The following is a 115,343-nucleotide window of genomic DNA, read 5'->3' on the forward strand; positions in this document are numbered from 1 at the left end:
TTCTTGTCGAAGTAATATGGAATGGAACAGAAGGTATATGACGATTCAGTGCGCAGCGTATGAATTACTGGTAATGGTAATGACTATACAAAACTCGCATTAAAGAAACTATCTCAGCTGCGAACGCAAGTAACACTCTCTCTAAGATTACAACAGTTTTTTTAAGTAATAGAATAGTCCCTTTTTTATATTGAGAATACTATTCCAACATAATATAATGGAAATGTTATATTTTACTACGTAGCCTCAGCTAAGAATTTAAGAAGCTAGTATTAATGTCTGAACAGTGCCGATGTTCGTTTAAGGATGCTTAATACGTGTGGGATAGGTTGCAATGAATTATGTGGCGTAACGGAAGGAGGACGTAATGGAAGAATATCTGAAGCAGGCTTTAGATATTGTAAAAGCACAGGCGAGTGTTCGCACCATGACCGAAGATGAACTCGGCTCAATGATGCATAAATTAGCTTTCGGTATTAAACAGATTGCTGAAGGCGCTCAAGAAGAAGTGGTGCAAGAGCCGATAATGGAGCCTGGGAAAGCCATTAAAGAAAAATCAATTACCTGCCTTGAATGCGGTAAGGCTTTTAAGATTCTTACCCGCAAACATTTGCTCTCGCATGAACTGTCTATGCACGAATACCGCGAAAAATATGGCTACAAAAAAGGCATTCCGCTTGTTTGTAAGTCACTCCAGCGTGAGCGTAGAAAAAAAATGAAAGACATGCGCCTGTGGGAAAAACGTAAGAAGAAAGTCGAGTAGACAACTTTTTGCCCCACTCTGTAGGTTGTATATACCTACAACAAGGCCATGCTATAAATCTGGCAAGAAAAAACCCGCATTGGATTGATTCCAAAGCGGGTTTTTAGTGTTTGTTCGTAGCTTAGCGAATTTCGCGAGTCGTACTGAATACGATCTTCGGGTAACGTTCTTGAGCAGATTCGAGCTTCCAAGGGTTTGGAGCCAGATATGCAAGGCATCCCTCAGCATCAATAGCGAGGTCGCTGCGGTAGTAGTCTTTAAAGTCTGCCAGAGCTTTTTCATCATCGCTGCTAATCCAGCGGGCAGTTGTAATCATACACGGTTCGTAGAGTGCGTTTACGCTATACTCTTCTTTCAAACGGTGAACGATTACGTCAAACTGCAGAATGCCAACTGCGCCAAGAATGTAGTCACTGTTGGAAATAGGGCGGAACAGCTGTACTGCCCCTTCTTCTGCCAGCTGCTCAAGACCCTTCTGCAACTGCTTGCGCTTCATAGGGTCTCTAAGCTGTACGCGACGGAAGTGTTCCGGTGAAAAGTTCGGTATACCCACAAATTTCAGCTCTTCTTTGGTGGTAAAAGTATCACCAATTTTGATAGTGCCGTGGTTGTGGATACCGATAATGTCGCCTGCGTAGCTTCATCAATACCGGTTCTGTCCTGCGCCATAAAGATGGTCGCGTTCGCGATGGTAAAATCTTTGCCGACACGGTGATGTTTTACTTTCATGCCACGGGTAAATTTACCGGAACAGATACGCATAAATGCGATGCGGTCACGGTGGTTTTTATCCATGTTTGCCTGAATTTTGAAAACAACACCGGAAAAATCTTCTTCAAACGGTGATACTTCGCGTGTTGTGGAAGGGCGGCTTTTCGGAGCAGGAGCCAGTTCAACAAAAGCATCCAGCATTTCCTGCACACCAAAGTTGTTGATCGCGGAACCGAAGAAAACAGGAGTCTGCTCACCGTTAAGGTAGCGCTCTTTATCAAACGGGTTACCGGCGCCTTCAAGCAGTTCAAGCTCGTCACGGAGTTGTTCTGCAAATTCACCAAGGTATTTTTCAAGGCGAGGATCGTTCACATCGTTGAAAACGAGACCATCCTGAGCTTTACCTTCATGCACTGAACTGAACAAGTGTAGCTCGTTCTTATAGATGTTCCATGTGCCTTTAAAGTCCATACCCATGCCGATAGGCCATGTGAGTGGAACGCACTCGATTTTCAAGCGCTCTTCAATATCAGCCATAACATCCAGAGGATCGAGACCCTCACGGTCAAGTTTGTTAACAAAGGTAACGATAGGAGTGTTACGCAGGCGGCAAACGTCCATGAGTTTCAAAGTCTGTGTTTCTACACCTTTTGCGGAGTCGATAACCAGCAAGCCGGAGTCAACCGCAGTGAGTACACGGTAGGTATCTTCAGAGAAGTCCTGGTGACCCGGTGTATCAAGCAGGTTGATTTCATGTCCTTTGTATTCAAACTTCATAACAGAGGAAGTAACAGAAATACCACGTTCCTGTTCCATGGCCATCCAGTCAGAGGTCGCGTGGCGTGCCGCTTTACGGGACTTTACTGAACCCGCCATCTGAATTGCACCACCGTACAACAACAATTTTTCTGTAAGGGTGGTTTTACCGGCATCCGGGTGACTGATGATGCCGAATGTACGGCGCTTATTAACTTCGCGTTCTAAAGCTTTACTCATGGTTATTCCTCTGTATCCGTTTTGCTAACAAAAACGGTACGATCTCGCAAAAAACAGCGCGTTTTACCGCGCTGCTGTATGTGCTGATATTGTAAGTGTAAAATTTTCATCTTACACTGTTGATGACTGCGTATTCCACAAAGAACCTGCTTTGGTCAAGAAAGAAGAGGCACGGCTGCTTCCACTTCTTCTATATATAATGTCTTGGGCTATCGGTATGCGTACCATTTGGGCAAATTACACGGCATACATTTTCACCATGCCTATCTTCTGCTAAACTGCTCATACATCTTTTATGAGGCAGGAGACACCTATGCAGATAGAACGAATGAATCTTGTGCGAAAAATTTCTAAATTTCCAGCCGCACAAAGTGTTATTTATTGGATGCGCTGCGAACATAGAGCACAAGATAATTGGGGGTTACTCTACGCCTTACAGGAAGCGGAGAGTCAGAACCTGCCATTGCTTGTTCTTTTTTGCCTGTCCGGTTCCACCCCAAATGGCTCATACAGGCAAAAGCAGTTTCTTTATGATGGAATTCAGGAAACCAAAAAATCTCTCGAACAGTTAGGCATTCCCTTCATAAATTCCAATGCACAGCACCCCGAAGAGTTGGCAGAGCTCATTACGACTTTTGCCCCCTACATGGTCGTAACAGACCAGTCCTCTTTAAAGCCTCAGCAGTTATGGCTTCATGCTATACAAAATCATACAGAATGCGCCATTGCCGAAGTTGACGGGCGAAATATTGTCCCCCTTCGTCATGTTTCAGAAAAGCAAGAATACGCAGCCCGCACGATTCGTCCCAAAATTCACCGCTTACTCGAGCAGTTCCTCACGCCGTTTCCAAAACTCACAGCTCCCAAAGTCGTCTGGCAAGGTGACACGCATTCAGAAGCGTTCAAACCGCCGCAAGCAGGGCAGGACAATTCTGTTGCCGTTCCTCATTTCAAGTCAGGTGAAAAAGCGGCTCAAGATGTTCTTCAGCATTTTGTGAACAAAAAAATTCACAACTACCTTCTCAGAAATGATCCGACAAAAGATGCCCTTTCAAATCTTTCACCATACCTGCACTATGGAATGCTTTCAGCCCAGCGTGCCGTATTGGAAACACTGGAGCACCCGCAAGTTCCCGTCGAAGCAAAAGAGGTGTTTCTGGAAGAGCTAGTCGTGCGTCGTGAACTTGCGGACAATTTTTGTTTCTACAACCCGCTTTATGATTCCACAAAATCTTTCCCGCAGTGGGCACAAAACACTCTTGAAAAGCATCGTTCCGACCCGCGCGACTACATCTATTCACTCAAAGAATTGGAACAGGCAGAAACCCACGATCCGCTTTGGAATGCTGCGCAGCAGGAACTCGTGTATCTGGGGAAAATGCACGGCTACATGCGCATGTATTGGGCAAAAAAAATATTGGAATGGACAACCTCACCCGAGGAAGCAATGCATCATGCCATTTATCTCAATGATACCTATTCACTCGATGGCGTAGACTCCAACGGGTACACCGGCATCGCATGGTCCATCGGTGGGGTACATGACAGAGCATGGCGCGAACGTTCAGTTTTCGGTACCGTTCGGTACATGAACTACAACGGTGCCAAACGGAAATTCAACGTCGATGAGTATATTGAAAAGATCAGGCTGGCTGTTGAGCAGATTGGTAAGCCGTAAGTTGCTTGTTTAGCCTCCGGCGGGTCTACGACGTTTTTGAGGGAAGACTTTTGTCTCCGACGGCTGGGGGAAACCCTTTTGGAAAAGGGTTCTCCCCCAGACCCCTTTCCTAAAACTTTTATTATGCGAAGTACGCCCGTTAATAGATTTTTCACGCGGCTTAGCTGTACTGACTTGAATAATAAAAAGGCTGTCCCTCATACGAAGGACAGCCTTTTCTCATTTCACGAAAGGTAATGGAGCATAAGCCGCGAGGTTACGTTAGTAACGGGCTAAACTCGCAAATAAAAAGTTTGAAGGGGGGTCTGGGGGGAAACTTGCAAAGTTTCCAGCCCAGCCGCCGGAGGCAAGCACCGCAGGTTCGCCGAAGGCCCACCCGCTGGTAATCCTAATCCCCCGTCGGAAAAACTAAAGCTTCAATGAGCCTCTGAATTCTTCCAGATCGGTGATGTTCAGCTTGGCCATCAGCTGTTCGAGCTGATCCACGAGACGGAACGAGAAGTCTGGACGCAGGAAGTTTGCGGTACCTACTTGTACGGCATGCGCGCCTACGAGGATAAATTCGAGGACATCTTCTGCTGATGCAATGCCGCCCATACCGATTACGGGAATGGAAACAGCTTTGCAGACCTGATGCGTGCAGCGCAGCGCTACAGGTTTGATTGCAGGCCCTGAAAGACCGCCGATTACGTTTGCGATAAGCGGCTTGCGGGTGCGAATATCCACGCCCATTCCGGAGAGTGTGTTGATGCAGGAAATAATATCTGCACCGGCGCCTTCTACGGCTTTAGCGATGGTGGTGATGTCGGTAACATTCGGGCTCAGCTTGATAATTACTGGCTTGTCACCGGCAGCTTTTTTAACAGATTCTGTTACGCGTGCTGCCAGTTTCGAATCTTGTCCGAAGAGAATGCCGCCTTCCTGCACGTTAGGGCAGGAAATGTTCACTTCGATTGCTGCGATGCCTTCTTCAGCTGCGAGCACTGCGGTGAGTTCACCGAACTCAGCAGGATCACATGCGTAGATGTTAGCAATAACAGGCAGCTCAGCGGTTGGAAGCTTCGGCAATTTTTCAGTGATGAAATTTTCTACACCGGAGTTTTGCAGACCAACGGCATTGAGCATACCGCATGGAGTTTCTGCAATACGTGGCATCGGGTTACCCGCACGCGGCTCAAGGGAAAGCCCTTTTACCACAATACCACCGAGTGTTTTAAGATCGCCGTATGGGGCAAACTCTACACCGTATCCGAAAGTGCCGGATGCGGTGAGAATCGGGTTCTTAAACTGTAAATCGGTAGAGCCTGGAAGCGTTACGTTCATAGTCATTGTAGCCTCCTACTCTTCGTCGAGGATAATTTGATCTGCCCAGAATACAGGCCCGTGCTCACATGCTTGCGCGCGACCGGCTGCAACACCTTTGGCAGTCATTTTATCTGTTGTTTTAGTTACACAACCCAAACATGCGCCAACGCCGCATGCCATACGGTTTTCGAGAGAAAGCTGACAACGTGCGTTATGCTTTGCTGCAAACGTCTGCACCGCCCGTAAGAACGGAGTAGGACCACAGGCAAGCACCAGGCCGTCAGTTTCTGCGTATTCTTTAACGCTTGTTTCAACCAAATCAAGAAAATGTGCTAAATCATCAGGGCCGCGCTCAAGGTGGCTTGCTGCTGTAATGCGTTCATTGATTGATTCAAACGGGTAGCAGTTCAAAGGCATTCTGTGCCCGAACTCCATATGCAGGTTCCATGGTTGTGGATGCTTCTGCGCGTAGGCAACAAGCGGCGCAATGCCGATACCACCTGCGAGCAGCAGTGTAGGGGTTTTATCCTCTACAACGAATGGAGTACCTAAAGGTCCCCAGACCACAACCCTGTCACCGGTTTTCAGTTCTGCAAGACGGCGTGTTCCGCGTCCTACAACCTGAAAGAAAATTACGAGATCGCGTTTGCTCACGCGACAAATTGAAAAGGGACGCGCCCAGATCATATCAAGCGCCCACCCTTCCGGGCGAAGCATCACAAATTGGCCTGGCTTCCAATCTGCCCATTCCGGGCGCTCAATGCGTAGGGCGAAAAAGAGACTTTCGCCGGATACTGTTCCAAAGGGAACATTATCGAGAACTGTAAGTGTAGTGCATTGTTCCTGATGCATAATTCCTGTAACCTCATTGCAATTTCTTAAGGCATGTTAGACCTGCCCAAAGCGTGCAAATCCTGATAGTAAAGTATTACCCGAACGTCGAGCCGTTTACGTGTACGTTCTTTCTCCTCTAGTCGCAATCAATACTTTGGGGCAAAATCGAGTTTACAGTTTCCATTTTTTTTAACGGAACGCCCCATCGGCATGAACCTATCACAGAAATAATATCTACTGTAACTTTTTCATACATTCATTAAGCATACAAGCGCAGTAGAAATGAAATTCTCTGCACACACTGCTGCTTTGACACCGGTTCAAATGTCTTTTGGGTTGTGTAATGTTAAAAAAGAGTTTCCTAAGGTAGTGTATTAGAGTTGCCAACGGGGAGTTCAATGGTTATGTGCTACAACGCAGACAACGACGAAAATTTTTTCCGCCAGCAAAATTTTTTCAACTAATTGCACGGCAATTGGTTGAACCACCTAGGTGCGGCGGACCATAAGAGATATATATATGCAAAATAAACCTGAAATTTTGGCACCTGCCGGTGATAAAAACGCGTTTCTCGCAGCAATAGCTGCGGGTGCTGACGCGGTATACCTTGGCTTGAAACATTTTTCTGCCCGTATGGCGGCGGATAACTTCTCCTCTACCGAGCTTTCTAAGATGGTAGAGCTTGCCCACAAAGAAGACCGCAAGGTCTACGTGGCAATGAACACACTTGTTAAGCCGGGTGATCCTGATTCCGCTGCACGCCTTATCGGCAGACTTCAGCGCGATGTACAGCCGGACGCACTTATCATGCAGGATTTAGGCATGGTTGAAGTGGCAAAACAGGTTGGTTTTAAGGGCGAATTGCACCTTTCTACACTGGCGAACGTTACCCACCCTGCTGCATTTAAAGTTGCACAGGAAATGGGCGTAGACCGCATCATTCTTCCACGTGAGCTGGATATTGATGAAGTACGTCAATGCAGTGATGCATGTCCTGAAGACATGTCTCTTGAAATGTTCGTACACGGTGCGCTTTGCTACTGTGTATCCGGACGTTGCTACTGGTCCAGCTACATGGGCGGTAAATCCGGTCTTCGCGGTCGCTGTGTTCAGCCTTGTCGCCGCGTGTACCAGCAGAAAGCTCGTAAGGGACGTTTCTTCTCTTGTCAGGATTTGTCTCTGGACGTTCTGGCAAAAACACTTCTTCCTATTGAAAATCTCAAGTCATGGAAGATTGAAGGCCGTAAAAAGGGCCCTCATTATGTGTACTACGTAACTACAGCGTACAAACTGCTTCGTGATAACCCGGACGATCCGAAAGCGCGTAAACAGGCAGAGCAAATTTTGGAACAGGCGCTTGGTCGTCCTTCCACTCATAGCACCTTCCTGCCGCAGAAACGTCGTTCTCCTGTTGATCCGGGCGAACAGACAAGTTCCGGTCGCCTTGTTGGTAAGATTACCGTTGAGCCGCCTGCAAAGGCTAAAAAGGGCGAACGCACTTACCCTAAATATTTCTTCAAGCCTCGCTTTGAGCTGCTGAAAGCTGACTACCTGCGTATTGGGTACGAAGATGAGCAGTGGCACTTTACAGACCGTGTTCCGCATCCGATACCGAAAAACGGTACTTTTGTACTGCGCGCACCAGCTGGTAAGCGTCCGAAAAGCGGCACTCCTGTATTTTTGATTGATCGCCGTGAACAGGAAATGATCAATCTCCTGAAAGAATGGGATGGCAAGCTGTCCCGCTGTAAAGGCAAAAAGAGTGAAGCTATTGAAGCACCTCTTACCTATCCTGCAGCAGGCAAACGCCCACGCGCAGTTACTATTCTCATGCGTGACCATCTTCCGCATGGTAAAGAAGGTAAAGCAGGTAAATTTACAGATACAGCAAACGGCATCTGGCTTGGTGAACGTGCGCTGAAAACTGTTGGACGTACTCTCTTTGGTCGTATGTCATGGTGGTTGCCACCAGTGATCTGGCCAAACGAAGAAAACAAATGGCGCTCCATGATCAAAATGGCGCTGCGTCAGGGTGCTCGTCACTTTGTACTCGGCTCCCCGTGGCAGGCTGCTTTCTTTGAAGGCGCACGCAACATCGATCTTATTGCAGGTCCATTCTGTAACCCGTCCAACCCTGCTGCAATTGCAGCATTGAAAAAGATGGGCTTCAAAGGCGCTATCATTTCTCCAGAGCTTGCTCAGGAAGATATTATGGAACTGCCTAAACAGAGTTGTCTGCCGCTTGGCGTGGTTCTTTACGGTTACTGGCCAATGGGCATCTCCCGATTCCCTCTTGAAGGCGTAAAACCGAACGAGCCGTTCTATTCTCCAAAAGGCGAATGCTTCTGGCTGCGCCGCTACGGTCAGAACTCCTGGATTTACCCGGGCTGGCCTATGGATATCGAAAAGAACAAGCAGCTGCTTCTTCAGGCTGGTTACACCATGTTTGTAAAACTCATGGAAAAACCACCATCTGTTGTTCCTGAAGCAAAACGTACTTCCCCGTTCAACTGGGATCTGGATCTGTTATAAGATTTGTAACGTGATGCCGTAAATAGAATAAAAAAAGGCTGTCCTTCGTATGAAGGACAGCCTTTTTTTATTTTGGTCAGAGATACTTTGGTAAGCTAATAGTAGCCCCAAAGTTAATGTTACTGATCAGCTTCTTTTTCAAGTGTATTCTCGAGCTGACGATCTGTGTCAGTATCAAGAGGCTGGTCTAAAGCTGAAGTGTCATCTTTGCGTTCTGCTGCAACATCTTCTTTGATATCGCTAGCAATATCAGATTGCAGACCGTGACCTGTCTCGTTGATTATGTTGCTTGTTGTAAGCCCCGGAACCTTGCGGCCGGTTGCGTTGTACAAGGATGCTACAGAGATCATGTAGTCACCGCGAGCGGTAATCAGAGAAGCTTCTGCAGAAGATAAATCAGACTGTGCATCAAGTACATCAGTGTTGGTACCAACCTGTGCCTGATAGCGTGCTACAGCCATACGGTATGCTTCTTCTGCTGCGGCAACGGTTTTTTCTGCTACTTTAATACGCTTTGCAGCGGTAATAATATTCAAGTAGCGAGATTTAACTTCAAACGCAGCTTCCTGCCATGTGTTTGCTTCAGTAGCTTTAACAGAAAGTACGTTCTGCTTTGCGCTGGTTGTTGCAAAGTAGGTGGTACCCCAGGAGAAGAGGCTCCATTCAAGTGTTGCACCGACTGAAGTGTTGGAAAGAGCCGTCGTATTGTTGTTGCTATCGAATCCGTTAACATCAAAACCGTCACCATTTTTTACATATTCCACATTCGCGAAGATTTGCGGGTAAAAGTCGCTTGCTGCGAGAGTTACCTGCTCCTGAGAAATCTCAGTTGCCTTACGGGCAATAAGAATGTCAGGGCGGTAATGAGCAGCGGTATCAAGGCTAACTTCAAGTGGCTGTTCAAACGGGAAATATGCAAGTTCGCCTTCGTATTGAATATGTGCATTAACAGGCAGGTTAAGGAGCGTGTTCAGACGGGCTTCCTGAATAACAACCGTATTCTGTGCAGAAATGAGGGTGTCTTCAGCTTCAGAAAGCTGTGCTTCAGCACGCAGAACGTCGATACGCGGCTTGAGGCCAACATCGTAAAATGCCTGTGCAACTTTTAGCTGAGAAGCAAGACGTTCAACGGAGTCTTTAGCAGACTCAACATTTTCACGTGCTGCCAGCAGGTTAATAAAGTTCTGTTGAACAAGAAAAATAAGGTTTAATTCTGACAGTCCAAGTGCAAGCTCCTGACTCTGTGCAGTAAGGGCAGCGCTGTTGTAGGTAGCAAGAATATTAAAACCAGTAAAAATTGGCTGTGACACTGTCAGAGACCATTGGTATATGTTGTGGTTGTTGAATACACTTTTATCCGAGTAGGAGGCTGTGTATTCAGTGCTCAAAGCTGGGCCAAAAGCACCACGGGCAGCTTTTCTTGTTTCTTCGGCGCTAGTTGCGCCTCTACGGGCAGCTTCAATGGACGGGTTATCAGCGAGGGCTTTCAGCACAGCCTTTTTTAGAGTAAAAGTTCCTGAGAATAGGATGCCAGCAGTGTCTTCTGGCTTAATTGCGTTTGAGGCCTGTTTGATTTCAGCAGCCACAGCAGAGCGTTCAGCCGGGGATGCTTCGCGGTCAATCTTAACATCCTGTGGAACGTCTTCCTGTGAGGTCATCTCTTCTGCATAAACAGGCGCTGCTATAATGATACTCAGCATTATGAGTAAAAGCAGCTGTTGCCAACGGGGGCATCTCATGGTCGGGTCTCCTTGCGTTTGTCTCAAAGACTCGCAGCTAGCACCATAAAAGAATATTCGACGAAGAATAAACATTTTTAAGAGCTGTTTCAAGGGTAAGGGGATAAAAACACTGATCTATACGTAATATAACGTTGTGTTTCAGGTATGCTTCCGTGTGTGAGGAGAAGCACTGAATGATCAGGATAATTCCTAAGTAGTTATAGGATTCAAACACTGTTTGAAAAGCTAGTTTCTACTCAAAATCACGTACTACTGCAAGGCACTTTCGGTTAAAAGCGAAAAACAGGGTGCCTTTTCGCCTGACGCTACTTGAACCTTCACAGAAAAATTCATTCATTTATCATTTAATTTAAAAAATATTAGGTGGATATGGAAGAACTTTAAACCGCAAGATATTTAGGGTACAACGCATCAGGCTAAAAATAAAAATATCCGTAACATCAACCGGAGAAATATATGGGCGATACCAACATCTTCATGCTCATCGGGCAAGCGACAATTGTTGTAAAAATTGTACTTGGAATGCTTGCACTTATGTCCGTCATTAGTTGGACAATTATGTTTAATAAGTGGCTTACACTCAGTTCTGCTAAGAAACGTGCCTCCAAAGGCATTAATGCTTTTCAGGATGCTAAATCGCTACGCGAAGCTGTTCAGGCCGTAGGCACTGATGCTTCTTCCCCACTCTTTTTCGTAGCACAACAGGGCGTGGATGAATATACACGTCTTCGCGATAACGTAAATTCTTCAACCGTAATTGCAGACAACGTTCAACGTTCTTTGGAACAGGGCGTGACTATGCAGTCTGCATCTCTTTCCGGCGCATTGCCGTTTCTTGCGACATGTGCGAACTCAGCACCGTTTATCGGTCTGTTTGGTACTGTATGGGGTATTATGCACGCCTTCCAGACCATCGGTCAGATGAAGTCAGCAGCATTGGCAGCTGTAGCACCGGGTATTTCCGAAGCATTGGTAGCAACAGCTATCGGCCTTGCTGTGGCAATTCCTGCTGGCATCGGCTACAACATGTTCCTTGGTAAATTGCAGGACATTGAAGTGCAGCTTAATTCTTTCTCCGGTGTATTTTTGAACCGTGTGCAGCGTGAATTACACACACAGCGTCCAAAACGTACCACCGGCGAAGGGTAGCACGCATGGCTATATCTATCGGAAATAAAAGAGGCTTTGTGTCTGAAATCAACGTGACGCCTTTTGTAGACGTTATGCTGGTTTTGCTCATCATTTTTATGGTGACAGCACCACTCATGACACAGGGGCTGGACGTAGAACTGCCACAAACAGAAACTGTTTCCGCTTTGCCATCAGATAAAGATCATTTGATACTTACCATCGATAAGAACGGTAAGATGACGCTTGATGACTACGCTGTAACAGAACAGGATCTTCCGGGACATCTGGATCGCCTTGTAAAAAAACAAAATAAGCAGCTCTTCCTGCGCGCAGATACAAATGTAGCATATGGGAAAGTTGTTAATGCGATGGGCATTATTAAAGGTGCCGGCATCGATAATTTAGGAGTTCTCGCTGAAACTCCAGAAACCCCGACCGCAAAAAAATAGGTGTTTGTAACATGCGCTCCTTGAGTATGTTGTTCTCCCTATGTCTTCATTTAGGGCTTGTTGTCACAATCCTTTATTGGCCTGTTTCTACTATTAAGGTTCGACTGGATGTGCCTGTGTACAAGGTTAAACTTGTGCAACTGGCCAAAAAATCCAAGACCTCTCTACCTAAGCATTCAAAGCCTGTAGTTAAGGAAACAAAGCCTAAAAAGGAAACTCCTGCTAAAGAAATTCCTAAAAAAAGAAGTTCCAAAGAAGGAAGCCCCGAAAAAGGAAGTTCCTAAAAAAAGAGGCTCCTAAGCAGAAAGTGACAAAGCAGAAGGCACCGGTAAAGGCCAAGCCTAAAGCAAAACCTGTTAGCGACAAAAAGAAAGATCAGCCCAAAAAAAGCGGTGACCAAAAAAGAAGAAGCCGCAAAAGAAAAAAAGCTGTAAAAAAAAGTTAACACAAAGAAAAAAACCGCAAAAAGAAAAAAAGTGAAGAAGAAAACTCCACCGAAACCAACCCCCGAAGATCTTTTGCGGAAAGCGTTGGCATCAACTAAAGCTACTGTGAAAAAAAACGATCAGAATAAAGTTCGAAATGTCGAAAATGAGCTGGCGGCTTTACAAAAGGCAGTAGAAAAAGAAGATGCTAAAAATGCAGAACAAGGTATTGAAGGTACACCACAAGATGGTGTTATAGGCAGCATTGAAGATCTATATGCGTTAACAGTTATGGACGCCATTAGACCAAATTGGCGCTACCCAAAGCTTGCCACGCGTACCATTCTTGTTGCACAGGTACGGATAATGATTTCGAACGTAGGGGAAATCTTAGACGCCAAGCTCGTAAATTCGTCTGGCCGTCCTGATTTTGATTCTTCCACACTGCGGGCAATTTCTGAAACAGAGTCTTTGCCCACCCCTCCAAGTCCTGACCTTACGGAAATTACCCTGAACTTTAACAGTCAGGAAAAATAACTGACACAACGTCTGGATGAATAAAATGAAGCGTATTTATATACTGACATTACTGGTGTGCATGGCTTTTGCCGTAGCAACAACCGCGAATGCCCGTTCCCTGGAGATTGATATCTACGGGCCGGGACAAAATAGCATTAACCTCATCCAGTCCAAGCCAGTTATTGCACCACAAGCACAGGAAAGTGATCAAACAGTACAAAGTGCTGCGACTCTTTCTAAGCTTATTAACAACAATCTGTACTACCTGCCGTTTATGAACCTTATGAAGGGTAACACCATTCTTGGTGGCAATACGGTAGCTGGTGGTACAGGAAAAGTGATTGATTTTAAAAAGTACCAGCTTGCAAATGTTGACTTACTTGTTACCGAAGTATGGCCGGAAGTGCCAAACGGTGGTCGCCCAAAAGTTGAACTGCGTGCATTTGAAGTGTTCACGGGCAAGCTGATTCTTGGTAAAGCGTATTCCGAGCTCACACCGGAAAACCTTCCGAACGTTGCAGACAGATTTTGTTCTGCTTTAATGAAGAAACTAACAGGGCGTGGCGAATTTTTCCTCTCCACACTTGCTTTCGTAAAAAAAGCGAGCCCTGAAAAGAAAGATATCTGGACAGTCCGACCTTCAGGTCGTGATTTGAACAGACTGACGAATATGTCCGGCCTTGCCATGTCACCAACATGGTCTCCTGATGGTCGGTACATTCTATTCAGTCATATTGGTAAAAGATACCACTCCATGGGCATTTGGGACCGATTGACCCAGCGAGTGCAAAAAGTTCAATTCCCGGGTAACACCATTATTGGCCCTGCTTTTCTGCCTGATAATAAAGTAGCAGTTAGCCTTGCCACCGGTGGTAATCCTGACATATACCTTTTGAACCACCTCTTCAAACGCGAAAAAACTCTTGTAAAGAACTGGGCAATCGATGTTTCTCCAAACTTCGATGCCTCAGGGAAGAAGATGGTGTTTGTTTCCAGCAGACGCGGAAACCCACACATCTTCCTTAAAGACCTGACGACAGGCAAAGAGACCCGTATTACTCGAAATGGCAAATACAACACCAGCCCGTCTATTTCACCTGACGGAGAACTGGTAGTATTCGCGCGTAGGACACCGCAAGGCCACAGAATCTTTGCTCTTGACCTCGTCACTAGCAAAGAAAAGCAGATTACCTTCGGACCGGGAGATGACGAAATGCCTGACTTCGGTCCCGATGGCTTTTTTGTGGCTTTCTCGTCCAATCGCACTGGCGAATACAAAATATATCTTACCACCCGCCACGGGGGGACTCCAAGGATTGTACAGACCGGCTCAGGAGAAGCAACTCTGCCTTCATGGGGCATGGTTCCGGCTGCGTCAGGACGATGACATTTACATTCAAAGCGTCATCGGACTTGCCAACGGCCTGAAACCGTGTAAGAAATGGACGGAGTTTTTTGAATTTATAAGAATATAGATATTGTGGCGGTTTGCCATAATATAAGTGTATTCGCGCTATTCAATTCGGTTTTAAAATGCTTGTTATAAAAGCGATTCTATCGCCAGAGTCCTTTTTTGCAAACTTTAGGAGGATGCAATGATGAAACGATTCGGTATTGCACTGCTGCTCATTCTGGCTATGGCCATGAGCTTCGGTTGTGCTAAAAAACAGGTAGCTGTTACCCCTGAAAATGCCTCTGGCTCCACTGCTGTTGTTGAAGCACCTGCTGACAACTACAATGATAGTGGTTCCATGACTATGACATCTCAGGTTCAGGAAGGACAGCTCTCAGAAGAAATTACAGCCGCTGCTGTTGTAATGGCTGACGCTCCAATCTTCTTCGACTTTGATAAATTTGACATTAAGCCTGAGTACCGCACAGTACTCAAGCACAATGCTATGATGCTTAAAAAGTACCCTATGATGCGTGTTCTTATTGAAGGCCACACAGACTCACGCGGTACTTCCGAATACAACCTTGCACTTGGTGAACGCCGCGCACGCGCAGTTCAGGATTACCTGATCGTTCTCGGTGTACAAGCAACTCAGCTCGAAATCGTTTCTTACGGTGAAGAGCGTGGGGCAGTTCAGGGTTCAAGCGAAGCTGCTTGGGCTAAGAACCGTCGCGCAGAGTTCAAACTCATCAAGTAATATACCTATTATTTAGTATATTAGTATAAGGCGTTTCCTTCGGGAAACGCCTTTTTTCATGCCCTCTGTAGCTGCTTCTCCCTTTTTAATGGGTTGGTTACAGCTAAAAATCGAAGAGCGCACAACAAGCTTTGTGTACTTGAAAGAATCTGTGTGCCTAGCGTCTCAACGCGTTTGCATTGAAGACAGAACGCAAAAAAGCCGGCAAAGGAGTAAATCCATTGCCGGCTTTTTTGCGCTTGAGAAAATATCTGAACGAGAAACGATTATTGCTTTTTAGCAGTAGTTTCCGTTGCTGTTGCAGCTTCAGTTGCTTTCATCTTTTCGCGAGTCTCTTCGATGTAGCCTTTTACTTTGTCAGACAGCTTCCACTCTGCGTACATGGAAAGCCAGTTGCCAAAGTCGAGGAAGTTCTGATCAAGCTGAGACTCATGGCCTTCAACCCACATGCTGAACAGATGCATTTCGAACTGGAAGGTAGTGCTGTTGAAAACACGCTCTGCCATGCCTGCTTTCATGCTGTTACCGTCAAGCTCTCCAGAGATATGCACAATAACTGCTTCGCGGGAGGTTTCCGGAGTGATTTCTTTGTTGTTAAGTGCATCAGCAAGAGAGTGGATATGTGGCCAATTCTCGCGGATACGCATGTCTGCTTTTTCAGGGATACGTATGAAGAGCTTTTCGTCTTCCTCTTCGCTAATGAAGTAGAAACGTAGCCAGTTCTCAAAAATAAGAACTTCGCTGATAGATTTAACTGCCTTAGAAAATTCTGTAACCGCCATGTGGCACTCCTTTCTCTGTTTCTCCCCAATGACGGGGTACAAACAACTATGGTCATTGAATGACCATACGTCAAGTGACTTTTTTCACAATCAGTATCTATGTATATAAGTGACACAATACATGGTGGTTTTTCTCAATTTCCAACCATTGCGGAGTTACTTCTTTACATACAGGCATGACCTGCTTGCAACGTGGATGAAATGGACATCCCTTAGGTAACGTTAATGGACTTGGAATATCTCCGTCCGGTACGCTGCCAGCACTGCGTCTTTTCGGGACAGGTGCCGGAATGGCTTCGAGCAGCATTTGAGTGTAGGGATGTAATGCGTTATCAAACAGCGCCTGAGCGCTTGTTAACTCAACAAGGCGTCCAAGGTACATAACGGCGATTACGTCGCTCACATGGCCTACAACGGCTAAGTCATGTGATATGAACATGTATGTCAGCCCGAAATCGTTCTGTAGCTCAGTCAAAAGGTTCAGTACTTGTGCCTGTACCGAAACATCCAATGCAGAAACAGCTTCATCGCAGACAATAAAATCTGGATTTAAAACTAGCGAACGGGCAATAGCGACACGCTGCCGCTGGCCGCCAGAAAATTCATGCGGGTAACGAGCATAATGTTCAGCACGCATACCAACACGTTCCAATAGCTCTGTAACAACTTTTTTACGGTCAGCAGAGCTGCCGACTCGATGGACATCCAATGCTTCCTGAATGCTCTTGCCGATACTTTTTCGCGGGTTCAGTGATGATACAGGATCTTGAAAGATCATCTGGATGCGTTGCGGTAAGGAACGGGTTGTCTTGTGGCTTCCGTGCCATATGGATTCGCCTTCCAGAAGAACGTCACCGGAAGATGGCGGAAGTAAATGGGCAACAATTTTTGCCACCGTGGATTTACCGCAGCCGCTTTCCCCAACCAGTCCTAAAGTTGTGCCTTTTTCGATGGTAAAACTGACATCGTTAACAGCCGTCAGTTCTCTGGGAGCCGCTGAAAACAAAGGCTGTTCTACGGAAAATTTACGAGTAACATTTTTAAGTTCTAAAAAAGTTGTAATGCTCATCTCTCCAATACGTTAGTGTCCAACGGTTTCATAATAACAAAGTGTTACTGAGTTAGCAAAAAACTATCAGTACGACTGATGATTAGAAAACGTGCCCAGAACGCTTTATTGACAAGGTTTTTGAAATGAGCCACTTTCCACCTCCGAGGAACAAACATGGCAAAAAAACGTAATAGAAAACCACGTCCACCTTTACCGGCACCAAGCTGGTCAAGCATGCTGTATGCAAAAATTGAAAAGAAATACATCGGCATGTTCCGCTTTCTGCTCGAAGCACAAGATAACCTCGGCTATGCAACCGTAGTCGATAACTATGACTGTGTGCTTAAGATTACCTTCTCGCCGCATCAGGAACGAGAAATGCGCGCGTTCCTCAAAGGAATGCAGCAAACAATTCCATTTGAAGTTTTTGAACGACCTGTGGAGTAAGCTCCGCAGTTGGTTTTTAGTATATATATGTATGGGTGTGAGTTTAGGCCTCCGGCGGTGCTTATCAGTAGATGCCTCTGGCGGCTTAAGAACCTCGCTCTGCTGTCTTTATCCGTAGAACTCGAAGACTCGTTAACGGCTAAAACTTGCAAGAGGTTCTTAAGAATCTCCAGAAACCTTTATTATGCGATAACCGTTTGTTGATTAATTCTTCACGCGGCTTGAATCCACTTACTTGAATAGTAAAAAGGCTGTCCTTCATATGAAGGACAGCCTTTTTTATTTTACGAAAGGTAGTGGAGCAAAGCCTTGAGGTCACATAAGCAACGGGCGTATCTCGCAGATAAAAGTCTTTGGAGAGTCCAGAGAAGCCTTTCTACAGAAAGGTTCTTTGGCCGCCGGAGGCAAGTTCCGCTGACAAGCGCCGTCGGAGACCAATAGCCCGCAGGGCAGCAAGCTACAGCTTTTGTCTGTAGTTAAGCGATTGCCGCAGCGTTGCTTTGTCCACAAACTGTACGTCTGATCCGAGGGGAATACCTTGCGCGAGCCGGCTGACACTGATGCCAGGAAACTCCCGTTTTACAAGCTCCTTGATGTAGGAGACGGTGTTTTCCGCTTCAATAGTGGTGCCGAGCGCGAAGATAATCTCGGTAATGGAGCCTTCGAGAAGGCGTGATTTCAATTTATCCAGTTCCAGCTGTTCAGGGGTAACGTTTTCAAGCGGCGCAATGAGTCCGCCGATGATAAAGTACTGCCCTTTGTAGAAGCCGCCCTCTTCAAGTGCGAGCATTGCATCCCATTCCGGCACGATACACAGGGTATCGGTCGAGCGGTTTACGTTGATGCATATGGCGCATGGGTCGGTGTCTGACAATGCGCCGCATCGATCACAGAGATACAGTTTGTCTCGCAGGTCATGGATATTTTGTCCAAGATCGCGGGTTTGCTTTTCCGGCCACTTGAGCAGCGTCATAGCAAGTCGCTGTGCAGATTTGGGACCGAGTCCCGGCAGCTTGGAGAGTTGTCCAACTAGAACTTTAAGCGGTTCAGGGAGCTGTTGCACTGGTAATCCTGACTTAGAACATGCCTGGAATGTTCATGCCGCCGGTAAGGGCGCCCATTTCACTCTCAGCCATTTCTTTAGATTTACGCAGTGCGTCGTTAGCAGCAGCAAGAACGAGGTCCTGCAGCATTTCAACGTCTTCAGGGTCTACAGCGTTTTTGTCGATAACAATGGAGCGAATTTCCTGTTTGCCAGTGCAAACAACAGTAATCATGCCGCCACCAGCAGTACCGGATACTTCGCGGTCTGCAAGGTCGTCCTGAAGTTTAGACATTTTTTTCTGAAGCGCCTGAGCCTGACGAAGCATATCGTTCATTCCACGCATGGTAGTCTCCTTGAGAATGTAGTATTTGAAGTAAGCAGAAATCTAGGTCTGCATATTTTGCACAATAATAGGGGCACGCCCCGTTCACCGGTAACAGTATACTATTTCCGGCTTGGATCGTCTTTATGTTTGAACGTAAGCAGCTCTGCACCTAATTCTTCTTTCAGAAGGAGTGCTGCTGGATTCGATTCAATGTCTTCTTTTAATTCGTGGTAGCTGCGCACTTCTGATTCAGGTTCCTGCAACGTTACGGCAGTTGTACCGTACCATTCTTTAGCACGTTGTGTGAGTAGCACAATTACGTCTGTGCTGTTCAACATATCATACTGAGTACGCCCTGCAGCGGTAATCTGTAGGGTGTCGTCGAAACGTTTGCCAGTGGCCTTAGCGAGGTATTGTAAGCTTTTGCCGCCCGTCTCGTCCTGCTTTTGGCAGGACTCTAAGAATTCGCTCCAACGGGTAAGATCGGACGGCTGATTATTGCTTGAAGCATCTCCTCCACCGGAAGATGGAATGTCCGGAGGCGCGCTCATGCTGTTGTTAGCCCCGCCATACTCCGGTGGAAGCTCCATAGGTGGAGAATCCATTGGCGGCATAGACGATGGCATGTTGTTCTGCACCGGTGGACGCTGCTGCTGCTGTTGCTGCTGTCTGTGCGGTGGTTCTTGTCTATGAGGCGGTTGCTGCTGACGCTGCGCTTGTTGCCTGTGTGGCGGCTGGAGTGCTGATTGAGCAGGAGCTTGCGGAGCTTGAGCCTGCTGCGGTGCAGCCTGCGGTTGTTGCGCCTGTTGTGGGCGTTCCTGCTGCGTCTGCTGCATATGGGAAGCGGCTTGTTGAGGCGCTTGCTGGTTCATCTGGTGGCTAGCCTGATTGGTGGCTGAATGATTAGCCGATGGAGTAGCCTGATGACTGGTCTGATGACTGGCCTGGTGATTTTCCTGCTGTGCTGCCTGTGGTGCACTCTGCTGAGGAGCTGGACGTTGTCCTGCTGGCTGCTGAGGTGTGCCGGTTCCACGAGAAAGTGATTCTGTTGAAATAAGTTTTGGCAGGAACGCAAGGTTCAGCAACAACAGTTCAAGTGCCATTGCAGGTTCAAGGCTTGTGAGTACGCGGCGTTGACCTTCAAGCGTCAACTGCCAGCAAGCGTGCACGTGAGACAAAGCAAACTGTGGTGCCATTTCCAGCCATTTCTGTGCTTCAGCCTCTGGTAGATTGAGAAGCGGTAACGCCTGTGCGCCAGCCTGTTTAAGCATAAACAAGTTGCGCCATGTGTTGCCAAGCTCGCGAAGGAAAAAGCCGATATCAACGCCTTGTTCCAGGATGTCACGAATCACCTGCGAAAGGGCGATCACATCCTGATTCTTCATGGCGTCCATAACGCTAAAGAAAAGTTCCTGTCCTGCAAGACCAAGAATAGAGCGGACATCCGCCACTTCAAGACGATCATTCCCCAGAGCCAGAACCTGTCCAAGTAGGGACATGGAGTCACGAACAGACCCTGCCGCACGGCGTGCGATAAGACGCACTGCTGCTGGATCGAATTCGAGTTTTTCCAACCCGAGAATTTTTGTCAGATGATCTACAAGTTCCTGCTCGGTGAGCATTTTGAAGGTGTAGTGCTGACAACGGCTGATGATAGTGATGGGGAATTTGTGCGACTCTGTGGTGGCAAGAATAAACGTAACGCCCTTTGGCGGCTCCTCAAGAGTTTTGAGCAGCGCGTTAAACGCGTCACGGGTGAGCATGTGTGCTTCATCGATAATGAAGACTTTGTAGCGGCCTTCCATTGCTGCATAGCCGATAGATTCACGCAGTCTGCGTGCGTCATCGATGCCTCGGTTGGAAGCACCGTCAATTTCCACCACATCTACATGCATGCCCTGTGTAATCTTTTTGCAATGTTCGCACTCGTTGCAAGGCTCGTTTGTAGGAGCATTTTTGCAGTTAAGTGCCTTTGCGAAAATACGGGCAATGGTTGTTTTGCCGACACCGCGGGTGCCGCTAAAAAGATAGGCCGGAGCTACTTTGTCTTCTTTGGCTGCGCGGGAAAGAACAGCTTTTACTGTTTTTTGTCCTGCAACGTCGGCAAAGCGTTGTGGTCTGTAGGCTGTGGTTAATGCTGCTGTACTCATTATGGTCCTGCAAATTTCAAAAATTTGGAATTTGTGTGTTCGGGGATTGTGTATTCAAAACAAGGAATACGCAAAAAGAACTACAATTAGTCACGCTAAAAAAAAAATAGGGCAAAGGCAAGATGAACCCTTGGTACAGACGGTTTCACTCATTATTTTTTGCATTCGCGAAGAAGTTGATAAAACAAGGCAGTGCACTGTTGTAATTGTAGGTATTACTTTAATGCAAAAGTTATGGAGTGTACTTTTACAAGATATTACTATTAGAAGTAGCGTGCGCAGTGCAAACTGAAGTTGTTAAAGGATGATCATCGGGGTTTAATTTTTACGTGAAATAACGTAGTTCTCTTTTGAAATAAACGGCAATAATGCTGTGGTGCATGTATTTTTCCCACGAGTGACGTATGAACAGGCGATCTTTTTTACGACATATTTGTATTGCATCTGCGATTGCAATACCATGCAATGCTTTTGCTGCTGAGTTGATCGAGACGGATCTTCAAGAAGAGCATGGTCAGTTTGATTTGCATGTAAAAGACTACATTTCGAAGATGAGTCATTTTGATTCTGCGCATCCCGACGATGTTGTGCTTAAAGATGAAGAGTTAGAGCTGCTTAAAGAGTGTACGACAAGAATTACTCGTGTGATGCGCACAGTCGGATACGGAAATTTTAATCTTGTTAGTGTTGATCAGGCCTTTACTATTGGAAAACAGTACTCACGCGTTGGCGCGTTCTCCGATAAAGAAAAGGCATTTCTTGAAAAAATATTTTACTACGATGCTAGTGTATTAGGTTTTTACGGTGATAAACCTATTACTGCATTTACCCAGACCATAAAACGCAAGAATGTCATTAAAATTCGCAACAGCGGGCACTATGTATTTAGGGGACACCCATTTGAGGTGTGGAAAGAAATAAAAAGTGCTCTCTCTTCTGATGTGATTTTGACATCCGGCGTGCGCGGTGTGGTGAAACAATTCCACTTGTTCCTCATGAAAGCGAGCAGTAACGGTGGGAATTTGTCTTTGGCATCACGCTCGTTAGCTCCTCCGGGCTACTCCTTCCACGGCATCAGTGACTTTGATGTTGGGCAGCGAAAATACGGAAAATCAAATTTTACCTCCCGTTTTACTGAAACTCCTGTGTTCAGCAAATTAAGCAAGCTTGGTTATCTGACACTGCGATACCCCAGAGAAAATTTGCTGGGAGTACGGTATGAACCCTGGCATGTTAAGGTGAATTTATAATGCGACTGTTACTATCATTTATATTTGTTCTCATGATGACGGTGTCTGCCTTTGCGCAGAATCCGTTAGATTTTTCTTTGCATAAGCTTGGTAGCGATGCTGAGGGGCCAACAATTCTTGTTGTTGGCGGTATTCAGGGTGATGAGCCGGGTGGTTTTAGTGCTGCCGGTATGATTGTTTCTCACTACAAGATCACCAAGGGCAACGTGTGGGTTGTTCCAAACTTAAACTTTTTGAGCATTATCAAAAGTTCCCGTGGCTCATACGGCGATATGAACCGTAAATTTGCAATGCTTGATAAGAAAGATCCGGACTATTCTTCCGTTCAGCGGATAAAAGAAATTATCCGTAATGACAAAGTCGATATGGTTCTTAACCTGCACGACGGTAGCGGATTTTATAGTCCAAAATACATCGATAAGTTACACAATCCTCGCTACTGGGGACAGTGCGTCATTATTGATCAGGAAGCGATAACGCATCCAAAATTTGGTGATCTGAGCAGCATGGCACGGATTGCTGTCAAAAAAGCGAACACCGAGTTGCTTAAAAAGAGTGACAAACTTCATTTGAAGAACACCCGCACTCGCGAAGGTGATCATGAAATGGAAAAGTCGCTTACCTACTATGCCATTAAACATGGTAAGCCTGCTTTCGGTATCGAAGCCAGTAAGTCTTTTATGACACCGACTCGTACATACTATCATCTTTCAGTGCTTGAATCTTTCTTGAGGCAGGCTGGTGTTGAATTTTCACGCGATTTTGATATGAACCCGCGTTCGATCAAACAAGCCATGTTCAGTCAGGTTAAACTGGCAATGTACGGCGGAAAATTACAGCTCGAACTGGATAATGTTCGTAAGTATCTCAAATACGTTCCTATGAACAAAAGTTTAGCGAACAAGTTTGAAGCATCCAAGCCGCTGTTAACCATGGTTGATGCCCCGAACGGCTACAAGGTTTACTACGGGAACAGAAATTTGACGAACCTGTCGCCTCAGTTCTTTGAGTTCGATGACAGTCTTTCTTCATTACAGTTGACTGTGGACGGAAGAGACCAAGAAGTCTCCATGGGTACCATCATCGACGTGGGCAGTCATTTTAGCGTTAGTTCTTTGAAAGGCTATCGATTCAATATTATTGGATACGTGGCACCGAATAAAGGCGCAGAATCAGATGTGCTCGTACGAAAGAAAGATCTTGCGAAACGTTTTTCCCTCGATAAGGGCGGACGTGTGTATCGTGTCGAAGTATATCGCGGTAAAAAGTTCTCCGGTATGGTGCTCGTGCGGTTTACCAAAAACAACGCGCTTGCTGTACGGTAGCAGTCTACGTTGAGCTGCCTCCGGCAGGTCTGCGACGCTTTTTACTATTGTCTCCGACGGCTGGGCTGAAACTTTTTAGGAAAAGTTTCCCCCAGACCCCCTTCAAAAACTTTTATTATGCGAAAAACGCCCGTAGAATATTTTCTGACGCGGCTTTATTCCACTGACTTGAATAGAAAAAGGGCTGTCCTTCATATGAAGGACAGCCCTTTTTTATTAGCAGAAAGGTAATGGAGCATAAGCCGCGAAGTGTTGTAACCAACGGGCGTATCTCGCTAATAAAAGTTTTAGGAGATTCTTAAGAAGCCCTTTTTTAAAAGGGTTCTTAAGCCGCCGGAGGCAATTTTTGTATATAGTCGTTAGCGGATGTAATTAGGAATATTCATAAAGACTTCGCGAGTAAACGAGGTCATTTTCTCCATAATCCACGGGAATGCTATGAGCAGCGATACAAAGATCGCGATAATTTTAGGCACAAAGGTCAGGGTTTGTTCCTGTACCTGTGTTGCTGCCTGAATGATGGATACGATCAGACCGACAATAAGACCTACGAGCAGCATAGGCAGCGAGATCATGAGCGTAAGCTCGATTGCTTTACGGGCATAGCCGATAACGAATTCGGGTGTCATGTTTCATATCCTCACAATAGGAAGCTGTTAACGAGAGAGCCGGTGAGCAGGCTCCAGCCGTCTACCAGAACGAAAAGAAGCAGTTTAAACGGCATAGAAACCATCATTGGCGGCAGCATCATCATACCCATCGCGAGAAGGATACTCGAAACAACCATGTCGATTATGAGGAACGGTACGTAGATGAGGAAGCCGATGGTAAAGCCTGTTTTAAGCTCGCTGATGACGTAGGCTGCTGCCAGCATCATGGTAGGAACTTCAACCTTTGATTTTGGTCTTTCCATTTTACTGATGGAATAGAACAAAGAAAGATCTTTTTCGCGTGTATGCTTAAACATAAACTCTCTAAGAGGCTTTTGTGCCTCGTCCAGAGCTACTGTGAAGCCTATTTCTTCGCTTAGGTAGGGTTGCAGTGCATTATCGTTAATTGCCATGCCCACAGGGCGCATGATGACGAAAGTCATAAAAATAGCGAGGCTTGCCAGAACCTGAGACGGTGGCAGCTGCTGCGTTCCTAATGCCTGACGCAAAAAGGAAAAAACGATGATGATGCGGGTAAAGCTGGTAACTGTCAGCATAATGGCTGGTGCCAGTGACAGAATAGTGAGCAGGAACAGGATTTCCAACAGAACGGATACATTCTCCGGTTCTGATTGACCTGCGCCTAATGCCAGCGAAAGGGATGGCACTGCAAGGTCCCGCGCAGCAAACGCTACAGCGGGAACCAGCAGTAATAAAGCACTAAGAGTCAGAATCCGCGTTGCGGAGCTGCCCCATAAATTTTTTAAATTCTTCCGAGTCAGAGGAGTGGCTAGAGTCATCTTCCGCTTCCGTTTCAGATAAAAGGTTGATCTGGTGGTCTGTGACCCCCAGTAATAGCCTTTTATTCAAGAAGCGTACCACGACTAATTGCTTTTTAGGAGCAAGGTGGAATCGTTCTTCCACATCCAAGGTGCGTTCGCCGCCTTTTTTGCCCCTAAAGCCTTTATTCATGCCAACTTTTCTAACAAACCAGAGCAGTCCGTAGAGCCCACCTAAAAGTAGCAGCAGGATGCCGATGGACTGAACATAGCTTCCCCAGCCTACCACTTCAGGGACAGCGGGCGACGTTCCGTTGACGATATCACCGGAAGAATCGATAGCCGCATGGGCTGCTGTCACAAAAATGTTATGCAAGCTGCTTAACCCTTTCGATCGGACTGATGATATCAGTCAGGCGCACACCGAATTTTTCGTTAATAACAACAGCTTCGCCACGAGCGACAAGCTTGCCATTAACAAAGATTTCAAGTGGTTCACCTGCTAGTTTGTTGAGTTCAACAACAGAACCCTGACCAAGCTGAAGCAGTTCGTTGATGAGCAGACGGGTACGACCGAGTTCTGCGGAAACATCAAGTGGAATGTCCAGAATGAAGTCGAGTTCGTGCTTTCCAGCTTCAGGACGGATGGCTTTTGCATCCTCTGTCAAATCCTTGAACTCAGCTTCGTGAGCTTTGCTGGAGAGTACGCTCTGCTCTTTTTCCTTCTGAATAACTTCTTGTTCTTCAGAGGCAAGTGCTGCTGCCCATTCTTCTGCAAGCGCTTCGTTCTGACTCATATTCTGAGTTGCGCCAGCTGTAGGTTCATCATCCTGCTCTTCAAGAGCTGCCGCCCACTGTTCAGCCAGTAAATCCTGATTCACGTCTTCAGACATAGTAACCTTCCTTATCTGAAAGGGAGTAATAGCTAGTTAAATTACTGGATAACCAGTTCTGTAAAATACACACGTACAACTTTAGAGCTGCCAATAATCTGGTTGAGTCGGGTCACCAGTTCATTTTTAAGCAAGATTTTGCTCTCGAGAGAAGCAAGGTCTGCGTATGACTTGCTGGAAAGAAGCAGAATAACTGCATCACGCACTTTTGCGCTTGAGGTTTCCAGTACTTGTGCAGCATCCGAACTGGCAACTTCAACATCAAGAGTAAGCTTGATGTAGCGTCGCCCGAGCGGGTCAGAGAGGTTTACAAGGAAACTTGGCAGGGTGACCACTTGTGAATCAGCTGGATCAATATCTTCAAGCTGGACATCCTGAGGGTCCGCCGTTTCGGTAGAATTCTGGAAGTACGTTGTGTACGCGAAGTACCCGCCGCCAGCCAGAAGCAGAAGGACTAAAAGCATGATGACCCATTTCATCTTTCCGCTTTTTTTATTTTGATCTTTTCCTTCTTCAATCACGATACAGCTCCTTTGCAGTTTCTTGCAGCAATCTCTTATGAGTAGCGTCCAAGACGCTGGGTTGTTTTAATCAAAATCTCTACTCGTCTATTCTGCGCACGTCCGTACTCTGTCGCGTTCGACTCAAGTGGCTTGTCTGCACCGTATCCGCTTACTGAAAAACGTCTCGGTTGTAGCCCTGTTGCCAAAAAGTATTCGAGTACAGCCATCGCTCTTTTTCCGGAAAGTGGATAGTTGGCTGCATTGCTGCGACCTGTATTATCTGCATGACCGGAAATGTTTGTATCTGCGGATGTGTATTGCAACATCAGCACTACTTGAGAGAGTAGTTTTTTTGCAGAAGGGGTTAACTCGTAACTGCCCGGTTTGAAAACGAGATCATTTGTAAGGGCAATTGCAAGGCCTTCCGGCTTTTGAAGGATGCGTAAGTTACGATCCAACGTACTCATGTCAATATCCGGCGGCAGTACGTCCTCCGGAAATAACAAGTCTTTAATTCTGTCTCGCTGTTCGAAAGCAGACTTTGGATCAGCTACAAGTTCCAAGATAAGTTTAATGCGCTGCGGCACTCGTCCAGAACCATGGTAGTTGATAACTCCCAAACCGCGTTCGAACGGGTTAATCTCAATAAGCATTGTCTTATCCATAGAAGACATACTGAGAATGAGTACAAAGAATGTGAGCAGCAAGGTCACAAGGTCAGAGAAGGTGATGAGCCACGCAGGGACGCCTTCCGGTTCTTCTTGTTTTTTTTCACGAGCCATTCGTTATACTCCGTCCTGCATTGAACCGGATACACTGGAAACCCTGTCTCCGCCATCGTTTACGCTAAGATCAAATTTGAAATCTTTGAAATCAAATTCCTTTTTCTTCTTTGGCGCTCCGCGGGTTAAGTCTTCAAGCTTTTTGATCCACTGCATATTGCGTTTATCCAACACAATATCTACGCGTCTGTTTTTCTTTCTACCTTTCGGATTGTTATCACTCCAGCGTGGATGATAGTTGGCAAAAGCCTCCACCATCATCTGGTCTGTAGGGATTCCGCGTCCTTTCAGGTAAGTGTAGACGCTCATTACGCGCATGAAAGAGAGGTTCCATGTTGGGGAAAGCTCTGCATCACGCGTAAAGGAAACTTCATATTTCTTACCGGCTTCATCGCGCAATGCGGATGTGTGTCCGGCAAGCAGCAGCGGATGTTTGATCCGCAGCATCCAAGGCATTATGCGGTTTAACAGCACAACACCTCTGTTGCTTAATTGCGTGGTGCCTGGGGTGAATAGAACATCTTCGCTGATGGAGAAAATTTGAACATACTGGTTTTCCTGAAAGTTCAAGTCTTCTTTGTCATCTTCCCACAAAAGGTCTTTAAGTGGAGAGAGATCATCAGTTTTCAGTTCCATCGGTCCCGGATCAACAATACGCTGAGCATCAGTCTGAGTGGCGGGGTTCAGGTTGCCATTACCTTCACCGAACGCGCCAGTAACGGACGTCAGTACAATCAGCTTTCGTCTCTCATCCGTAACCGACATACTTACAAGTAATACGAAGAATGTAAGCATGAGGGTCATCATGTCTGAGAACGTGATGAGCCAGGAGGCGCCGCCGCCTTCTTCTTGTTTCTTTTTACGTTTAGCCATTACGTACTCCCGTTACGATGAAGTATGGGAGCTGCTATGCAGCATCAAGACGGTCGCCAATTGCCTGGAAACAAGAAAGCTTTTCTTGAATAATACGCGGGTTTTCACCACGAGAAATTGCAAGCACGCCTTCGAGCTGCATTTCTTTAATACGAATTTCGGAGTTACTACGAGACTTGAGCTTGCCAGCCATAGGAATGAACACAAGGTTAGCAAGACATGCGCCGTAGAAGGTGGTGATAAGCGCAACCGCCATAGCAGGACCAATGGAGCTTGGATCGCTCATGGTTTGCAGCATCTGAACAAGGCCGATAACTGTACCGATCATGCCCAGTGCCGGTGCGTATTCACCGAATGATTTAAGAATATCCTGCCCGTCGCTATGGCGGGCTTCTGTATTGGCAATTTCAGATTCTAAGATTTCCTGAATCGCCTGCGGCTCAAGGCCGTCGACGGTCAGTTGTAAACCCTTTTTAAGGTACGGGTCTTCGATGCCGCTGATGATTGGTTCAAGAGAAAGGATACCTTCTCTACGAGCGCGGTCAGCGTAATCTTTGAATTGATCAATTGTTTCCTGCGGGGACAAATCTTGAGCAAAAAGTGTTTTTTTGAAAACACTTATTACGGAAACAACGCGCTTAAGCGGATAGTTTACAAGCGTTGCACCAATGGTTCCGCCCATAACAATAAGTAGTGACGGTACGGAAACAAAGATAAGAAGACTGCCACCCATCATGATAGCAGAGAGAACCAGACCGAAGGAAATTACTATCCCGAGAACCGTTGCCAAATCCATAGAATACTCTTTTTTCGCGTGTTAATAAGGACGCGGGCCGAAAATTTCTGTTCCTATACGTACAAATGTGGCGCCTTCTTCAATTGCCTGCACGTAGTCCTGTGTCATCCCCATAGAAAGGTGTTCCATAGGAACGCCAATGCGGGTTGAAAGCTCATCGCGCAGTTCGCGCAAATTGCTGAAGAAAGGACGTGCCTCTTCTGCAATACAAGATGCTGGTGGCATTCCCATTAATCCGCGGATACGCAGGAGTGGAAATGCTGCAACCTTTTCGGCAAGTTCAAAAAGTCCGTCTTTATCAACGCCGGATTTTTGTGCTTCGTCGCCAATGTTAACCTGAAGCAAAATATCCTGAACTTTTTTCTCACCGTCCAAACCGGAAACGGGAAGCATCTCCATGCGGTTTTGCAGTTTTTGTGCCAAGGCCAAACGATCGATGGAGTGAATAAGGGCAAATTTCCCAGCAACATCTTTGGCTTTTTTAGACTGCAAATGGCCAATAAAGTGCCAGTTGATGGTAAGTTCAGCGAGCTCTTCCTGCTTAGCAAGAACCTCTTGAACGTAATTTTCACCAAAGTCTAATTGGCCGTGTTTGTTGAGAATTTTAATAGATTCGGCAGGGTGGCGTTTAGATACAGCAATGAGCTTTACATCTTCAGGATTACGTCCCGCTTTACGGGCAGCATCCGCCACTTTTTCAACGACAGTATCGTAACGGGCAATAATTGCAGCACCGTCAACATGACATTCATTCATAGTTCTCTATCCATTTTTCCGGCGGTTATTACCCCTCGCCGGTCAAAGTAAGTACGGGGTTTTGACACCCCTAATAAAAAAGGCGGCAAAAGCCGCCTATGTTCGCTGATGTGGAGCAGCTAGGAAGAAGAAAGACCAAGAAGGCGCATAAAGCCTACGTCTTCAGTCCATCCCTCGCGTACTTTTACCCACAGTTCAAGGTGAACTTTCTGGTGCAGCATTTCCTGAAGCTCTTTACGTGCTTCAGTGCCGACCTTTTTAAGGTTCTGACCCTGCGCGCCGATTACCATAGATTTATGGCTCTTGCGTGAAACGTAGATAACAGCGTTAACGAATACTCGTTCGCCGGTGTCATCCCATTTTTCAATTTCAACAGCGCAGTTGTATGGAAGTTCCTGACGCAGTTCCATGAAGAGCTTTTCACGTACAACTTCAGCAGCCATAAAGCGTACTGGTACAGTGGAGAGCTGGTCTTCAGGGTAGAGTTTTTCAGAAACAGGAAGGTGCTTCTTAAGGTACTCAAGCATAGGATCAAGGCCATCTCTGCGCATTGCAGAAACAGGGAAAACTTCAGCGTTAGGCCAAAGAGCACTCAGCTTTTCGAGAAGCGGAAGCATCTTAGCTTTATCGCGGAACTTGTCCACTTTGTTGACAGCAACTACCACAGCACGTTTTTCGTTGAGAATTGCTTCTTTCAACGGTTCGATATCTCTATCAAATGTACCAGGACGGTCGACGTACTGTGAACCATCCAGAACCACCATAACTACATCCGCACCACTAAGGGTGTGCCATGCAGTCTGCAGTAAAATTTTGTTCATTTTACCACGAAGCTGGTGAATACCAGGTGTATCCATAAAGATAACCTGGGAATCTGGGCTGGACAGGATACCGCTGACCTGATTTCGGGTAGTTTGTGGCTTAGGGGTAACGATAGCTACTTTCTGCCCTAAGTATGCGTTAAGCATAGTTGATTTACCCGCATTAGGAGGTCCCATCATGGCGACCCAACCGCAGCGGTGTTCTGTGTTACTCATATTATATATTTCTCCATCAATTTTCTGACAAATTAGTTTGCTTAGATGTGTAATAGGACTTCGTATAAAGTCAAGAAGTCATATTCGAACATACGCTCGTTGAGGCAATACAGCAAATGGAAGATTATGGAAAAGTTCGGGCTGGATGAGGCGTAGGGGGAATCGAAGCAAGGATGCAGAATCTAGCTAGAATTTCTGCATCCTTGCGTGAGGAGACTCTCAGCCATTGCTGGCAGGAGCGTCTGGACATAGTGACATGTCGTCAAAATGTCTTGTTGCTCACAACAAGCGGTAAAACCGCAAGCGGAAGACGTTGTGCGCAATAACTGACTGTAACGCGAATTATGTAGAGCGGCAAATGGTATAACGGTTTCATATATACGAAATAGCAAGTTTTCTGTCTTAAATGAGAGTAAATACCTATAGATAGGGGTGTAACTGCTCGTTTCGTTAACTTTTGTGTTTTTATTAGCAGGGGTTTTGGGAGAGAGATTGCTGCTGTTTAGGCTGAAGTAGCGTGAATATGTGGTAGAAAAACACTGTGCTGAGTCAAATTATCGAGTCAAAGAGTGGAAAAGAGATTGAGGAATGAATAGCAAAATTTGAATAGTAAAATTTGAAGAGTAATACTTGAAAGAAGAGATGCTCGAATGAGTGATAATGAAGTGGTGACGGAGTGCAGAATCTTTTCTCACCTGTTTCCGAGCGGTACGTGCAGGGTCAACTATCTGGAGCCCAAGGCAGCGTGTGGTACGAAAAACAGCACGAAAACTGATGAGAAAAGATTCTACACACCGCTTAAAAGTATCTACTTGGTGAATAAGGAACAGGGAAAGAAGTGCGAGCAAGTTAATACCCTGAAAAAATGTTTGTGACATTTGATGGATAAAAAACAAACTTCCCAAGGAACCAAGGAACCAAGGAACCAAGGAACCAAGGAACCAAGGAACCAAGGAACCAAGGAAGATTAAAACACATGAGATGTGACCGCGTGCTTTTTGTATAACGAGTAAAGAAAAGTTGTCAGAAAATGAAAAAGAGTAGTTTTGAACGATAAAAGGCTGTCCCACTATATTGGAACAGCCTTTTTTATTTATGAAAGGTAGTGGTGCGTAGCCGCGAGCCTCGTAAGAAACGTGCTGGCCTCGCAGATAAAAAATTTAGGAGATTCTTAAGAAGCCCTTTTTAAAGGGTTCTTAAGCCGCCGGAGGCAACCTGCTGGAAGCGCCGCCGGAGGCAACAAAAACAAAAACAAAAAAAGCCCTAGCAACCGCAGATTATTTCAGTAACGGCTTTGCAACTTGGCTCATCCGGCATGAACATGGTGCCGTTGATGGCAGTTACTGGTCGCATGCCTATGAGAGAATTGAGTACGTAAGCGTATCTGAAGTTCCCTAAAGAATACGAGCGCACAGAACAGTCGTAAATAGGCAGGATTGATCGTGCTGCTTCAAGTGCAATGGACGGAAGCTTCATTTTGCCGCCCGGCAGGCAGAATCGTTCCCCGTCTCCGAAAAGGAGCGCAGCTGTGGTGGTTTCGGTTACGAGATTGTCGCGTGCAAGCAGCACAGCATCATCGTACCCTTTTTTGATGGCGGAACGGCGTTGAAGCCAGTTGTACATGTAGTTCATTGTCTTATGCCCGAGCAGCGGATGCTGAACTCCGTCGGTGACGGTGCAGACACGATACTGTTTTTCCGAAAGTGGTGTGTAGGGCGCAGCAGTGATGACAGGGTCTACAGCCTCGTTTTCATCAATGAGTCCAAAAATATTAACACGAGCAATTTGGTCACTAAGGTTGTTCCGCTTAATAACTTCCATTGTAAGCTCAGCAAAATCTATCTGCGGGACAATAAATCCCAACTTTTCAAGCGAACTTTCCATCCGGTCTAGATGTTGGTTGAAAAAACATAGGCTTTTTCCGTTAAACAGGATGGTCTCAAAGATTCCTGCTCCAAAACGAAAAGACGGAGCAGCAATATTTTGCGTTACTCCGTCGTCATGGTATTCACCGGCTCTGTAGTAGGTCATGTAGATAGCACCTTTCGAAACTTTTCAGCTTTAGCGATAGTTTCTTCAAATTCTAGCTCCGGAACTGAATCAATTACCAGCCCACTTCCTGCAAAATACCGGAACTTTTGTATTCCACTATGGTCATGTGTAAACCATCCGGTACGAATTGCAATACTTGAATTCATTGTAGTTGGGTTTTTAATATGGAGAAAACTGCCGCAGTAGAGGTCACGGCTGTGCGGTTCTAATTTTTCAATAATCGTCATTGTTCGTAACTTCGGACATCCCGTTATGGAGCCGCCGGGGAACGCATCAAAAAGAAGATCAAGGCATGTGGATTCTGCCTTAAGCGTGCCGCGCACGACGGAATACATTTGCAGCATATTGTCTACGGTGAAAATGTCTTTGTGGCGCTCTACGGTTACAGAGCCGTACTCACAGTGTGTGGAAATATCGTTGCGAACCAGATCGACTATCATGGAAAGTTCGGCACTTTCTTTTGGTGACTCGCGCAATTCTGTGAGCAGTTCTTCTGAAAATTCGTCGAAAGCAATGGTGCCTTTGATCGGTTCGGAAGTAATTAAGCCATCATCGACACGCAGGAAGCATTCAGGGGAGGTGGAGATGATCTTTGCATCTTCTGAAGAAAACCATGCGTAATATGCTGCCGGATAGTTCTGCCATAAATGCATGAATAGTCCGATGGCATCACACTGCTTTTTGTTGTCACTGGTGCAGATTACGGATGTGCTGAAGTTTTCCGGTACGGTCATTGAAAAGGAAGAAGAAAGACAAAGCTGGTAGGTGTCACCGTTACGAATGTGTTCGAGTACGGCTTTCACACCATCGATGTACTCTGTTTTGCTCATGGAAGGCGTCGGGGTAGAAAATGTTGCGCTTTCAGGAAGTAGTTCTGTGCTGAGAGGTGGCGTGGTGCATAAGTTTTTAAGGCGTTGCAGCCTGCGCTTGTCCGCTGTTTCTAATGCTGAGCACTCAAGGAAGCCTGTGGAGAGATTGACGGTGATGAGGATTTCGTATTGGCGGAAGTGTCCCAGCGGCAGTTCGTTCTTTTTTTCGGACGCTATCCCGCGCTCTTTTAATCCGTAAGTGTAGGAAAGGTACCCGAGAGTTTCGTTGCCGGAATCAAAACAGAAGGATTTTATCTGATCTCTGGTGGTTTCCGGTTGAACAATGAGTTCTGTCGTGGGATCTATGCCGATTATGCACGTATTCGCAGAACGGCGAAGCGGTGCATCTTCTTCAGTAACGCCGGACAAAAACATATCCGCGTCGAAAATGGTTGCGAATCCATTAAATAGTGCAGCAAGTTTCTGTCGCTGCACTTTGCCTGCTTCAAGAAAGACCGAAAAAGCGCGTTGCATGGTGAATGTACCACTCACCCTGTTCCGTTAAGAACGATTCAGGATGGAACTGAAGCCCCATGATAGGGCGGTTTTCATGTTCAATAATCATAGGAATCTCTGTTCCTGACAAAGTGGACGTTACTCTTAATCCTTCTCCAATGGAAGAAAGATATAGTGAATGATAGCGGGCTATTGTTCGTAACTCGCCATCTATTTCAAGCAAGTCTGTTTTGCCGTGCACACAATTTGGCAGTCTATCGGTCGTACCGCCGTAATAGTGATTGATGATCTGCATCCCCATACAGATACCGAGCACGGGTTTACCACTTTCAAATACACAGTCGTATGCATCGTATTCGACAGGATGACCGGGCCCGGGAGAAATAACAATTAGATCGTATTGTTCTAATGAGCACGCTGATAATGCAGCTCCGTCTTTGCCGTACGAAAGAATGTCCGGAACGAAGGAAGTTGCCGTAACCAGAAGATGCTCAAGGTTTCGGGTGAAGCTGTCGTTGTTGTCTACTAATACAATGCGCACTATTTATTCCTGCTACAGTTCCTGCTCAATCCAGATAACGGCAGCTTGTCTGCCAGTAACTTTATCCCGACGGTAGGAATAAAATTCGTCTTCAAGCGTTTTGGTACAAAGGTCAAGACCGAAAATTTGCTCTTCCGGAAGTCCGGCAAGGTGAAGTTGATGTTTGGTGAGCTGCCATAAGTTCATTGTGTTTGTTTTTCTGCTGAACCAGTCCGCCCACTCCACGCCCCATTCATGCTCAAAATTAACAAACTGTGCCTCGGCAGGTCCAAGGCTCGGGCCACGGACTGCTAAAACATCGACGGGCTTAATACCGTATTGCTTACAAAAATTGCGTACTCCGGAAACGGGGAACGCAATGCGGTTTCCACGCCATCCGACATGGAGAGCGGCTATGTATTTGCCGCTTTTGTGCGCAAGAAGAATAGGTTGGCAGTCTGCTGTTTTGATGACGAGCGCTTTGGAAATTTTGTCTGTTGCACTGCCATCTGCTTCCAGCTTTGCAGGTTCTCCTGCGGGAGTTTCCGGTGGATCAAAGACGAGCGTGTCATCATGCACCTGCTTTAATTCGCACCATGACTGGATTCCCAATTCTTTTTGCAGGCGTATACGATTGTATACAACGTGTTTTGGGTTATCGCCCACATCTAAAGAAATATTGCTGGACATAAACGCGCCGGTGCTTTCGCCGCCTAGGCGGCTTTGAAAGAAACAGCGCACATGGGAAATGCCGGGGAACGCAAATTCAATTCCGTTTAAAGCCATCGCAAAGCCTCCTCGGTACATAAAGCATGCATTGCCTGATCCCAAGGGTCAGATTCTAATGCTGGGACTACCTGAAAAGAATAAGCCAATCCTACAAAGGTTGCATGATTAAAAGCCGGTTTATGCAACATTCTGTCGTAGTATCCGCCTCCGAATCCAAGCCGGTTTCCGGCGATATCAAACCCTACGCCGGGAACGATAATGAGGGAAGGTGTAAAGCTTGGAGAATTGTATTCAATAACAGTGCAGTGGCTGCGAGGCTCGAGAATTCCATAGGTGCCTTCTTCAAGGTCATGTTCCCCTTCACAATGGACAAGGGACATTTGGCCTAATTCTTCATCGCATCTAGGCAGAAGGAGCGTTCTGCCGGAGCTCCAAATGTCATTTAACAGCAAATCTGTCCGAACTTCATTGCGGATAGGAGAATAAATGATGACTTGCTGTGCTTTTTTCCACACATCGTCAGCCATTAAATGGTGCTGTGCGCGGATGGAAGCTTCCTGTACGAAAAGCTCATCAAGATTTTTTCGTTGATCAAGGAGGTTTTTGCGCAATTTTGCTTTTGTCACCGGTCGCTCCTGAAGAAAGATTAAGAATTAGGTAAAGAATATGAGATTCTCTTCAACTCTGCCTAGCACTTGTATCGCAGATATTCAACGGCTTTGATATATCACGACACGTTCAAAGAGAAAAATAGCTTCCAACGGTTGCAAATGATCTCTTTTACGTCAACTATGTGTGCAGAAAATAATTTATTTAAATACTGTGTCTTACGGAGCTATATATGAGCGATTTTTGGATTTGTATTGGTGATATTCATGATGAGATTGCACGTCTTAAAGACATTCCCGAGCTTGCGCAGGCACGCGGGGTAATCATCAGCGGTGATTTGACCATGGCAAAAGGTATTCCTGCTGCTCGCCGTGTTATTGATGCTGTAGCTTCCATCAATCCTGTTATCTATGCACAGATCGGGAATATGGATAAGCCGGAAGTAACAGAATTTTTGCAGGAGCAGGGCTGTAATATTCATCGCTCTGTTGCTGAGCTTACACCGGAAGTTGCCATCATGGGTGTAGGAACTTCCAGCATTACCCCGTTTAATACAGTTTCCGAGACTCCAGACGACACTCTTGGTGAATGGCTGGACGAAACATATGCTAAAACAATGCAGTATGATGCAACTGTGGTTGTGGTGCACGATGCTCCGTTTGATACCAGTTGTGATGATCTTGGAAATGGCGTGCATGTTGGCAGTAAAGCAATTCGTGCATTTATTGAAAAGGCACAGCCGCAGCTCGTTCTGTGTGGGCACATTCATGAAGCACGTTCTGTAGATTCCATTGGTAAAACTACCGTAATTAATACGGGTATGTTGTCTGATGGTGGATATGCAAAGATTACAGTTAAAGATTCTACACTTTATGCTGAACTTTGCATGATGTAGCGACTCAGTATGATGCGGGCGTGTATAAAAAAAATGTATAGAGTGCAGTCTGCATTATGTGGATGTTTCAAGAATATAGTATGTTAATAGATATAAATGTGTCATGTTACTTAGTGCAGGTATTTTTTTCAAAAAAATATGTTGACAGTTGCAGGCGTCACGTATAGTTATGTCCACCTCGAGAGGGAATTGCTTTCAGAGCAAGGACCGCATCGTAAACAAGCTATGACGCGGGGTGGAGCAGTTCGGTAGCTCGTCGGGCTCATAACCCGAAGGCCGCAGGTTCAAATCCTGTCCCCGCTACCAATATTTGACCCCCCTGCTATGCAGGGGGGTCATTCTGTTATGTACTCCCGGCGTTAACTCACGATAAGGAGATCGCACATGGCAAAAGAAGAAGCCATTCAAGTAAACGGTGAAGTTATGGAAGCGTTGCCGAACGCAATGTTTCTCGTTCGCCTCGAAAATGGTCATCAATGTCTCGCCCACATCTCCGGTAAAATGCGTAAATTTCGTATTCGCGTACTGCCAGGAGATACAGTTACTGTAGAACTTTCACCTTATGACCTCACACGCGGTCGTATTACCTTCCGTCCTCGTTAGGTTCGACATATAAGGCGTTCGTTTTTTTAAGCGTAACGAATAAAGCCCGCTCTAATTAAATTAGAGCGGGCTTTGTTATTTCTATAGTATAGCGAGGAGCAACGCTCCTCCTGTAACTATGAAGGAATATGCATTGAGCGGCCTTCCTGAACAGCATGACAGGCACAGAGTGTACCGTTATCAAGTGTCAATGGATGTGGAACTTCGTTCACACAACGCTGGTTGGCAAGGCGACAACGACCATGGAAAACACAGCCTGTAGGCAGGTCGATCGGGGTCGGAACGTCACCGGTAAGCTTAATGTGAGAAAAGCCTTTTTTGCCCATACGCGGAATCGCAGACAACAGTGCTTTGGTGTACGGGTGCTGCGGGTTAGCAAACAGCTCTTTTGCGTCTGCCAGTTCACACAGGGAACCGAGGTACATTACAGCAACTCTGTTTGAGATATGCTCAACAACAGACAAGTCATGACTAATGAACAAGTACGTAAGGTTATGGTCGCGCTGTAAGTCCATCATCAGGTTAAGAACCTGTGCCTGAATGGACACGTCGAGCGCAGAAATAGGCTCGTCAGCTACGATAAACTCAGGTTTGAGAACAAGTGCGCGTGCAATGGAAATACGCTGACGTTGGCCGCCAGAGAATTCGTGCGGATAGCGTACGCCCCAAACAGGATTAATACCAACCTGTTCCATTACGTCTGCCACACGCTGTTTTACTTGCGCATCGGTGTATTCAGGAAAATGAAAGCGTACAGGTTCTTCAAGAATCTGTGAAACTTTCATACGCGGGTTCAAAGATGCGTATGGGTCCTGAAAGATCATCTGAGCAGCGGTACGGAATTTCTTACGGTCTGCGCCGGACTTATTGTCCACACGCTCGCCGCGGTAAAATACCTGACCACCAGTTGGCTCGTACAGACCAATAACGGTACGTGCGAGGGTTGATTTACCACAACCGGACTCACCTACAACAGAAAGGGTTTCACCTTTCTGAATTTCAAAACTCACATCGTTCACAGCATGAACAATAGATTTCTTACGGGTAAGCTTGCCATTTTCGAATCCGAGCTGATCAAGAAATCCGCCGGAAATATCGAAGTGTTTTACTAGATTCTTAATTTTAAGAAGAGGTGTATTACTCATCGCCTACTCCACTACATGACAGGCAGCAAGGACGCCGGACTTTTTACGTTCGAGCTCCGGTACCACTTCAAAACAGATGTCTTTACAGTAGTCACACCGGTTGTTGAATGCACAGCCTTTAGGAATATTGGTAAGGCTAGGCATTGAACCGCGAATCTGGTTAAGACGGTCGCCTTCAGCGCCGTCCGGTAAAGCTGCAATAAGCCCCTGAGTGTACGGGTGGGTCGGGGTAGAACAGACGGTGTCTGTTGAGCCCAGCTCCACAATACGTCCGGCATACATAACAGCAATCTTTTCTGTAACCTGAGACACAACACCAAGGTCGTGTGTGATGAGGATAAGACCCATGTTATCTTTCTCGCAAAGTTCGAGAAGCAGATCCATGATCTCAGCCTGAATGGTTACATCGAGAGCAGTAGTAGGTTCATCAGCAACAATAAGCGCAGGGTCTGTCAGCAATGCAATTGCAATAACAATACGCTGGCGCATACCACCGGAAAATTCGTGCGGGTACTGCTTTAAGCGTTTTTCCGGTGAAGGAATGTACACTTTACGCAGTTTTTCCAACGCGATTTTTTCAGCTTCTTTTTTTGATAACTTACTGTGTGCAAGCACAGTTTCAATCATCTGCTGACCAACAGTCAGAACAGGGTTGAGTGTCATCATCGGGTCCTGAAAAATCATGGAGATTCGATTGCCGCGGATGGAACGCAATTGCTTGCTGTTCATCTGAGCAATGTCCTGACCTTCGAATATTACAGAACCGCTGGCGATAAAGCCCGGCTTGGATATCTGATTGATAATGGAGAAGCCGGTAACAGATTTGCCTGCGCCGGATTCACCAACAAGACCAAGGCGTTCGCCCTTATCTACAGAAAACGAAACGTCATTTACAGCTGTAAGCGCAATGTCACGCATACGAAACTGAACAACCATATTTTTTACATCTAAAAGGTGTTCCATTGTCCCTTAATCCTTGTACAGTTTTGGATTCAGGAAGTCCCTGACCCAGTCGCCAAGCAGGTTGATGGAAAGTACCAACAGTACGAGAATAAGTCCCGGAAACAGGGTAATCCACCAGCTGCCACTCATGAAGTAGGCAAAGCCAGATTTGATGAGAGAGCCGAGTGAAGGCTGGTTAACAGGCATACCGAGCCCGAGGAAAGAAAGCGCAGCTTCACTCATTACAGCGTTAGCAACCTGAACTGTAGAAATAACGAGAACAGGAGTCAGTGTGTTCGGAAGAATATGGCGGAACATAATTCGAGTTGGCCGAAGACCGATAACGCGAGCAGCTTCAACATATTCTTTTTTCTTCTCTGCGAGTACAGAAGCGCGGACAGTACGTGCGTACTGTGGCCATTCAGAGAATCCGATAACAAAAATCAGAAATGGAACAGCAACGTCTGCATAGCGGGACACGCCCAATGCAGCCTGCAAAATTGCTCCAAAGAAGATCGCAACCATGTAGGATGAGAAAGAAAGCTGAACATCGGCAACACGCATGAGGAAGGAGTCAATACGACCGCCTTTGTACCCAGCAGTTAGACCGATTGTGATTCCGAGGAAAGACTGCAAGGCAACTGCGCCAATGCCAATGAGAAGTGAGATACGAGTACCATATAAAATGGTAGACCAGATATCACGTCCCTGCGCATCAGTACCGAGCCAGAAAGAACTCATTCCGTCCGGAGTCCACATAGGTGGAATTTCAGCATCCATAAGATCGATTGCCGCACCATCGTATGGGTTCTGTGTTGCAAGCAGCGGTGCAAGGATCGCCATTGCAAGAAGAACCATTAAAACAAGGAAACTGCCGACCGCAACAGGGTCACGGCGGAAGCTATACAAGAAGTATGAATCCTTAAATTTTTGCCACATGGATTACTTCCTCCCCGAAACACGGACCATAGGGTTAACCAGGCCGTAAATGACATCCACTATTGTGTTCACGATTACAAAAAGAACACCAACAAAAACAAGGTACGCAACAAGTAAAGCCGTATCAGAACGCTCTACCGCTTCAATGAACATAAAGCCCATACCTTGCCACTGGAATACTGTTTCAGTGAGGATTGTGTATGCAATCATAATACCGAGCTGTACGCCACCCACGGTGATAACCGGAAGAAGGGTGTTTTTAAATGCATGCACCATAAGAACGCGGGTCGGGTTAAGACCTTTCGCATGGGCAAATTTAACGTACTCAGTCTGAAGTACTTCAACCATTTCAGCCCTGATGAGGCGAATGAAAAGAGGAAGCATGATTGAGGACAGCGCGATAGATGGAAGGATGAGGTGTCTAATTGCCTTCCAACTTAAAAAGTTACTTTCCCAGCCAGGGAACAGTTGTGCTGTCGGGCCGCGTCCATAGGACGGAAGCCAGTGCAACTCTACCGCAAATACATAAATCAGCAGCAGTGCGGTAAGGAAAACAGGAATGGATACCCCGACGATACTGGCGCCCATGAATAATCTGGAAAGCCATGATCGAGGTTTAACAGCTGCGTAGATACCGATAGGTACAGAAAGAACGATAACGATCAAGGCACTAGCCATGACCAGCTCTAACGTCGCAGGAGCTTTTTTCAAAATTACTTCAGTAGCTGGTTTGCGGTAAAAGAACGAACGGCCAAGGTCGCCGTGCACTGCTTTTTTTACAAACCGTACCCACTGAACAAAAACAGGGTCATTTAAGCCGAGTTGATCGCGGTATGCTTCACGCTCTGCAGCGGAAACGTTAATGCCGACCATCTCTCGTATTGGATCACCGAACGAATATTTAATACCGAACCCGATGATGGATATGACAACCATGACGATCATCGCCTGCGTCACTCTTCGAACAATAAAAGCAAACATATGGGGTGTTGGGGGTTAGAGGTTAATCCAAAACCCAGTCTGTTAAAACCGAAGAGAACCGGCACAAAGGTCGGTTCAGGTGGTTTCGCGCTGTGTAGCGGAGAACTGAGTAGTACAGGCGATGCCTGTTGTATCCATCATTAAAAATCGGGGCGGCAACGCCGCCCCGAACAAGTATTATTTCATTACGAGGTCGCCGAAGTATGGGTAGTTCATTACGTTTACTACCACACGAGCGTTCTCGAGGTTTTTAGCGCTGGCCCAGGAAAGATCCTGCCAGTGAAGTGGAATGAATGCAGCGTCTGCATTGAGGATGCGCTCGATTTCCTGAAGCTGATCACGGCGTTTAGCTGTGTCAGTTTCGGAATTAGCAAGAGTTACGAGTTCATCAACTTTAGGGTTGCAGTATTGACCGGAGTTATACTGGCCTGCGCCTGTCTCTTGATTAGGACAAACTGCAAGGTACTCGGTGAAGTTTGCGGAGTCTTCGGTGTCAGAGTGCCAACCGATCATCTGGATGTCAGCAGCGCGTGCGTCGAACTGATCCCAGTACTGTGCTTTAGGCATAGTTTTGAGGTTAACTTTGATACCGATGCGAGCCATCATAGAAACGAAAGCCTGAGCGATCTGCTCATCTTTAACGTAACGGTTGTTAGGAGCAATCATAGTTGCTTCAAAACCGTCAGCGTAACCGGCTTCTTTCATGAGAGCTTTAGCTTTTTTGAGGTCGTAGCGAGGTGTAAGTTCTGCTACGTAGCCCTGGTAGCCTTTAGGGCTCTGCTGAGCAGCTGCAGTACCGCGACCTTTGAGAATTTTTTTAACGATACCAGGGTTGTTGGTAGCGTACGCCATAGCTTCACGAACTTTAGGGTTCGCAAGAGCTTTGTTACGTTTCTGGTTCAGCTGGAACATGATAACGCGAGTACCTGGCATGGTGATCAGGTCAACGTTCTCAGCAGAATCAAGACGGTCGTAATCCTGTGGAGGTACAGGCATGATGAAATCTACGTCGCCGGAAAGAATGGAAGCAACGCGAGTAGCTTCGTTCTTAATAGGGCGCATGTCGATTTCGTCAACATTACCACGGGAAGTCCAGTAGTCAGGGTTGGCTTTGAAAACCATTTTAACGCCCTGTTCACGTTCTGCAACTGTGAAAGGACCAGTACCGGAAGCGTGGGAGTTAGCAAATGAAGGACCGGTTTTGCCGATTAAGCCTTTATCCTGACCATTTTCATCTTTCCCGGTGTAGAACTTTGAGTCCATTGGGAAAAGGTAGGTAGCCATGTTGATAAGGAGCGGGTAAGGCGCTTTGGTCTTGAGATCTACAGTGTAGTCATCCACAGCAACTGCAGGTTCAAAAACTTCGTAAAGACCTTTGTAGTCAATGGATTTCTTGAGACGATCAAGAGTCCATACAACGTCTTTAGCAGTAAATTCGTTACCGGAGTGGAACTTTACGCCTTTGCGAAGGTGAAAACGCATGGTCTTGTCGTCAATGCGTTCCCATTTAGTTGCAAGGCGAGGGTCAAAGCCCATTTCATGGTTCCAACGTACGAGCGGGTCAAATACTAAGTGAGAGTACTGAAGCATGCCGCCGGAAAGCTGTACATGCGGGTCAAGTGATACAGGGTCAGCATCAACAGCTAAGCGTAAAGTCTTAGCGGAAGCTGGCGCTGCAGCAAATGCTAAAACAGCGGCGAGAGCAAGCACCGTGAACAAACGTTTCATCCGAAACCTCCAAACTAGAAATACTTCTAACAACCTAAAACATATAGAGACCACAAAATTGTTTAAAGTGCGCATTTTGATACAGAGCGGCACCTTAACCAATATATAAAGCTCGAAATAAAAACCTGTCAGACCTTTTTAAGTCAAGCTTTTTTGCGATAGGAGAACCGATTGTGGCTAATGACGCGGGTTTACGGCGTAGTTCTTTGAGCAAACACGCAATAGGGCCTTATTTCGGTTTTTTCTTAAAAAACAGCAGGTAAGTGTAATCGTCTTGGTTGACGTCGAAAATAAAAAAAGTCCGTGCTGTATGGGGAATACATAGAAAATAGTAGCTCAGTATATACAAAACGTACTTTAACCATTTAGTTTTCAATAATTACCATTTACGTAAACAGTTATGAAAACCACGTGGGTAAGGAGAGATAAACTATTCGCCGTGCCGATTTTAGTACAACAGATGCCAGAAAATAACAACTTTTCTATACATTTTGCGCCATCACACTGTGATGAAAGTAAAATGTTGCCTGAGTTGCACTGTTATTTGTAGAGGTCGTACAGTAAATAAAGAATCGTTACTGCATGATTTTGCAGAAAAATATAAAGTTCACGTCGTAATTACAGTGGGAAAGACATACTTTTTTTTCTTTTTTTTAAAAGAATACAAAGAAAAACTGAGAGATAGTGATGTATATTGCAAAAATTACCGTTGATGAAGAAAAATGCAAAAGTGGCAATACAGGAGCGAAAACTTACTGACTTGTCAGTTTGTACAATATTGTTAGACCAGTGCTTTATCTATTGCTTAAAAAGGATAAAGATTTGACCTCGTCATGCAGAGCTTTTGTTGATGAAGCTGTTGATGATACTGTGAGTTGATAGGTTGCTTGTTACAGCAGGGATGGAGTTATCCAAAAGCATGAGTTGCACTACATACTAGTCTGCAAGCGGGCGGTTAGTGTATGAAGTGGGTATGTCGAACTTCAAGAGTATTCTGCAGACGGGAATTTTGATTTGGCACGAGGTGCCTCTTGCGGGATTATTCGATCAACTGTATCACTCAGACACAATAAAGATACGAAATGCTCACAGGCGCAACGACAAAGCGTGTGGGTAAGGAGAATATATATGCAGTTTCCAGAACCAAGTATGGAAGGGCCTCTTTCCGTTGAAACAGCGTTGGCAAACCGTCGCAGTATACGTGAATTTGCAGACGAATCGCTGACACCGGATTCCCTCGGACAAATCTTATGGGCAACCTACGGTGTGAGTGAAGAGGGACCTTGGAACCGCCGTACCGTTCCGTCTCCAGCAGCAATGTATCCAATGGAGCTTTACGTTGTAGCCGGTGATGTTGAAGGGCTGGAACCGGGTGTATACCGTTATGAAGCGCTCGGGCACTCTCTCGAAGAAGTGGAAGAAGGCGATTTGCGTGAAGAGCTTGCTGAAGTTTGCATGGAACAGGATTGGATTGCAAAAGCACCTGCCATTCTCGTCATTACAGCTGCTTTCGATCGTATTTCTCAAAAATTTGGCGAACGCGGTGTAGCGTACACCTTCTTTGAAGCAGGGCATATGGCGCAAAACTGCTATCTGCAAGCTGAAGCGCTCGGACTCGGTGTGACCGCAGTCGGTGCGTTCAAAGAAGAACATCTGATGGAACTTCTTGAGTTGCCACCTGAGCACAACCCGATGATCGTTATGCCGATCGGCTGGAAAGATTTCGAGTAATCGTATTTTTTTGCCTCTGGCAGGCAGGCGGCTTTTTGTTTACGACGTTTGCCTCCGGCGGGCAGGCGGGCTCAGCCCCCTGCACCCCCGCAAGGGGACTTGTCCCCTTAACCCCGATTATTCGCGTGGTAATTTGCGAGTGCTTATGCTGGTAGCCGCGAACACATTACCTTTCAGAGATGAAACGTTTGTTTAAAATATTTGAATGAAAAAGGGCTGTCCCCAAAAGATGGGACAGCCCTTTACTGTTTCTTAACTAGTTGTTCTGTAAAAAATTCTGTAACAGAACAATATGTCAGTAATAATTCCATAGAACGCACTTGGTTCTATATAGAGAGCCTCTCCGTATCCGAAAGTCGGCGTGTTCGCGGCTTCCAACGTAATCAATGGTAAATTTGATCGCGTATAAACGGGGTCAAGGGGCGAGCCCCTTGCGGGTGGAGGGCGGAGCCTTCCCCCTCGGAGAGTCTCTTACTTCTCGCTCCAAAGTACGCGGTTGCCTTTAACTTTAAGGCGTCCGAGACGGAGTCCTTTAAAATAGAGTCCGGTTTCCTTGCCTTTTGCTTTTACCTGCATGGACTGACCGGTAAGCAACCGTTCGATTGGTTCGGTTTCTTCAAGGTTGATGCCGTTGCCTTCTTCATATTCAGGCATGAGGGCGCGTAACCTTGGTGACGGACGTACTTCACCGCGAGCCATTTTGCCAATCGGGAAGCCTCTCCATCGGAAAGTCTCTGGAAAGTTATCGAGGGCATACTTCGGTAGGAAGAGAGCGGCTTCGCGAACATGCGCGAGTTCCCCTTCAGGAAGTAGACCTGCTTCAACGCCCGGCATGCTGAGTGCTTTGCGAGGCATGATGTCAGCCTTAAGACCGGCTTCGAACTCGTGTGGTGCTTCAGCGTCTTCTGGTTTTGTGAAGGCGGCAATATAGAAACCTTGAGCGCCGGATTTTTCCGGATCAACGCGAAGTGTTCCTTCGCAGCCACCAAGGTAAGGTTCTTCGAAAGTAAAGCCTGCTGGTGGTGTAATAGGCTGGAGCTTGAAACCAACTTCATCTAGTGCAAAGCGAACTTGTTCTTCGTTTTCCTGAACGTTAGTTGTACAGGTTGAGAAGACAACTTTTCCGCCGGGAACAAGAAGTCGGAATGCTTCCTGAAGTAATTTGCGCTGAATTCCAATAAGCGGTTTAACTTTGTCGCCCTGCCAGAGCTTGAGGACATTCGGATTTCGTTCTACGGTGCCCCATCCGCTGCAAGGTGGGTCGAGCTGAATTTTTTTCCATCCGCCGGAGGGCAGTGGAAAGTTTTCACCGGGGTAAGAGCAGGTGGCGGTATGGAGCAGGTTCATTGTAAAAAGATTTTGGCGCAGTGTAGCAAGACGGTTTCTGCTGGGTTCGTTGCCCATAACAAAACCTGTAGGGCCTACTAGTTGAGCCAGAAAGCCTGTTTTACTGCCCGGGCTTGCACACATATCGAGTACAGCATCTCCGGCTTCAGGGTTCAACACAACCGGTGGCAGCATTGAAGATCTGTCCTGAATGTAAATGAGTCCAAAAAATGCAGCGAGACTTGAACCAAGAGGTTTTGGTTCTCTGGTAATTTTTCGGGACCATTCAGAAAACGGTTCTGGATCAAAGTCGTAGCCCTGCGCGCGCAAAAGCTCTTCTACAAGTGGTCGCTCTTCAGGTGTACAAACAAGCCTGAAAGAACGGGATGAGGTTGTTACTGTCACAAAGTCTCCTGCTCGATCCAATTTATTTTAAAATTCTGCTTGCCGCTCTACCTTATGGTTGCTTCATCGATCAAGTGATATTATGGATGGGAAGCTGACTAGGCGAAATGAGATTTTTTTGTTAAACGATTTACAAAATTTCATACAAAAAAAGTTAGATATAGGCATGGTAGCAGTATTTATCAGCTGCGATGTCCTTTTGGAAAAGCTTTGGCAAACATTCTGTACGTTGCAATACAGATCTGCTTTTCCGCGTAACCTTGCGACTAAGCTGGATAAATACGCTTATCCGGCAATCATTTTTTAAGGAGATCGTATGCAATCTGTTATGCGCACTGTAATTTTGGCAGTGCTTATGCTGATGTTAAGCATTTCTGTAGCGTTTGCAGAGGGGGCAAAAACTTTTGGTATTGTTCCATTTTCTGTGAACGGCCCTAAGACTTTTACCTATTTAGAGCGTGCGATTCCGCAAATGCTCAGCTCCCGTTTATTCTGGAAAGATAACTTTATCCCTGTTGATGCTATTGCTTTGGATGGTATTACTGCTCCTACGAGTAATGCAGAAGCACAGAAAGCTCTCTCAGATGCCGGCGTTGACTACCTTATATATGGTAGCGTGAACATTATTGGCGACCAGTCTTCTTTGGACGTTCGTGTTGCTGATAGAGACGGAACTGTTTGGCCGCGTTCTGCTTCCAGTTCACTTAATGACATGATTCCTACCCTGCAGAACATTGCAGGTGCAATTAATACAGAAGTGTTTGACCGTCCTGATGCACGCGCACAGGCTGTTGAACAGGCTAAAAATCGTGTGAATCAGATGAACCCTGCGATTACTGTTAACCAGACATCTGCAAATCAGGAAGTTTATCTGAACCCTCAGTTCCGTTACGCAGGTGGTAGCGATTCTGAAAACCGTCTGCGTTCAAACGCTTTGCGTTTTGCTGCACACGGCATGGTTGTAGCTGACTTGACTGGTAACAAGAAGAACGAAATTGTGTTGATTGACAAACGGATCGTGCGCGTTTTCAACTTCGACAATAACACTCTTGTTCCTCTTGCAGAAGTGACACCATCCCGACGTTATGAGCTGTTAACTGTTCGTGCTAGCGACCTTGATCGTGATGGCGTGAAAGAGCTCATCGTAAGTGCAATGGATAAAGATCAGTCTTCGCTGACATTCTTTTACGCTCTTAAGGACGGCAAACTTGTAAAGTTTGCGCCTAGCATCAAAATGCTTGTAAACGTTCTGCCTCTTCCTCCGACTTACTTGCCAACTCTGATTGGCCAGAAAACTCGTAAGGGTGGCACTGTGCTTACACCGGGCGTACATGAACTTGCATTCATTAACGGCGAAGTTGTTTCTACCCGACGTGTTGCTGTTCCTAAAAAAGCAAACCTGTACAACTTTGCATGGGTACCTGACGAAGAAGACGGCGATAAAGTGGTTGTTCTTCTCCCTGATAGCGAAAAAGTTGCTGTTTTTAACTCCAAGTTCAACCGTATTGTTTCTTCTCCTGTTGCGTACTCCGGTAGTACTGTCAGCATCGAGAATGACGACACAATGCCTGGCCTTGGTAAAGACAAGCTTCTTATTCCTTCCAAGTACTACATTCCAATGCCGTTCGTTGTAGAAGATCTTGATCACAACGGAAAATACGAAGTTCTGGTTAACAAGCCTATTTCTGTGGCTGCTCAGTTCTTCGACCGCTACCGTTTCTTCCCTCAGGGCGAAATTCACTCCTTGCAGTGGGACGGTGTCGGCCTTGGCTTACAGTGGAAAACTCGTCGTATTAAAGGTGGCGTAATGGCTTACCAGATTGCCGACCTCGATAACGACGGTATCATGGACTTGGTTGTTGGTATTAACACCCACCCGGGTGCTACTGGCTTCGAAGCTCGTAAAACCATGGTTCTTGGCTACCCGCTTGATCTTACTAAAACCAATGCTAATACTCCTGCTTCCAGCGAATTCTCGCAGGAACAGTAGTAAGCTTACTTAGCTTGTTATGTCCCCGTTGCTTCGGCAGCGGGGACTTTTTTTTTGCTTCGACTTTGCCAGCTCATTCTTTACTTTTCTCTCCTTTTCTTCTTTGGCTTCTTCTAACGGGCTTTACTGCCCCCCTCATCGTCACTGACAGCAAGAATTTTCAGAGGTTCCACATGTGACAAGATTTATGAAGAACCTAATAGACGAGAGGCGACAGCCAGCAGGTAACATCCAACAGCCATCCGGCAGCATCCGATCATATATAATGTTAGGCGAAAGTGAACGAGAGAGCACAGAGGAGGACTCAAGTAGAATAGAGTGATCCAAATGAGACAAAAGTAGCTAAAAAGAAGGCTAAATAGACTAAAACAACTTCAAATAAACGAAAGTTGTTTATTTTTGGGCAATTATCTGAGTTTTGCACAGCTTGTTCGCAAAATGTTCCTAACTATGTCAATAAGTCGTCCATGTAATTAGTTAGTGTGATGTAAAAAACAGTCTTAAAATTAGACTGTTGCGAAAAGTAGTGATGCTATCGGGCTTAAAAAGTTTTGCACAGGGTGTCAGTAATTTGTTCCTAGAAATGTGCATAAAATTTTTTTAGGTATTTTTGCAAAAAAAGAGAGCTACGCTCTTCTATTAAAAGGCGCAGCTCTCTATTGTTTGTTTTCTTACTCATAAAAAAGAAAAGTGGTGGAGTTTTAAACTCCACCACTTTTTAGTTCAGAAAGGTAGTGAGGCATAAGCCGCGAGGTTGCATAAAAAAACGTGCTGACCTCGCAAATAAAAGTTTTTGGAGAGTCCAGAGAATCCTTTTTACTTAAAGCGGTAGCTGTTCTCGAAGAAAGAGAGATTACAGATAGCGACAGTGTAACAAGGTTCTCTGGCCGCCGGAGGCTCGTCGAAGACCCGCCGAAAGCTATCGCCCGTTCTAAACAGCCTCTTCCACTACAGCAGGCTTAACATTAGCACCGGTATCAACTGGCGCGCTGTTGTAGCAAACGCGGTCGTCGTATTCCATCTGCTTACCTTTGTTCCATTGTGAGACCGGTCGGTAGTAGCCGACGATACGAGTGTATACTTCGGTATCTGCGTCACATGTAGGGCAGCTAAAATGTTCACCGGCAATGTACCCGTGATCTTTGCACACGGAGAATGTCGGTGTGATGGAGATGTACGGTAACTTTGTTTTGGTAAACGCTTTAACGATGAATTTTTTCAACGCTGCGTGGTCTGCCACAGCTTCGCCGAGATATGTGTGGAACACAGTACCACCGGTGAAGAGTGGTTGCAGCATGTCCTGATGCTCAAGCGCTGCAAATACGTCTTCTGTTGCACCTACAGGCAGCGCCGTTGAGTTGGTGTAGTACGGAGTACCGTTACCTGATGCTGCGATGTCTGCGTACAGTTTTTTGTCGAGACGTGCGAGACGGTAGCTTGTACCCTCAGCAGGGGTTGCTTCAAGGTTGTAAAGGGTTCCTGTCTCTTCTTGGTAACCTGATGTCAGATCACGAAGATGATTCAGCACACGCTGCATGAGGCGAACTCCGCCTTCTGTCTCGATACCTCTACCGAGAAGGTTGAGGCATGCTTCGTGCCCACCGATGATACCGATGGTGGAGAAGTGTGCTTTAAAACCATTCTTGAGGTATCGGGAAGTCCAAGGGAACATGCCGCGATCAAGGTTTTCCTGAATGAATTTGCGTTTGAACTCTAAGGAATCTTTAGCAAGCTCTGCGTATTCAGTGATAAGATCGAGGAAGTCTTCTTCGTTGTTTGCAAGGTATGCCAGCTTAGGCAGGTTGAGCGTTACAACGCCGATAGAACCTGTGAGGTCGCCCGCGCCGAAGAGGCCGCCGGTTTTTTTGCGTAACTCACGCAGATCCATTTGCAGACGGCAGCACATGGAACGAACATCTTCCGGATTCAGATCAGAGTTGATGAAGTTCTGGAAGTACGGAACACCATACTTGGCTGTCAGCTGCATAAGTAAATCACCGATTTCAGTTTCCCAAGGGAACTCTGTGGTGACGTTGTATGTCGGAATTGGGAACGAGAAAATACGGCCGTGGTGATCGCCTTGAAGCATTACTTCGAGGAATGCCTTGTTGATCATAGCCATTTCTTCAACGTAGTCGCCGTATGTTGAATCCTGAAGAACACCGCCGATGATAATAGCTTCTTTCGCAATGTGTTTTGGAGGCACAATGTCAAGAGTAAGGTTGGTGAACGGACTTTGGCCGCCCCAACGTGACGTGGTGTTCAGATTGAATATAAATTTCTGCATGGCCTGTCGCACTTGCTTGTACGTAAGGCCATCATGCCGAATGAATGGTGCGAGGTAGGTGTCGACGTTGTTGAACGCCTGAGCACCAGCCCATTCATTTTGAAGCGTACCGAGGAAGTTAACCATTTGACCGAGAACAGCGTCAAAATGGTGAGCAGGTCCAGCGCTTGAACGACCTTCAAGGTTGAAGCCTTCAAGCAGGAGATCTCGGAGACTCCAGCCTGCGCAGTATCCTGCAAGGCCGAAAGAAAGATCGTGGATATGGAAGTAGCCGTGCTCATGTGACAGCCGTACTTCTTCCGGGTATTTTTCCAATGCATATCTGGCTTGCAATGTTCCGGAAAGGTGCAGCATGAGCCCTTGGAATGAGTGAGTCATGTTTGCGTTTTCGCTTACACGCCAATCTGCTTTATCCAGATAGGTATTGATGGTCTCTTTGATGTCCAGATACGCGGCTTTATGCTCGCGTAACTGTCTGCGTTGTTCGCGGTAGATGATGAACCGTTTTGCAACGTGGTACAGGCGAGACTCCATTAACACTTTCTCAATGGTGTCCTGTACCAATTCCTGTGGCGCGATTTCTTGCGCTCCGAGTTTTAGCTCAACTTTTCGGGCAAGTCTCTTTGAAAGAAGCGGATCTTTAATTCCGCTAGCTTTAAGTGCCTTGAGGATTGCATATGCAATTCGCTCAAGCGACCATGTCTCCAGACACTCGTCGCGCTTCAGAATCTGTTTCGGCATGCTCTCTCCTTGGGGGAACGTATTCCTGATGCTTAAGCGTAAAGCCTTCCGGTAGGTAGCTCTCAGCTTCCTGAATGTCTTCATCTGTCAGCACAGGCACTTTAGTAATGCGGAACAGGAACTTGTCAGGATACTGTTTTGCTAATTCGAAAACCTGAGAGAGATTTTCTTCTGCTTCTGCTGGGGATGTCGTACCACCGGTAAGCACAGGATATTTCTGGTAAGGGCCTTTAACATCTACTGCAAAAAGCTTAACGAGATCTTCGTCAAGCAGTTGTTTCAATACGTCCGGACGCATGCCGTTACTGTCCATTTTGACAGGCATGCCAAGCTTGCCAAGATCTTTAATAAGATCAGCAAGTCCCGGTGTAATTGTTGCTTCCCCCCCAGTGATGACGACACCGTCAATCCAGCGTGCGCGTTTGGTCAGGTATGACTCAATTGCGTCTTGCGGAATGACATCCATTGTGTCGCTATGCCAAGCAAGATTAAAGTTATGGCAAGTCGGACAGTGCATATTGCAGCCACCTAAGAAGATGACGCTTGCATTCATACCAGGCCAATCGCAAAGACTGACCCGTTCAAAACCAAAAACACGTGACCAAGCAGTAGCCATACTTTAATCCTCAAATGTGTGTGTCATGATATGTGAAGGCGTTGCCACATATCTCTTAACTAATTAAAATAACAGGAATAATCTGACTAAGCGAACGCTGTGGTTTACTCAGTCGCAAGAAGTAAATAATACTCATTCTGACAGTTTTTTAGCAATAGACTTTTTTTCGATCGGGCTATTGTATCGATTAGAAGTGAGACATCTCAACGGGTTTGCATGCAAAAAAAAAGTAATAACGATGTGTCGAAATCAGACAAGAGGCTGTGGAAATGGTGTGCAAAAACAGCGTGAAACATTCTATCATGCCGTGAAACCATTGCGAATAGCTGAGTTAATGCTGTGTAATAAAAAACGCTCACATACAAATGCGAGCGTTTTTCATGTAAATTTGTGCTAGTAGCTTGTAATGCTTACGCAATTAGCCAAAGCAGAACTCGATGGTGAATTCACCATGAGCAGTGGAAAATGGAACAGCGATAACTGGGCTGGAAGTCACATGGCTGATTGTGTGATTGTCACCCATAATGACAGACGGTGTTGAACCATCAAATTTATAGCCCATGTCTGCAAGACCGGCTCGTGCTTGTCCTGAAATCATATTGCAAATTTCGCCAACAGCATCTTTTGTGTCAGAAATAATATCCTGCACATCATCGCCGAGCATTGCGCGAACAAGGGCAACAGCGCATTTTTTGGTGAAGGTTACAGAAATACTTCCGCGTCTTTCTCCAGTAATGCCAATAATTGCAGATACATCACCGCATGCAATATTGTCTTTTTTTACAAATGGTGCACTTGGAACAGGGGTGATACCAGCCATTGTGGTAAGTACGTTGTTTGTTGCGCTAATAAAAGGTTTAGCAAAAGTAACGTCAGAATTCATAGCAGCTCCTATGGCAGTACCGCGGTACATTAATGAGTTTTTTGAGTTGAAGGCGCCACAAAAGACTCATTACGTGTCGATAACTTCTTCTTTTTCAAAAAGAGTACATAAAAAATTATATTCGTAACAGTAACGTCTGTGGGATGGCTCTATCCACCAAAGGTAGAAAAATGTGATAGTTACAACGTTAGGTCGTTCTACAGGAGAAGCCGTTTGTGGTAAAGCAAAAGGTATTAAGAGATGTTAATGCGCCGATAATGTTTCATATCTCGCCGTTTATATTCAATGCGCAATAAAAAAGCACTGTCTTTGTAAAGACAGTGCTTTTGTGTCTTGAAAAACGAGCTATTCTTCGTACATGATACAGTTAACTGGACAGGTATCGATTGATTCTTCAACACAATCGTCTGTACAGTCTTCGTTTAATACAATTGCCTTGTCACCTTCTGTGTTCATTTCAAAAGCAGCAGGGCAAAGCTCTACACAGGATTCACAGCCGATACATTCATCTTCATCAATACGTAACTTTTTAGCCATATCAATCTCCAGTTAAGAGTTTTTTGTTGAGGATACTTTTGTGAATAGCACGCTTTGGTCTTCGAACAATGATATTTGACTTTCAGTATTATTCTACTATCGTGACTTTGTATTCAAAAAAATGTTGTAAGGTGACTGTATGAAAGATGATTCCAAAGCTGCAAAAGAACATATTGCCCGAGCTAAAGCTTATTTCCAGCGACATGATGTCCTGCGAGCAACTGCCTCTGTCATTGCGTCACTGAGGCTCGTTCTTGCGGGAAAGGTTACTGGAGTTGATAGGATCACGGTGGACTCTGCACTGAAAGAAGTGCTGCACAACATGAATAGAGTAACCGAAATAAAAAAAAGATTTCCTCGCGGTATCATGTACGCGAAAGGGCATGAGAAATTGGTTCACGACAGTCTCGTGAAGCTGTTTCTTGAATTGAAGAAAGCTGAGGAGTCAGAATCCTATAAACAGCAGCTTAATCGCAAGATGACACTTGATAAGGCGTTAAATCGGGGAAGAAGATATCTTTCCGGTGGCAAGCTGCAAGATGCAACAGAAGCGTTTGAAGAAGCAAAAGCGTTGTATGTTGACGAACATAGCATGTTTCGCATGATCGGCGAGTGGTGTCTGGCATGTAAACAGCCTAAACTGGCTGTAAAATATTTAAAAAAAGCAGTTTCTGTTGATCCTGATACCAGGAAGGCAAAACGTATTCTGCTTGATGCTGTGGTTGGTACTGGGGATAAAGTCGGCGCTGCCAAATTAAAGGCGCAGTTACAGGGCGATTATTCTTAGTAACCGCAGAAGCTATGTAGCTATAAAGCGTATTGCACTTGCAATGCGCTTTTTTTGTATCTTCAGGGAGCGCGAGAGCACCCCCTGAAACTATGTGAACTTAGAAGTCCAGCAAAGCTGCAACACGTGCAGGATCAAGCGCATGGCCTGTCTGGCCTGAAGGCTGCTGACCATTTTCGAGGACTGACATTGTATTACCGTAGGCAATGTTTGCCGTTTCGGTTTCAGTACGAGTCGGCATTGCTGCTGCCTGTACAGGTGCAGCTACGGTTGCCTGCTGTTCCTGAACTTTCTGGTTGGTTGCACTCATCAGGTTGCCAAGCTTGAATGAAAAGGCGTCTTGTCCGACACCATTGATAGGTGACATATGTATTCTCCTGCGGTAAAAATTTCTGCTTACAGAATATTAAGCAAAAAACGCGCCGAGTTAAGAAACATAAAGACAGGATCTTTTATAAATTTTTTTTCATGTAGATTGACCTCAAAGAGTGCTGCAAAAGTAAAAATAAAAATCCAAAATCGAGGCATACATAGGCGCATGTCGGATTTTGGATTTATTGAAGCAGTACCGCCGTGTGTGAAATTAACAAAAATAAGGGGATGAGTAGAAATCTACTCATCCCCTTTCATTATAAGTGGTGATTCAGAAAATTGACAGTATCCAAACAAGGCACTGCCGCAGTCCCCCGCGGCGTGCTATGCGTCTGCTTTCAATTTTTCAATCACACTGTTGAGATTTTCAGCCTGTGCAACAAGCTGTTCTGTGTTGGCGGCAGAACTATCAACGAGTGTGCTGTTGTCACGGGCAATTGAATCAATTTCTTCCACGCTTCGAGTAATCTCTTCTGACGCTGCTGACTGCTGCTCTGCTGCGGTTGCAATTGAGCGTACCTGTTCAGCAGCAGAATCCGCAGCGAGTACAATTTCGCTAAGCACTTCGCCGGATTTGCTGGATAAGCTTTGCACGTTTTCAAACGCATCAAGAGTCTCATCCATGCCGTGTGCGTTAAGCTTGGCGAGATCCTGAATTGTTTTAATATTCTTACTTACTTCATGAGTTGCATTCATGGTTTTTTCAGCAAGTTTGCGAACTTCATCCGCAACAACCGCAAACCCTCGTCCAGCATCACCGGCTCGTGCTGCTTCAATAGCGGCGTTGAGCGCCAGCAGGTTGGTTTGATCCGCAATATCGTTAATGACATTGATGATGTCACCAATGGATTCAGACTGGGCATCAAGTGTCGCCATATTGCCTTTAAGTTCTTCGCTGCGTGCATGCAGCTGTGTGATTGCTGCAACGGATTCTGTTACTGCGTCAGCCCCCTGCTGTGCCATAACGCGGGAACGTTCGGTTTCAGAAGCAGCCTCACTTGCGTTGCGGGCAACTTCCAGAACGGTAGCGTTCATTTCCTCCATTGCTGTTGCAGCATCACCGATGCGGGTCATCTGGGAACTTGTGCCTTGCTGAATATTTGAGTTCTGATCGAAAAGTGACCCCATTTCACTGTTCATACTGCGTACCAAGCCTTCAAGAGTGGATGCAGCCGTAAGGATACCTTCTTTAGTGGCGATTTCAGCTTGTGCCATAGCGTCTTTAGCTTGTTGCGCAGCTTGGCGGGCGATTTGGGTCTGGTTCTGTGCTTCAGCCTCTTTCTTTTCCATCTCTTTTTTGTCGTGCTTAAATGTATCCACCATCTGGGTTAAGGAGCGCTGTAGGCTGGTTACTTCGTCTTGCCCGTCAACAGAGATAGGAACATCCAGATTACCGGAAGCTACTTCCTGTGCTGCCTCTGTTGCCAGAGAGAGAGGGCGGAGAATACTACGTGAAATCATAATGCATAGTGGAATGATCACAGCGAAAATAGCGCAGAAGAGAATAATTCTATCGAGGAACGCTTTATCAACCATGGACGTGATTGTGTTGCTGATTTCCTCGCCTTCTATTGCGATGTTATCGATATAGACACCTGTCGCGATAACATAGTCTGTGTTGCCGATGTGTGTGCCGTAACTAATCTTAGGCTGTTTTCCCATTCCCGGTTTATCGAAAATGTACTCAACAAAGCCTCCCCCTTCTTGTGCTTTGGCTACGAGCTCCTTGTTGAACATTACCCCGTTGGAGTCTTGAAAATTTATTACGGATTCGCCAACTCGTTGAGGATTCGGCGGGAATACTACAAATTTTCCACCTTGAAGAATGAAAAAATATCCTGAGTTGTCATCTTCGTGCCGAAGCTCGTTAATTGCATTTTGCAAAGCGGTTTTCTGTTCAGCTTTAGGCAATCCGTCAATTTCTTTCGCTAACAAGAATGCCAAGCTGTCTACTGCAAGTTTTATGGACTCCTGACGCCCTTCAAACATCTCTTCTTTGGCCGTTTTCACGGAATAATCTTGTATGTGTTGTGTCGTTATGTAGAAAAGGAAAAATGCCCCGACAATGCACAACATATTTATGAGTAGTAATGAGAAAATTCTGTGTTGAATGGTAAACCTGCGTAACATAAACCCCTCCATGGTACGCGCCGTTTACAACGGCCTGTAAAAATTATTGTCACGTGCTGAATCGCACAAACTTTATTATCGCTAATAGTAACTGTAACTATTAGCACTGATGTTCTTCTGTTCTTATCTTTTTAAAAGGTCAATAAGATTTTAAAATTAAAGGTAAAAATAAATAATACATTAGTTATTGAGACTAACACTTCACCTGTAAATTGTGGAATTTTCTATTAGTGGAACCAAAAAAATGGACATAAAAAAACGCCGCTTCTTTCGAAGCGGCGTGTGTAATTTTTAGCTATATTGATATGTTAGAATTGAGATGTTGCAATAAGCAGCCAGCCTGTAGCAATTATGACAGTACCGGCAATAATTGAGAATGATGTGTGAAGTACAGCAACAGCAGTGGAACTCTTACCTGCAACGTGCATAAGCATTTTTCGAGAATGGATGCTGGCAATACCAAAAAGTGACGTCGTAATTCCCATCCCCATAGTAAAGAAGACTGCACCAAGAAGTCCCGTAGCGAGCAAATTTAAGCTCAATGCAAAGGAAAGTAGAAGCGCAACTCCAGGACATGGAACAAGGCCGGAAATAATGGAAACAGTGATGATTCCTTTATTGTCGGCTTCTTTTTTTGTGCTGCTATCTTTACGATACCGCGAAACAGCTTCGTACAGTGCGTGTAGCAGTATGAAAATACCCAGCCCGATTATGAGATAGTAGCTTGTCATCTTCAGTGGTTCACTAGCGGATGAAAGCGCACGACTCCCCTTGAGATTTAGCAGGAAGTACGCACCAAGGACGACAACGACAGCAGAAAGCGTATGCACCGCTGTGAGCAAATGTCCCATGAGAACGCCTTTAAGCAACGTTCCTTTTCTGCCCAGAAAGTAGGAAAAAACAATGGATTTGCCATGTCCCGGCCCAAGTGCGTGAATTATTCCATAGAGAAAAGAGAATAGTAAAAAAAGACCAGAAGGCTTGTCCGTTCGGGTTTTTTTTAATTTCACGACCAAGAGTTGTCATTTTTGAGCGCAGGGAGCGCTGGGCAAGGTTTACGTTGCGAAGCATTTTTGAATATTGCAGCGCAAAGAATCCAGCCTTGTGTTGTTGCAGTTCCGTTTGGTCAACGGTTGTTTTGCCGGTACTGTGCTTACCCGTAAATGGACTGGCGTGAGCCGCTGTTACCATTAGGAGAATAAGTAGAGCTGCGAGAAAAATTTTTTGCATAACTAAAACTCAAATGTAACGGCTGTAGGGATGATTTGACCCTGATAGAATGCCAGTTCCGGTGCCTCATCAATAGTAAGCTGTAGATCTTTTTTTCCATCAACAGCGACAGCCTCTAAGGCAGTATAAAAATCTGAGTAGTAAGAAGGGTCAAATATAGCGATTTGCATTTTTTGTACTGACTCTTTTTTTGCAACGGAAAACGGAATGTTCATTTTGTACTTCAACGTTCCCTTTTCAAAGATCGCGACAAAGTTGGTGATCTTTTTCAACGAAACTCTTTTACCGTTAAGCATTATGTGAACGAAAAAACTTTGTTCAGCAAGATAACTTTCAATGTCCGGACGCTGTTTGTTCCATTCAGCCTGAGTTAACGCGCCATCAGCGTTTGTATCTAGATCAATCAAAAACAGGTCGCTGGACATATCGTCGAATGTCCAGACAACATCAATCGATTTCAGGCTGTTGTTTTCGAAGTGCAAATTCAATGAGCTGTCGATAAATACATGCGGGTGTGCCTTTGCGACGCGTGGGGTAAATACCATGCTGCAAAGACAAAGGATAAGAAGCAGTGATAAGGCAGTTCTCATATCAAGACCATTTGTAAAAATGTGGATTTGCGCTGTAACTTGGCAGTATACGGGGTTTTTAGCCGATAATCATGCTCATGCCCATTTTGTATACCAATGAGATGGATTGAAAAAAAGCATTTTCTAGTTGACATTGAAAATCGTTTTCAATTAAACAAAGGGTAATGAAGAGGCCGGAATACATTTTGGAGGCGTTATGTGTGCTACGTTAATAGGCGGAATGGATAGACTTAGACGTGATTACATAAACACAGCAAAAAGTCAGGGTGTGAAATTGAAGGTGTTTACTGGAAAGGAGAACTCTATAGCTGGTAAAATGGGAACCCCCGATATGGTTATCCTGTTTACCAACAAAGTTTCACACGCCGCCCGTCGGGAAGTGGTACAATACGCAAAAGCAAAAAATATTCCGATTCATATGGCTCATTCCTGCGGTGTTTCCACACTTAAGCAGGTGTTACGATAAAAGGGGAATTACAATGTGTGCTGCAAGAGAAATTGGTGCCCTGAGCAAAGCAGGTATGGCAGCTATGGCTGATGGTAATTACATGAATGCAGAATTTATGATGCATCAGGCTATCCGTAGAGCAGAACAGCTCGGGGTAGATACCTATACAGCAAAGCTTAAAAATAACTTTGGTATTATTCTAAATTTGCAAGGCAAAACGAATGAAGCCGCCGGTTATTTTGATGAAGCACTCACAACAATTACCAGAACAATCGGAACTGAGAATAAACTCTACCGTGTTATTGAAGCAAATCTGCAAGATACACGTGTAGGACAAGCTTAAGTACATTCATCGAGACAAACTTGCACAACATCACGATTTTTTTAGACACAACTCTCGTCTCGGTGTACAATATTTACAAAAGGTAATGCCGAAAGGCCATGGATTAACCTTTATCCTCCTCACAGACATATGATATATGGACAAAGTTCGAAAAGACGATAGCAAAACATGCTATCGTCTTTTTGTTTGTTCAAACGGCTATTCTTCTCGCAGGTCACGCTTCATCAGTTCGCGCCATGCGACGTGCGGATTCTTTCCATCGTGGATAATGGCATGCATGGTGGCAGTAATAGGAAGTTCAACGCTGAGGCGCTGTGCAAGCCTGTGAACCGCGGTTGTGGTCTTCACGCCTTCAGCGACCTGATGCATTTCTTCGAGGATCTGATCCATGGTTTTGCCTTGGCCGAGCTTGAGCCCGACTTGTCTGTTTCGAGACAGGTCACCAGTGCAGGTTAATACGAGATCTCCCATTCCAGAAAGCCCCATAAATGTTTCTGCCTTTGCACCCATGACAACGCCGAGACGTGACATTTCTGCAAGACCGCGTGTGATGAGCGCAGCGCGTGCGTTTGCGCCGAACCGTAGTCCGTCGGACATGCCTGCTGCGATGGCGATAACGTTTTTGAATGCGCCGCCGAGTTCAACACCGAGGACATCTGTTGATGAGTATGCACGGAAATTTTCATTGGAAAACATTTCGCGTAACTCTTTGCCACATTGATGATTGCAGCAGCCTAAGACAACTGCTGTCGGCATACCGCGCACAACTTCTGCTGCGAATGAAGGGCCGGAAAGCATGGCGAAAATAGGATTTTTATGTCCGAGTTCTTCTGTGACAACTTCAGACACGGTTTTGCCAGTGTCCAGTTCCAGCCCCTTGTTGGAGCATATTATTGTAGTGCCATCATCAATGAGCGGTTCAAACTTTTTCAACGTGCTGCGAAATACCTGACACGGTACAGAAAAAAGAATGTGACGCGCACCTGTGAGTGCGGTCTGTGCGTTGGTTGTTGCAGTAATATTCTCGTGGAGCGGCACATTCGGTAAGTATTTAGCGTTTTCCCGTGTGCTGTTAATGGCTTCAGCCTGCTTATCGTCACGCACGAGTAACGGTACTGTATATCCCTTGTCGGCAAGCAGTTGAGCGAGGGCTGTTCCCCAGCTTCCGCCGCCGATTACGGTAACGTTCATGTAGGACTCCAGAAAATCAATCTAGATGTAATGTTGAGAAAGTTTTAATGACAAAATGTATACGGTTACATTTTGTTTCAGACATCATGTATCTTATCGTTTGCTAAGCCACAAGGCTAGTTTTTATGATTAGCCGCTTTTTCAGAAGGGTTCCATGATGTCTGTGAGGCGACAGAAAAAGCAGCAGGCATATAGTATGTTCCCCGCGAGGCGGATTGTGGGAAAAATTGCAGATTGAACGTACTTTTGGAACACTAAAAATAATAAACAGTGTTGTATTTACTGCATGTTGTGTGCGCTAGCCGAAAAAATGATTAGCAGTTGCAACGCGCGGTGCTAACAGGTATCAACACTTGGTGAAATAAAAAAGGAATGTGAGGATGACCATGGCGAAAACCGAGTTTACGGAAATCGAAAAAAAGATTTTGCATATTGTGCAAGCCAATCTTCCAGATAGCGCTACTCCATACGCAGATATTGCAAAAGAAGTGGGCACAGACGAAGAAACTGTTCTTAATCTGCTGCAGCTTATGAAAGACGAAGGCACAATCCGCCGTTTTGGTGCGAGCTTAAAGCATCAGAAAGCAGGATTTAATCATAATGCAATGGTTGCATGGGTAGTAGACGAAGACATCATTGATGGAATCGGTAAAATTGCTGCCAAGCATACACTCATTTCCCATTGCTACCACCGTCCGACCACTCACCCTGAGTGGAAATACAATCTTTTTACGATGATTCATGGTCGTCACGAAGATGAGTACATGGAAGTTGTTGAAGAGCTTCGCAATGCGACTGAGCTGGACGAATTCGCCGTGCTCACGTCTTTGAAAGAGCTCAAAAAAACATCCATGACATATTTTTAGATTTTTCAGCATAAAACCCGCGTTATCCGCGTGGTTTTGGCTTCTATATTATACCACCTAAGAGGAAGAACCGTATGGAACGCTCCAGTGAATTATACGCACGCGCAAAAGACCTTATGCCTGGTGGCGTAAACAGCCCAATCCGTGCTTGTCTTAGCGTTGAATGTGAGCCGCTTTTCATTAAAAAAGGTGAAGGCGCAACTCTTACCACTGAAGACGGCAAGACCTACATCGATTTCGTTGAAGGTTGGGGTCCAATGCTGCTTGGTCACGCTCATCCGGACGTAACCAAAGCAATTCAGGAATCCGCTGCAAACGGCTGCTGTTTCGGTGCACCTTACGCTGGCGAGGTTGAACTTGCACAGATGATCGTTGATGCAATGCCTGGTATAGACATGGTTCGTATGGTTAGCTCCGGTACTGAAGCTACCATGACAGCCTTACGTCTTGCTCGCGGTTACACAGGTCGTGACAAGTTCGTTAAATTTATTGGTAACTACCACGGTCACGGTGATCCGTTCCTCGCAGCAGCAGGCTCCGGTTTCGCAGATCTTGCAATTCCGGGTACACCGGGTGTTCCTGCCGGTACCGTTCAGGATACCTTGCTTGTTCCTTACAACGATCTTGAAGCAGTTCGTAAGCAGTTTGAAGCAAACGGCGACGAAATTTCCTGCATCATCGTTGAGCCAATGGCTGGTAACATGGGTGTTATCCCTCCAGCAGAAGGTTTCCTCCAAGGTCTTCGTGACGTGTGTGACCAGTACGGCGCATTGCTTATCTTCGACGAAGTAATCACCGGTTTCCGTCTCTCTTACGGTGGCGCACAGAAACGTTTCGGCGTTACTCCTGACCTCACCACTCTCGGTAAAATTATCGGCGGCGGTATGCCAGTAGGCGCATACGGCGGCAAGCGTGAGATCATGGATCGCGTGGCACCAACCGGTAACATTTTCCAAGCAGGCACTAACTCCGGTAACCCGGTTGTTATGGCAGCTGGTATTGCTACCCTGAAAGTGCTCCAGAATGCAGATTACGATGCACTCGAAGCCCGCGTTGCAGCGTTCGCTAAAGAACTGCACGCAATCCTCGCTTCCAAAGGTGTGGACGTAACCTACAACACCATCGCATCCATGTTCACCATGTTCTTCACGAACGAAAAAGTGACACATTTTGAGCACTCCAAAGCTTGTAATGCAAAAATGTACGCTTCTTTCTACCAGCAGATGCGCGCTCAAGGCATTTACCTTGCGTCCCTCGGTCTCGAGGCTGCAATGGTTTCCTTCGCGCATACTGACGAACAGCTTGAGAAAGCTCTCGAAGCTGCTCGTAACGTGAAGTTTTAGCTTTAATATTGCCTGCGGCGCTTGTTGAGTTTTGATGCCTCCGGCGGGCAAAGGGCCAGCCCCTTGCATCCCCGCGAGAGGAACGTCCTCTCGACTGCGTTGACGTACAGGTGAGTTATTGACCGTAAACAATGATCAATAACTCCAAGCTAAAAATTAGGTTACTAACAATTACAGGCGCTGCTGCGTCGTGTTAAGTCTGAACAAAAAGGACTTTGTTAGTACGTTCGAGTATATTACGAAGGGTGGAGTGTTCGTCGCTCCACCCTTTGTTGTGATAAGGTAGCGACCATGAAGCCGCGTGAGAGCATAAGCAACGTACGCGGGTCGCAATAAAAATCGCGGTCAAGGGGGCGTCCCCCTTGCGGGTGCAGGGCAGAGCCCTTGCCCGTCGGAGACCTGCCAGAGGCGTTAGTTTCCTCATGCCGAAGGCAAACAAACATTCACACTGCAAAGGCATAACAACGCTATGAACAACCTAGCCGTATACGCAGTCACCCCAAAGGGCGTGGCGCTTGCTCGCACCATTGCAGACGCGCTTGGTGGCAGTGTCTTTGTACCGACACGAATGGTCGACGCTGATTCGGCTGCGCAAGAGACAGGCTTTGAGAGCCTGCGAACATGCGTTGCCGAGGGCTTCAGCGACTTTTCTGCGCATGTTTTCATCACGGCTGCTGGCATTGCTGTTCGTGCTATTGCACCACATCTGGTGAGCAAGGACGTTGATCCTGCCGTTGTTGTAATGGATCAGAACGGGCGGCACGTTGTGAGTTTGCTTTCCGGTCACTTGGGCGGCGCGAATGATCTGGCTACGGTTGTGGCGCAGCTTGTTGGCGGCGTTGCTGTTATTACCACGGCCACTGACACGGAACAGCTGCCATCACTTGATCTGGTAGCTGTTGAAGCTGGCTGCACTATTCATAATATTGGTGCAGTAAAGCACGTTAACGGCGCTTTGCTTGCGGGTGAAAAAGTTGTTCTTGATGACCCTGCGGATGTGCTTGGGTTGAAGCATGGCGCGTTTGAAAAATATTTTTTGGCAGCAGAGCTGGTGCCGTTTTCGGAAGAAGACGCTCCAAGTGTAGTTGTTTCATGGCGTAGTGCAGAATTGCTCGAGCCGGAAGAAAAAACGTTGCTGCTGCATCCTAAAGTGCTGTGCGTAGGCGTTGGTTCTAAGCGTGGTGTTCCCAAGGATGCTGTTCTCGGACTTATTCGGGATACGTTTCAGAAACGGGATCTAGCGCTTGAGAGTATTGCGTACTTGGCTTCGGTTGATGCCAAGGCGGACGAAGAGGGCATTATTGAAGCTGCTGAAGAGCTTGGTGTGCCTTTTGTATCGTTCGCAGCAGATGTTCTTGATGGCGTGGATGTTCCAAATCCTTCCGATGCACCGAAGCGGGCTGTAGGCACTAAGAGTGTCGCTGAGGCCGCTGCGCTTCATTGCGCGTCGCTGAAGCATGGTGCGCGGTTGGTTGTAGAAAAAGAAAAGGGTGACGGCGTAACTTGCGCTGTCGCGTTGGAGATATAATGGGTTCCTCTTTGAAAGTAGTCGGGCTTGGCCCCGGCGATAGTGCATTGCTAACGCCACAGGCGCAAAAAGCAATTGAAGATGCTGACGTCATTGTCGGATACACTTTGTACGTTGATCTGGTTCCGGATGCATTGAAAGAAGGCAAAGAACTTGTTTCAACAGGCATGATGGGCGAAATGGCTCGCTGTGAAAAAGCGATTGAAATTGCTTTGAGTGGCAAGGATACTGTTGTAGTCTGTTCAGGTGATCCAGGGATTTATGCTATGTCCGGCCTTATTTACGAATTGGCGGAAGAGCATCTTGATACGCTTGAGATCGAAGTTGTGGCGGGAATTCCGGCACTGTCTGCGGCCTCTGCCTTGCTTGGCGCACCACTGATGCACGACTTTGCTGTGATCAGCCTTTCGGACTTGCTGACAGAATGGGAACTTATTGAGAAACGCTTGAAAGCTGCCGCTGAGGCAGATTTTGTGATAGTCTTATATAATCCGAAATCCAAACGCAGAAACTGGCAAATTGGTAAAGCGCTTGAGATTGTAGGAACCGTGCGGAGTGCAGATACTCCGGTGGGTTTGGTGAAGTCTGCCTATCGTAAGGAACAGGAAACTATAGTGTTTTCTTTAAGTTCCTTTGACACCGACCAAGTAGATATGCTTTCTACAATAATAATAGGCAATTCCACAACACGAATGATAGGTGAAAACATCGTAACTCCCCGTGGTTACCTGAAAAAGTACCGTAACTAACAACTTGGAAAACGCTATGTTACATCGCTACCTTATTCCTTCCGTTCCATTGATTATTTCACTTTTTTTTGCAGCTATCTGTATAGCTGCGGCTCAGGAAGCGCCTCAGGAGCCGGTTGTAATCGGGGTTCCTGCCGGGGCAAAGATCAAGAAGCCGAAGGTAGCGTTTCAGCATGCTAAACATGCTGCGTTACAGTGCGATGCGTGTCACCACATGCTGAAGGAAAATCCAGAGGTCTACTCTTGTTCATCTAAAGGCTGCCATGATCTTGGCAACCCGACTTCATCCAAAGAACGTAAGTCTATTCGTTATTTCCGAAACGCATTCCATATGAATAGTAAAGCCAGCTGTAACGGCTGTCATAAGTCCCTTAAGAAAGAGGGCAAGCCTGCAGGACCAACCTCTTGTAAGGGGTGCCATACTGTAAAATAATGCAGTTTGGTTTGAGCAGACAAACAGTACACATTATATACCGTCAAGTTGCTGCATATTCCCTGTTTTCAGGGAATATCATGTGATTACTACTGAGTAGGTCGCGTTTGCTTGACAGTATAATAGAGGTACAATATAGCCTAATGTGAAAATCATAACATGCCTTGTGAAGGAGGTTGTACTGTCATGAAAAGAGTAATGGTACTCGCTATGGCCGCAATACTTTGTGTTGCTTTTGCCATGGTTGCTTATGCTGTTGATGCCCCATCTGAACCAGTTAAGATGGACGCAACCAAGAAGCCGGTTATGTTTAACCACGCTACCCACACTGACTACAAATGTGGTGAATGTCACCATCCTGTAGATGGTAAAGAAAACTACAAAAAGTGTGCTACAGCAGGCTGCCACTCTGCTGCTAAAGCAGACAAAAGAAAAGCTGGTTCTTACTACAAAATTGTTCATAACAAAAAAGTTGGTAAATCCGGTATTGCAACCTGTGTTTCTTGTCACAAAAAAGTTGCTGGCAAAGACAAAGCTAAGAAAAAAGCTCTCACTGGTTGTAAAAAATCTAAATGTCACTCTTAGAGGACATTTTTTGATGATGAGCGTAAAGACCGCCTAACGGCGGTCTTTTTTTGTGGAGAATAGGCAGAAACAGTGATATTCCGCGCTGTACCTAATGAAACACACGTGCAGACCGATGAGATATGAGGTGTGTATGCTATGCAGCGATGTATATTGTTGCACTAATCTGCTCAGGGATACCTATACAAAAGCTGTAGTGTTCACTTTACTGCGCGATAATGACATTTGTGCGTGTTAGATACTGTTTAGTATCGTAAGAAGAATGCAGCAAAAAATATCATGCATATAACGAAGCGCATGAAAGCATAAAAATAGGGTGATTCGCTGCTTTGCATAATGTCAGTAGCGCCATCGTACCTTGCTTTATGCAGTAATGTATGGTTAATTTCCTAAAATACTGTATGTTTTGATATGTTCATTTGCATACATCAATGCACGATAAATTTGTGTTCAAAACTGCCTAACCGAATATGAAGGTGTGTCATGTCCGATAATACAAAGAATGGAATTATCGATCTAACAGAAATCGTAGAGATGGGGACTCCGCCTGATCCGGCGCCCGCGCAAAGCATCCCTACCAGCCCAGCAGGCACTGTTGATTTTGAAAGCGAACTGGAAGACCTTTTCAGTAGCACCGATTTTTCAGAGTTTACGGACTCTACCGATTCTAGCTCGCAGCCAGCAGCGTCCGCGAATGCTGACATTTTTCCAGACACACCAGCAAGTACGCCAGCAGTTGAAGATATTTTGGCAGACTTAGCGCCGGAGGTGGCGGCTTCACCCCCTGTGCAGGATATAGCTGCTGAAGCTGCTCCGTCTTTTGAGTCTGATTTAGATGCCTTACTTGACTCCGCTGATTCGAAGGATTCTTCGGTCGGGTTTGATGCTGACTTTGAAGATCTGTTGAGTGAATTTTCAGATTCTCCGACTTCTTCAACTGCTCCTGCATATCAACCGGATTTTGAAGAGGATTTATCCTCAATGTCTTTGGGCTCTGCTGACCCTGAGCCTGTTGTCGCAGAACCTGCTCCGCAGCCTCAGGCAGTGGCTCCGGAACCAGTGCACGCAACAGAATCTAATATTGCAGATGTGAATGCTGCGGATGTTGACGACTTGTTTGCAGATTTGGACTTTGAATTAGGCGAAGCTCCGGCTGCACCAGCTGCTGAGGCTAAACCGGCACCAGTAGAAGCTCCACCTGTTGCTCCGGCAGAGCAAAGTGCTTTTGAAGAGGATGACCTCTTCGCAGGTTTTGATTTTGAACTGGACCCGATGGAATCTGCGCCGATAGAAGCCCCTGCACCACGGGCTGCTTCTTTCACCGCTGAAGAACCACAAGCCAGCGCAGATGATGATCTGTTTGCAGATTTGGGTTTAGAGTTTGATCTGGATGAACTGGACGCAAAGCCTGCGGCAGCTCCTCAGGTAAAAGCTCCAGAGATGGAAGCTCCTGTGGCAGCACCGACTCCTGCACCAGCAACAGAATCCAACATTGCGGATGTTAATGCTTCGGATGTTGACGATCTTTTTTCAGACTTGGACTTTGAGCTTGGTGAAATGCCGGGTGAATCTGTACCGGCCAGTGTGCCGGCAAGTACACCGGAGCCTGTAGCGCCTCCAGTTGCAGCTGCAAGTCCATCTCCTGTTGATAACACCTCGTTAGATGATCCATTTGATGTAGACGATATTTTAAGTGAGTTCAGCGATGATGTAACTCCTCAGCCAACTGCGGAAGCTGCGGAAGATTTTGATCTTGCTGATCTTGATGAATTACTCAGAGTTGATAACGAGCCTGCACAAGCGCCACGTACTGACTTAACACCTGCTGATGGAACCACTCTTGATTCTGAAGAAGTTGAGATGGACGACATTGGCTTCTTGTTGAGTGAATTCGACGATAATGGCGGCACACAGGCTGCTGCATCAGCGCCACAGCCACAGCCGGAACCAGTGTTTGCGCCGGAACCGCCTGTTGCTCCAGAATTTGCATTTGAACCGGCTGCACCAGTAGAACCTGTTGTTTCTGAAGTGGCAGAGCCTGCCGCTCCAGTTGATGGTTCCATGTTTGATGCAGAAATTGACGCACTTCTTGATGACTTGGAAATGGCATCTGTTGAGCCAATTGCACCTATTTCGCAGGAGCCATCAGCACCTGTTGCAGAACCAATCGTGGAGTCTGTTGCAGATCCAGTAATGGAGCCTGTGGCACCACAGTTTGCGCAGCCTGACGATAGCCTGTTTGATGCAGTTTCTGATGACGCGGCATTGTCTGCTGAACCGGAAAGCCTTGACACACTGGAAGATGATTTTGATTTAGATGCATTGCTCGATAACGATCAGTCCGACGGTGAAGTTGCTCCGGAGTTTGCGACTCCAGAAATGGGCGCTGCCTTAGATGTAGAAGACGACCTTGGTGCAGAAATTGATGCTTTGCTTAACGAGGTTCCTCAAGAAGCACCTGCCGCTCCTGAAGTTCAGGCAGTTGCCGAAGAGATGTCTGAAGAGCAGAAGACCGCTTCTCCACTCGGTTCTGCTGATGAATTTGAGTCCATTCTTGATGAACTGGATTCTCTTCTTGATGAACAGGAAGCACTCGAACCAGCTATGGAAGCCGCATCAGTCGATCCTGTTGATGAATTGCTTGCTACACCGGTTGAAGACGTTCTTCAGGACGATGCAGGGTTTGATTTCGACTCAGAACCTGAGCTTGATTTTGATCCTGAACCAATGGTTGATATGGTGCCGGAACCGGTAATGGAAGCTGCTCCTGTTGTGCCTTCTGCGCCTGAGTTCGCACCAGAACCAGTGGCTGCTGCACCTGTGTTTGAAGAAGCGGCAACCGTTGAACCAGATTTAGAAATGGAACTGGGACAGCTGACCGACCCGACTTCATTAGAAGAAGACTTAGACTCAACTCTTGATAGAATTTTAGGCGATGAACCTCTTTCCATGGAAGATGTTGTTGAAGAAGCACCACAGCAAGCTTCAGAACAGGCCGCAGAACCGGCAGCGTTCACGCATGACGATATTGATGCCTTATTGGCTGATTCTGAGATTTCAGAAGAGCCAGTAATGGAAATGCCAGTACCGGAAGAACCAGTCTTCGAAGCAGCTATGCCAGAAGATCTACTTACGGAAGAACTGATTGCTGAAGAAGTTCAGCCTGAAGCTCCGGCGTTTGAAGAACCGGCATTTATGGAAGAAGCTCCGGTAGTGGAAGAACCAATGTTCGACGCGCCAGAAGCCATGGAATCAACAGGACTGGAGCAAGAAATGTTTGCTCAGGATAATGCTGTTGAGCCAGAACTTCCAGTAGAGCCTGCTGTTGAAGAGATGATGGCAGCACCAGATTTCGAGGACATCGCGGGTATCGCGGAAGAGCCTGTTGCTGAATTTGCTGCGGAGCAAGTTGTTCAGCAGGAAGAACCACAGGATTCTCTTGAAGAGCCGAATTCCGTTTCTGAGGCAATGGATGCCATGGAAGATGACATTCCATTGGTTGACCTTGAGCAGGAAGCAATGGCAGATCTTGAATCTCTTACCGAGATTCAGCCTGAATCTCTTGATGCACCGGAAGAATTACTCGATTCTGTCGACATGACAGAGGAGGGTTTTGATGCTGGACTGAACATGGATGATATTAATGAGAATGCCTCTCCTGTGCCGCCTAATGCGAGCATAGAGGATCTCATGAGAGAATCCTCAGTGGATGCGCCTGAATTCTCCGATGCTTCAATGGAAATGCTGGATACTATGCCGGCAGTAAGCTCAGCTATCCAGAATGATCCTGCGTATGATGTTCCGCCTGCTCCGGCTATGACTCCGGAAGAGTTTGCAGAGCTGACAGAACGCATTTACTATCTGGAAAGCACGTTACAGAATGTTATTGCTATGCAGGAATCTTTTGTTGCTCCAGAGCCACCGGCTGTGGAGAAAAAGGTACTTGTGAAAGCAATCGACGAGGCTTTCAATATGGATGGTCCATTAATGGCGCGTGTCCTGAGCGCTGTTGAAGTTCGAACAGAAACTCTGATTGAATCTATGGGCACCCGCATTGAAAGCCAGATAAAAGGGGCGATTGAACAGACTGCGGCGAAGTCCGCAGCACAAGTTATTCGTGAAGAGCTTCAAGCCTTACTGGCAGAAGACTTCACCTAGGTAACAAAGCTGTAACGCGATTGTAACACAATTGTAACAATCGCCCAGTTGTTAATACGTACTACAAGAGGGCTGCGTGAATCGCAGCTCTCTTTTCTTGTGGTAACGGTGATGGGAATGAGCGTGCAGCTTTTCTTGGAAACATATGGGTATCAGCAAAAAGATGTGTCATTTTGCTTGAAGTTCCAAGAAATATAGCTTAGCTGTTCGGTCAAACAGCCTTTTTATGGGGCGTACGACTTTTTAGTATCAGGAGTAGGTTGATGCGTGATAATTTAGCGAATCCAGCACCACTCGGTCTTATGGGCTTTGGTATGACCACAGTGTTGTTGAACATTCACAATGCAGGATTTTTTCCAATCTCTGCAATGATCCTTGCAATGGGTATTTTTTACGGCGGTACTGCTCAGGTAATCGCCGGCATTATGGAATTTAAAAAAGGTAATACTTTCGGTACAACCGCTTTTACCTCTTACGGATTCTTCTGGCTTACTTTGGTGGGACTTATTGTCATGCCTAAGCTTGGCTGGGCAGAAGCAACCCCTCATGCTTACATGGGCTGCTACCTTGCAATGTGGGGTGTTTTTACTTTCTTCATGTTCCTTGGAACACTTAAAAGTAACTTCTGTATTAAATTTATCTTCGGCTCCCTTACCGTTTTGTTCTTCTTGCTTGCAATCCGTGATTTCACCGGTTCTGCACTCATCGGAACTATCGCAGGGTACGAAGGTATCGTTTGTGGTCTGTCTGCAATTTATCTTGCAATGGCAGAGGTACTTAATGAAGTTTACGACAGGGTTGTGCTGCCAATCGGCTAGCATCTCTATATAAAGAGGAGTGCGCGCTGCTTCTCCTCTGCCCTTTTTCCTTGGCTTGTTTACTTGCCAAGCGGGCATTTTTCACGATCAGGACTGAGTGAAATATTTAAGACCGGAAAAGCTATTCTTTTCCGGTCTTTTTTTATGCATTTTATAAAAAAAGGTATGATGCGTCGCTTTTTTTATGACGATGTAACCGTTTTCATCCCTATGAAACGCTGTTTTAAAGCTTTTAAAGTGTTCCCTAGTTCTCTGTAATGTTAGGGTAAGTGGCGTTTTGGCCAAGACTTCCCCTTATATTCACACCATAGTTGCAAAAGTTTTAAAAGCACCATATAAAGCAAAAAATGAAAACAGATTGATTTGTTTGCTGCACTGTTTTCATAACACTGCACTGCAAACAGAATATTTCAGTGTAGATCGTTTTTGTCGTGAAGACATAACTTACGATGCCTCCCCTCAGTCCAAGCACGCGTTTTGGGGATTAAGCATCCAGTTTGAAAACCATAACGCGTTTATGACTTATGACTATGAACAAATCTTTCCAGCCGACAATTAGGGATATTGCCCGTGAGGCAACAGTTTCCATTGCAACTGTTTCGCGTTATCTGAACATGCCTGAGAAGGTACGTAAGGAAACCGGGGAACGAATTCAACGCATCATCGATAAGCACAACTACCGATGTAACTTTGCGGCTAAAGCACTTGCTACCCAGCGTACGAAGACAATCGGATACATTATTCCGGCTGTTAACAACCAAATTTACAGCGAGTGCGCCCGCGGCGTGCAGGATGAAGCACAACTTCATGGCTATCAAGTTTTCATCGCCAGTGCGGAATACAACCGCCAGCGTGAAAAACAAATGGTAGAAAACTTTCTTGAGCGTCGCGTCGACGGTATTATTCTTACCGTCTCTGACTCCATGGGCGACATCGCGCAGAAACTGTTTCAGGAAAAAATTCCTTCAGTGAACCTGTTTAATAAACAGGGCTGCCTGCCATGTGTTTCTGTGGACAACGTTAAAGCCAGCTACGATGCTACTGAGTACCTGATTAAACTCGGTCACAGAAGTTTCGCTATGCTTGGTGTGCCGTTTACTGCGTCTGACCGTTGTCGTATGCGTTATGAAGGGTTCCTTCATTGCTTGCAGGATCATGATATTCCGACCCATCCCCAGAGTTTTGTACAAATTTCTTCTAATACTCTGGACTGCTCTGAAGGCGTCGAAAAATTAATGAACTCCTCAAATCCTCCGACAGCGATTTTTGCTTCAAACGATCTTGTAGCAATTAACACAATCAGCGCATTGCGCCGTCTCGGCTTTGAAATTCCTAAAGATGTATCTGTTATCGGGTTTGATGACATTCCTATGGCAAAACACGTCTGGCCGCCGCTTACTACGGTATTGCAGCCGGGCTACCGCATGGGGCGTCAGGCTGCTGCGGTGCTGCTTGATATTTTACGTACAGGCAAACATCCGGAAGAAAAAATTCCACCCGTTCAGCATGATCTCATTATTCGAGAGTCTTCTGGGGTTCCTCCTCGCTAGGCAGCTTACTAGAACATTCAAAAAGCGCTTCAGGCAATTATGTCTGAAGCGCTTTTTTTATCTTTTGTATTTCGTGAAGGAGTTCTTTTTACAGAACAATGAGTTTTATTTAGCTCATTGTTGGATGGTGTGTGCAATCATCATGTTGCAAGAAAACGATAGAGTGATACTGTAAAGCATTCTATTATGAACGTTATGAGAAAAAATCGAATAAGTACGCAACTTGACTAATAAGTGTGTTTAATGTATTACTTACAATACAGCGAGTCATAACTGCGAAACACGATGCGCAATTTATTTATGCACTGTAACTAGTAATGTAGAAGTAACATTCTGCATTATTTTTTGTGCGTACAATAAGCTGTGGTTGCAAATAGTGCATTACGCATAAGCGAGAGGAGGAGTCTTGAGCTCTACTTCAAACCTCACCAACAGTGATGGGGCGAAATTAAAATTTGATGTACATCCGTATATTTTCTTTATTTCTGCTGGATTAATTATCTTACTTGTTGGTCTTACCATCTACCTCGGTAAAGATATTAAAGACTTTTTCGGGATAATTCAGACAGGCATCTCTACATATACAGGGTGGTTTTTCGTTCTTACCATGAACGTGATTCTAGCTTGTGTTCTTCTTTTTATGTTCTCCAGATTCGGAGACATTCGGCTTGGCGGTGATGACGCCGTTCCGGAATTCAGTACTGCCGCATGGTTTGCCATGCTCTTTAGTGCAGGCATGGGTATTGGTCTTCTTTTCTACGGCGTTGCCGAACCAATGTTCCATTTTATATCTTCACCGTTTTCAGATACTCCAGGCTCACCGGAAGCCGCACGCAGGGCAATGGATTTAACCTTCCTGCACTGGGGATTACACCCTTGGAGCGTCTACGCCCTTGTTGGCCTTTCTCTGGCATTTTTCTCATTCAACAAAGGGTATCCGTTAACAATCCGTTCTGCTTTTGTACCACTGCTTGGGGACAGAGTTAACGGACCTATCGGGTACGCCATTGATATTTCTGCAACCGTTGCTACCCTGTTTGGTGTTGCTACCTCTCTTGGTGTCGGTGTTCAGCAGGTTAATGCCGGTTTATTTCATGTCTTCGGCGTGCCGCAGACAACCAATGTTCAGCTCATGCTCATTTGCGGAATTACGCTTATTGCAACGTACTCAGTAGTGCGCGGGCTGGATGCAGGTATTCGTAAGCTTAGTGAAATCAACATCGGCCTTGCTGTTACGCTGATGCTTTTTGTGCTTATACTTGGCCCTACCTTGTTTATCCTCAATGCTCTTGTTGAAAACATTGGTATTTACCTGCAAAACTTCATGCAGCTTTCTACTTGGAATGAAACGTACGAAAACTCCTCATGGCAGAACGGTTGGACCGTGTTCTACTGGGGTTGGTGGATCGGGTGGTCACCATTCGTAGGTATGTTTATTGCCCGAATCTCCAAAGGTCGTACTATCCGCGAATTTATCGCCGGCGTACTTCTTGTTCCAACATTTGTTACCTTTGTGTGGATTACCGTTTTCGGTAACAGCGCATTGTACATCGACATGTTCGGTGGTGGTGGCATTGCTAAGGCCGTACAGGAAAACGTTCCTGTCTCCTTGTTCGTACTTCTGGAACACTTCCCGTTTGCTTCTTTCACAAGCGTACTCGGTATTCTTGTTGTAATCAGCTTCTTTGTAACTTCGTCGGACTCCGGTTCGCTGGTTATTGATATCATAACCGCAAACGGTAACCCTGATCCGCCTACTCCGCAGCGAGTGTTCTGGGCACTGATGGAAGGTGCTGTAGCAGCCGCGTTGTTGTACGGTGGTGGGTTGATGGCTCTGCAAACTGCGACGATTGCGTCCGGCTTACCTTTCGGGGTAATCCTGCTCTTTATGGTCTATAGTTTGTTTAAAGGGCTTAAAGACTACTCAGGGCCGCAGCAGTTCTACATTGATACTGACAAAAAGCCTAAAAAAATGAGTATCACACCAAGAGCATTTCCGGCTAAACGTCGTCGCCACAAAATTCGCTAGGAGGATTTTATGTATACTACTTCTGCAGAAAAATTCACTGGCGGCTGCATGATGCTTATGCGTCAGAATGAAGGCGGCGCCAGCTTCTTAGGGTCTTGTTTTTTGGTACACGAAGAAGGCTACATGCTTACCACAAGCCATATCTTCGGGGATAACCACGAAGACCTTTGTGTTGTACCGTACTCTCCTGAGAGCACAGAATTTCAGACTATCAGTCGTGAGCATGTTCGCTCCATTCCTGTTGAAGTAATCAATGTCGATAAGGAGCGCGATATCGCGTTGCTGGCGATTGATGTGGATGCAGATATTACTATGCCTGATTTTCTGCTCGGCAATGCCGAGACTCTGCGCCTTGGTTCACCGCTCGTAAGCTTGGGGTACCCGTTTGGTTTCCAGAACATGCATCACCTTACAGCTGTAAGCTCTGTTGTAAGTTCCAAGCTTACTTCTCCGCTCGGTAATAACCATATTCTTTTTGATACTCGAGTACATGCCGGCGATGTCGGCGGACCACTCATCAGTGTTAACGAAGATCGCATTATTGGGATTGTTTGTGGCCGTTACTGCCCTATGGCAGATGGCAGCTCTATTTCTTCCTACACACGCGAGCAAGCTCTTGATACCGACTTGTCGTATGCAATCTCCATTGAATACGGCATCGCATTGATGGAAGCAGAAGAGCTTGAGGTTCTGTAACGTACACAAGACAGGTACCCACTCTCAGTCTTTCTGAGATGGTTTTCCTGTGAGTCGGCGCTGGTAACAGTCGCAGACGAACGATTTTAGGTATGGAGCATATATGTTCCGGACAAAAAATCGCTCACTATATGTTTTGAAATAAAAAACGCCCGTCAGCTGGATCTGACGGGCGTTTTAATTTTTACGCAGCTTGGGGAAGCCTTCTGCTATCTTCACGCAGTTGCAGCTGCGTGAGGGGCAATAAAGACCTTGCTACGAAATATGTTCTACTTGGCGTAACGTGCTTCGAGTTCTTCCGCGCTTTTGATAACAGCGGCTTTACCGTCTTCACGTGCGGCTTTGAGGTTTGCTGCGATGCTTTCGTCTTTAAGAGCGATGATCTGTGCAGCAAGCCATGCAGCGTTTTTGGCACCAGCTTTATCAAGTGCAACAGTTGCAACAGGGTATCCCGGAGGCATCTGTACGGTTGCGAGCATTGCGTCCAGACCGGAAAGGTTGGATGCAGTCACAGGTACACCGATAACAGGTTTAAGGGTACGTGCAGCTACAGCACCGGCAAGGTGTGCAGCCATGCCAGCAGCGCAAATAAATACCTGACAACCGTCTGCTTCGAGAGAGTCCACCAGATTTTCTGTGCGTTCAGGTGTTCTGTGAGCAGAGCTCACGGTGAAGATGTACGATATCTTAAGTTGATCTAATAGCTGTGTACACGGGCGCATAGTGTCTTCGTCTGAAGCACTGCCCATGAATATAGCAACTTGAGGCATAATGTCTGTCTCCTGAATGTCTTATTTAAACCCTTTAAAACCAATGTCTTTACGGAAGTATGCGTTATCCATTTTGACAAATTCAAGGGCTTCGTAAGCACGTTTTTGTGCCGCAGCAAGGTCAACACCAAGGGCTGTTACACAAAGAACGCGTCCGCCATTAGATACGGTCTGACCATCTTTGATGGTCGTTCCACCCTGAAATACTTTTACATTGCCGAGTGCTTCTGCTTCTGCAAAGCCAGAGATAGCCATACCTTTAGGGTAGCTTCCCGGGTAGCCGTCAGCAGCAACAACAACGCCAAGAGTTGTTTCATCTTTGATTGGGAGCGGGGTTTCCGCAAGTTTGCCCTGAACACATGCCATCATAACTTCCGCAAGGTCGCAATCAAGGCGCATCAGCAGTGGCTGACATTCCGGATCACCAAAACGAACGTTGAATTCAAGCACGTACGGGCCGTTTTCGGTCATCATGATACCTGCGTAGAGGATGCCGATAAACGGTTTATCTTTTTTACCCAGCAGATTCACAACCGGCTTCATGACGGATTCAATAATCTCATCATAGCGGCTTGCAGGCAGTACTGGTGCAGGGCTGTAGGCACCCATGCCGCCAGTGTTAGGGCCGGTATCGCCCTCGAACACTGCCTTGTGATCCTGAGAAGATGGAAGAGGTTTTACAGTATTGCCGTCGCAGAAGCAGATAAATGATGCTTCTTCACCAACAAGACACTCTTCAACAACAACATGTTTCCCTGAGTCGCCAAAGGACTTCTGCACCATGATTTCTTCAAGCGCCTGAATGGCTTCATCCGTGGTCTGGGCAACGATAACACCTTTACCTGCTGCAAGGCCGTCTGCCTTAACAACGATAGGTGCGCCTTTTTCCAGGACGAAATCACGGGCTTCAGAAAATTCTTCAAATACTCCGAACGCAGCAGTGGGTACACCGGCTTCCTGCATAATCTTTTTGGCAAATGCTTTAGAGCCTTCTAGCTGGGCTGCAAATGCATTTGGGCCAAAGCAGGGAATCCCTTCCAGATCGAGAGCATCTTTGATTCCGAGAACCAAAGGTAATTCAGGACCCGGAACAACGAGATCAATAGCCTTTTCCTTGGCGAAAGCCACCAGTGCGGGCAGGTCGTCTGCATTAATTGGTACGTTTGTACCTTCGAGCGCAGTACCACCATTACCCGGGGCGATGAAGATTTCTTCAACTGTTGCACTCTGACGAAGTTTCCATGCGAGGGCGTGTTCACGTCCACCGGAACCCACGATAAGAATCCGCACGTCTGGCCTCCTAATTGGGAATGGGTTGTCATTCCTGTTTATGGTGCGTGTAAAATGCACCATTAAAAATTCTTGATGAGCGCCTGATACCGTGTTTCGGCGTTTGCTTCAAGATAGTTGCTTTTTTTGTCTCGTATCGTCTCAAGCAATAAAAGTACTGAAAGAAAAGTGGGTTGCGTATTTTTCTATTTATCCATGTGGATATCCATTTGAGGAAATGGAATGGAAATACCCTGTTCTGTCAGCGCATTTTTACTTTCCTCGAGCAGTTCAAATTTTGTGGAAAGATATTGAGCAGTCGGCACCCATGCGCGCACTGTGATGTTTACGCTGCTGTCTGCAAGGGCTTCTACCGCAACAACAGGTTCAGGCGTGGAACGAATAACAGGGTGTGTTTCGAGAATGGTGAGTAGAGTTTTTTTCGCTGTAATAATATCAGCATTGTAATCAATGCCAATGGAAAGATCTAATCTACGGGTCGGATTGGCGCTGTAGTTGGTAATAATATTGTTCATCACAAGGCTGTTAGGGATGAATACTTTTTTGTTGTCTGCGGTGTTGAGTACTGTGCTGAAAAGGTTTGTTGCTTCGATAGTTCCTGTTGCGCTTGAAACTTCAACAAAATCGCCTTTGGTGAACGGACGGAAAAAGACAAGCAACATGCCGGATGAAAAGTTTGAGAGGTTGTCTTTTACAGCAAGACCAATGGCCAGAGCAGCGGCACCGAATACCGCAATAAGTGACGTAATGTTGATGCCGACTTGTGATGCGGCGGCTAGAATTACCGCGATGATAATCCCGTAGCGGACAATGGTTGCTATGAAACCTGCTTGCAGCGGGTCCATACGAGATCGATCAAGTGATGCTCGAAGAAGCTTGGCGATGTAACTGGCAGCCCACCAACCGACAACAATGATTACAATTGCATACAGCAAATTTTTTCCGCCATTAAGTGCCCATACGGATGCCATGGAATACAGGGTCTGCATATCAAACATAGAGACCTTCCTACTGTGTGATGGTTAATTTGTTGTTTAATAAAAAATATTTCATTGAAACTAGCATGATAGGATGAAACAAAAAAGTGTTTGCCCGACAAGGGGATTAAAGTTTTACGGACGATACTGTATTGAAAAAGATTCTTGAACCTGCTAGCGTTACTGCTGTATAATAAGGAATATCTATGTGCGTTGTAGCATACAATAATAATATTTTTTAGCTTTATTGAATTAAACGCACCCTAAGAAAATAAGCATGCGGAGGCTTACTCATGTTTTTCGAAAAAATTCTTGTTCCGGTAGACGGCTCTAAACATGCTTTACTTGCAAAACGTAGAGCTCTTGCTATTGCTGAAAGCATGGATGCTGAAATCGTTTTAGTACACGTACTTGATCGTATTCCATCTATCATCGGCGGTAGTGCTCGTGAAGAGCTGCGTAAAGAAATGAAAGCTGAAGCACAGAAAGTGTTTGACCAGTACATTCCGGGCTTAGAAGCAAAAAACATCAAATACAAAACACGTATTGAATCCGGTCGTCCTTTTGATGCTATTTGCACTGTTGTAAAAGATGAAGGTTGCGACCTGATTTGTATCGGAGCACGTGGATTGAGCGAAGTAGAAGGATTACTGCTGGGCAGCGTATCTTCTGCAATCATCTCTCACTGCACAACACCAGTTCTGGTTGTTCGATAGTTAGTTGACGATAGAAACGCGGGATAATTATTATCCCGCGTTTTTTATATTCTGCTTCTGAAAGATAATAAAACTTGCAAATACTGACTGCTCAACGATATTGATAACAAGCTGTGTTTTGTGTTTTCTCTATTAAACATTCAGCAGTTATGATCACTATGGAGAGTAAATGTCTCCTTACGTTTTATTATTCAATTTCTTTTTCATACTGTCTCTTCTCGGAGCCGGACATGCGTTGCTGACTCGAAAGCAGCCGAATTCAGCTCTGGTATGGGTCACGCTTTGTCTATCGCTTCCCGTAGTCGGAGTGCTCGCGTACGTGGTCTTCGGCGTAAACCGTGTAAGGCGAAGTGCTACAAGGCTGCGCGAAGAATTTGAACAGCAAAACATAACAGGGTATCTCAAGCCGCCGGATCACAGGGCGCACACCTGTTTACTTAAAGAGTTGCCCGAAGAGCTTATCATGATGGAAAAGATCGGTCGCGCAGTGACTGGTACTTTTCCCCTCAAGGGAAACAATATTGAGCCCTTGTACAATGGGCAGCAAGCATATCCCGCCATGCTCGATGCGATTAAAAACGCAAATGAGTCTGTTTACCTCTCCACCTTTCTTCTTGATAAAGACCCCGTCGGAAGGCGTTTCATAAATAGCCTTGTTGCAGCCCACAAACGTGGCGTGCACGTTGCCGTCCTCATAGACGGGTTCGGTCTCTTACTTTCATGGCGATCTGTAATTCGGATTCTAAAAAAACACGGCGTTCCTGCCACAGTTTTCCTCCCCTTAAGTCTCGTTCCGCCACAAATTCGTTTGAACTTGCGCAATCACAGAAAGCTACTTGCAGTTGATGGCAAAGTAGGGTTCACGGGCGGGATGAATATCGGCGGAACCCGCAATTCCAAAGGGAATCGTCGGCTTACAGACATGCACTACAGGCTGACAGGGCCTATCGTCTCTCAGCTTCAGCAAATTTTTATGGAAGACTGGGCGTACGCAAAAGGTGCAGCACACCAGCCGCTTCCAGCTCCTATGGATCATACCGGAGATATTCTCGCGAGAGTGATAAAAGACGGGCCGGACAATCCAAACAATCCTCTTCATACATCCATCATTGCGACAATCAGTGCAGCCAAGCATTCAGTACGAATCATAACGCCCTATTTCCTGCCTTCAGCAGAGCTTATAAGCGTGATTTCAGTAGCAGCGCTGCGTGGGATAGCCGTGACCATTATTCTGCCCGTCAAGTCCAATTGGCCGTTCGTACATTGGGCAAGCCGAAACTATTTTAAAGATCTACTCGAGGCAGGGGTACGCATTTTCTATCAGCCGCAGCCATTCTGTCATACAAAGCTATTCGTTGTAGATGACTGTTACGTTCAGTTCGGTTCCGCCAACATGGATCCGCGCAGTCTACGGCTCAATTTTGAGCTGAATGTCGAAGTGCTCGACATGGGGCTTGCGCAGCAGCTCATTACGCACGTTGACGAAATCGTCCTTCGGTCTGAAGAAGTGACGCATCGCGAAATTGTGCTGCGGCCGCTCCCCGTCCGCATTCGTGACGCCTTCTTTTGGCTTTTTTCCCCGTATCTGTAGGAGTGAGGTGTCTTCGACGAGCCTCCGGTAGGCTTCGGTGTTTGTTATGTCTCCGACGGCTCTCCGAGGGGCAAGGGCTCTGCCCTGCACCCGCAAGGGGCTCGCCCCTTAACCCCAGTTATACGCGGTTCACTCCATCCTTAATCGCGTTGGTAGCCGCGAAAACGCTAACTTTCCTTTGTCTCATTACAAAAAAAGGGCTGTCCTTCTTTATGAAGGACAGCCTTTGCTGTTCGAGTCAGTGGCGGTTAAGCCGCGTGAGAGCTTTAAAAAAAGTTCGGTATCGCATAATAAAGAGTTTTGAAGGGGGGCTGGGGGAAACTTTGCAAAAGTTTCAGCCCAGCCGTCGGAGACAAGTCCCGCAGGGTCGCCGAAGCCTCCTATACGCGCCGTTGGCACCGACAGACAGGCAACTAAAAAAAGGGCGACATTTTCATGTCGCCCTTTTGTGTAGCTTGTAGACTGAGAAGCTTAGTTACCTACTGAATTTCACGCGCCCTTTGCCGAGCAGGTCGTGCATGTGCACGATGCCGCAGAGGGTACCGTTCTCATCCACTACTGGCAGAACGGTAATAGCTTTCTCTTCCATGAAGTCGAGAAGTTCCGCTACGGAAGAACCCTTTTTGGCTCTGTAGGGATCTTTGACCATGATGTTAGATGAAGGCTGTTTCATATCGAGTGCACCTTGACAGATAAGACGGCGAAGATCGCCATCAGTGAGGATGCCGGTGAGGCAACACTTGTCATCGGTGAATACGACAGATCCGAGATGTCCTTTATCCATAACGAGCAGTGCTTCAGCGAGTGGTGTTTCCTGTCGTACAACAGGATCAGATTCGCGAAGAATGAGTGCATCGATGGACATGGTCAGACGCTGTCCTAACGCTCCACCTGGGTGGTAGCGTTTAAAGTCTGCCGCGGTAAATGCTTTTGCTTCAATCAGGCACGCTGCGAGTGCATCACCGATGGCGATGGTTGCAGTTGTTGAGCTTGTTGGAGCAAGGTCAAGCGGGCAGGCTTCTTTAGGCACACCGGTATTAATGACGATGTCTGAAAGACGCGCCATTGTCGATGTGGTGCCGCCAGTTAAGGAGATCACGGACACTCCGAGGGAGCGCATTGACGGAAGAACTGCGTTAAGTTCGTCAGTTTCTCCGGAGTTAGATATGGACACCACAACGTCTTCTTCGCGAATCATGCCGAGGTCGCCGTGGGCGCCTTCGACTGGATGCAGGTAGAAAGACGCAGTCCCTGTGGAAGACAGGGTAGCTGCAAGCTTACGTCCGACAAGGCCGGATTTGCCAAGACCGGTAATAATAACACGGCCCTTACATGCTGCAAGCAGTTCGACAGCGCTTACAAAGGATTCATCAAGGTTAGCCTTAACGGTTTCCAGACCTTCAATTTCGATCTGGATAGCTTGACGGCCTTTTGCCAGCCAGTCGCCAGCGGGTGTGCAGATACACTTATTCATTATTTATTAAGCTCCAGCGTGTCAGCAACTAGCAGCTGCATGACCCGCAATTGCTGCCAGGACAAGGGATTGCGTAATCCCCGTTAAAGCAAGCAAGACAGTAATCATCAGGAGACGAAACCGATTTGAGCAGTCCTTCAATAGAAAGGTAATGAAGGCTCTCAATACCGATGAAATCTTCGATGTCTTTTACGGAATTATTGGCAGCAATGAGTTCTCCCTTGGAGGAGAAGTTGATGCCGTAGTAACACGGGAACCTGATTGGCGGGCAACTCACTCTAAAGTGAATTTCCTTTGCACCAAGTTCGCGCAGCTTTTTAACACGGGAGCGAATAGTGGTACCGCGAACAACAGAGTCGTCCACGATGACAATTCGCTTACCTTCAATAAGGCTTCTTACTGGGTTGATTTTAACACGAGTGCTAAAATCACGCATGCTCTGCGAAGGCTGAATAAAGGTTCGTCCCACGTAGTGGTTTCGAATCATTGCATGCTCGTAGGGTAAGCCGGAAGCCTGTGCGTAACCAACAGCACAGTAGATACCGGAATCGGGGAACGGCATAACAAAATCAGCATCCACATGTGACTCCAGCGCAAGCTGGTGTCCCATTTCTTTTCGACAGGTATATACGTTTTCGCCAAAGACAAGGGAGTCCGGACGGGAGAAATATACAAGCTCAAAGATACAATGACGTTTTTTCTCTACTTCAACATCCATTTTGTAGGATTCCATAGAGTTGCCATCGATAACGAGCATTTCTCCCGGCTCAATGTTACGCACGAGATCTGCTTCGAGTAAATCGAAAGCACATGTCTCAGATGCGATGACATGAGATTCTCCAAGACGTCCGAGTACTAAAGGACGAATTCCGAGTGGGTCACGTACCGCGATAAGCTTATCGTTTACCATAAGCAAAAGCGAGTAAGAGCCCTGGGCTTCTTTGCAAGCAGCAAGCACCGCTTCTTCAAGCGGCATTGAGCGCAAATTTTGAACAATCAGGTGCACAATGACTTCACTGTCAATTGTGGTCTGAAAAATGGAGCCGCGCGCTTCAAGTTTAGCACGTAGTTCCATAGTGTTTACAAGGTTGCCGTTGTGCGCAATTGCGAGTTCCAGATCTTTATACTGAACCATAAATGGCTGAGCGTTTCTTAGGCGTGAACCACCGGTAGTTGCATACCGGACGTGTCCCATGCCAATGTTGCCCTTCAGTTCTCTGCTGAGATGCTCTTCATTAAACACATCGGGAACAAGTCCCATGCCACGTTCTTCACGAAGCTTTGTGCCGTCCCATGTTACGATACCGGCACTTTCCTGTCCTCTATGCTGCTGAGCATATAGACCAAAGTAAGTAAGGCGGGCTGCCTCTTCGTGATTATAGATCCCGAACACACCACAATATTCACGTTTCATGGCATCCCTTCCAGCCTTTGACGGAGAATTATTCCCCAGCGTAGTATTCCTGCAAACTTTTAACAGTCAGTTCGCAGTTTCTTTGTTCTGCTATAGCCATAGATATCGCACGAGCTCCGGAAACGGTTGTGGAGTAAGGAACTCCGTATATCAGCGCTTCCTGTCTAATGGACTTGGAATCCTGTACAGTGCGTTTACCTGAAGCCGTGTTCAAGAGGAGAGCTACTTCACCATTCTTTATAAAGTCAACTATGTTTGGTCGCCCTTCGTACACTTTTGAAACTCTGGTTGCCGGAATGCCGTTCTCTATGAACAGTTTAGCGGAACCAGAAGTTGCGAGTACTTCGAATCCAAGGTCAACAAAACGCTTAGCAACATCCAAAATATACGGCTTGTCACTATCGTTAACTGAAATGAAGACTTTACCTTCCTGAGGGAGAACCTGTCCAGATGCGACCTGTCCTTTCATGAATGCTTCTTCCACTGTTTTTGCAATACCCATTACTTCACCGGTTGAACGCATTTCAGGTCCGAGAAGGATATCAACACCAGGGAAGCGGGAGAATGGGAATACGGATTCTTTAACAGATACGTAACCGTGTTTGCGCATGGACCAAGGATCAAGATCGGCGAGTTTTTCGCCCATCATAACCTGAGTAGCCAAACGCGGCAACGGTACGCCGGTTGCTTTTGATACAAACGGTGCGGTTCGGGACGCACGAGGGTTAACTTCGAGAACGTAGATCTGCATGTCTTTTACCGCAAACTGAATGTTCATAAGACCGACAACACGAATCTCTTTAGCAAGTTCGATGGTCTGTCTGCGAATTTCACCTACGATTTCAGCAGGCAAAGTGTGCGGAGGAAGGACACATGCAGAGTCACCGGAGTGGATACCAGCTTCTTCAATGTGCTCCATGATGCCTGCAACATATACTTCATCACCGTCACTAACCGCATCCACGTCAACTTCAATGGCGTTCTCAAGGAACTTGTCCAGAAGGATAGGGTGCTCAAGGTTAGCAGGAACGTGTTTGGTAAAGTAAGCAGCAAGCTGCTCTTCATCAAATACGATTTCCATTGCGCGTCCGCCGAGTACGTAGGAAGGACGAACAACCAGTGGGTATGTAATGTCTGTAGCAACTTTGCGAGCTTCGTCGAAAGACAACACGGTTGCGTTGGCAGGCTGCATAAGATCAAGCTTTTTGATCAGCGCCTGAAAACGTTCGCGGTCTTCTGCACGGTCAATGGAGTCCGGATGGGTGCCAAGGATTGGCACACCGGCGCGTAACAACGGAACCGCAAGGTTCAACGGAGTCTGGCCGCCGAACTGAATGATAACTCCGTCCGGTTTTTCCAGTTCTACGATGTTCATTACATCTTCAAAGGTGAGCGGCTCAAAGTAGAGTCGGTCAGATGTATCGTAGTCTGTAGAAACTGTTTCAGGGTTGGAGTTAACCATGATGGACTGAACGTCCATGTCGCGCAGTGCAAAGGATGCATGACAGCAGCAGTAGTCAAACTCAATGCCCTGACCGATACGGTTAGGACCACCACCGAGGATGATTACTTTTTTCTTGTCCGTAACTTCAATTTCATTACCTGTTTCGTAGGTTGAGTAGTAGTACGGGGTGTATGCTTCAAATTCAGAAGCGCAGGTATCTACAAGGTAGTATACTGCTTCGAGTCCGAGTTCTTTGCGGAGCTGACGGATAGCTGTTTCCGGCTGTTTCCACATTTCAGCAAGCTGGCGATCAGAGAAACCGTACTCTTTAGCGCGCTTCATGAGCGGGTACAGTTCTTCATTTTCAGGAGCAAGAGAGTTAGCAAGACCGAAATCTTTAATCTCTTCTTCCATAATAATGATATCTTTCAGCTGGTGAAGGAACCAAGGATCGATATGGGTAATTTCGTACATCTCTTCAATGGTCATACCAAGAAGGAATGCATGGCGCAGAGCAAAAACACGTTTGGAGTTTGGTGTGCGCAGCAGACCCATGATGTCTTCCATTTCTGGAAGTTTGCCACGGTAGTCGCTACCAAATCCTGCAACACCAACTTCGAGAGAGCGCATACCTTTCTGGAAGGATTCTTTGAAGGTACGTCCGATAGACATAGCTTCGCCAACACTCTTCATAGCGGTGTTCAGTTCGTCTTTAGCACCCGGGAATTTTTCAAAAGTAAAGCGAGGAAGCTTGGTTACACAGTAGTCAATGGTTGGTTCGAAAGAAGCCATTGTCTCACGTGTAATGTCGTTAGGGATTTCATCAAGTGTGTAACCCACAGCAAGCTTTGCCGCAATTTTAGCAATAGGGAAGCCGGTTGCTTTAGAAGCAAGGGCAGAGGAACGGGAAACACGCGGGTTCATTTCGATAACCACGAGGTCGCCGTTCTTAGGGTTAACACCAAACTGTACGTTTGAACCGCCTGTTTCAACACCAATTTCGCGCATGATGGCGATAGAAGCGTCACGCATCTTCTGGTATTCAACGTCAGTAAGTGTTTGAGCTGGTGCTACGGTAATGGAGTCACCGGTGTGAACGCCCATTGCGTCAAAGTTTTCAATGGAACAAATGATAACGCAGTTGTCTGCTTTATCACGCATAACTTCCATTTCGAACTCTTTCCAGCCGATGATGGACTGTTCAAGGAGTAACTCTGATTGAATAGACGCAGAGAGACCCTGTGAGGCAATATGCTCAAGGTCTTCCATGTTGTACGCAATACCGCCGCCTTGACCACCCATGGTGAATGCAGGACGGATAATAATCGGGAAGTTCATTTCTTCGCCGATACGACGCACGTCGTCCATGCTTCTAGCAATATGAGAAGCTGGTACGCTGAGGCCGATATTCGCCATTGCTTCACGGAATAGTTCACGGCTTTCCGCTTTTTCAATAACCGACTTGGTTGCCCCGATAAGTTCAACGCCACACTCTTCAAGCACGCCTAATTCGGCCACTGCAAGCGCAGTGTTCAGACCGGTCTGGCCGCCAAGTGTGGGCAGAAGAGCACAAGGTCGCTCTTTTCGAATAATTTCAGCAACCGTTTCAGGTTCAATTGGCTCAATGTACGTCCGGTCAGCTAGGTCAGGGTCAGTCATAATCGTAGCTGGGTTGGAGTTAACCAACACAACTTCGTACCCTTCTTCTTTCAAGGCTTTAACAGCCTGAGTGCCGGAGTAATCAAATTCACAAGCCTGACCAATAACAATTGGTCCGGAGCCAATGACCATAATGCGCTTTAAATCTGTCCTTTTTGGCATGGTGGCAAAAATCTCTGGGTGTAAAAGTTGCACCTTCTCGGTGGAGACAGAAAATACTGTCGGGCATAAAAATAGCGAGAAAGAATTCCCCGCAAGATTAATGACGTAAGAATCCGAGATTACCGTCAACTTATAAGACAAAGAGCGGGTTGAACCTCGTGCTCTCGCCAGAAATCTCCGTGTCTTACGCTAACGAAATTTTAAAAGCAAATAATAAAATAAATCTGGAAAAAATATATCCTGCTGTGCAATGTAATGCAAGCTGAGTCCTAAATACTTGCTCTTCTTGTTTCTGACTGTTACTTCCAGAAATTGAGTCATTGTAAACTACTGCTGTATCCGACAATTATACAGTGTAGAACAACATCATACTATAAGGAGGCCGCTCACATGCTCGCGATTCTTGAGTACAAAGCGGGAAACCAGACAAGCGTTAAACGCGCGCTTGACCATCTTGGTATCCCAAATAAAATTACAGCAAACCCTGATGAAGTGTTGGCGGCTCATGGAATTATTTTCCCTGGCGTCGGTGCCGCAGGTCAGGCAATGGAAGAATTAGAAGCTTCCGGCCTTGAATCTGTGCTTCGTAAAGCTATTGAACAGGGAAAGCCGCTGCTCGGTATCTGTGTTGGTTGTCAGATTATGCTCGATTACAGTCAGGAAGGTAACACCAAGACTCTTGGTATTATCCCTGGTCAGTGCAATCTGTTTAATGATGAATGGAAAGACATGAACGGTGACCCGATTCGTGTTCCTCATATGGGTTGGAATAAGCTTACGCAGCATAAGCCATGCGAACTGCTTAAAGGCATCAGCGACGAAGATGAATTCTACTTTGTACATTCATATTTCCCTGAGCCAGATCCTGAATACGTTATTGCCACAACACAATATGGTTATGAGTTCTGTTCTATCCACGGTGGCCCCGGTTTGTGGGCCGTTCAGTTCCATCCGGAAAAAAGTGGTCGTGCAGGACTTCGCCTGATCAAAAACTTCTACAACTACTGTGAGGAGGCCGCTAATGCTAAGTAAGCGTATTATCCCGTGCCTCGACGTACGCGATGGAAGATTGACAAAAGGTATCAAATTTAAAGGTAACGTCGATATCGGTGACCCCGTAGAAACTGCCAAGAAGTACTACGAAGAAGGCGCCGACGAAATCGTATTTTACGACATCACAGCGTCCCACGAAGGCCGCGGTATCTTCCTTGATGTTGTAGAAAAAGTTGCTTCAACTATCTTTATCCCGTTCTCCGTAGGCGGCGGCATCAACTCAGTGCAAGATATGCGCGATGCCCTTAACGCCGGTGCAGAGAAGGTTTCCGTGAACTCCGGTGCCGTTAAAAATCCTGATATTATCAGTGAAGGTGCAGCACGTTTCGGGAATCAGGCAATCGTACTCGGTATGGACGTAAAGCAGGTTCCAGTAACCGCTGAGCTCCCTTCCGGCTACGAAATCGTTATTCATGGTGGCAGAAAGCACATGGGTATGGATGCAATCGAATGGGCAAAAACCGCTGAAGCACTCGGTGCTGGCGAAATTTGCGTTAACTCCATTGATGCAGACGGTACCAAAGACGGCTACGAGCTTAACCTCACCCGCACCATAGCAGACGCTGTAAACATCCCGATCATCGCCTCCGGCGGTGCAGGGAATCCTCAGCACATGTACGATGCCGTGACCGAAGGCAAAGCAACAGCCGCGCTGATAGCCTCTATCGTTCATTATGGTGAATACACCATCCCTGAACTTAAGCGCCAGATGGCTGCCATGGGCGCAAAAATGCGCATGAGCTGGTAAGTTATATAGCCTTCGGCGACTCTCCGAGGGGCAAGGGCTCTGCCCTGCACCCGTAAGATGTTTGCCTCCGGCGGCTGGGCTGAAACTTTTGCAAAGTTTCCCCCAGACCCCCTTCAAAACTTTTTGTTATGCGATGAAATTCCGTAGAAATAGTTTTCACGCGGCTTAACTTCACTGACTTGAATAGTAAAAAGGCTGTCCTTCTTCAGAGGGACAGCCTTTTTTTGTAATAAAATAAAGGAAGGTCAGCGTATTCGCGGCTTCCAACGCAATTAATGGTGGAAAGAAACGCGTATAATCGGGGTTAAGGGGACGTGTCCCCTTGCGGGGGTGCAGGGGGCAGAGCCCGCCTGCCCGTCGGAGACATCCTGCCGATAGGCACCGTCGGAGACATCCCGCTGATAAGCGTCACCACCGAAGGTAGCTAAATATCTAATTCAAGCCATACAGGGCAGTGATCGGAGCCGAGCTGCGTGTCTTCGATCCACGCGTCCTTGATGACGTCTTTGAGTTCTTCAGACACAAAGAAGTAGTCGATACGCCAACCGGTGTTGTTTTTGCGTGCACTGAAGCGGTAAGACCACCACGAGTACTTGTCTTTGGCGTCTGGGTTAACGTGCCGGAAGGTGTCCACGTAGCCAGCAGCTACGAGCTTGTCGAGCCATTCGCGTTCGATTGGCAGGAAGCCGGAGGTGCCTTCGTTCGGCTTAGGCCGTGCGAGATCGACGGGCTTGTGCGCAGTGTTGAAATCGCCGCATACGACGATAGGCTTGGTTTTGCGTAACTCTTCTGCGTGCTCGAGGAAAGCATCGTAGAAACCAAGCTTGTATTCGAGCCGCTCTTCGCCTGCCTGCCCGTTCGGGAAATATATGTTGAAGTAGTGGAACGCCTCGAATTCGAGGTGGATCACACGCCCTTCACCCTGATACTTGGAATCGGGAAGATCGTAACTTACACTGAGCGGTCTGATCTTGGAAAAGACTGCTGTGCCTGAGTATCCCTTTTTGACGGTGGAACCGAGCCAATAACTGTAGATGCCTTCGGGATGCCGGTCTTCTTCGGCAATCTGCTCAGGCATAGCCTTGGTTTCCTGCACGCCGACAACGTCTGCGCCGTTTTCTTCGAACCACTGCCACTCGGGCTTTTTCCGCACGGCACGAAAGCCGTTCACATTCCAGGATGTAAGTTTCATATATATTTCCTCAAGCTGGTATATTTTGCTGCTCAGAAGGTATATCAGCGACTGTAAGTCGTCAATTAGGAATTATTCCTAGTTTGTACTCATTGCTTGATACAAAACGCAGGTATATGGTGGCGGTTTGAATTACTAAACTGATTTGGATCGTAGTCAGAATCGAATGACAACGCGATCTAGTTTTTTCTTCTCGTTTTCAAATCCCTCTTTGAAGGAGATAGATACATTATGATTCAGGCATGCGAAGCAAGACGCGAAAAATTACGCGCACTCATGGATGAAAAAGGGATTGATGCTCTTTTTATCAGTCACGAAGCAAACCGCTATTACTTGTCCGGCTTTGAATTACATGACGGACAAAAGAATGAATATGCTGGCTATCTGCTGATTACAAAGGATGGAAAGGACTGGCTGTTTACTGATTCCCGCTATTGGGACGCAGCTAAACGGTTGTGGGATGCGTCGCGGGTATTCATTTACCGCTCGAATCCTGCTGGCTCTATTAATGCGCACATTAAGCAGCTTGGGTATAAGAAGGTCGGGTTCGAAGCTCGCACTATTCCGTATGCCTTCCAGAAAGCCTTTGCAGAAGACTTGAATTGCATAGAGGGCGACGGCCTTGTGGAAGAGCTGCGTATTATTAAGGACGCGCATGAAATTGCGTGTATGAAAAAGTCTTGTGCGTTGAACCATAAGCTTATGCAGTGGGTTCCTTCTGTTTGCCGACCGGGGCGCACAGAACGGGCAGTGGCATGGGATATTGAGAAATTTTTCCGTGATAACGGCGCAAGCGAATTGGCATTTGCCTCGATTGTTGCTGTTGGACCGAACGCGGCGCTGCCGCATGCTATTCCGGGTGACACTGTGATCTCTGAAGAGTGTCCTGTTCTTATTGATGTAGGGTGCCGTTTAGATGATTATTGCTCTGACCAGACCAGAACCATCTGGGTTGGCTCGAATCCGACTGACGAGTTCAAACGGACGATGGAGTTTGTTCGAACTGCACAGGATGCAGCCATTGCATCCATGGAACCGGGACAGCCTGCAAAAGCGGCACATGGTGTTGCAGTTAATGTATTTAAAGATGCAGGTGTTGCAGAATATTTCACACATTCTCTTGGGCATGGTGTCGGGCTGGAAACGCATGAAGCACCATCTGTAAATCCACGTTCAGAAGCTATTTTACAACCGGGAATGGTCATCACTGCCGAGCCTGGATTGTACTATCCGGAATGGGGTGGAATTCGCTGGGAACACATGATCCATGTGACTGAAAATGGTGTCGAAAGAATGTAACTGACAGCATGGTACGTATCCGTATCATATTGTTTCCATTAGTTTTCTAGACTTTATAACGTCCACGGTGCTTTATAGGCATCGTGGGCTTTTTTGTAATCCTGATACTCCCTAGAATCCTTCCAGTTATCCTACCCCTAACTCTGTTTATCAACGTCCAGCCGTATTCTGAGTGCTACACTTATGCGTACTTAGAACAGGTACTCGTACGTGACCACGGGAGGGCATGGTATGACAAAGATATTTCAATGTTTCGCACTTGTTTCATGTTTGTGCTTAGTCAGCGCAACAATTTCTTCTGCAGCATATACTCAGCAGCAATGTGACAAATTTTACTTTTCCGCTCAGTATGACGAAGCGTTTCAATGCATTGAGTTTATGGCAACAGAAGGCGACCCGCAGTCACAGTTTAATTTGGCCGTATTGTATCATTTAGGGCAAGGTGTTGAGAAAGATACATCTAAGACCATTCTTTGGCTGACACGTGCCGCAGAGAACGGACATCCTAATGCTCAGTTCGGTGTTGGTGCTGCATATGAAGCAGGCTTTGGTGTTGATAAAGACTTAACCACCGCTGTTATGTGGTACATTAAAGCCGCGAATCAGGGGCATGCAGCAGCTCAGACGAACTTAGGCGTTATGTATGGAAACGGTGAAGGTGTTGAGCGAAATTCTATTGAAGCGTTAAAGTGGTTTAGACTTGCTGCATCAAGCGGAAGTGACAAGGCAAAACGCAACGCAGAAGTTCTTGCAGAGCATATGTCTCATGAAGAGATTTTAGAAGCAGATGCCATGGCAGCAGCGTGGGAACCGGTATTCGCAGATAATGCTAATTCGCTTCCAAATTCATCAGTACGTAAGTGAGGTTGGTATGTTAAAGCTTTTAGAAGGGTTTGATGACGCAACAATCGCCGTTGAAGCAACTGGCGAAATCACACATAAAGATTACGAAGAAGTGATCATTCCCCGTGTGAAAGAAATTTTGAAAACGTATGACAAGGTGAGTTGCTTTATGCACTTTACGGAAGACACAAAGTACTCCGCAGGCGCAATGGCAACCGATGCCGTGTTTGGAATCAGGCATTTGTTCTCTTGGCATAGAGTCGCCATCGTAACTGATATCCCTTGGGTTCATAAATCCGCAGGATATATTCTGCCGATTATGCCGTTTGAAGCAAAAGTTTTTGTAGAAGATGAATATGAATTCGCGAAGACGTGGTTGGAAAGCTAGCAATCTTTCACTGTGTGATACAGTGTTTATATATAAAAGAGGCTGCTCCGATTAGATCGGAGCAGCCCTTTTTCTTATTTCTTTTTGCAGCGCCCTGCGTATGCCTTCGCGAGTCCCCCTGTGGAAGTTTCGCGGTACAGGCTTGGCAGATCGTGCCCTGTTTGCTTCATAACGTGCACCACTTCATCAAAGGTGATGTGGTGTGTGCCGTCAGAAAGAATAGCCATCTGTGCACAAGAAAGTGCACGGGTGGCGGCACAGGCGTTACGTTCGATGCAAGGAATCTGCACCAAGCCGTCAACGGGGTCACATGTGAGCCCTAAATGGTGCTCAAGACCCATTTCTGCTGCGTATTCAATTTGTCTTAATGTTCCGCCCAGTAATTCTGCGGCAGCTCCTGCCGCCATCGCACATGCGGAACCAACTTCGCCCTGACAACCAACTTCTGCACCGGAAATTGAGCCATTAAATTTAATGACATTACCAAACAGACCTGCGGTTGCCAGTGCCCGCAGAATATCGCGACGGTTGAGCTGCTGTTGTTTCTGCAAGTAATAGAGAACTGCTGGAACAACGCCGCTTGCGCCGCATGTAGGTGAGGTGACGATAATGCCGCCACCTGCGTTTTCTTCAGACACAGCAAGCGCGAAGGCCGTAATAAGCCCTGTCTGCTGCATCTCACTTGAGGCATTTTGACATCTTCTATGGAAGCGCCATGCCTGCCTGCTAAGCCCGATAGAACCCGGTAATACACCTTGGTTTTCAAGCCCGCGTTTTACTGCTGTTTCCATTGTTTCCCAGACAGTTTCCAGAAAATCAAAAATAGTTTGCCCTTCGCATTCCACTACATATTCCCAGTACGTGATGCCTTTTTGCGAACAGTAATCCATAATTTCTTTGACTGTCGTGAGCGGGTAAACAGCGTCGCTTTCTTTGTCTTCCTCACCAAGCTCGCGGATTGCTCCGCCACCTATACTGAAGAAGGTGCGAGAACCTAAAAGTTCTCCCTGTTCATCAAACGCTTCAAATGTCATGGCGTTTGGATGTTCCGGCAAACATTTTTCAGGATGCCATTTAATGGTTGTGTACTCTTCGCCGAGAACTTCTAGCACTGCCTGATCAGTAAGGTGGCCTTTGCCTGTTGCTGCAAGACTTTCGTACAGGTGCACAACATACCGGAAAGCATGTGTGTACTGCTGTAAAAAGAGTTCTGCAGCCCGTTTTGGGCCCATAGTATGGCTAGAAGAAGGTCCGACACCAATTCTGTACAATTCACGAATGGATTTCATAACAGTTCATCTCCATCTCAAATGTAGAATCGTCTGCCGCTCGACCTCAACATTGCGGTTTAAACAATTTTTTACATTTGCGAGAAAACAATTTTTTTGTATTCAGCACCATTGTCTAGCACACAATCAAAATACCGCCTGAGAAGCAAGCTTTTCCAAAACGTTTTTTCTATCTCATTAAAATCGCTGAACACTGTTTACTATGTATGCACAAGCAAATACTAACAAGGCTAATGGTAACGGTCTTAAAAAAGAAGCAATTACTCTTTTTTTAGACGATATGAGTAACACTCTCAAAGGTGTGTGCGGCTGTGGTTTACAGTGTTTACGCGTTTGTAATTACCTGATTTTTCTTGCAAATCTTGAAGCTTGCTATTAGGTGAGTGCTACTTCAATTGCATAAAAACGACTGAATTGAACGAGGGACGATACACTTTTTGAAGCAGCCAAGGGGAATGGTTGCTTTATCCTCAAATCACATCAGGAGAGAATGTGACACGTCGTGTAATCCAACTTATTGTTATTTGTTCTATGGTGTTAGCTTCTGTTGCTGCTCAGGCGGCGGGCTTTGGTATTTACGAGTTCAGTGCTCGCGCTAACGCGCTTGGCAACTCCGTAATGGCTGGTAAAGCAGACCCATCTTCTATGGCTCTTAACCCTGCCCAGTTGACTCAGCTGGAAGGAACTCAAATTGCTGTTGGTGCAACCGGGATTTATCCGAGAGCAACAGTAGAAATTGATGCTCCGGCAGCAGATGCTGGTTCATATGATGGCGAAAGTACTTTGTGGACTATGCCACATCTGTACGTAGCTCATAAGCTTAACGAGAAATTTTCTTTAGGCATTGGTGTTTTTTCTCGCTTTGGTCTTGGTACTGAATTCGACAGTACATGGCCTGGTGCAACCGATGTGTATAAAGTTCAAATTAAATCTGTCTCCATTAATCCGCTTGTTGGCTATAACATTACCGACAATCTTTCTATCGCTATCGGCCCGGAAATTATGTGGTTCGATTTTAATTTAGAAAAGAAACAGCCTTTGGGCGCTGTTTTTGGTGATACAGAGATGGGCGGTGATAGTTGGGGAGCGGGTCTTTCCCTTGGTGTTCGTTACCAATGGACAGACTGGTTATCACTCGGTGCCAGCTATCGTTCAGAGATTACGCAGAAAGTTAAGGGTGACATTAAAACAACTTTCGGTAGTGCTACTCTTAAAGATACCAGCGCATCCGGAAAGATCACTCTGCCAGAGCAGATCGGCTTTGGTATTAACGTAAAGCCAATTGATAAGCTGAGTGTTGAAGTTGGTGCCACTTGGATTGGATGGAGCAGCTACGAAGAGCTGACAGTCGAATTCGAAGGTGGACCATTCACCAAAAAAAGTGACTACAAAGATACTTGGCGTTACAACATTGGTGCAGAGTACAATCTTACAGAAAATTGGGATTTACGTGCCAGTTATGTGTACGACAACTCTCCGCTTAATGGCGACAGTTTGAGTTACATGGTTCCTGCGAACGATCGTCAGATTGTCGGTGTGGGCGTAGGTTGGCATAACGAAACATGGTCTGTTGATGCAAGTTACTCATACCTTTTCATGGCTGATAGTTCCAGATCGGTAGAAGTATCGAATGCTGATACTACCAAATATACTCAGGATGCAGAGTTTAAAAACGGTGATGCGCAGCTTGTTGCGTTGACTGTTGGCTATAAATTCTAGCCAGCTAGGCTTTTATACTTTTAAGAGCCTCCGGCGGCTTAAGAACCCTGTTACACTGTCGCTAGCTGTAATCTCTCATTCTTTGAGAACAGCTACCGCTTTGGAAAAGGGCTTCTTAAGAATCTCCTAAAACTTTTACGTGCGAGCTTAGCATGTTGTTTCCTTAGCCTCGCGGCTTACGCTCCACCACCTTTCATAAAACATAAAAGGGCTGTCCTATTTAAATAGGACAGCCCTTTTTTATTATTTAAGTCAGTGACGTTAAGCCGCGTGAAATAATAATCAACGAGCGTTCTTCGCAGAATAAAGGTTTCTGGAGATTCTTAAGAACCTCTTGCAAGAGGTTCTTAAGCCGCCGGAGGCAAACGTCGTAGACTCGCCAAAGGCATTTCTACGATCTTACCAAAGACAGCTTAAAATTCAATATGCTGCGGTGTGCGTGGGAACGGGATAACGTCGCGAATGTTGGTGATACCGGTCACGAGCATAAGCAAACGTTCGAAGCCCATGCCGAAGCCAGCGTGCGGCACAGAGCCAAAGCGACGAAGATCGGTGTACCACCAGTAGTCTTCAGGATTCTGACCCATTTCGTTGATGCGCTCGAGGAGCACGTCCATACGCTCTTCACGCTGTGATCCGCCGATGAGTTCACCAATGCGCGGTACGAGAACGTCCATTGCAGCAACGGTCTTGCCGTCATCGTTCATGCGCATGTAGAATGCTTTAATGTCCTTAGGGTAATCGTATACGATTACAGGGCGCTTAAAGTGATCTTCTGCAAGGTAACGCTCGTGCTCTGTCTGGAGATCGATGCCCCATTCAACAGGGAATTCCCATTTTTTCTTGGTAGCTGCGAGCAGTTCTACTGCTTCGGTGTAACTTACGCGTGCAAATGGCTCGTTGATGATGTTTTCAAGACGACCCATGAGCTCTTTGTCGACGAATTTGGCGAAGAGGTTGATGTCTTCTGCGCAGTTCTCAAGAATGTGCTTAACAACATACTTGGTCATTTCTTCTGCGAGATCCATGTTGTCTTCGTTATCAGCAAACGCAACTTCCGGTTCGATCATCCAGAACTCAGCAGCGTGGCGCGGAGTGTTGGAGTTTTCAGCACGGAAAGTTGGGCCGAATGTGTATACCTTGCCAAGACCCATAGCGAGCAGTTCTGCTTCGAGCTGACCGGATACGGTAAGGTTTGCTTCGCGACCGAAGAAGTCTTCGTCGAAAACAGAACCTTCTTTAGGAGCCTCTACACCGGTTACTGGAAGGGTAGAAACGCGGAACATTTCGCCAGCGCCTTCGCAGTCTGAACCTGTGAGAATAGGGGTGTGTACGTTGAAGAAGCCCTTGTCGCGGTAAAATTTGTGTACAGCGAATGCTGCTTCGGAGCGGATACGGAAAGCAGCACCGAATTTGTTGGTACGAGGGCGAAGATGCGCAATCTGACGAAGGAATTCATCGGAGTGACGTTTTTTCTGCAACGGGAAATCGTCTGCATCAGCAGCGCCGAGCAGCTTGAGTTCTGTAGCGCGAACTTCCCATTTCTGTCCTTTACCCGGAGATGGTACAAGTTCACCGTGTACTTCAACAGCTGCGCCTGTGCTTACATCTTTAATAATCTCGTAGGTCGGTACTGATTCGTCGACGATGGCTTGCAAGTTTGTGAGGCAAGAGCCGTCATTCAGCTCAAGAAAAGAAAATCCTTTTGCGTCACGGCGGGTACGTACCCAGCCGCAAATTTTAACTTCTTTAGAAGCCTCTTCTGCCTGCAATGCATCAACAATGGGGGTTCTACGCATGTCCCTGTCTCCTTACAGTCGTATGGCGGTATACAAAACCATGGTTGGTTTCGTTATTTACTTGGTATTGAAGCTCTATAACTGACTTGCAAGTCCACTGCAATTTGATATTACTTGCATTCGCAAAGATGATTCAGATTCGTGGAGTGGTAGAAATGTTATTCAAAAATACAAAATGACCATCTGTTTATGTAAAGACAGGCGCTGAGGTGGCTATTTTATAACGGAAAAGCCCCGCGTGCTGTGGAATTGGTGTTAATATGATAAGAAAGGGCTTGCGTACTTGCAACAGCTTGGGGCAAACAGTACAAAAAATGTCGGATGTGAAACAAATTTAAAAAATCACACTGACCCGCCTGTCACGATGATTCTTGTTTATGCACCTTAACCTTCTGAAAGACCGGTCCGGAGGACGCATGGTTCAAAGAATTTTAATGGCAGTATTCGCATTACTGCTTCTTATTCCGCAGAGTGCTTCTGCTGCCACCCCTGAATTAAATGCTCAAATAGAATCTATCCTGCGAGAAAAGCCGGAGATTTTGCTCAACATTATTCGTGAAAACAGTGAGCAGGTGCTGGTTGCACTGCGTGAAGGTAACTCAAAAGCTAAGATTGCTGCCATGAAGGCACAATGGAAGCAGGATGTTGCAGTTACTAAAACCGTTGCAACAAATAACCGCGCTATTCGTGGTAATGCAGACGCACCGGTAACTATTATTGCATTTTCAGATTTCACATGCCCTTACTGCGAACGAGCTGCGTTTACATTAAACAGCCTCATGTCGCATTACGGCAAAACCGTGCGTTTCATTTTTAAGAACTACCCGCTTGCATCGCATGAAAATTCACGCCTTGCATCGCAGTACTTTGTTGCTGCAAATAATCTTGATTCTGGAAAAGCATGGAAATTGTACGACGAATTTTTCGCAAACCGCGAAGCTCTCATGGCAGAGGGTGAACCGTATATGAAAAAAGCTGCGGAAAAAGTAGGGCTTGATCCTGAAGAACTCGCAAAAGAAGCTCGTACAGCATCTGTTAACGCTATTATTGATGAAGATATGGCAGACGCAAAAGGTCTCGAACTTGAAGGCACTCCATACTTCCTCGTTAACAATATCCTTATCCGTGGCGCGTTGCCGCTTGATTTGTACTCTGAAGCTGTAGAGATTGCTTTGGATTACGAAAACAAAAAGTAGTACTTGCCGCAAACCGTGCTTTGTCGCGGGAGCAACTGAATATGAAAAGCCTCCGAGTATTTACTCGGAGGTTTTTTTATACACAGTTCACGATTACAAAATTGTAACAAAATGGCGATATTAAGCAAAAACAGTAAAATAGTGGGGCAAGAACTCTTGCAAAGTAGATAACGTTCGGGCTATCTTCCCGTCTCGAATTAGAAATTTAGCATGTACAGGGAGAGTTCATCCGTGCAGAAAACAGTGTATTTTATCGAAGGCGACGGGATCGGAAAAGAAGTGTGGGCATCCGCACGTCCGGTTCTTACTGCTGCGATTGAAAAAGCGTACGGCAAAGAACGTTCCTTGGAATTTAAGGAGCTTCTCGCCGGAGAAAAAGCATTTAACGAGACAGGTGAATACCTGCCGCAGGCTACGTTGACCGCATTACAGAATGCAGAGCTCGCCATTAAAGGCCCGCTTACAACTCCTGTCGGTAAAGGATTCAGAAGCCTGAACGTTACCTTGAGACAGACGCTCGACTTATACGCATGTATTCGTCCTATCCGTTACTATGATGGTATCATTTCACCGGTTAAGCGTCCGGATCTTGTTGATATGGTTGTATTCCGCGAAAATACTGAAGACGTTTATGCTGGTATCGAATTTGAATCCGGCAGCGACGAAGCAAAGCGCCTTATTGCATTTTTCCACGACGAGCTTGGTGTCACTGTGGACCCTACTGCCGGTGTGGGCTTAAAGCCGATTACACCGAACGGTTCCAAGCGCCTTGTACGCAAAGCGTTGGAATTTGCTGTGGCACATGGCAAGCCGAGCGTAACTCTCGTGCATAAAGGTAACATCATGAAATACACCGAAGGCGGCTTCCGCCAGTGGGGATATGATGTTGCTGCTGAAGAGTTTGGCGCGCATACCACCACAGAAGATGCACCAGCAGAAGGCAAAGTGATCGTAAACGATCGCATTGCAGACGCAATGTTCCAGGAAGCACTGATTCGACCTGAACAGTATTCCGTACTTGCGACCACCAACCTTAATGGTGACTACCTTTCTGACGCACTTGCAGCGCAGGTTGGCGGACTCGGTCTAGCACCGGGCGTTAACATGTCTGATAAGCTTGCGCTCTTTGAAGCTACACATGGTACAGCGCCTACTATTGCCGATAAAGACATGGCAAACCCGGGTAGCCTTATTCTTTCCGGTGCAATGATGCTTGAGCATCTTGGCTGGACTGAAGCAGCAGATTCTATTCATTCCGCTGTGAGCAAAGCTATTTCCGCTAAAACCGTAACCTGTGACCTCGCAAGCCAGATGGAAGATGCAAAAACCGTCGGTTGTAAGGCATTTGGTGAGCTGGTGGGAAGTCTCTTGTAGTCGTACTGATCTATATAATACGCAAAAGGGTGGTCTCGCTAGAGGCCACCCTTTTTTTATGGCCTGTTTCGTCATTTAACGACGGGGTAGCCTTTGGCAACTCTCCGAGGGGTCTCCGACGGGCAGGCAGGGTTCCACCCTCCTGCACCTCCCGCAAGGGGCTCGCCCCTTGACCCCTTTTTATCGCGATCAAGCCCGTTCTTTATCGTGTTGGAAGTCGCGAAGAGGCTACCTTTCGTGGGCGGCCATGACAGGCTTCCTCTATTCTCAAATATAGTGCGGGAAAGGTAATGGAGCATAAGCCGCGAGGCAATTTTAAGAAAAGAAAGAACTCGCAAATAAAAAAAGTTTAAAGGGGGGTCTGGGGGGAAACTTTTTAAAAGTTTCCAGCCCAGCCGCCGGAGGCAAAAAGATGCTCTTCCGAAAATGTCATTTTTAACAATTTTGTAAATAATGACAAAAAAACAAGCTTAAAAAACACAAGAATTGACAAAATTGTAAAACAGCAAAAAGTGGGGTGTAGTAAAAACAGCTAGTTACGCTTTTGGCACAGAGTCTGCTTAATATTATGCAAAATCTAAAAAGCAGGAGGTTACTATGTCTGTGTACAAAAGCACGTTGTCCCGAACAGGGTTGATTACAGTAATGACAGTTTTGGCGCTTGGCGCAAGCGCAACAGTAGTACATGCCGAAGACGAGGTTATGTATCTGACACAAACAAACGCGAACATAGTATGGACTCTGCTCGCTGCCATGCTCGTGATGTTTATGCAGGCCGGATTCACTTTGGTTGAATGCGGACTAACTCGATCAAAGAACGCTGGTAACATTCTCATGAAGAACATGTTGGATTTTGCCGTTGGAACTATGATGTTCCTTATGTTTGGTTACGGGTTAATGTTTGGCGGAGATTTTTTTGGGTTGTTTGGAACTGACGGGTTCTTTCTCTCTTTCATCGATGTTCCGTCTGTCACTAGGGATTTCGATATTACATTCTGGCTGTTCCAGTCTGTATTTGCAGCAACAGCGGCAACAATCGTTTCCGGTAGTGTTGCAGAACGTACTAAATTTCAGGCGTACATTTTGATTAGTGTCGTCATCACAGGTCTTATCTACCCTGTAGCAGGCCATTGGGCTTGGGGTGGTCTTACCGGAAGCACGGGCTGGCTCGAATCTTTTGGTTTTGTAGATTTTGCAGGATCAACAGTTGTTCACTCCCTCGGCGGCTGGGTTGCATTAGCAGGTGCCATGGCTGTAGGTCCGCGAATTGGTAAATACATGCCGGACAAAAAGCCGCGTGCGATTCTTGGGCACAATATGCCTATGGCTGGTCTCGGTGTATTTATTCTTTGGTTTGGCTGGTTCGGATTTAACGCCGGATCAACAACCGTAGCTGACGGTAGCATTGGCTACATTGCAATGAATACCAGCTTGGCTGGTTGCGCAGGTATGATTGCAGCCATGATCACAGTATGGATACGTTTTGGTAAGCCGGAAGCATCCATGACTATGAACGGCATCCTTGCCGGACTTGTCGGTGTTACCGCTGGTTGTAGTGAACTTTCACCGTTCGGTGCAATCGCTATCGGCGCAATTTGCGGCGTAGTAGTAGTTCTGGCCATACAGTTTATTGATACCGTTCTGTGCATTGATGACCCTGTAGGCGCTATCTCTGTTCACGGTGTCTGCGGTGCTGTCGGCACCCTCGGCGTTGGTTTATTTGCATCACCAAATTTTGGCTCTGTAACTGGATTTTTCTATAACGGAGATCTGTCACAGTTCGGAGTTCAGCTTTTAGGGGTTGTCGTCTTCTTTGCATGGGCATTCGGCGTCGGCACCGTCTGTTTTAAACTGATTGATAAAGTAGTTGGATTACGCGTTTCCAGCGTTGAAGAAATTAAGGGACTGGATATTACCGAGCATGGTTCTGAAGCCTACAACGGATTCCAGATTTTCAGTGTCGAATAACCTGATTGGAGAAAAACAATGAAGAATGTCGTTGCTTTTATCAGACCAGAACGTCTCCCGCAGGTTAAGCAGGAGTTGTTCGCCAAAGATCTTTTCGGATTGTCTGTTAACAATATTCTTGGGAGCGGACAGCAGAAGGGTTTTACAGAAACGTACCGTGGTGTAACTGAGGAAGTGAATCTTCTTAAGAAGCTGCGTATTGAACTGGTTGTTCATGAAGAACGTTTGAACGACGCTATCTCTGCCATTGAACAAGGCGCCAGAACTGCAACAGAAGGTGATGGTATCATCTACTTCCATAGCATCGAAGGCGTCCGAAGAATTCGAACAGGCGAGGACTTATAGGGACAGAAGAAAGTAGTTTAAAAACTGCGTCTGAGTGCCAGACATACAATTGAAAAAAACAGAAAGGGTAGAGTGTAAAAAACTCTACCCTTTCATTTATTTTTTTTTTGAAATCGTAATGATCGGGTCACAGCGTAAAAAAAATGAGAGACAGCTTACGCTTCATGTTCTTGCAGACGTTTCATTGAAGAAAAAATACTGCTAGTTATGCACTCGGTCTGGCTCGAAAGATTAAAGACGCAGAAGAGTTGAAACAAGTTTGCGGATATGCTCGTGTGGACTGTTTTTGCCAGTCCATAGTTTGAACTGTTTTGCACCCTGTGCTGCGAACATATGCAGGCCGTCTATGTTTTCCAACCTGCTTCTTCTATCCACTTGACTGGCTCGAAATTTTAAAGACTCAGAAGGTTTGAAACGAGTTTACGGATATGCTCGTGTGGAATGTTTTTACCAGTCCATAGTTTGAACTGTTCTGCACCCTGTGCTGCGAACATATGCAGGCCGTCTATGGTTTCCCAACCTGCTTCTTTTGCGGTGCGAAGGAAAGTTGTTTCAAGAGGATTATAAACAAGGTCATACGCCGTGCCGTGCTCTTGAAACATTTCTGCTGTGAACGGAGTCGCATCTACATGCTCGCCGGACATGCCCATAGGGGTTGTGTTTATGACGAGATCTGCATCAACGGAACCGCGATTTTCCCACGCAACGGCGTCAATATTGAACTGTGTTGCAAGATTTTCCGCTCTTTGCGCTGTGCGGTTGCAAATCGTGATGTTGCTGATGCCGAGTTCTTGTAATCCCGCCAAAACAGCCTTTGCAGCTCCTCCTGCACCAAGTACAAGAGCCTTTTTAAGAGTCTTCTTTTTATCTTTGAGCGGCGCCATGAAGCCGAGAACGTCAGTGTTGTCACCAACAATAGCATCATCTTTCCAGTAAAGTGTATTTACTGCGCCGACCTTTTCTGCCCGAGGTGTAATTGTATCAACGTATTCCATGACTGTTTCTTTGTGCGGAATAGTGACGCTTGCCCCATACATAGGCAAAGTTCGGAAGCTTTCCATAAATTCAGCAAGTTTTTCAGGCGGGGTAGGGAATGCCATGTACACGGACTGAAGGGAAAACATATTGAACCCGCTATTGTGCAGGGCGGGGCTCATGGTGTGACCTAGCGGGTGTCCGATGATTCCGTATAATTTTTTTTGAGGAGCAGTCATTGTTTTTCCTTCTATGGGCAGCAGGTTGTGCAGTGCGTTGTTCTGTGTGCCATAGAGTGTAGCTAAGAAAAAACTGAAGGTACAGGGCGGGAATTGAGTGAAGACAACAAAAAAGCGGAGTGCAAACCAAGCACTCCGCTTCAAAAATTCGGGTTTGGGGAGCCACCCCTTGCCATGAATGACCTATGAAAGAAAGAAGGTACTTTAACTATAGCAACCTGCGTGCCAACTTTTGTTTATAGTTTTTATTTTTTAAAAACACAGCAAAATCAACAGGTAGCAGGAAGATGCTCAAAAGGTCGAATGTCGGCGAACGTAAAGTAATTTTTACTCCGGAAAAAGCTTCCGCTATTGGCAAGGGGATTGTGCAAAAAATTTGAACCTCATTTGAATTTGCAAAGTTCGTATTTTCTGCAAATTCAAATGAGGTTCAAATAAAGTTCAGCTATCGACCGACTATGAGTTAAATATCGACCGAATATGCTTCAATTATTGACTAACTATGGACTAAATATAGTTAAAATATGGATTAAATAAGGTTTAAGTATGGGATAAAAGTAGTTACATGTCTGCTTTTATGCAGATCGAAAATTAGTTGATGTACAAGTATCGTTTAATTTTCTGTGTGGGAGTTTTTTCAAACGGCTCAGTTTGTTCAGTAACTTTCATAATTCGGGAGAAACCGGCAACTTTGTTGTTTACGGTGGAGCGGATTTCTTCCAGCAGTTTAAGAACTTTTTCTTCAAGCTTGCTCGCATGCAACGAGCCGAATTCGTCGTCCACTTTACTTCTATCAAGGTGAATACGGGCGATAAGTTTTCTATCTTGTTCGTAGACGATGGTTTCCAGCACCCACGGGGACTGCATAATCATGCCTTCAAGTTCTTCAGGATAAATATTTTCACCACTCGGGCCTACAATGACATTTTTAAGGCGACCTCGAATGTAAAGGAAGTCATCGCTGTCAAATTTACCGAGATCACCAGTTCGGAACCAACCATCGTCTGTGAATACAGATTTCGTAATCTCAGGAGCTTTATAGTACTCCTGCATGACGCATGGGCCTTTTGCGAGGATTTCACCTTCACCAGTTTCTGGGTGCGGATTATCAATCTTCAGCTCGACACCTTCAAGTTTGTACCCTGTAGAGTATAAACGAGTCTGTGCGGGGCCTGTGCCAGCCAGTAACGGGCTGGTTTCAGTCAGTCCGTATCCGATAGCATACGGGAAGTTTGCTTCCTTTAAAAAGCGTTCAACTTCCGGCGCAATAGCTGCGCCGCCGATACAGAAAACACGCAAGCTGCCGCCGAATGTTTCCAGCAACTTTTTTCCGGCAAGGGCGTGCAGTTTAGGACGTGCAGCTTTATATAATAGGCGTTTTGCCCAGCTGCTTGTCAGCTTTGGTAATATTGCAGCTTTAAAAATTTTCTCAATAACAAGTGGAACGGACAACATGACAGTCGGTTTAACTAACGCCATAGCAGGCAATAAGGCGCGCGCTGTAGGCGGCTTATCCATGTAGTTAATATGCGCACCGTTCATAATCGGTAGGATTAATCCGAGTGTGCATTCATATGTATGGGAAAGCGGAAGGATAGAGAGCAGTCTGTCGCCGGGGCCGACTTCAACAATGGAACGAACGGCATATGCATTTGAAACAATGTTGCCATGGGTAAGGACAACCCCTTTGGAATGCCCAGTAGTACCGGAAGTGTAGATGATTGCAGCAACATCGTCTTGAGATACGGTATTTCCAGCAGAAAAAAGACTGACTGAGCCTTTAATTTTCTCTGCGTGTTCCCGCTCAATAAATTTTTGTGTCAGATCACGTGCCTTGTCCAAAAGAGAACGGAATTCACGAAGACCTGCCTTTTTTAATTCCTTCAGCTTTTGCGGCTCTTCGTCAAATGCAACCGGAGAGAATGTTTCCATCAAGAAAAGAATTGGCAGCTCATCATACTGGCCGTCTTCAACTTTATTAAACAGCTTTTGGGAAACAATAACTGCGCTTACTTCAGAATGACGGATGATGTGGTGCACTGCGTCCGGATGAAAATCTGGAAGAATAGGTACAGCGATTGCGCCCATGGCAGTAATTGCAAAATAAGCAATGCCCCAGTTTGGTGTACTTTCACTTAAAATAGCAACCTTGTCGCCAGCATTGATACCATGCTCAACAAGTAGTCCCTGCAACCCCTGAACGGCAGTAGCAAATTCTTTGTAGGTAATGGGGGTTCCGCCAGCATTCGAAAGTGCCGGTTGATCTGGGAACAAATCAGCACTGCGTTCGAGCACAGCGGTCAGTGTATACGTAGAAAGTGGGTACATGGGCGCTCCGTAAAAAATCATCCATTAAAAGCAGTGAATACTGTTCACTGCTAAACGAATTGTCTGTACGCGAAGATGGAGAAGTCTGCAATGCTGCTGACCTCTTTCTAGCTGTCTGTAACAGCATGTCAATTGACCTTTTTGGCTCTTTAAGCATATGAAAATGAGTACAACACTATTTTATAGAAAGGATAATCTCATGATTAAACATATCGTTTGGTTTACTCTCAAAGAAGAAGCTGAAGGCGCATCCGCAGCAGACAACGCAGCTAAGACTGTAGCAATGCTCCGTGATCTTGAAGGAAAAATTCCTTCCCTCAAAACTCTCGACGTTTCTATGGAGTTTACAAGCACCACCACTGAAGACGTGCAGGTGATTCTCCTCTCTACCCACGATGACGAAGCAGGGCTCGCAGATTACGCGAACCACCCGCTGCATGTTGAATGTGTGGGCTTTATCAAAAAAGTTATCTCAGGTCGCAAAGCTATCGATTTTGTAGTTTAGCAATCGGGCATTGTCTCCGACGGCGCTTGCCAGCGGGGCTTTGCCTCCGGCGGCTGGGCTGAAACTGTTCCACTGTCTTTATCCGTAATCTCTCATTCTTCGAGAACGGCTAAAGCTTTGCAAAGTTTCCCCCAGACCCCCATCAAAACTTTTTATTATGCGATGAAATCCCGTAGATATATTTCTCACGCGGCTTGATTCCACTGACTTGAATAGCAAAAAGGCTGTCCTTCATATGATGGACAGCCTTTTTTTTATTTTCAGAAAGGTAGTGTCGATAAGCCGCGAGGTAACATAAAAAACGTGCGCACCTCGCAAAATAAAAGTCTTTGGAAAGGGGTCTGGGGAAGAACCTTTCTACAGAAAGGTTTTCCCCAGCCGTCGGAGACAAAAAAAGCGTCGTCGAAGACCTGCCAGAGGCTAAAAAAATGCCTTAGAAAAAAAGCGTCACAGACTCGCCGAAGGCAACCGCTTATTCTTCAATGTACGCTTTTCGTCCAGTTCGCACACACCAAACGGCGGCAATACCGAGCAGCATGGCGAAGAGGAGATGCGACCAGTCTATGAGCATGGTGATCATTGGCGAGAAATGTACGTCAGGTAAATTTTTCATCACACGCACGTAGCCTGTGACGACGAGTAGCGCGAGAAGTATGATGCGGAGGATTCCTGATGTTGTCAGTTTGGGCTGCTTTGCTACCCATAGCGTTACGAACCATGCGATTATGAACATGAGCACGGCTGCGCCTATGTAATGCACCCAGTGGACGGTAAAAGGCTGTCCCAGCCATGCAAGGCCGGGGATGTCGGCAATGTAGTAACGCTTGAAGATGGGCATTTGTCCCATGCCTGTTATGGCCATAAGTGCCATGAGCGGCACCCAGAGTCTGCGGATGATGTTAGTCATTGTTCTTCTCCTTGCGTGCGTCAGAGAGAACTTTAAGGACGCCTGCTGCGACACCCGCAATTGGCGCGGCTATGAGTGCAGACGTTAATGTTTCTTCATTCGCCATGGAATTTTCTACCGGTGCGAGATGCGGCTTTCCTTTGCCCTTGTCGATGGCGTTGTTGAGCTTATCGAAAGGCACTGGTGATACATAAATTGTGTTTGTTCCGCCGTTTTCTTCCAGTCCGTATATGTAGCCGTTTGTGGCGGCTGCGAGCTCTTTTGCGTATGCGATCATTTCGCTGCGCTTACCGATGCGTTGCACATTCTCCGGGCAGGCTGTGATGCATGCAGGCTGCTCGCCTTGGGCGATTTTGTCGTAGCAGCGGTCACACTTGAGCATGGTTCCATTTCCGGCAAAGCGCGGGAGCAGGTCGAGATAGAGGCCTGCACCACTTTGTCGTTGGGGGATGTGCCAAGGGCATACCGTTCGGCATTTAGCGCCGCCAAGACAGATGTCTTCATGTATGCGGACTACACCTGTATCTTCTTTGCGTGCAGCGCCCCACGGACAGAGGTTGGCGCACGGTGGGTTTGTGCAGTGCAGGCATCGGCGTGGAATGTTAATTTCGTGTGCTTCGCCGTTGTGTTCCACTTCTGCAGTCTGGATGAAAAGCCAGTTGTAGGGAGTGAGTCGGTCATCAACATCTTTTTTGTCTGACCAGTCTTCAACTTTTACGCGTGGTGGGAACATTTTCGGAATTGGCTTGCGAACCGTGGGGTATTTGTGTGCGTTCGATTCTGTACAGGCGGTTACGCATTCCCCACAGCCAATACATTTTGATATGTCGAGCACAGTCATGAGCTCTTCTTTTGGTGCTGAATTCTGTGCCTCAGCGGGATGCACCGAAGAGGCACAGGCTGTAGCTCCGGCAGCTCCGAAAACTTTCAGAAAGGTTCGTCGGGAGATAGGCGTATTGGGTGATGAGTTTTTTTTCGGGGACTTCTTCATATGTATACCTATGAATGAACCTTGCGGCTAAGAGTGTTCGGGCTGTCGTATGCTGACGAGATGTTCTGCGGAGTAAACCGCATGTATGGCGCACCACCGGCAGTATGACGGCTACAGCGAACTTACATGGTGGGGAATTCGAGAATCTGTTGCAATGATCTAGGTTAAGAATCTGTGCAAGATGCAGTGTTTTGTTACGTACTCAAGTGATGTGCTAGCCGTTATGGGCGTGGAGAAATAGTTAAAAAAATGCGCACGAGTTGAGTAGCTCTGAGTAGCAAAGAATTGGCTTTGTTTTTTGATGAATACGGAGATTGCGAAGGATGTGGCGAAGCCATATTTTTTTGGTTAGAGATATGGGTGGTTAACTAGTAAAGCCGTGCTGCTTTGCATTATCCAAACATTCTTGTTTGCTTTTGTACCCTTGTGGAGAGGCACCAATAGTTTTGCCGCTGGCTGTTTTTCTGCGCCAACGCCATTCTTTTGCGTAATCTTTGTAGAAGTCCCACTTTTCATCCATGCAGTTTTCTCCTGAAGTCAAGCTTCCCATTGTTATACGGGATATACTTCGGGACGATATTATATGCGTGGAGTTTTAGGGAAATGTGAGGGTGTGTAGAGCTTGAGGGACGTTGTAGAAAGGATATAGACGCAGTGTGAAAAGCATAAAAAAAAAGCTTACAGATTTCTCTGTAAGCTTTCGAAGATCAATGTGGTGGAGCTAAACGGGATTGAACCGTTGACCTCTTGACTGCCAGTCAAGCGCTCTCCCAGCTGAGCTATAGCCCCACATTGTGTGAAGTCGGTGTTTATCGGACTGCGAGTGTTTTTGTCAATATTAAAATGAAAAAAATCAAAAAAATAGGCGGAATAATCAGCAAAAAAGACCGTCGATAGTGAAAAACGGTAGTGTGTCAAAAAAATAGCAGAAAAAAGTAAAGGCAAGTTTCAGCATGCCGATATGCTTTGTAACTAAAGACGTTTTATCACCTATGGGGATAACCTCCCAAGAAAAGGCGACCTGTTGCGAGGCCGCCTTTTTTGGGATCTTCTGTTCAACATTCACGACAATGAGGACGTTAATTTGCAATAAGCTTTTGGAAAATAAGGTTGTATGTTGAGCGGATAGAAAGCGCCAACTTTAGTGTGATGTGCTCTTTACGGTCAGATTCATTAACAAGTTGATCTGTTAAAAAATCCGCTACGTTTGAAAAGTTCGTCGTTCCATGTTCCGCAAGCAAAGTGTTGTACACTTCAACGCTACGGTACATCATCGTCGCATTTCCAGCAGCATCCATTTCCAGCTTTTTAACGTTGCAGTAATTTGCAAAATGGTTTTCATATTCATCGGGAAAAGATTGTTTTAACGCAAGCTTCCACAATGCATAAAACAGTGCAGTAAGTTCGTGTTTTGCTTTCTTTTTACGAAGAAAATGAAATTTTCCCATCTCAAATACCGTGAGTTCGTTGCTTACATCGTATGTATCAAGCAGTGCGTCAAAATTTTCAAATAAATCTGATTCAGAGTAAGTCTTCAGCACTAATTGCACCATCCTGTAAGAAGTAATGAATAATTAGTCGGCGCTGTTCTGTGTAGGTTTTCTGCGGCGTGGACGAGTATGGCGTCGCTGCTGCCCCTGAGTATTGCGCTGTTCTTTTTGACCATTGCTATCCTGCTTTTTTTCCTTGGCAGCTTCTGGAGCTGGTGGAGGAGTGTGCAGGGTTTGCTGGTACAGATCGTCGAGGAGCTGTGCGGCCAGAAGAAGCTGTTCGTCATCTTGAGCAAGCTCTTTAAGAAGCGGAATAAACCGTTTCATACGTTCTTTTTCAAGGTTGGTTTTATCGCGGAGACTACCTTCCAGCATTGCTGTCAGACGTAGACCTGCAACCTTAGCAACGTCTTCGTCTGTAGGTGTTTCGCGTTCCTGAAGAGAAATTTTGTAATGGGCACCGATGCGCTTCAACTCCAGCTTCTGCATAATATCTACAAGAGATATTACTTCGCCGCTGGCACCAGCACGGCCTGTACGGCCTGCACGGTGAATGTATGATTCACGATCTTCCGGTGGTTCATATAAAATTACGTGGGAAAGATCCGGGATGTCGATACCGCGTGCTGCAACGTCTGTTGCTACGAGGAAGCGAACACGGCCTTCACGCAGTTTTGTAAGAACCTGTTCTCGTTTGGACTGAGAAAGGTCGGCAGAAAGTTCGTCTGCATCATAGCCGAAGCCTTTGAGGACTGCTGCTACGTAATGCACGTTGGCTTTTGTGTTACAGAAGATAATGGCGGAAGATGGGTTTTCTACTTCCATTACGCGAACAAGCACACGGTCTTTATCCATTGGTTTTGCGTTGTAGAATACGTGTGGCGTATCAATAACGTGTACCTGCTGGTGTGAAAGACTCAGCATGGAAGGTTTGTGCATGAACTCCCCTGCGAGCTGGATAACGCGCGGAGGATAGGTTGCGGAAAGAAGGAATGTAGAACGGCTACGGGGCAGGTATCCTTTGATTTGAACCATGTCCGGGTAGAACCCGATGGAAAGCATTCTGTCTGCTTCGTCAAATACAAGAATACGCGCTTTTGAAAGATCCAATGTGCGGCGGATAAGGTGGTCAAGTACGCGACCTGGTGTGCCGATGATAACATGGGCGCCACTGTTGAGCTTATCTACCTGTTTTCCGTATCCGACGCCGCCGTATACTGCGCAGGAAGTGATTCCGGTGCCTTCAAAAAGGGTGGCTGCTTCGTATTCAACCTGCAAAGCGAGTTCGCGGGTAGGAACAAGTACGAGCATCTGCGCATGTTTTTTGGAGGTGTCTACTCGATCCAACGCAGGAAGGATATATGCACCAGTTTTACCGCTACCAGTGCGGGACTGAATCATAATATCTCTGCGAGCAAGCTGGTACGGCATAGCATGTGCCTGAACAGGCATAAGCTTATTCCATCCTGCACGAGCGCAGGCTTCGCGGACTCTTTCAGGAAGATCTTCCAGTGTGATTGGTGGCAGCGCATCTTCCGGTTCAGTGATGCCGGAAATCTCCGCGGCAATTCTATCCGCAGGGTCTACGAATTTCTTTTGTTTTGCTGGGGCATCTTCTGAAGCGCTGTTGCGAGGGTCGTCTGTCATTGTACATCCTGTCAGTCAATAAAGACTGTAATTAGCAAAAGTCAAAGTACCACAGAACACTATAGCAACTGTAGTGGATTACTGCAACTTGCTGAAAAGTTAGTTAATAAAGAATAGTGATCTATGTGGTTGCGGCAAGGATCGCCAAAGCATTCACTGTTGCGGCTGCAAGTGGCGAACCACCCTTTCGTCCGCGAATGGTTATATAAGGAACAGTAGATTGTGCAAGAAGTATTTCTTTGGATTCAGCGGCATTAACGAAGCCGACAGGCATTCCTACTATGAGTGCAGGAGGTGTTCCGCCGTTTTCTAAGTGCTGCATAAGCCGGATTAAAGCTGTCGGTGCATTGCCGATAACCATGATAGAATCGCCGATTTCCGGAGCTGCTGCATCCATTGCAGCCTGTGCACGGGTAGAGCCGGTTTCCTGTGCTTTTTCTACAACGTCAGGACGGTTGAGCAGGCACTGTGTTGTGCAGCCGAACGGCGTTGTGCGTCGAACAGGAATACCAGAGCGCGCCATTTCTGTATCCGTAAAAATTGTACAGCCGTTTTTGATTGCGTTCACACCCGCAGCAATAGCTTCAGGGTGGATTATAATATGGTTCAGCAAATCAAAATCCGCAGTGGTGTGGATAAGGCGACGGGCGATAGTCCATGTGTCACCGGCAAAAGGACGCGGTTCCGGCACTTCGCTGTCGATAATTTCAAAAGAGCGTTGCTCAATGTTGTCTGGCGAAAAATATGGTTGCAACGGAGTCTTAGTCATGGAGATCCCTTGTTCGTAAGCAAGCTTCTACAATGGCTTTTGCAACGGACGGTTGCGAAGCAAAGTGTAAATGTACATATGAGCCGACTGTGTTTTGTGTGGCATAGCCGGAGGTTGATGTTTCTGAGCCTTTTCTATCAGTCACTTTGTAGAGTGAGGCGTGTGCAGTGCTTTCTTCTGTAAATGAGTAGTGAAACTCGTGACCGCGCGCTGTAGTGCCTTTGTTACCTAAAATGGAGTCAGCAGTTGTTGTTATTTCTCTGTAGCCAAGCGCTCTGTGTCGTTTGTCCATAGTGCAATGTATGTTGAATACGTCACACATGGGGTATGTGGCTGCTTCGGTTGTAATTTGTTGTGCAAGGTACATAAAGCCGCCGCATTCGGCGTACACAGGGTTTCCGGATTTAGAGAATGTGCGGATGGAAGAACGCATAGAGGCGTTGAGTCCCAACCGCTCTGCATATAATTCAGGATAGCCCCCCGGCAAGTATAATCCATCAATTTTTTTTGGCAGAGCTGTATCTGCAAGCGGTGAAAAGTGGACAATTTCAGCACCGTTTTCTTCAAGAATGCGTAAATTATCCGGATAGCAAAAGCAGAAGGCCGCATCTTTGGCCACCGCAATGCGCACCTTTTTCCGCGATGCCGACTTGCTATGCTTTTTTGGGGGAGTTGAAAATTTATGTTCCGGCAGTTGAGAAAGCATCTGATCAAAATCAATGTTTTCTTCTGCCCAGTCAGCAAGCGCTGTAATGCGCTCTGCGTTGAGAACACCTTCTTCCGCCGTGATCAGTCCGAGATGGCGCGAAGGAAGGGTAATGGCATCATTACGCGGCATACAACCGGCAAGCAGAATGTCCGGACAGTATGTCTTCATAGCTTCGCGGACAAGTGATGTGTGGTTCGGACTGCTCACCCTGTTAGCAATGCATCCTATGAAGGTAAGCTCGGGATCGAGAGTTGTAAAGCCATGGGCAATGGCAGCAAAGGATCGAGCCATGGAACGGCCGTCAATAACCAGCAGTACCTGCGCGTTGAGCCATTTAGCAATCTGTGCAGTTGAGCCTGCGTCCTCGCTGCCGCTGGCTCCGTCGAAGAGCCCCATGACTCCTTCGATAACTGCAATGTCGGGCGATGTCTTTTTTGCAGGAGACATGGCGTTTTCGTAGGCGGCGATACAGGCTTTCTTTGAAAGCATCCATCCATCAAGGTTAATGCTTGCATTGCCTGTGACAACAGCATGCAGTCCGGGGTCAATAAAGTCTGGCCCGCATTTAAACGGCTGAACATTGAGTCCCCGGCGTGTAAGAGCTGCCATAACAGCAAGGCTGATGAGTGTTTTACCACTGCCGCTTTGTGTACCGCCAATTACGATGGTTTTTGTCATATGCACAATTCTCCTGAAAATGTTGCAGCATATTAGGGTGTAGATGATTTTTGACAGGTACGCAGAAACGCACTTCTTAAGACATAGAGTCTATAGAAAATCTAAACAAGATAGAAGCTGTTTAACGATGTGCGAGGACATCTTTGTAAATGATTTGAGATGTAAACTCTGTTTAGTGTGATGAAAAGCAAGAAACTTGAATCGCTAACAAATTGTGTATGAAGACGAAAAAATAGTTCATTGTGCTATATATAGTTACGTTTGTATAACATTCCAGAGAACTTACATCGAAAGATTGTGTTGTCTGTTGTTATAGCTACAGACAATGCTAAGTGAAAATATATACAAACATATGAGTTGGGGATTCGGCTCCATGAATAGTGAGTGATTTCGATATCTTTTTTTTCTTTTTCTACTGGTTTGGCAGAACAATGAACATGTCTTTATAAAAAGTAACAATGCTAGAATGAAGGTTGTTATGCTTTTTTTGTAATAGAAAAAATGTGTGGTCATGCAGAAGAGGAATTTTAACTCAAAAAAACATTTTCCATTACTAATGAATATAAAAATGCATAGAAAATTGAAAAGTTAACATGTTTATAGATGTCACCATTATGCTTACTGTTGCTTCAACTGTACAATGTACAGTAATGTTGCATTTATGATGATAGAAAAGTGTAATTTGTCTGTGATAGTATTATAAAAAAAACTGCAAAAAATTCTATTGTGTGCATATGCAGTTCTGTAGTATATCTTCGGTGCATTTAACATGAGTTTAATAGTGCTTATGTGCGATTTAGTAGTTCTCTCAAGTCGACATTTGAATATGTAAATCGTGCTTCGGCGATACTATTTTAAATATTTTTTCATTTTCTGGGTATAATACTTGTTCATTTAATGGATAGGAGGGGTAGTTTTACATGGAAAGTTATTTGAAGGAAGCTCTGGAGATTGTCAAAGCACAAGCTAGTGTACGGACAATGACAGAAGAAGAAATCACAACAATGGTTCGTAAGCTTGCTGGGGGAATTAAGGAAATTAGTGCAAGCTGCTCCGTTGATGATGATTCTACAAGTAAGATGATTGATCCTAAAAAGGCGATTAAGGAAAAATCAATTACATGTGTTGAATGTGGAAAGTCCTTTAAAATAATAACAAAAAAACATCTTGCAACACACGAACTTACACCAGAAGAGTACCGTGCACGTTGTGGATATAAGAAAAACACTCCGTTGGTTTGCAAGTCACTCCAGCGAGAGCGTCGAAAGAAGATGAAAGACATGAGACTGTGGGAACGCAGGACATAGACAGAATCTGAGAGTGTAAAAAAAGGGTCATTTGACCCTTTTTTTACGCAAAGTTATTGAGAAAGAATACAGTTAGTATTGTCTAGCTGTGAGAGTCGTATTGAAGAAGCTATAAAATTGAAAAAAGTATTGTTACAGTACTTTTAAAGTGCTTGGGCGTGCCGACACAGTGATTTCTAGGGGATATGAAGGAGAGTCTACGGATCTCCCTATATATGAAACCGGTTTTATGTGAGTTCTGCCACAGAAAAAAGTGTGGACTCGTTTAAAAGACGTATGCGCACACCTGCTCGGTAGAGTTCTTCACTCACAAATTTTCGAATAGCTTCCCGAGACTGTGTGTATGCTGCCGAATTTTGTCCCAACTGATTGTTTTTAGCTGAGCAAGTACTGAATGGAATATTTTTTCGCTTGATTGTCTCAGAACTTTTGTACTGAACAATTTTTCCGAATCTCTCAACAAGTAAAGCTAGTTGCATTGTTTCGTCTTCAATAATAGTATTGATGATGATTGCCGGATGATGAACGCGGATGGACGGCGCTGCAAGGCAAAGCTTTTTGCTTATGTCCAGTACGGAA

104 protein-coding genes, 2 tRNA genes and 1 pseudogene (1 of these 107 running past the window's edge) are annotated in these 115,343 nt (G+C 46.1%); 46 read left to right on the plus strand and 61 right to left on the minus strand.

Going from position 1 to position 115,343, the window contains the following annotated elements; translation table 11 throughout:
• Positions 1-367 precede the first annotated feature (367 nt).
• On the plus strand, positions 368-763 hold the full coding sequence (locus MKHDV_RS04940) for a MucR family transcriptional regulator (RefSeq protein WP_160712863.1): 396 nt from the start codon (positions 368-370) through the stop codon (positions 761-763).
• Positions 764-884: 121 nt separating this feature from the next.
• Here the strand turns inward: MKHDV_RS04940 and MKHDV_RS04945 are convergent.
• A pseudogene (locus MKHDV_RS04945) lies at positions 885-2,470 on the minus strand (peptide chain release factor 3).
• A gap of 313 nt (positions 2,471-2,783) precedes the next feature.
• On the opposite strand from MKHDV_RS04945, the gene MKHDV_RS04950 reads away from it, so the two are divergent.
• Positions 2,784-4,148: a deoxyribodipyrimidine photo-lyase gene (locus MKHDV_RS04950; protein ID WP_254060417.1), complete on the plus strand. Its 1,365-nt coding sequence runs from the start codon at positions 2,784-2,786 to the stop codon at positions 4,146-4,148.
• A 408-nt stretch (positions 4,149-4,556) separates the two neighbouring features.
• Here the strand turns inward: MKHDV_RS04950 and MKHDV_RS04955 are convergent, their stop codons facing one another.
• Entirely contained in the window at positions 4,557-5,477 is a 921-nt protein-coding gene (locus MKHDV_RS04955) for a dihydroorotate dehydrogenase (RefSeq protein ID WP_160712865.1), read from the minus strand.
• 9 nt (positions 5,478-5,486) lie between these two features.
• Positions 5,487-6,305, minus strand: a complete 819-nt coding sequence (locus MKHDV_RS04960; RefSeq protein ID WP_160712867.1) for a dihydroorotate dehydrogenase electron transfer subunit — start codon at positions 6,303-6,305, stop codon at positions 5,487-5,489.
• 501 nt (positions 6,306-6,806) lie between these two features.
• Here MKHDV_RS04960 and MKHDV_RS04965 point away from each other — a divergent pair.
• On the plus strand, positions 6,807-8,819 hold the full coding sequence (locus MKHDV_RS04965; protein WP_160712869.1) for a peptidase U32 family protein: 2,013 nt from the start codon (positions 6,807-6,809) through the stop codon (positions 8,817-8,819).
• Positions 8,820-8,938: 119 nt separating this feature from the next.
• On the opposite strand, the gene MKHDV_RS04970 is transcribed toward MKHDV_RS04965, so the two are convergent.
• The gene (locus tag MKHDV_RS04970; RefSeq protein WP_160712871.1) at positions 8,939-10,558 is read right to left on the minus strand and encodes a TolC family protein; all 1,620 of its coding nucleotides are present in this window, start codon (positions 10,556-10,558) and stop codon (positions 8,939-8,941) included.
• A 459-nt stretch (positions 10,559-11,017) separates the two neighbouring features.
• Here MKHDV_RS04970 and tolQ point away from each other — a divergent pair, with 459 nt between their 5' ends.
• The 6 genes from tolQ to pal all read left to right on the plus strand — a co-directional run bounded on the left by tolQ (position 11,018) and on the right by pal (position 15,235).
• Positions 11,018-11,710, plus strand: coding sequence for a protein TolQ (tolQ, locus tag MKHDV_RS04975; RefSeq protein WP_160712873.1), 693 nt, complete (start codon positions 11,018-11,020; stop codon positions 11,708-11,710).
• A gap of 5 nt (positions 11,711-11,715) precedes the next feature.
• Positions 11,716-12,141, plus strand: a complete 426-nt coding sequence (locus tag MKHDV_RS04980) for an ExbD/TolR family protein (protein WP_160712875.1) — start codon at positions 11,716-11,718, stop codon at positions 12,139-12,141.
• An 11-nt stretch (positions 12,142-12,152) separates the two neighbouring features.
• Positions 12,153-12,425: a hypothetical protein gene (locus MKHDV_RS18595; protein WP_162859834.1), complete on the plus strand. Its 273-nt coding sequence runs from the start codon at positions 12,153-12,155 to the stop codon at positions 12,423-12,425.
• Positions 12,426-12,617: 192 nt separating this feature from the next.
• The gene (locus tag MKHDV_RS04985) at positions 12,618-13,103 is read left to right on the plus strand and encodes an energy transducer TonB (protein ID WP_160712877.1); all 486 of its coding nucleotides are present in this window, start codon (positions 12,618-12,620) and stop codon (positions 13,101-13,103) included.
• A gap of 25 nt (positions 13,104-13,128) precedes the next feature.
• Complete coding sequence (locus MKHDV_RS04990; protein ID WP_160712879.1) at positions 13,129-14,472, plus strand: PD40 domain-containing protein; 1,344 nt, start codon at positions 13,129-13,131, stop codon at positions 14,470-14,472.
• Between the two features lie 208 nt (positions 14,473-14,680).
• A complete protein-coding gene (gene pal / locus MKHDV_RS04995) occupies positions 14,681-15,235 on the plus strand; it encodes a peptidoglycan-associated lipoprotein Pal (protein ID WP_160712881.1) in 555 nt (184 codons plus the stop codon).
• Positions 15,236-15,501: 266 nt separating this feature from the next.
• Here pal and MKHDV_RS05000 read toward each other — a convergent pair whose 3' ends face one another.
• Positions 15,502-16,017, minus strand: a complete 516-nt coding sequence (locus MKHDV_RS05000) for a hypothetical protein (RefSeq protein ID WP_160712883.1) — start codon at positions 16,015-16,017, stop codon at positions 15,502-15,504.
• A 97-nt stretch (positions 16,018-16,114) separates the two neighbouring features.
• Positions 16,115-17,086 carry an ABC transporter ATP-binding protein gene (locus MKHDV_RS05005; RefSeq protein ID WP_160712885.1) on the minus strand — a complete coding sequence of 324 codons (972 nt, stop codon included), beginning with the start codon at positions 17,084-17,086 and terminating at the stop codon, positions 16,115-16,117.
• Positions 17,087-17,242: 156 nt separating this feature from the next.
• Here MKHDV_RS05005 and MKHDV_RS05010 point away from each other — a divergent pair, with 156 nt between their 5' ends.
• Positions 17,243-17,515, plus strand: a complete 273-nt coding sequence (locus MKHDV_RS05010) for a DUF4911 domain-containing protein (RefSeq protein ID WP_160712887.1) — start codon at positions 17,243-17,245, stop codon at positions 17,513-17,515.
• 457 nt (positions 17,516-17,972) lie between these two features.
• Here the strand turns inward: MKHDV_RS05010 and recR are convergent, their stop codons facing one another.
• The 3 genes from recR to dnaX form a co-directional block, all read right to left on the minus strand.
• A complete protein-coding gene (recR, locus tag MKHDV_RS05015; protein ID WP_160712889.1) occupies positions 17,973-18,578 on the minus strand; it encodes a recombination mediator RecR in 606 nt (201 codons plus the stop codon).
• 13 nt (positions 18,579-18,591) lie between these two features.
• Positions 18,592-18,903: a YbaB/EbfC family nucleoid-associated protein gene (locus tag MKHDV_RS05020; RefSeq protein WP_160712891.1), complete on the minus strand. Its 312-nt coding sequence runs from the start codon at positions 18,901-18,903 to the stop codon at positions 18,592-18,594.
• 101 nt (positions 18,904-19,004) lie between these two features.
• A complete protein-coding gene (dnaX, locus tag MKHDV_RS05025; RefSeq protein ID WP_160712893.1) occupies positions 19,005-21,035 on the minus strand; it encodes a DNA polymerase III subunit gamma/tau in 2,031 nt (676 codons plus the stop codon).
• Between the two features lie 404 nt (positions 21,036-21,439).
• On the opposite strand from dnaX, the gene MKHDV_RS05030 reads away from it, so the two are divergent.
• On the plus strand, positions 21,440-22,285 hold the full coding sequence (locus MKHDV_RS05030; protein WP_160712895.1) for a M15 family metallopeptidase: 846 nt from the start codon (positions 21,440-21,442) through the stop codon (positions 22,283-22,285).
• Positions 22,285-23,610 (plus strand): M99 family carboxypeptidase catalytic domain-containing protein, encoded by a 1,326-nt coding sequence (locus MKHDV_RS05035; protein ID WP_160712897.1) that lies wholly within the window; start codon positions 22,285-22,287, stop codon positions 23,608-23,610. The genes MKHDV_RS05030 and MKHDV_RS05035 overlap by 1 nt, the downstream gene beginning before the upstream one ends.
• Before the next feature lie 359 nt (positions 23,611-23,969).
• On the opposite strand, the gene fliQ is transcribed toward MKHDV_RS05035, so the two are convergent.
• The 15 genes from fliQ to MKHDV_RS05110 all read right to left on the minus strand — a co-directional run bounded on the left by fliQ (position 23,970) and on the right by MKHDV_RS05110 (position 35,931).
• A complete protein-coding gene (gene fliQ / locus MKHDV_RS05040) occupies positions 23,970-24,239 on the minus strand; it encodes a flagellar biosynthesis protein FliQ (protein WP_160712899.1) in 270 nt (89 codons plus the stop codon).
• A gap of 11 nt (positions 24,240-24,250) precedes the next feature.
• Positions 24,251-25,060, minus strand: coding sequence for a flagellar type III secretion system pore protein FliP (gene fliP / locus MKHDV_RS05045; protein WP_254060418.1), 810 nt, complete (start codon positions 25,058-25,060; stop codon positions 24,251-24,253).
• Positions 24,981-25,415: a flagellar biosynthetic protein FliO gene (gene fliO / locus MKHDV_RS05050; protein WP_160712901.1), complete on the minus strand. Its 435-nt coding sequence runs from the start codon at positions 25,413-25,415 to the stop codon at positions 24,981-24,983. The genes fliP and fliO overlap by 80 nt, the downstream gene beginning before the upstream one ends.
• Positions 25,408-25,932 carry a flagellar motor switch protein FliN gene (fliN, locus tag MKHDV_RS05055; protein WP_160712903.1) on the minus strand — a complete coding sequence of 175 codons (525 nt, stop codon included), beginning with the start codon at positions 25,930-25,932 and terminating at the stop codon, positions 25,408-25,410. The genes fliO and fliN overlap by 8 nt, the downstream gene beginning before the upstream one ends.
• A gap of 41 nt (positions 25,933-25,973) precedes the next feature.
• Complete coding sequence (fliL, locus tag MKHDV_RS05060) at positions 25,974-26,453, minus strand: flagellar basal body-associated protein FliL (RefSeq protein WP_160712905.1); 480 nt, start codon at positions 26,451-26,453, stop codon at positions 25,974-25,976.
• Positions 26,454-26,488: 35 nt separating this feature from the next.
• Complete coding sequence (locus tag MKHDV_RS05065; RefSeq protein WP_160712907.1) at positions 26,489-27,217, minus strand: flagellar motor protein MotB; 729 nt, start codon at positions 27,215-27,217, stop codon at positions 26,489-26,491.
• A gap of 3 nt (positions 27,218-27,220) precedes the next feature.
• Positions 27,221-28,090 carry a flagellar motor protein MotB gene (locus MKHDV_RS05070; RefSeq protein WP_160712909.1) on the minus strand — a complete coding sequence of 290 codons (870 nt, stop codon included), beginning with the start codon at positions 28,088-28,090 and terminating at the stop codon, positions 27,221-27,223.
• A 34-nt stretch (positions 28,091-28,124) separates the two neighbouring features.
• Entirely contained in the window at positions 28,125-28,886 is a 762-nt protein-coding gene (locus MKHDV_RS05075; protein WP_160712911.1) for a motility protein A, read from the minus strand.
• Between the two features lie 21 nt (positions 28,887-28,907).
• Positions 28,908-29,642 carry a YggS family pyridoxal phosphate-dependent enzyme gene (locus MKHDV_RS05080; protein ID WP_160712913.1) on the minus strand — a complete coding sequence of 245 codons (735 nt, stop codon included), beginning with the start codon at positions 29,640-29,642 and terminating at the stop codon, positions 28,908-28,910.
• Between the two features lie 119 nt (positions 29,643-29,761).
• The gene (gene era / locus MKHDV_RS05085; RefSeq protein ID WP_160712915.1) at positions 29,762-30,679 is read right to left on the minus strand and encodes a GTPase Era; all 918 of its coding nucleotides are present in this window, start codon (positions 30,677-30,679) and stop codon (positions 29,762-29,764) included.
• 1,263 nt (positions 30,680-31,942) lie between these two features.
• Positions 31,943-32,710, minus strand: coding sequence for an aminotransferase class IV (locus MKHDV_RS05090; protein ID WP_160712917.1), 768 nt, complete (start codon positions 32,708-32,710; stop codon positions 31,943-31,945).
• The gene (locus MKHDV_RS05095; RefSeq protein ID WP_160712919.1) at positions 32,707-34,074 is read right to left on the minus strand and encodes a chorismate-binding protein; all 1,368 of its coding nucleotides are present in this window, start codon (positions 34,072-34,074) and stop codon (positions 32,707-32,709) included. The genes MKHDV_RS05090 and MKHDV_RS05095 overlap by 4 nt, the downstream gene beginning before the upstream one ends.
• On the minus strand, positions 34,046-34,597 hold the full coding sequence (locus tag MKHDV_RS05100) for an aminodeoxychorismate/anthranilate synthase component II (protein ID WP_160712921.1): 552 nt from the start codon (positions 34,595-34,597) through the stop codon (positions 34,046-34,048). Before MKHDV_RS05100 ends, MKHDV_RS05095 begins: the two co-directional genes overlap by 29 nt.
• 12 nt (positions 34,598-34,609) lie before the next feature.
• Positions 34,610-35,362 carry a polyphenol oxidase family protein gene (locus MKHDV_RS05105; protein ID WP_160712923.1) on the minus strand — a complete coding sequence of 251 codons (753 nt, stop codon included), beginning with the start codon at positions 35,360-35,362 and terminating at the stop codon, positions 34,610-34,612.
• The gene (locus tag MKHDV_RS05110; protein WP_160712925.1) at positions 35,353-35,931 is read right to left on the minus strand and encodes a 5-formyltetrahydrofolate cyclo-ligase; all 579 of its coding nucleotides are present in this window, start codon (positions 35,929-35,931) and stop codon (positions 35,353-35,355) included. The genes MKHDV_RS05105 and MKHDV_RS05110 overlap by 10 nt, the downstream gene beginning before the upstream one ends.
• Positions 35,932-36,146: 215 nt before the next feature.
• On the opposite strand from MKHDV_RS05110, the gene MKHDV_RS05115 reads away from it, so the two are divergent.
• The 3 genes from MKHDV_RS05115 to infA all read left to right on the plus strand — a co-directional run bounded on the left by MKHDV_RS05115 (position 36,147) and on the right by infA (position 37,412).
• Positions 36,147-36,809, plus strand: a complete 663-nt coding sequence (locus MKHDV_RS05115) for a metallophosphoesterase family protein (RefSeq protein ID WP_160712927.1) — start codon at positions 36,147-36,149, stop codon at positions 36,807-36,809.
• A 229-nt stretch (positions 36,810-37,038) separates the two neighbouring features.
• A tRNA-Met gene (locus MKHDV_RS05120) sits at positions 37,039-37,115 on the plus strand.
• A 78-nt stretch (positions 37,116-37,193) separates the two neighbouring features.
• Complete coding sequence (infA, locus tag MKHDV_RS05125) at positions 37,194-37,412, plus strand: translation initiation factor IF-1 (protein ID WP_160712929.1); 219 nt, start codon at positions 37,194-37,196, stop codon at positions 37,410-37,412.
• A 116-nt stretch (positions 37,413-37,528) separates the two neighbouring features.
• Here infA and MKHDV_RS05130 read toward each other — a convergent pair whose 3' ends face one another.
• The 5 genes from MKHDV_RS05130 to MKHDV_RS05150 form a co-directional block, all read right to left on the minus strand.
• Complete coding sequence (locus tag MKHDV_RS05130; RefSeq protein WP_160712931.1) at positions 37,529-38,557, minus strand: ABC transporter ATP-binding protein; 1,029 nt, start codon at positions 38,555-38,557, stop codon at positions 37,529-37,531.
• Positions 38,558-38,560: 3 nt separating this feature from the next.
• Entirely contained in the window at positions 38,561-39,520 is a 960-nt protein-coding gene (locus tag MKHDV_RS05135; protein ID WP_160712933.1) for an ABC transporter ATP-binding protein, read from the minus strand.
• Positions 39,521-39,526: 6 nt separating this feature from the next.
• Positions 39,527-40,438: an ABC transporter permease gene (locus MKHDV_RS05140; RefSeq protein ID WP_160712935.1), complete on the minus strand. Its 912-nt coding sequence runs from the start codon at positions 40,436-40,438 to the stop codon at positions 39,527-39,529.
• A 3-nt stretch (positions 40,439-40,441) separates the two neighbouring features.
• Positions 40,442-41,419 (minus strand): ABC transporter permease, encoded by a 978-nt coding sequence (locus MKHDV_RS05145; protein WP_160712937.1) that lies wholly within the window; start codon positions 41,417-41,419, stop codon positions 40,442-40,444.
• Between the two features lie 177 nt (positions 41,420-41,596).
• Positions 41,597-43,147: an ABC transporter substrate-binding protein gene (locus MKHDV_RS05150; protein ID WP_160712939.1), complete on the minus strand. Its 1,551-nt coding sequence runs from the start codon at positions 43,145-43,147 to the stop codon at positions 41,597-41,599.
• 1,128 nt (positions 43,148-44,275) lie between these two features.
• On the opposite strand from MKHDV_RS05150, the gene MKHDV_RS05155 reads away from it, so the two are divergent.
• Positions 44,276-44,878 carry a SagB/ThcOx family dehydrogenase gene (locus MKHDV_RS05155; protein WP_160712941.1) on the plus strand — a complete coding sequence of 201 codons (603 nt, stop codon included), beginning with the start codon at positions 44,276-44,278 and terminating at the stop codon, positions 44,876-44,878.
• Between the two features lie 471 nt (positions 44,879-45,349).
• On the opposite strand, the gene MKHDV_RS05160 is transcribed toward MKHDV_RS05155, so the two are convergent.
• On the minus strand, positions 45,350-46,609 hold the full coding sequence (locus MKHDV_RS05160) for an RsmB/NOP family class I SAM-dependent RNA methyltransferase (protein WP_160712943.1): 1,260 nt from the start codon (positions 46,607-46,609) through the stop codon (positions 45,350-45,352).
• A 316-nt stretch (positions 46,610-46,925) separates the two neighbouring features.
• On the opposite strand from MKHDV_RS05160, the gene MKHDV_RS05165 reads away from it, so the two are divergent.
• Entirely contained in the window at positions 46,926-48,599 is a 1,674-nt protein-coding gene (locus MKHDV_RS05165; protein ID WP_160712945.1) for a VCBS repeat-containing protein, read from the plus strand.
• A 931-nt stretch (positions 48,600-49,530) separates the two neighbouring features.
• On the opposite strand, the gene MKHDV_RS05170 is transcribed toward MKHDV_RS05165, so the two are convergent.
• The 4 genes from MKHDV_RS05170 to MKHDV_RS05185 form a co-directional block, all read right to left on the minus strand.
• A complete protein-coding gene (locus MKHDV_RS05170; RefSeq protein WP_160712947.1) occupies positions 49,531-51,627 on the minus strand; it encodes a ribonucleoside triphosphate reductase in 2,097 nt (698 codons plus the stop codon).
• The gene (locus tag MKHDV_RS05175; protein ID WP_160712949.1) at positions 51,575-52,243 is read right to left on the minus strand and encodes an anaerobic ribonucleoside-triphosphate reductase activating protein; all 669 of its coding nucleotides are present in this window, start codon (positions 52,241-52,243) and stop codon (positions 51,575-51,577) included. Before MKHDV_RS05175 ends, MKHDV_RS05170 begins: the two co-directional genes overlap by 53 nt.
• Before the next feature lie 418 nt (positions 52,244-52,661).
• Positions 52,662-53,126: a chemotaxis protein CheX gene (locus tag MKHDV_RS05180; protein ID WP_160712951.1), complete on the minus strand. Its 465-nt coding sequence runs from the start codon at positions 53,124-53,126 to the stop codon at positions 52,662-52,664.
• 345 nt (positions 53,127-53,471) lie between these two features.
• A complete protein-coding gene (locus MKHDV_RS05185; protein ID WP_160712953.1) occupies positions 53,472-53,663 on the minus strand; it encodes a ferredoxin in 192 nt (63 codons plus the stop codon).
• Positions 53,664-53,802: 139 nt separating this feature from the next.
• On the opposite strand from MKHDV_RS05185, the gene MKHDV_RS05190 reads away from it, so the two are divergent.
• A complete protein-coding gene (locus MKHDV_RS05190) occupies positions 53,803-54,450 on the plus strand; it encodes a lipopolysaccharide assembly protein LapB (protein WP_160712955.1) in 648 nt (215 codons plus the stop codon).
• Positions 54,451-54,550: 100 nt separating this feature from the next.
• Here the strand turns inward: MKHDV_RS05190 and MKHDV_RS05195 are convergent, their stop codons facing one another.
• From MKHDV_RS05195 to MKHDV_RS05210, 5 genes are all read right to left on the minus strand, one after another.
• Positions 54,551-54,817: a hypothetical protein gene (locus MKHDV_RS05195; RefSeq protein ID WP_160712957.1), complete on the minus strand. Its 267-nt coding sequence runs from the start codon at positions 54,815-54,817 to the stop codon at positions 54,551-54,553.
• Between the two features lie 329 nt (positions 54,818-55,146).
• On the minus strand, positions 55,147-56,832 hold the full coding sequence (locus MKHDV_RS05200; protein ID WP_160712959.1) for a methyl-accepting chemotaxis protein: 1,686 nt from the start codon (positions 56,830-56,832) through the stop codon (positions 55,147-55,149).
• Between the two features lie 428 nt (positions 56,833-57,260).
• Positions 57,261-57,893 carry a hypothetical protein gene (locus tag MKHDV_RS05205; RefSeq protein WP_254060420.1) on the minus strand — a complete coding sequence of 211 codons (633 nt, stop codon included), beginning with the start codon at positions 57,891-57,893 and terminating at the stop codon, positions 57,261-57,263.
• Complete coding sequence (locus MKHDV_RS18885) at positions 57,814-58,182, minus strand: hypothetical protein (protein ID WP_254060422.1); 369 nt, start codon at positions 58,180-58,182, stop codon at positions 57,814-57,816. The genes MKHDV_RS05205 and MKHDV_RS18885 overlap by 80 nt, the downstream gene beginning before the upstream one ends.
• Before the next feature lie 2 nt (positions 58,183-58,184).
• Complete coding sequence (locus tag MKHDV_RS05210) at positions 58,185-58,772, minus strand: DUF1007 family protein (RefSeq protein ID WP_160712963.1); 588 nt, start codon at positions 58,770-58,772, stop codon at positions 58,185-58,187.
• Between the two features lie 196 nt (positions 58,773-58,968).
• On the opposite strand from MKHDV_RS05210, the gene MKHDV_RS05215 reads away from it, so the two are divergent.
• Positions 58,969-59,238 carry a DUF2325 domain-containing protein gene (locus MKHDV_RS05215; RefSeq protein ID WP_160712965.1) on the plus strand — a complete coding sequence of 90 codons (270 nt, stop codon included), beginning with the start codon at positions 58,969-58,971 and terminating at the stop codon, positions 59,236-59,238.
• Between the two features lie 13 nt (positions 59,239-59,251).
• Positions 59,252-59,563 (plus strand): tetratricopeptide repeat protein, encoded by a 312-nt coding sequence (locus tag MKHDV_RS05220; protein ID WP_160712967.1) that lies wholly within the window; start codon positions 59,252-59,254, stop codon positions 59,561-59,563.
• Between the two features lie 198 nt (positions 59,564-59,761).
• Here the strand turns inward: MKHDV_RS05220 and MKHDV_RS05225 are convergent, their stop codons facing one another.
• The gene (locus MKHDV_RS05225) at positions 59,762-60,754 is read right to left on the minus strand and encodes an NAD(P)H-dependent glycerol-3-phosphate dehydrogenase (RefSeq protein WP_160712969.1); all 993 of its coding nucleotides are present in this window, start codon (positions 60,752-60,754) and stop codon (positions 59,762-59,764) included.
• 386 nt (positions 60,755-61,140) lie between these two features.
• Here MKHDV_RS05225 and ahbB point away from each other — a divergent pair, with 386 nt between their 5' ends.
• From ahbB to MKHDV_RS05280, 12 genes are all read left to right on the plus strand, one after another.
• Positions 61,141-61,620 (plus strand): siroheme decarboxylase subunit beta, encoded by a 480-nt coding sequence (ahbB, locus tag MKHDV_RS05230; RefSeq protein WP_160713243.1) that lies wholly within the window; start codon positions 61,141-61,143, stop codon positions 61,618-61,620.
• A 74-nt stretch (positions 61,621-61,694) separates the two neighbouring features.
• Positions 61,695-62,963, plus strand: a complete 1,269-nt coding sequence (gene hemL, locus MKHDV_RS05235) for a glutamate-1-semialdehyde 2,1-aminomutase (RefSeq protein WP_160712971.1) — start codon at positions 61,695-61,697, stop codon at positions 62,961-62,963.
• Positions 62,964-63,432: 469 nt separating this feature from the next.
• On the plus strand, positions 63,433-64,491 hold the full coding sequence (locus MKHDV_RS05240) for a cobalt-precorrin 5A hydrolase (protein WP_160712973.1): 1,059 nt from the start codon (positions 63,433-63,435) through the stop codon (positions 64,489-64,491).
• Positions 64,491-65,240: a precorrin-3B C(17)-methyltransferase gene (gene cobJ, locus MKHDV_RS05245; protein ID WP_160712975.1), complete on the plus strand. Its 750-nt coding sequence runs from the start codon at positions 64,491-64,493 to the stop codon at positions 65,238-65,240. The genes MKHDV_RS05240 and cobJ overlap by 1 nt, the downstream gene beginning before the upstream one ends.
• 16 nt (positions 65,241-65,256) lie before the next feature.
• Positions 65,257-65,673, plus strand: coding sequence for a cytochrome c3 family protein (locus tag MKHDV_RS05250; RefSeq protein ID WP_160712977.1), 417 nt, complete (start codon positions 65,257-65,259; stop codon positions 65,671-65,673).
• A 186-nt stretch (positions 65,674-65,859) separates the two neighbouring features.
• The gene (locus MKHDV_RS05255; RefSeq protein ID WP_160712979.1) at positions 65,860-66,258 is read left to right on the plus strand and encodes a cytochrome c3 family protein; all 399 of its coding nucleotides are present in this window, start codon (positions 65,860-65,862) and stop codon (positions 66,256-66,258) included.
• A gap of 483 nt (positions 66,259-66,741) precedes the next feature.
• Positions 66,742-70,416: a hypothetical protein gene (locus tag MKHDV_RS05260; RefSeq protein WP_160712981.1), complete on the plus strand. Its 3,675-nt coding sequence runs from the start codon at positions 66,742-66,744 to the stop codon at positions 70,414-70,416.
• A 263-nt stretch (positions 70,417-70,679) separates the two neighbouring features.
• Entirely contained in the window at positions 70,680-71,234 is a 555-nt protein-coding gene (locus MKHDV_RS05265; protein WP_160712983.1) for a GPR1/FUN34/YaaH family transporter, read from the plus strand.
• A 277-nt stretch (positions 71,235-71,511) separates the two neighbouring features.
• Positions 71,512-71,793, plus strand: coding sequence for a hypothetical protein (locus MKHDV_RS18675; protein WP_216846859.1), 282 nt, complete (start codon positions 71,512-71,514; stop codon positions 71,791-71,793).
• Entirely contained in the window at positions 71,765-72,784 is a 1,020-nt protein-coding gene (locus MKHDV_RS05270) for a substrate-binding domain-containing protein (protein ID WP_216846860.1), read from the plus strand. The genes MKHDV_RS18675 and MKHDV_RS05270 overlap by 29 nt, the downstream gene beginning before the upstream one ends.
• Before the next feature lie 406 nt (positions 72,785-73,190).
• Positions 73,191-74,813, plus strand: a complete 1,623-nt coding sequence (locus tag MKHDV_RS05275) for a BCCT family transporter (RefSeq protein ID WP_160712987.1) — start codon at positions 73,191-73,193, stop codon at positions 74,811-74,813.
• A gap of 9 nt (positions 74,814-74,822) precedes the next feature.
• The gene (locus MKHDV_RS05280; protein ID WP_160712989.1) at positions 74,823-75,509 is read left to right on the plus strand and encodes a serine protease; all 687 of its coding nucleotides are present in this window, start codon (positions 74,823-74,825) and stop codon (positions 75,507-75,509) included.
• A 269-nt stretch (positions 75,510-75,778) separates the two neighbouring features.
• Here the strand turns inward: MKHDV_RS05280 and purE are convergent, their stop codons facing one another.
• From purE to MKHDV_RS05295, 3 genes are all read right to left on the minus strand, one after another.
• Positions 75,779-76,279, minus strand: coding sequence for a 5-(carboxyamino)imidazole ribonucleotide mutase (gene purE / locus MKHDV_RS05285; protein ID WP_160712991.1), 501 nt, complete (start codon positions 76,277-76,279; stop codon positions 75,779-75,781).
• Between the two features lie 21 nt (positions 76,280-76,300).
• Positions 76,301-77,569, minus strand: coding sequence for a phosphoribosylamine--glycine ligase (gene purD / locus MKHDV_RS05290; RefSeq protein WP_160712993.1), 1,269 nt, complete (start codon positions 77,567-77,569; stop codon positions 76,301-76,303).
• A gap of 185 nt (positions 77,570-77,754) precedes the next feature.
• Positions 77,755-78,567: a mechanosensitive ion channel family protein gene (locus tag MKHDV_RS05295; protein WP_160712995.1), complete on the minus strand. Its 813-nt coding sequence runs from the start codon at positions 78,565-78,567 to the stop codon at positions 77,755-77,757.
• Positions 78,568-78,839: 272 nt separating this feature from the next.
• Here MKHDV_RS05295 and MKHDV_RS05300 point away from each other — a divergent pair, with 272 nt between their 5' ends.
• Together MKHDV_RS05300 and cls are read left to right on the plus strand one after the other, a co-directional pair.
• Positions 78,840-79,262, plus strand: a complete 423-nt coding sequence (locus MKHDV_RS05300; RefSeq protein ID WP_160712997.1) for a universal stress protein — start codon at positions 78,840-78,842, stop codon at positions 79,260-79,262.
• Between the two features lie 169 nt (positions 79,263-79,431).
• Positions 79,432-80,853: a cardiolipin synthase gene (gene cls, locus MKHDV_RS05305; RefSeq protein ID WP_160712999.1), complete on the plus strand. Its 1,422-nt coding sequence runs from the start codon at positions 79,432-79,434 to the stop codon at positions 80,851-80,853.
• A gap of 475 nt (positions 80,854-81,328) precedes the next feature.
• Here cls and MKHDV_RS05310 read toward each other — a convergent pair whose 3' ends face one another.
• From MKHDV_RS05310 to carB, 3 genes are read right to left on the minus strand one after another with little or no spacing between them, the layout of a single operon-like run.
• A complete protein-coding gene (locus MKHDV_RS05310; protein WP_160713001.1) occupies positions 81,329-82,327 on the minus strand; it encodes an SIS domain-containing protein in 999 nt (332 codons plus the stop codon).
• Positions 82,328-82,355: 28 nt separating this feature from the next.
• The gene (purF, locus tag MKHDV_RS05315) at positions 82,356-83,741 is read right to left on the minus strand and encodes an amidophosphoribosyltransferase (protein ID WP_160713003.1); all 1,386 of its coding nucleotides are present in this window, start codon (positions 83,739-83,741) and stop codon (positions 82,356-82,358) included.
• Positions 83,742-83,769: 28 nt separating this feature from the next.
• Positions 83,770-87,006, minus strand: coding sequence for a carbamoyl-phosphate synthase large subunit (carB, locus tag MKHDV_RS05320; protein ID WP_160713005.1), 3,237 nt, complete (start codon positions 87,004-87,006; stop codon positions 83,770-83,772).
• Between the two features lie 390 nt (positions 87,007-87,396).
• On the opposite strand from carB, the gene hisH reads away from it, so the two are divergent.
• Together hisH and hisF are read left to right on the plus strand one after the other, a co-directional pair.
• On the plus strand, positions 87,397-88,038 hold the full coding sequence (hisH, locus tag MKHDV_RS05325; RefSeq protein WP_160713007.1) for an imidazole glycerol phosphate synthase subunit HisH: 642 nt from the start codon (positions 87,397-87,399) through the stop codon (positions 88,036-88,038).
• The gene (gene hisF, locus MKHDV_RS05330; RefSeq protein WP_160713009.1) at positions 88,028-88,807 is read left to right on the plus strand and encodes an imidazole glycerol phosphate synthase subunit HisF; all 780 of its coding nucleotides are present in this window, start codon (positions 88,028-88,030) and stop codon (positions 88,805-88,807) included. The genes hisH and hisF overlap by 11 nt, the downstream gene beginning before the upstream one ends.
• Before the next feature lie 424 nt (positions 88,808-89,231).
• Here hisF and MKHDV_RS05335 read toward each other — a convergent pair whose 3' ends face one another.
• Entirely contained in the window at positions 89,232-89,999 is a 768-nt protein-coding gene (locus MKHDV_RS05335; protein WP_160713011.1) for an exodeoxyribonuclease III, read from the minus strand.
• A 231-nt stretch (positions 90,000-90,230) separates the two neighbouring features.
• Between MKHDV_RS05335 and MKHDV_RS05340 the strand changes: the two genes are divergently transcribed.
• The 3 genes from MKHDV_RS05340 (at position 90,231) to MKHDV_RS05350 (ending at position 92,529) form a co-directional block, all read left to right on the plus strand.
• Positions 90,231-91,298 (plus strand): Xaa-Pro peptidase family protein, encoded by a 1,068-nt coding sequence (locus MKHDV_RS05340; RefSeq protein WP_160713013.1) that lies wholly within the window; start codon positions 90,231-90,233, stop codon positions 91,296-91,298.
• 231 nt (positions 91,299-91,529) lie between these two features.
• On the plus strand, positions 91,530-92,162 hold the full coding sequence (locus MKHDV_RS05345) for a tetratricopeptide repeat protein (RefSeq protein WP_160713015.1): 633 nt from the start codon (positions 91,530-91,532) through the stop codon (positions 92,160-92,162).
• Positions 92,163-92,169: 7 nt separating this feature from the next.
• Positions 92,170-92,529, plus strand: coding sequence for an STAS/SEC14 domain-containing protein (locus MKHDV_RS05350; protein ID WP_160713017.1), 360 nt, complete (start codon positions 92,170-92,172; stop codon positions 92,527-92,529).
• A gap of 74 nt (positions 92,530-92,603) precedes the next feature.
• Here the strand turns inward: MKHDV_RS05350 and MKHDV_RS05355 are convergent, their stop codons facing one another.
• Positions 92,604-93,818, minus strand: a complete 1,215-nt coding sequence (locus tag MKHDV_RS05355; RefSeq protein ID WP_160713019.1) for an L-serine ammonia-lyase — start codon at positions 93,816-93,818, stop codon at positions 92,604-92,606.
• A 492-nt stretch (positions 93,819-94,310) separates the two neighbouring features.
• On the opposite strand from MKHDV_RS05355, the gene MKHDV_RS05360 reads away from it, so the two are divergent.
• Positions 94,311-95,537: an OmpP1/FadL family transporter gene (locus MKHDV_RS05360; RefSeq protein WP_160713021.1), complete on the plus strand. Its 1,227-nt coding sequence runs from the start codon at positions 94,311-94,313 to the stop codon at positions 95,535-95,537.
• A 413-nt stretch (positions 95,538-95,950) separates the two neighbouring features.
• On the opposite strand, the gene asnS is transcribed toward MKHDV_RS05360, so the two are convergent.
• Positions 95,951-97,336, minus strand: a complete 1,386-nt coding sequence (asnS, locus tag MKHDV_RS05365; RefSeq protein ID WP_160713028.1) for an asparagine--tRNA ligase — start codon at positions 97,334-97,336, stop codon at positions 95,951-95,953.
• 416 nt (positions 97,337-97,752) lie between these two features.
• On the opposite strand from asnS, the gene MKHDV_RS05370 reads away from it, so the two are divergent.
• The 4 genes from MKHDV_RS05370 to MKHDV_RS05385 all read left to right on the plus strand — a co-directional run bounded on the left by MKHDV_RS05370 (position 97,753) and on the right by MKHDV_RS05385 (position 102,219).
• Positions 97,753-98,532 carry a thioredoxin domain-containing protein gene (locus MKHDV_RS05370; protein WP_160713030.1) on the plus strand — a complete coding sequence of 260 codons (780 nt, stop codon included), beginning with the start codon at positions 97,753-97,755 and terminating at the stop codon, positions 98,530-98,532.
• A 231-nt stretch (positions 98,533-98,763) separates the two neighbouring features.
• Positions 98,764-99,906 carry an NADP-dependent isocitrate dehydrogenase gene (gene icd, locus MKHDV_RS05375; protein WP_160713032.1) on the plus strand — a complete coding sequence of 381 codons (1,143 nt, stop codon included), beginning with the start codon at positions 98,764-98,766 and terminating at the stop codon, positions 99,904-99,906.
• Between the two features lie 597 nt (positions 99,907-100,503).
• Positions 100,504-101,874, plus strand: a complete 1,371-nt coding sequence (locus tag MKHDV_RS05380) for an ammonium transporter (RefSeq protein WP_160713034.1) — start codon at positions 100,504-100,506, stop codon at positions 101,872-101,874.
• 18 nt (positions 101,875-101,892) lie between these two features.
• Entirely contained in the window at positions 101,893-102,219 is a 327-nt protein-coding gene (locus MKHDV_RS05385; RefSeq protein WP_160713036.1) for a P-II family nitrogen regulator, read from the plus strand.
• A gap of 231 nt (positions 102,220-102,450) precedes the next feature.
• Here MKHDV_RS05385 and MKHDV_RS05390 read toward each other — a convergent pair whose 3' ends face one another.
• From MKHDV_RS05390 to MKHDV_RS05400, 3 genes are all read right to left on the minus strand, one after another.
• Positions 102,451-102,594: a hypothetical protein gene (locus MKHDV_RS05390; RefSeq protein ID WP_216846861.1), complete on the minus strand. Its 144-nt coding sequence runs from the start codon at positions 102,592-102,594 to the stop codon at positions 102,451-102,453.
• A gap of 17 nt (positions 102,595-102,611) precedes the next feature.
• Positions 102,612-103,433: a shikimate dehydrogenase gene (aroE, locus tag MKHDV_RS05395; protein WP_160713040.1), complete on the minus strand. Its 822-nt coding sequence runs from the start codon at positions 103,431-103,433 to the stop codon at positions 102,612-102,614.
• Between the two features lie 591 nt (positions 103,434-104,024).
• On the minus strand, positions 104,025-105,761 hold the full coding sequence (locus MKHDV_RS05400) for an AMP-binding protein (RefSeq protein WP_160713042.1): 1,737 nt from the start codon (positions 105,759-105,761) through the stop codon (positions 104,025-104,027).
• Positions 105,762-105,960: 199 nt separating this feature from the next.
• Here MKHDV_RS05400 and MKHDV_RS05405 point away from each other — a divergent pair, with 199 nt between their 5' ends.
• Positions 105,961-106,266, plus strand: coding sequence for a Dabb family protein (locus MKHDV_RS05405; RefSeq protein ID WP_160713044.1), 306 nt, complete (start codon positions 105,961-105,963; stop codon positions 106,264-106,266).
• A 472-nt stretch (positions 106,267-106,738) separates the two neighbouring features.
• Here the strand turns inward: MKHDV_RS05405 and MKHDV_RS05410 are convergent, their stop codons facing one another.
• The 8 genes from MKHDV_RS05410 to MKHDV_RS05445 form a co-directional block, all read right to left on the minus strand.
• Entirely contained in the window at positions 106,739-107,173 is a 435-nt protein-coding gene (locus tag MKHDV_RS05410; RefSeq protein WP_160713046.1) for a FeS-binding protein, read from the minus strand.
• The gene (locus MKHDV_RS05415) at positions 107,166-108,164 is read right to left on the minus strand and encodes a 4Fe-4S dicluster domain-containing protein (RefSeq protein ID WP_160713048.1); all 999 of its coding nucleotides are present in this window, start codon (positions 108,162-108,164) and stop codon (positions 107,166-107,168) included. Before MKHDV_RS05415 ends, MKHDV_RS05410 begins: the two co-directional genes overlap by 8 nt.
• A 364-nt stretch (positions 108,165-108,528) precedes the next feature.
• Positions 108,529-108,684, minus strand: a complete 156-nt coding sequence (locus MKHDV_RS05420; protein WP_160713050.1) for a DUF1508 domain-containing protein — start codon at positions 108,682-108,684, stop codon at positions 108,529-108,531.
• A 193-nt stretch (positions 108,685-108,877) separates the two neighbouring features.
• Positions 108,878-108,953 (minus strand) — tRNA-Ala (locus tag MKHDV_RS05425).
• Between the two features lie 290 nt (positions 108,954-109,243).
• Complete coding sequence (locus MKHDV_RS05430; protein WP_160713052.1) at positions 109,244-109,705, minus strand: hypothetical protein; 462 nt, start codon at positions 109,703-109,705, stop codon at positions 109,244-109,246.
• Between the two features lie 33 nt (positions 109,706-109,738).
• Positions 109,739-111,301: a DEAD/DEAH box helicase gene (locus MKHDV_RS05435; protein WP_160713054.1), complete on the minus strand. Its 1,563-nt coding sequence runs from the start codon at positions 111,299-111,301 to the stop codon at positions 109,739-109,741.
• Positions 111,302-111,422: 121 nt separating this feature from the next.
• Positions 111,423-112,070: a precorrin-8X methylmutase gene (locus MKHDV_RS05440; protein WP_160713056.1), complete on the minus strand. Its 648-nt coding sequence runs from the start codon at positions 112,068-112,070 to the stop codon at positions 111,423-111,425.
• On the minus strand, positions 112,063-113,457 hold the full coding sequence (locus MKHDV_RS05445) for a cobyrinate a,c-diamide synthase (protein WP_160713058.1): 1,395 nt from the start codon (positions 113,455-113,457) through the stop codon (positions 112,063-112,065). Before MKHDV_RS05445 ends, MKHDV_RS05440 begins: the two co-directional genes overlap by 8 nt.
• Positions 113,458-114,377: 920 nt before the next feature.
• Here MKHDV_RS05445 and MKHDV_RS05450 point away from each other — a divergent pair.
• The gene (locus tag MKHDV_RS05450) at positions 114,378-114,764 is read left to right on the plus strand and encodes a MucR family transcriptional regulator (RefSeq protein ID WP_160713060.1); all 387 of its coding nucleotides are present in this window, start codon (positions 114,378-114,380) and stop codon (positions 114,762-114,764) included.
• 227 nt (positions 114,765-114,991) lie between these two features.
• On the opposite strand, the gene MKHDV_RS05455 is transcribed toward MKHDV_RS05450, so the two are convergent.
• Positions 114,992-115,343: the 3' portion of a chemotaxis protein CheW gene (locus MKHDV_RS05455; RefSeq protein WP_160713062.1), read on the minus strand. 179 nt of this gene lie beyond the right edge of the window; 352 of the gene's 531 nt are visible here — the last part of the coding sequence; its start codon lies off the right edge, out of view — the gene reads right to left on this strand; the stop codon is at positions 114,992-114,994.

The sequence above is a fragment of the Halodesulfovibrio sp. MK-HDV genome (assembly GCF_009914765.1).
Lineage (GTDB): Bacteria > Desulfobacterota > Desulfovibrionia > Desulfovibrionales > Desulfovibrionaceae > Halodesulfovibrio.

What these genes read in the sequence shown, in the direction of transcription:
- MKHDV_RS05410 (WP_160713046.1), bottom strand. Translation starts at nt 107,173, where the DNA reads ATGACTAACATCATCCGCAGACTCTGGGTGCCGCTCATGGCACTTATG.
- MKHDV_RS04980 (WP_160712875.1), top strand. Translation starts at nt 11,716, where the DNA reads ATGGCTATATCTATCGGAAATAAAAGAGGCTTTGTGTCTGAAATCAAC.
- MKHDV_RS05450 (WP_160713060.1), top strand. Translation starts at nt 114,378, where the DNA reads ATGGAAAGTTATTTGAAGGAAGCTCTGGAGATTGTCAAAGCACAAGCT.
- MKHDV_RS05115 (WP_160712927.1), top strand. Translation starts at nt 36,147, where the DNA reads ATGAGCGATTTTTGGATTTGTATTGGTGATATTCATGATGAGATTGCA.
- MKHDV_RS05415 (WP_160713048.1), bottom strand. Translation starts at nt 108,164, where the DNA reads ATGAAGAAGTCCCCGAAAAAAAACTCATCACCCAATACGCCTATCTCC.
- MKHDV_RS05035 (WP_160712897.1), top strand. Translation starts at nt 22,285, where the DNA reads ATGCGACTGTTACTATCATTTATATTTGTTCTCATGATGACGGTGTCT.
- MKHDV_RS05190 (WP_160712955.1), top strand. Translation starts at nt 53,803, where the DNA reads ATGAAAGATGATTCCAAAGCTGCAAAAGAACATATTGCCCGAGCTAAA.
- tolQ (WP_160712873.1), top strand. Translation starts at nt 11,018, where the DNA reads ATGGGCGATACCAACATCTTCATGCTCATCGGGCAAGCGACAATTGTT.
- MKHDV_RS05260 (WP_160712981.1), top strand. Translation starts at nt 66,742, where the DNA reads ATGTCCGATAATACAAAGAATGGAATTATCGATCTAACAGAAATCGTA.
- MKHDV_RS05225 (WP_160712969.1), bottom strand. Translation starts at nt 60,754, where the DNA reads ATGAACGTTACCGTAATCGGCGGCGGAAGCTGGGGAACAGCCCTCGCT.
- MKHDV_RS05020 (WP_160712891.1), bottom strand. Translation starts at nt 18,903, where the DNA reads ATGCGTGGAATGAACGATATGCTTCGTCAGGCTCAGGCGCTTCAGAAA.
- MKHDV_RS05255 (WP_160712979.1), top strand. Translation starts at nt 65,860, where the DNA reads ATGAAAAGAGTAATGGTACTCGCTATGGCCGCAATACTTTGTGTTGCT.
- MKHDV_RS05075 (WP_160712911.1), bottom strand. Translation starts at nt 28,886, where the DNA reads ATGGATTTGGCAACGGTTCTCGGGATAGTAATTTCCTTCGGTCTGGTT.
- era (WP_160712915.1), bottom strand. Translation starts at nt 30,679, where the DNA reads ATGAGTAACACAGAACACCGCTGCGGTTGGGTCGCCATGATGGGACCT.
- MKHDV_RS04950 (WP_254060417.1), top strand. Translation starts at nt 2,784, where the DNA reads ATGCAGATAGAACGAATGAATCTTGTGCGAAAAATTTCTAAATTTCCA.
- MKHDV_RS05335 (WP_160713011.1), bottom strand. Translation starts at nt 89,999, where the DNA reads ATGAAACTTACATCCTGGAATGTGAACGGCTTTCGTGCCGTGCGGAAA.
- MKHDV_RS05420 (WP_160713050.1), bottom strand. Translation starts at nt 108,684, where the DNA reads ATGGATGAAAAGTGGGACTTCTACAAAGATTACGCAAAAGAATGGCGT.
- MKHDV_RS05140 (WP_160712935.1), bottom strand. Translation starts at nt 40,438, where the DNA reads ATGTGGCAAAAATTTAAGGATTCATACTTCTTGTATAGCTTCCGCCGT.
- fliN (WP_160712903.1), bottom strand. Translation starts at nt 25,932, where the DNA reads ATGTCTGAAGACGTGAATCAGGATTTACTGGCTGAACAGTGGGCGGCA.
- MKHDV_RS04965 (WP_160712869.1), top strand. Translation starts at nt 6,807, where the DNA reads ATGCAAAATAAACCTGAAATTTTGGCACCTGCCGGTGATAAAAACGCG.
- MKHDV_RS05010 (WP_160712887.1), top strand. Translation starts at nt 17,243, where the DNA reads ATGGCAAAAAAACGTAATAGAAAACCACGTCCACCTTTACCGGCACCA.
- pal (WP_160712881.1), top strand. Translation starts at nt 14,681, where the DNA reads ATGATGAAACGATTCGGTATTGCACTGCTGCTCATTCTGGCTATGGCC.
- MKHDV_RS05135 (WP_160712933.1), bottom strand. Translation starts at nt 39,520, where the DNA reads ATGGAACACCTTTTAGATGTAAAAAATATGGTTGTTCAGTTTCGTATG.
- hemL (WP_160712971.1), top strand. Translation starts at nt 61,695, where the DNA reads ATGGAACGCTCCAGTGAATTATACGCACGCGCAAAAGACCTTATGCCT.
- MKHDV_RS05370 (WP_160713030.1), top strand. Translation starts at nt 97,753, where the DNA reads ATGGTTCAAAGAATTTTAATGGCAGTATTCGCATTACTGCTTCTTATT.
- MKHDV_RS04990 (WP_160712879.1), top strand. Translation starts at nt 13,129, where the DNA reads ATGAAGCGTATTTATATACTGACATTACTGGTGTGCATGGCTTTTGCC.
- MKHDV_RS05270 (WP_216846860.1), top strand. Translation starts at nt 71,765, where the DNA reads ATGAACAAATCTTTCCAGCCGACAATTAGGGATATTGCCCGTGAGGCA.
- MKHDV_RS05155 (WP_160712941.1), top strand. Translation starts at nt 44,276, where the DNA reads ATGCAGTTTCCAGAACCAAGTATGGAAGGGCCTCTTTCCGTTGAAACA.
- cls (WP_160712999.1), top strand. Translation starts at nt 79,432, where the DNA reads ATGTCTCCTTACGTTTTATTATTCAATTTCTTTTTCATACTGTCTCTT.
- MKHDV_RS05385 (WP_160713036.1), top strand. Translation starts at nt 101,893, where the DNA reads ATGAAGAATGTCGTTGCTTTTATCAGACCAGAACGTCTCCCGCAGGTT.
- MKHDV_RS05105 (WP_160712923.1), bottom strand. Translation starts at nt 35,362, where the DNA reads ATGGCTTTAAACGGAATTGAATTTGCGTTCCCCGGCATTTCCCATGTG.
- MKHDV_RS05150 (WP_160712939.1), bottom strand. Translation starts at nt 43,147, where the DNA reads ATGAAACGTTTGTTCACGGTGCTTGCTCTCGCCGCTGTTTTAGCATTT.
- MKHDV_RS05080 (WP_160712913.1), bottom strand. Translation starts at nt 29,642, where the DNA reads ATGAATGAATGTCATGTTGACGGTGCTGCAATTATTGCCCGTTACGAT.
- MKHDV_RS05300 (WP_160712997.1), top strand. Translation starts at nt 78,840, where the DNA reads ATGTTTTTCGAAAAAATTCTTGTTCCGGTAGACGGCTCTAAACATGCT.
- MKHDV_RS05170 (WP_160712947.1), bottom strand. Translation starts at nt 51,627, where the DNA reads ATGCCGAAACAGATTCTGAAGCGCGACGAGTGTCTGGAGACATGGTCG.
- MKHDV_RS05065 (WP_160712907.1), bottom strand. Translation starts at nt 27,217, where the DNA reads ATGGCTCGTGAAAAAAAACAAGAAGAACCGGAAGGCGTCCCTGCGTGG.
- MKHDV_RS05185 (WP_160712953.1), bottom strand. Translation starts at nt 53,663, where the DNA reads ATGGCTAAAAAGTTACGTATTGATGAAGATGAATGTATCGGCTGTGAA.
- MKHDV_RS04955 (WP_160712865.1), bottom strand. Translation starts at nt 5,477, where the DNA reads ATGACTATGAACGTAACGCTTCCAGGCTCTACCGATTTACAGTTTAAG.
- hisF (WP_160713009.1), top strand. Translation starts at nt 88,028, where the DNA reads ATGCTAAGTAAGCGTATTATCCCGTGCCTCGACGTACGCGATGGAAGA.
- MKHDV_RS05165 (WP_160712945.1), top strand. Translation starts at nt 46,926, where the DNA reads ATGCAATCTGTTATGCGCACTGTAATTTTGGCAGTGCTTATGCTGATG.
- infA (WP_160712929.1), top strand. Translation starts at nt 37,194, where the DNA reads ATGGCAAAAGAAGAAGCCATTCAAGTAAACGGTGAAGTTATGGAAGCG.
- hisH (WP_160713007.1), top strand. Translation starts at nt 87,397, where the DNA reads ATGCTCGCGATTCTTGAGTACAAAGCGGGAAACCAGACAAGCGTTAAA.
- MKHDV_RS05180 (WP_160712951.1), bottom strand. Translation starts at nt 53,126, where the DNA reads ATGAATTCTGACGTTACTTTTGCTAAACCTTTTATTAGCGCAACAAAC.
- carB (WP_160713005.1), bottom strand. Translation starts at nt 87,006, where the DNA reads ATGCCAAAAAGGACAGATTTAAAGCGCATTATGGTCATTGGCTCCGGA.
- MKHDV_RS04960 (WP_160712867.1), bottom strand. Translation starts at nt 6,305, where the DNA reads ATGCATCAGGAACAATGCACTACACTTACAGTTCTCGATAATGTTCCC.
- cobJ (WP_160712975.1), top strand. Translation starts at nt 64,491, where the DNA reads ATGGGTTCCTCTTTGAAAGTAGTCGGGCTTGGCCCCGGCGATAGTGCA.
- MKHDV_RS05250 (WP_160712977.1), top strand. Translation starts at nt 65,257, where the DNA reads ATGTTACATCGCTACCTTATTCCTTCCGTTCCATTGATTATTTCACTT.
- MKHDV_RS05240 (WP_160712973.1), top strand. Translation starts at nt 63,433, where the DNA reads ATGAACAACCTAGCCGTATACGCAGTCACCCCAAAGGGCGTGGCGCTT.
- MKHDV_RS05400 (WP_160713042.1), bottom strand. Translation starts at nt 105,761, where the DNA reads ATGTACCCACTTTCTACGTATACACTGACCGCTGTGCTCGAACGCAGT.
- MKHDV_RS05380 (WP_160713034.1), top strand. Translation starts at nt 100,504, where the DNA reads ATGTCTGTGTACAAAAGCACGTTGTCCCGAACAGGGTTGATTACAGTA.
- MKHDV_RS05070 (WP_160712909.1), bottom strand. Translation starts at nt 28,090, where the DNA reads ATGGCTAAACGTAAAAAGAAACAAGAAGAAGGCGGCGGCGCCTCCTGG.
- MKHDV_RS05175 (WP_160712949.1), bottom strand. Translation starts at nt 52,243, where the DNA reads ATGGCTACTGCTTGGTCACGTGTTTTTGGTTTTGAACGGGTCAGTCTT.
- MKHDV_RS05210 (WP_160712963.1), bottom strand. Translation starts at nt 58,772, where the DNA reads ATGAGAACTGCCTTATCACTGCTTCTTATCCTTTGTCTTTGCAGCATG.
- fliQ (WP_160712899.1), bottom strand. Translation starts at nt 24,239, where the DNA reads ATGACACCCGAATTCGTTATCGGCTATGCCCGTAAAGCAATCGAGCTT.
- MKHDV_RS05340 (WP_160713013.1), top strand. Translation starts at nt 90,231, where the DNA reads ATGATTCAGGCATGCGAAGCAAGACGCGAAAAATTACGCGCACTCATG.
- MKHDV_RS05145 (WP_160712937.1), bottom strand. Translation starts at nt 41,419, where the DNA reads ATGTTTGCTTTTATTGTTCGAAGAGTGACGCAGGCGATGATCGTCATG.
- purF (WP_160713003.1), bottom strand. Translation starts at nt 83,741, where the DNA reads ATGAAACGTGAATATTGTGGTGTGTTCGGGATCTATAATCACGAAGAG.
- MKHDV_RS05030 (WP_160712895.1), top strand. Translation starts at nt 21,440, where the DNA reads ATGAACAGGCGATCTTTTTTACGACATATTTGTATTGCATCTGCGATT.
- MKHDV_RS04970 (WP_160712871.1), bottom strand. Translation starts at nt 10,558, where the DNA reads ATGAGATGCCCCCGTTGGCAACAGCTGCTTTTACTCATAATGCTGAGT.
- MKHDV_RS05350 (WP_160713017.1), top strand. Translation starts at nt 92,170, where the DNA reads ATGTTAAAGCTTTTAGAAGGGTTTGATGACGCAACAATCGCCGTTGAA.
- asnS (WP_160713028.1), bottom strand. Translation starts at nt 97,336, where the DNA reads ATGCGTAGAACCCCCATTGTTGATGCATTGCAGGCAGAAGAGGCTTCT.
- MKHDV_RS05445 (WP_160713058.1), bottom strand. Translation starts at nt 113,457, where the DNA reads ATGACAAAAACCATCGTAATTGGCGGTACACAAAGCGGCAGTGGTAAA.
- MKHDV_RS05265 (WP_160712983.1), top strand. Translation starts at nt 70,680, where the DNA reads ATGCGTGATAATTTAGCGAATCCAGCACCACTCGGTCTTATGGGCTTT.
- MKHDV_RS04940 (WP_160712863.1), top strand. Translation starts at nt 368, where the DNA reads ATGGAAGAATATCTGAAGCAGGCTTTAGATATTGTAAAAGCACAGGCG.
- MKHDV_RS05005 (WP_160712885.1), bottom strand. Translation starts at nt 17,086, where the DNA reads ATGAGCATTACAACTTTTTTAGAACTTAAAAATGTTACTCGTAAATTT.
- MKHDV_RS05130 (WP_160712931.1), bottom strand. Translation starts at nt 38,557, where the DNA reads ATGAGTAATACACCTCTTCTTAAAATTAAGAATCTAGTAAAACACTTC.
- MKHDV_RS05405 (WP_160713044.1), top strand. Translation starts at nt 105,961, where the DNA reads ATGATTAAACATATCGTTTGGTTTACTCTCAAAGAAGAAGCTGAAGGC.
- MKHDV_RS05295 (WP_160712995.1), bottom strand. Translation starts at nt 78,567, where the DNA reads ATGTTTGATATGCAGACCCTGTATTCCATGGCATCCGTATGGGCACTT.
- MKHDV_RS05310 (WP_160713001.1), bottom strand. Translation starts at nt 82,327, where the DNA reads ATGAATAAGTGTATCTGCACACCCGCTGGCGACTGGCTGGCAAAAGGC.
- aroE (WP_160713040.1), bottom strand. Translation starts at nt 103,433, where the DNA reads ATGACTGCTCCTCAAAAAAAATTATACGGAATCATCGGACACCCGCTA.
- purE (WP_160712991.1), bottom strand. Translation starts at nt 76,279, where the DNA reads ATGCCTCAAGTTGCTATATTCATGGGCAGTGCTTCAGACGAAGACACT.
- MKHDV_RS05195 (WP_160712957.1), bottom strand. Translation starts at nt 54,817, where the DNA reads ATGTCACCTATCAATGGTGTCGGACAAGACGCCTTTTCATTCAAGCTT.
- fliP (WP_254060418.1), bottom strand. Translation starts at nt 25,060, where the DNA reads ATGACTCTAGCCACTCCTCTGACTCGGAAGAATTTAAAAAATTTATGG.
- MKHDV_RS05215 (WP_160712965.1), top strand. Translation starts at nt 58,969, where the DNA reads ATGTGTGCTACGTTAATAGGCGGAATGGATAGACTTAGACGTGATTAC.
- MKHDV_RS05355 (WP_160713019.1), bottom strand. Translation starts at nt 93,818, where the DNA reads ATGAAATCCATTCGTGAATTGTACAGAATTGGTGTCGGACCTTCTTCT.
- MKHDV_RS05280 (WP_160712989.1), top strand. Translation starts at nt 74,823, where the DNA reads ATGTATACTACTTCTGCAGAAAAATTCACTGGCGGCTGCATGATGCTT.
- MKHDV_RS05220 (WP_160712967.1), top strand. Translation starts at nt 59,252, where the DNA reads ATGTGTGCTGCAAGAGAAATTGGTGCCCTGAGCAAAGCAGGTATGGCA.
- MKHDV_RS05095 (WP_160712919.1), bottom strand. Translation starts at nt 34,074, where the DNA reads ATGCAACGCGCTTTTTCGGTCTTTCTTGAAGCAGGCAAAGTGCAGCGA.
- MKHDV_RS18885 (WP_254060422.1), bottom strand. Translation starts at nt 58,182, where the DNA reads ATGCAAAAAATTTTTCTCGCAGCTCTACTTATTCTCCTAATGGTAACA.
- MKHDV_RS05090 (WP_160712917.1), bottom strand. Translation starts at nt 32,710, where the DNA reads ATGACCTACTACAGAGCCGGTGAATACCATGACGACGGAGTAACGCAA.
- MKHDV_RS05000 (WP_160712883.1), bottom strand. Translation starts at nt 16,017, where the DNA reads ATGGCGGTTACAGAATTTTCTAAGGCAGTTAAATCTATCAGCGAAGTT.
- MKHDV_RS05440 (WP_160713056.1), bottom strand. Translation starts at nt 112,070, where the DNA reads ATGACTAAGACTCCGTTGCAACCATATTTTTCGCCAGACAACATTGAG.
- MKHDV_RS05345 (WP_160713015.1), top strand. Translation starts at nt 91,530, where the DNA reads ATGACAAAGATATTTCAATGTTTCGCACTTGTTTCATGTTTGTGCTTA.
- MKHDV_RS05435 (WP_160713054.1), bottom strand. Translation starts at nt 111,301, where the DNA reads ATGACAGACGACCCTCGCAACAGCGCTTCAGAAGATGCCCCAGCAAAA.
- MKHDV_RS18595 (WP_162859834.1), top strand. Translation starts at nt 12,153, where the DNA reads ATGCGCTCCTTGAGTATGTTGTTCTCCCTATGTCTTCATTTAGGGCTT.
- dnaX (WP_160712893.1), bottom strand. Translation starts at nt 21,035, where the DNA reads ATGAGTACAGCAGCATTAACCACAGCCTACAGACCACAACGCTTTGCC.
- ahbB (WP_160713243.1), top strand. Translation starts at nt 61,141, where the DNA reads ATGGCGAAAACCGAGTTTACGGAAATCGAAAAAAAGATTTTGCATATT.